The sequence below is a fragment of the Egbenema bharatensis FJBBOT/2019 genome, from assembly GCF_048077055.1.
In the GTDB taxonomy this organism is placed as follows: domain Bacteria; phylum Cyanobacteriota; class Cyanobacteriia; order Elainellales; family Elainellaceae; genus Egbenema; species Egbenema bharatensis.
The window spans coordinates 5667400-5782742 of sequence record NZ_CP182236.1; the positions used below are offsets into that span (position 1 = coordinate 5667400).

General features: G+C 50.7%; 108 protein-coding genes, 2 tRNA genes and 8 pseudogenes (2 of these 118 only partly in view). 60 read left to right on the top strand and 58 right to left on the bottom strand.

Annotated elements, in window-relative coordinates:
- From ACM1PF_RS26455 to ACM1PF_RS26475, 5 genes are all read left to right on the top strand, one after another.
- Window positions 1-77, top strand: partial view of an NIL domain-containing protein gene (locus tag ACM1PF_RS26455; RefSeq protein ID WP_416668925.1) — the final stretch only. 217 nt of this gene lie to the left of the window's left edge; 77 of the gene's 294 nt are visible here — the last part of the coding sequence; its start codon lies beyond the left edge, outside the window; it ends in the stop codon at window positions 75-77.
- A gap of 29 nt (window positions 78-106) precedes the next feature.
- Window positions 107-688, top strand: a complete 582-nt coding sequence (locus tag ACM1PF_RS26460) for a beta-class carbonic anhydrase (RefSeq protein ID WP_416668927.1) — start codon at window positions 107-109, stop codon at window positions 686-688.
- 433 nt (window positions 689-1121) lie between these two features.
- Entirely contained in the window at window positions 1122-2096 is a 975-nt protein-coding gene (locus tag ACM1PF_RS26465) for a sulfurtransferase (RefSeq protein ID WP_416668930.1), read from the top strand.
- A 187-nt stretch (window positions 2097-2283) separates the two neighbouring features.
- Complete coding sequence (locus ACM1PF_RS26470) at window positions 2284-2481, top strand: hypothetical protein (RefSeq protein ID WP_416668932.1); 198 nt, start codon at window positions 2284-2286, stop codon at window positions 2479-2481.
- 15 nt (window positions 2482-2496) lie between these two features.
- On the top strand, window positions 2497-3699 hold the full coding sequence (locus ACM1PF_RS26475; protein ID WP_416668934.1) for a YeeE/YedE family protein: 1203 nt from the start codon (window positions 2497-2499) through the stop codon (window positions 3697-3699).
- 135 nt (window positions 3700-3834) lie between these two features.
- On the opposite strand, the gene ACM1PF_RS26480 is transcribed toward ACM1PF_RS26475, so the two are convergent.
- Together ACM1PF_RS26480 and ACM1PF_RS26485 are read right to left on the bottom strand one after the other, a co-directional pair.
- Window positions 3835-4245: a hypothetical protein gene (locus ACM1PF_RS26480; RefSeq protein WP_416668936.1), complete on the bottom strand. Its 411-nt coding sequence runs from the start codon at window positions 4243-4245 to the stop codon at window positions 3835-3837.
- Window positions 4246-4385: 140 nt separating this feature from the next.
- Window positions 4386-5012, bottom strand: a complete 627-nt coding sequence (locus tag ACM1PF_RS26485) for a hypothetical protein (protein WP_416668938.1) — start codon at window positions 5010-5012, stop codon at window positions 4386-4388.
- A 394-nt stretch (window positions 5013-5406) separates the two neighbouring features.
- Here ACM1PF_RS26485 and ACM1PF_RS26490 point away from each other — a divergent pair, with 394 nt between their 5' ends.
- The 3 genes from ACM1PF_RS26490 to ACM1PF_RS26500 all read left to right on the top strand — a co-directional run bounded on the left by ACM1PF_RS26490 (window position 5407) and on the right by ACM1PF_RS26500 (window position 9683).
- Entirely contained in the window at window positions 5407-6405 is a 999-nt protein-coding gene (locus ACM1PF_RS26490; RefSeq protein WP_416668940.1) for a LysR family transcriptional regulator, read from the top strand.
- Between the two features lie 490 nt (window positions 6406-6895).
- Window positions 6896-9166: an FAD/NAD(P)-binding protein gene (locus ACM1PF_RS26495; RefSeq protein WP_416668941.1), complete on the top strand. Its 2271-nt coding sequence runs from the start codon at window positions 6896-6898 to the stop codon at window positions 9164-9166.
- Between the two features lie 85 nt (window positions 9167-9251).
- Entirely contained in the window at window positions 9252-9683 is a 432-nt protein-coding gene (locus ACM1PF_RS26500; protein ID WP_416668943.1) for an RrF2 family transcriptional regulator, read from the top strand.
- Between the two features lie 90 nt (window positions 9684-9773).
- Here the strand turns inward: ACM1PF_RS26500 and ACM1PF_RS26505 are convergent, their stop codons facing one another.
- The 4 genes and pseudogenes from ACM1PF_RS26505 to ACM1PF_RS26520 all read right to left on the bottom strand — a co-directional run bounded on the left by ACM1PF_RS26505 (window position 9774) and on the right by ACM1PF_RS26520 (window position 13079).
- Window positions 9774-10055 (bottom strand): NIL domain-containing protein, encoded by a 282-nt coding sequence (locus tag ACM1PF_RS26505; protein WP_416668945.1) that lies wholly within the window; start codon window positions 10053-10055, stop codon window positions 9774-9776.
- 46 nt (window positions 10056-10101) lie between these two features.
- Window positions 10102-10977, bottom strand: coding sequence for a sulfate ABC transporter permease subunit CysW (cysW, locus tag ACM1PF_RS26510; RefSeq protein WP_416668946.1), 876 nt, complete (start codon window positions 10975-10977; stop codon window positions 10102-10104).
- Window positions 10967-11817 (bottom strand): annotated as a pseudogene (gene cysT / locus ACM1PF_RS26515) (sulfate ABC transporter permease subunit CysT). The gene cysW and the pseudogene cysT overlap by 11 nt, the downstream one beginning before the upstream one ends.
- A 113-nt stretch (window positions 11818-11930) precedes the next feature.
- Window positions 11931-13079 (bottom strand): sulfate ABC transporter substrate-binding protein, encoded by a 1149-nt coding sequence (locus tag ACM1PF_RS26520; RefSeq protein ID WP_416668947.1) that lies wholly within the window; start codon window positions 13077-13079, stop codon window positions 11931-11933.
- Between the two features lie 266 nt (window positions 13080-13345).
- On the opposite strand from ACM1PF_RS26520, the gene ACM1PF_RS26525 reads away from it, so the two are divergent.
- Entirely contained in the window at window positions 13346-14362 is a 1017-nt protein-coding gene (locus ACM1PF_RS26525; RefSeq protein WP_416668948.1) for a sulfate/molybdate ABC transporter ATP-binding protein, read from the top strand.
- 164 nt (window positions 14363-14526) lie between these two features.
- Here ACM1PF_RS26525 and ACM1PF_RS26530 read toward each other — a convergent pair.
- Window positions 14527-14960: pseudogene (locus ACM1PF_RS26530) on the bottom strand (YidH family protein).
- A 116-nt stretch (window positions 14961-15076) separates the two neighbouring features.
- Between ACM1PF_RS26530 and ACM1PF_RS26535 the strand changes: the two are divergent.
- Both ACM1PF_RS26535 and ACM1PF_RS26540 read left to right on the top strand, forming a co-directional pair.
- A complete protein-coding gene (locus tag ACM1PF_RS26535; protein ID WP_416668950.1) occupies window positions 15077-15628 on the top strand; it encodes a hypothetical protein in 552 nt (183 codons plus the stop codon).
- Window positions 15625-16422 carry a sulfite exporter TauE/SafE family protein gene (locus ACM1PF_RS26540; RefSeq protein ID WP_416668952.1) on the top strand — a complete coding sequence of 266 codons (798 nt, stop codon included), beginning with the start codon at window positions 15625-15627 and terminating at the stop codon, window positions 16420-16422. Before ACM1PF_RS26535 ends, ACM1PF_RS26540 begins: the two co-directional genes overlap by 4 nt.
- 2 nt (window positions 16423-16424) lie before the next feature.
- On the opposite strand, the gene ACM1PF_RS26545 is transcribed toward ACM1PF_RS26540, so the two are convergent.
- The 4 genes from ACM1PF_RS26545 to ACM1PF_RS26560 all read right to left on the bottom strand — a co-directional run bounded on the left by ACM1PF_RS26545 (window position 16425) and on the right by ACM1PF_RS26560 (window position 19067).
- On the bottom strand, window positions 16425-16841 hold the full coding sequence (locus ACM1PF_RS26545; protein ID WP_416668954.1) for a YidH family protein: 417 nt from the start codon (window positions 16839-16841) through the stop codon (window positions 16425-16427).
- Window positions 16842-16971: 130 nt separating this feature from the next.
- Entirely contained in the window at window positions 16972-17589 is a 618-nt protein-coding gene (locus ACM1PF_RS26550) for a hypothetical protein (protein ID WP_416668956.1), read from the bottom strand.
- 74 nt (window positions 17590-17663) lie between these two features.
- The gene (locus tag ACM1PF_RS26555; RefSeq protein WP_416668957.1) at window positions 17664-18341 is read right to left on the bottom strand and encodes a cadmium resistance transporter; all 678 of its coding nucleotides are present in this window, start codon (window positions 18339-18341) and stop codon (window positions 17664-17666) included.
- Window positions 18342-18356: 15 nt separating this feature from the next.
- Window positions 18357-19067 (bottom strand): cadmium resistance transporter, encoded by a 711-nt coding sequence (locus ACM1PF_RS26560; RefSeq protein ID WP_416668958.1) that lies wholly within the window; start codon window positions 19065-19067, stop codon window positions 18357-18359.
- Window positions 19068-19325: 258 nt separating this feature from the next.
- Between ACM1PF_RS26560 and ACM1PF_RS26565 the strand changes: the two genes are divergently transcribed.
- A complete protein-coding gene (locus tag ACM1PF_RS26565) occupies window positions 19326-20162 on the top strand; it encodes a prohibitin family protein (RefSeq protein ID WP_416668960.1) in 837 nt (278 codons plus the stop codon).
- Window positions 20163-20198: 36 nt separating this feature from the next.
- On the opposite strand, the gene ACM1PF_RS26570 is transcribed toward ACM1PF_RS26565, so the two are convergent.
- The 7 genes from ACM1PF_RS26570 to ACM1PF_RS26600 form a co-directional block, all read right to left on the bottom strand.
- Window positions 20199-21137, bottom strand: a complete 939-nt coding sequence (locus ACM1PF_RS26570; protein WP_416668962.1) for a LysR substrate-binding domain-containing protein — start codon at window positions 21135-21137, stop codon at window positions 20199-20201.
- Window positions 21138-21182: 45 nt separating this feature from the next.
- Window positions 21183-22145, bottom strand: coding sequence for a cysteine synthase A (gene cysK / locus ACM1PF_RS26575; RefSeq protein WP_416668963.1), 963 nt, complete (start codon window positions 22143-22145; stop codon window positions 21183-21185).
- Window positions 22146-22246: 101 nt separating this feature from the next.
- A complete protein-coding gene (locus tag ACM1PF_RS26580) occupies window positions 22247-22681 on the bottom strand; it encodes an RrF2 family transcriptional regulator (protein WP_416676807.1) in 435 nt (144 codons plus the stop codon).
- Between the two features lie 394 nt (window positions 22682-23075).
- Complete coding sequence (locus tag ACM1PF_RS26585) at window positions 23076-24650, bottom strand: hypothetical protein (protein ID WP_416668965.1); 1575 nt, start codon at window positions 24648-24650, stop codon at window positions 23076-23078.
- Window positions 24651-24707: 57 nt separating this feature from the next.
- A complete protein-coding gene (locus ACM1PF_RS26590) occupies window positions 24708-24857 on the bottom strand; it encodes a hypothetical protein (protein WP_416668966.1) in 150 nt (49 codons plus the stop codon).
- 3 nt (window positions 24858-24860) lie between these two features.
- Window positions 24861-25118: an AAA family ATPase gene (locus ACM1PF_RS26595; RefSeq protein WP_416676808.1), complete on the bottom strand. Its 258-nt coding sequence runs from the start codon at window positions 25116-25118 to the stop codon at window positions 24861-24863.
- Entirely contained in the window at window positions 25119-26279 is a 1161-nt protein-coding gene (locus ACM1PF_RS26600) for an ISH3 family transposase (protein ID WP_416668968.1), read from the bottom strand.
- A gap of 49 nt (window positions 26280-26328) precedes the next feature.
- Here ACM1PF_RS26600 and ACM1PF_RS26605 point away from each other — a divergent pair, with 49 nt between their 5' ends.
- From ACM1PF_RS26605 to ACM1PF_RS26625, 5 genes are all read left to right on the top strand, one after another.
- Window positions 26329-26844 carry a DUF5895 domain-containing protein gene (locus tag ACM1PF_RS26605; RefSeq protein WP_416668970.1) on the top strand — a complete coding sequence of 172 codons (516 nt, stop codon included), beginning with the start codon at window positions 26329-26331 and terminating at the stop codon, window positions 26842-26844.
- A gap of 135 nt (window positions 26845-26979) precedes the next feature.
- A complete protein-coding gene (locus ACM1PF_RS26610) occupies window positions 26980-27540 on the top strand; it encodes a hypothetical protein (RefSeq protein WP_416668971.1) in 561 nt (186 codons plus the stop codon).
- The gene (locus ACM1PF_RS26615) at window positions 27540-27875 is read left to right on the top strand and encodes a helix-turn-helix domain-containing protein (protein ID WP_416668973.1); all 336 of its coding nucleotides are present in this window, start codon (window positions 27540-27542) and stop codon (window positions 27873-27875) included. The genes ACM1PF_RS26610 and ACM1PF_RS26615 overlap by 1 nt, the downstream gene beginning before the upstream one ends.
- An 83-nt stretch (window positions 27876-27958) precedes the next feature.
- Window positions 27959-28168, top strand: coding sequence for a hypothetical protein (locus ACM1PF_RS26620; RefSeq protein ID WP_416668975.1), 210 nt, complete (start codon window positions 27959-27961; stop codon window positions 28166-28168).
- 18 nt (window positions 28169-28186) lie between these two features.
- Entirely contained in the window at window positions 28187-28468 is a 282-nt protein-coding gene (locus ACM1PF_RS26625) for a hypothetical protein (RefSeq protein ID WP_416668977.1), read from the top strand.
- Between the two features lie 4 nt (window positions 28469-28472).
- Here the strand turns inward: ACM1PF_RS26625 and ACM1PF_RS26630 are convergent, their stop codons facing one another.
- From ACM1PF_RS26630 to ACM1PF_RS26685, 12 genes are all read right to left on the bottom strand, one after another.
- Window positions 28473-29678, bottom strand: a complete 1206-nt coding sequence (locus ACM1PF_RS26630) for an Arm DNA-binding domain-containing protein (RefSeq protein WP_416668979.1) — start codon at window positions 29676-29678, stop codon at window positions 28473-28475.
- A gap of 192 nt (window positions 29679-29870) precedes the next feature.
- Window positions 29871-29943: transfer RNA gene (locus ACM1PF_RS26635), tRNA-Met, on the bottom strand.
- Between the two features lie 83 nt (window positions 29944-30026).
- Window positions 30027-30905 (bottom strand): SMP-30/gluconolactonase/LRE family protein, encoded by an 879-nt coding sequence (locus ACM1PF_RS26640; RefSeq protein ID WP_416668981.1) that lies wholly within the window; start codon window positions 30903-30905, stop codon window positions 30027-30029.
- Entirely contained in the window at window positions 30902-33550 is a 2649-nt protein-coding gene (locus ACM1PF_RS26645; protein WP_416668982.1) for an MGH1-like glycoside hydrolase domain-containing protein, read from the bottom strand. The genes ACM1PF_RS26640 and ACM1PF_RS26645 overlap by 4 nt, the downstream gene beginning before the upstream one ends.
- A 260-nt stretch (window positions 33551-33810) precedes the next feature.
- A complete protein-coding gene (locus ACM1PF_RS26650; RefSeq protein WP_416668984.1) occupies window positions 33811-35139 on the bottom strand; it encodes a phospholipase D-like domain-containing protein in 1329 nt (442 codons plus the stop codon).
- 98 nt (window positions 35140-35237) lie between these two features.
- Complete coding sequence (locus tag ACM1PF_RS26655) at window positions 35238-36047, bottom strand: glucose 1-dehydrogenase (protein ID WP_416668986.1); 810 nt, start codon at window positions 36045-36047, stop codon at window positions 35238-35240.
- Between the two features lie 108 nt (window positions 36048-36155).
- Entirely contained in the window at window positions 36156-36986 is an 831-nt protein-coding gene (locus ACM1PF_RS26660; protein WP_416668988.1) for a 2-isopropylmalate synthase, read from the bottom strand.
- 272 nt (window positions 36987-37258) lie between these two features.
- Window positions 37259-37507 (bottom strand): hypothetical protein, encoded by a 249-nt coding sequence (locus ACM1PF_RS26665; protein WP_416668989.1) that lies wholly within the window; start codon window positions 37505-37507, stop codon window positions 37259-37261.
- 292 nt (window positions 37508-37799) lie between these two features.
- The gene (locus ACM1PF_RS26670) at window positions 37800-39233 is read right to left on the bottom strand and encodes an AAA-like domain-containing protein (protein ID WP_416668991.1); all 1434 of its coding nucleotides are present in this window, start codon (window positions 39231-39233) and stop codon (window positions 37800-37802) included.
- 45 nt (window positions 39234-39278) lie between these two features.
- A complete protein-coding gene (locus tag ACM1PF_RS26675) occupies window positions 39279-39455 on the bottom strand; it encodes a hypothetical protein (RefSeq protein WP_416668993.1) in 177 nt (58 codons plus the stop codon).
- A gap of 273 nt (window positions 39456-39728) precedes the next feature.
- Window positions 39729-40088: a hypothetical protein gene (locus tag ACM1PF_RS26680; protein WP_416668995.1), complete on the bottom strand. Its 360-nt coding sequence runs from the start codon at window positions 40086-40088 to the stop codon at window positions 39729-39731.
- A gap of 110 nt (window positions 40089-40198) precedes the next feature.
- Window positions 40199-43858, bottom strand: a complete 3660-nt coding sequence (locus ACM1PF_RS26685) for a WD40 domain-containing protein (protein ID WP_416668996.1) — start codon at window positions 43856-43858, stop codon at window positions 40199-40201.
- A gap of 231 nt (window positions 43859-44089) precedes the next feature.
- On the opposite strand from ACM1PF_RS26685, the gene ACM1PF_RS26690 reads away from it, so the two are divergent.
- The 9 genes from ACM1PF_RS26690 (at window position 44090) to ACM1PF_RS26730 (ending at window position 52830) form a co-directional block, all read left to right on the top strand.
- Entirely contained in the window at window positions 44090-44983 is an 894-nt protein-coding gene (locus ACM1PF_RS26690) for a pyridoxamine 5'-phosphate oxidase family protein (protein ID WP_416668997.1), read from the top strand.
- Between the two features lie 256 nt (window positions 44984-45239).
- The gene (locus ACM1PF_RS26695; protein WP_416668998.1) at window positions 45240-45674 is read left to right on the top strand and encodes a hypothetical protein; all 435 of its coding nucleotides are present in this window, start codon (window positions 45240-45242) and stop codon (window positions 45672-45674) included.
- Window positions 45675-45791: 117 nt separating this feature from the next.
- Window positions 45792-46544, top strand: coding sequence for a MinD/ParA family ATP-binding protein (locus ACM1PF_RS26700; protein ID WP_416668999.1), 753 nt, complete (start codon window positions 45792-45794; stop codon window positions 46542-46544).
- A 293-nt stretch (window positions 46545-46837) separates the two neighbouring features.
- Entirely contained in the window at window positions 46838-48262 is a 1425-nt protein-coding gene (locus tag ACM1PF_RS26705; protein WP_416669001.1) for an AAA-like domain-containing protein, read from the top strand.
- Between the two features lie 141 nt (window positions 48263-48403).
- Complete coding sequence (locus ACM1PF_RS26710; RefSeq protein ID WP_416669003.1) at window positions 48404-49132, top strand: tetratricopeptide repeat protein; 729 nt, start codon at window positions 48404-48406, stop codon at window positions 49130-49132.
- 82 nt (window positions 49133-49214) lie between these two features.
- Entirely contained in the window at window positions 49215-50123 is a 909-nt protein-coding gene (locus tag ACM1PF_RS26715; protein WP_416669005.1) for an ABC transporter ATP-binding protein, read from the top strand.
- A gap of 57 nt (window positions 50124-50180) precedes the next feature.
- Entirely contained in the window at window positions 50181-51047 is an 867-nt protein-coding gene (locus ACM1PF_RS26720) for an ABC transporter permease (protein ID WP_416669007.1), read from the top strand.
- 293 nt (window positions 51048-51340) lie between these two features.
- Complete coding sequence (locus ACM1PF_RS26725) at window positions 51341-52678, top strand: tetratricopeptide repeat protein (protein ID WP_416669008.1); 1338 nt, start codon at window positions 51341-51343, stop codon at window positions 52676-52678.
- Complete coding sequence (locus ACM1PF_RS26730; protein ID WP_416669011.1) at window positions 52675-52830, top strand: hypothetical protein; 156 nt, start codon at window positions 52675-52677, stop codon at window positions 52828-52830. Before ACM1PF_RS26725 ends, ACM1PF_RS26730 begins: the two co-directional genes overlap by 4 nt.
- Here the strand turns inward: ACM1PF_RS26730 and ACM1PF_RS26735 are convergent.
- A complete protein-coding gene (locus tag ACM1PF_RS26735; protein WP_416669013.1) occupies window positions 52827-53174 on the bottom strand; it encodes a YkgJ family cysteine cluster protein in 348 nt (115 codons plus the stop codon). The two genes, ACM1PF_RS26730 and ACM1PF_RS26735, sit on opposite strands and share 4 nt — an antisense overlap.
- A gap of 237 nt (window positions 53175-53411) precedes the next feature.
- Between ACM1PF_RS26735 and psb30 the strand changes: the two genes are divergently transcribed.
- Window positions 53412-53543 (top strand): photosystem II reaction center protein Ycf12/Psb30, encoded by a 132-nt coding sequence (psb30, locus tag ACM1PF_RS26740; RefSeq protein WP_416669014.1) that lies wholly within the window; start codon window positions 53412-53414, stop codon window positions 53541-53543.
- A 504-nt stretch (window positions 53544-54047) separates the two neighbouring features.
- A complete protein-coding gene (locus tag ACM1PF_RS26745; protein WP_416669016.1) occupies window positions 54048-55040 on the top strand; it encodes a ribose-phosphate pyrophosphokinase in 993 nt (330 codons plus the stop codon).
- A 188-nt stretch (window positions 55041-55228) separates the two neighbouring features.
- Here ACM1PF_RS26745 and ACM1PF_RS26750 read toward each other — a convergent pair whose 3' ends face one another.
- A complete protein-coding gene (locus ACM1PF_RS26750; RefSeq protein ID WP_416669018.1) occupies window positions 55229-56017 on the bottom strand; it encodes an MOSC domain-containing protein in 789 nt (262 codons plus the stop codon).
- A gap of 50 nt (window positions 56018-56067) precedes the next feature.
- On the opposite strand from ACM1PF_RS26750, the gene ACM1PF_RS26755 reads away from it, so the two are divergent.
- Together ACM1PF_RS26755 and rpiA are read left to right on the top strand one after the other, a co-directional pair.
- Window positions 56068-56277, top strand: a complete 210-nt coding sequence (locus ACM1PF_RS26755) for a hypothetical protein (protein ID WP_416669019.1) — start codon at window positions 56068-56070, stop codon at window positions 56275-56277.
- 23 nt (window positions 56278-56300) lie between these two features.
- Window positions 56301-57011, top strand: a complete 711-nt coding sequence (gene rpiA, locus ACM1PF_RS26760; RefSeq protein ID WP_416669021.1) for a ribose-5-phosphate isomerase RpiA — start codon at window positions 56301-56303, stop codon at window positions 57009-57011.
- A gap of 205 nt (window positions 57012-57216) precedes the next feature.
- Here rpiA and ACM1PF_RS26765 read toward each other — a convergent pair whose 3' ends face one another.
- Window positions 57217-58257 carry a DUF2325 domain-containing protein gene (locus ACM1PF_RS26765; RefSeq protein WP_416669023.1) on the bottom strand — a complete coding sequence of 347 codons (1041 nt, stop codon included), beginning with the start codon at window positions 58255-58257 and terminating at the stop codon, window positions 57217-57219.
- Window positions 58258-58459: 202 nt separating this feature from the next.
- Between ACM1PF_RS26765 and ACM1PF_RS26770 the strand changes: the two genes are divergently transcribed.
- The 5 genes and pseudogenes from ACM1PF_RS26770 (at window position 58460) to upp (ending at window position 62946) form a co-directional block, all read left to right on the top strand.
- Window positions 58460-59641: an aldo/keto reductase gene (locus ACM1PF_RS26770; RefSeq protein WP_416669024.1), complete on the top strand. Its 1182-nt coding sequence runs from the start codon at window positions 58460-58462 to the stop codon at window positions 59639-59641.
- A gap of 24 nt (window positions 59642-59665) precedes the next feature.
- A complete protein-coding gene (locus ACM1PF_RS26775) occupies window positions 59666-59833 on the top strand; it encodes a hypothetical protein (protein ID WP_416669026.1) in 168 nt (55 codons plus the stop codon).
- A pseudogene (gene pgsA / locus ACM1PF_RS26780) lies at window positions 59830-60362 on the top strand (CDP-diacylglycerol--glycerol-3-phosphate 3-phosphatidyltransferase). The gene ACM1PF_RS26775 and the pseudogene pgsA overlap by 4 nt, the downstream one beginning before the upstream one ends.
- Window positions 60363-60556: 194 nt before the next feature.
- Window positions 60557-61897, top strand: a complete 1341-nt coding sequence (locus ACM1PF_RS26785) for an aspartate aminotransferase family protein (RefSeq protein WP_416669028.1) — start codon at window positions 60557-60559, stop codon at window positions 61895-61897.
- 398 nt (window positions 61898-62295) lie between these two features.
- Entirely contained in the window at window positions 62296-62946 is a 651-nt protein-coding gene (gene upp / locus ACM1PF_RS26790; RefSeq protein WP_416669029.1) for a uracil phosphoribosyltransferase, read from the top strand.
- Window positions 62947-63028: 82 nt separating this feature from the next.
- Here the strand turns inward: upp and ACM1PF_RS26795 are convergent, their stop codons facing one another.
- Window positions 63029-64552: a cryptochrome/photolyase family protein gene (locus ACM1PF_RS26795; RefSeq protein WP_416669031.1), complete on the bottom strand. Its 1524-nt coding sequence runs from the start codon at window positions 64550-64552 to the stop codon at window positions 63029-63031.
- A 73-nt stretch (window positions 64553-64625) separates the two neighbouring features.
- On the opposite strand from ACM1PF_RS26795, the gene ACM1PF_RS26800 reads away from it, so the two are divergent.
- From ACM1PF_RS26800 to ACM1PF_RS26820, 5 genes and pseudogenes are all read left to right on the top strand, one after another.
- Window positions 64626-64844, top strand: coding sequence for a hypothetical protein (locus tag ACM1PF_RS26800; protein ID WP_416669033.1), 219 nt, complete (start codon window positions 64626-64628; stop codon window positions 64842-64844).
- A 44-nt stretch (window positions 64845-64888) separates the two neighbouring features.
- Window positions 64889-65482 carry a chromophore lyase CpcT/CpeT gene (locus ACM1PF_RS26805; protein ID WP_416669035.1) on the top strand — a complete coding sequence of 198 codons (594 nt, stop codon included), beginning with the start codon at window positions 64889-64891 and terminating at the stop codon, window positions 65480-65482.
- Window positions 65483-65881: 399 nt separating this feature from the next.
- The gene (locus ACM1PF_RS26810; protein WP_416669036.1) at window positions 65882-67261 is read left to right on the top strand and encodes a hypothetical protein; all 1380 of its coding nucleotides are present in this window, start codon (window positions 65882-65884) and stop codon (window positions 67259-67261) included.
- Window positions 67262-67413: 152 nt separating this feature from the next.
- The gene (locus ACM1PF_RS26815; RefSeq protein WP_416669037.1) at window positions 67414-68319 is read left to right on the top strand and encodes a glycine betaine ABC transporter substrate-binding protein; all 906 of its coding nucleotides are present in this window, start codon (window positions 67414-67416) and stop codon (window positions 68317-68319) included.
- A gap of 153 nt (window positions 68320-68472) precedes the next feature.
- Window positions 68473-69437 (top strand): annotated as a pseudogene (locus tag ACM1PF_RS26820) (ABC transporter ATP-binding protein).
- Between the two features lie 114 nt (window positions 69438-69551).
- Here ACM1PF_RS26820 and pyrR read toward each other — a convergent pair.
- Window positions 69552-70102, bottom strand: a pseudogene (gene pyrR, locus ACM1PF_RS26825) (bifunctional pyr operon transcriptional regulator/uracil phosphoribosyltransferase PyrR).
- Window positions 70103-70248: 146 nt separating this feature from the next.
- On the opposite strand from pyrR, the gene ACM1PF_RS26830 reads away from it, so the two are divergent.
- Window positions 70249-72714, top strand: a complete 2466-nt coding sequence (locus tag ACM1PF_RS26830) for an HAD-IC family P-type ATPase (RefSeq protein ID WP_416669039.1) — start codon at window positions 70249-70251, stop codon at window positions 72712-72714.
- A gap of 327 nt (window positions 72715-73041) precedes the next feature.
- On the opposite strand, the gene ACM1PF_RS26835 is transcribed toward ACM1PF_RS26830, so the two are convergent.
- The 3 genes from ACM1PF_RS26835 to ACM1PF_RS26845 form a co-directional block, all read right to left on the bottom strand.
- Window positions 73042-75222 (bottom strand): peptidoglycan DD-metalloendopeptidase family protein, encoded by a 2181-nt coding sequence (locus ACM1PF_RS26835; protein ID WP_416669041.1) that lies wholly within the window; start codon window positions 75220-75222, stop codon window positions 73042-73044.
- A 1163-nt stretch (window positions 75223-76385) separates the two neighbouring features.
- Complete coding sequence (locus tag ACM1PF_RS26840) at window positions 76386-76847, bottom strand: tRNA (cytidine(34)-2'-O)-methyltransferase (protein ID WP_416669042.1); 462 nt, start codon at window positions 76845-76847, stop codon at window positions 76386-76388.
- Between the two features lie 213 nt (window positions 76848-77060).
- Entirely contained in the window at window positions 77061-77399 is a 339-nt protein-coding gene (locus ACM1PF_RS26845; RefSeq protein WP_416669044.1) for a DUF1830 domain-containing protein, read from the bottom strand.
- Window positions 77400-77819: 420 nt separating this feature from the next.
- On the opposite strand from ACM1PF_RS26845, the pseudogene ACM1PF_RS26850 reads away from it, so the two are divergent.
- The 3 genes and pseudogenes from ACM1PF_RS26850 to ACM1PF_RS26860 all read left to right on the top strand — a co-directional run bounded on the left by ACM1PF_RS26850 (window position 77820) and on the right by ACM1PF_RS26860 (window position 81026).
- Window positions 77820-79408, top strand: a pseudogene (locus ACM1PF_RS26850) (photosystem II high light acclimation radical SAM protein).
- Between the two features lie 59 nt (window positions 79409-79467).
- The gene (locus ACM1PF_RS26855) at window positions 79468-80088 is read left to right on the top strand and encodes a class I SAM-dependent methyltransferase (protein ID WP_416669046.1); all 621 of its coding nucleotides are present in this window, start codon (window positions 79468-79470) and stop codon (window positions 80086-80088) included.
- Between the two features lie 275 nt (window positions 80089-80363).
- A complete protein-coding gene (locus ACM1PF_RS26860) occupies window positions 80364-81026 on the top strand; it encodes a hypothetical protein (protein WP_416669048.1) in 663 nt (220 codons plus the stop codon).
- Window positions 81027-81055: 29 nt separating this feature from the next.
- Here the strand turns inward: ACM1PF_RS26860 and ACM1PF_RS26865 are convergent, their stop codons facing one another.
- Window positions 81056-81250, bottom strand: coding sequence for a hypothetical protein (locus ACM1PF_RS26865; protein ID WP_416669050.1), 195 nt, complete (start codon window positions 81248-81250; stop codon window positions 81056-81058).
- Window positions 81251-81511: 261 nt separating this feature from the next.
- On the opposite strand from ACM1PF_RS26865, the gene ACM1PF_RS26870 reads away from it, so the two are divergent.
- Entirely contained in the window at window positions 81512-82498 is a 987-nt protein-coding gene (locus ACM1PF_RS26870; protein WP_416669052.1) for a M48 family metallopeptidase, read from the top strand.
- Between the two features lie 201 nt (window positions 82499-82699).
- On the opposite strand, the gene ACM1PF_RS26875 is transcribed toward ACM1PF_RS26870, so the two are convergent.
- The 4 genes from ACM1PF_RS26875 to ACM1PF_RS26890 all read right to left on the bottom strand — a co-directional run bounded on the left by ACM1PF_RS26875 (window position 82700) and on the right by ACM1PF_RS26890 (window position 86616).
- Window positions 82700-82996, bottom strand: coding sequence for a DUF2470 domain-containing protein (locus ACM1PF_RS26875; protein ID WP_416669054.1), 297 nt, complete (start codon window positions 82994-82996; stop codon window positions 82700-82702).
- A gap of 135 nt (window positions 82997-83131) precedes the next feature.
- Window positions 83132-85750: a M1 family aminopeptidase gene (locus tag ACM1PF_RS26880; RefSeq protein ID WP_416669056.1), complete on the bottom strand. Its 2619-nt coding sequence runs from the start codon at window positions 85748-85750 to the stop codon at window positions 83132-83134.
- Window positions 85751-85894: 144 nt separating this feature from the next.
- On the bottom strand, window positions 85895-86248 hold the full coding sequence (locus ACM1PF_RS26885; RefSeq protein WP_416669057.1) for a hypothetical protein: 354 nt from the start codon (window positions 86246-86248) through the stop codon (window positions 85895-85897).
- 47 nt (window positions 86249-86295) lie between these two features.
- Window positions 86296-86616, bottom strand: coding sequence for a hypothetical protein (locus tag ACM1PF_RS26890; RefSeq protein ID WP_416669059.1), 321 nt, complete (start codon window positions 86614-86616; stop codon window positions 86296-86298).
- A 258-nt stretch (window positions 86617-86874) separates the two neighbouring features.
- Here ACM1PF_RS26890 and ACM1PF_RS26895 point away from each other — a divergent pair, with 258 nt between their 5' ends.
- Window positions 86875-87111: a hypothetical protein gene (locus ACM1PF_RS26895; RefSeq protein ID WP_416669060.1), complete on the top strand. Its 237-nt coding sequence runs from the start codon at window positions 86875-86877 to the stop codon at window positions 87109-87111.
- A gap of 142 nt (window positions 87112-87253) precedes the next feature.
- On the opposite strand, the gene ACM1PF_RS26900 is transcribed toward ACM1PF_RS26895, so the two are convergent.
- The 3 genes from ACM1PF_RS26900 to ACM1PF_RS26910 form a co-directional block, all read right to left on the bottom strand.
- Window positions 87254-88375 (bottom strand): helix-turn-helix domain-containing protein, encoded by a 1122-nt coding sequence (locus tag ACM1PF_RS26900; protein WP_416669062.1) that lies wholly within the window; start codon window positions 88373-88375, stop codon window positions 87254-87256.
- A gap of 142 nt (window positions 88376-88517) precedes the next feature.
- A complete protein-coding gene (locus tag ACM1PF_RS26905) occupies window positions 88518-89528 on the bottom strand; it encodes a hypothetical protein (protein ID WP_416669064.1) in 1011 nt (336 codons plus the stop codon).
- 230 nt (window positions 89529-89758) lie between these two features.
- The gene (locus ACM1PF_RS26910) at window positions 89759-90433 is read right to left on the bottom strand and encodes an Npun_F0813 family protein (RefSeq protein ID WP_416669066.1); all 675 of its coding nucleotides are present in this window, start codon (window positions 90431-90433) and stop codon (window positions 89759-89761) included.
- A 338-nt stretch (window positions 90434-90771) separates the two neighbouring features.
- Between ACM1PF_RS26910 and ACM1PF_RS26915 the strand changes: the two genes are divergently transcribed.
- Window positions 90772-90844 (top strand) — tRNA-Arg (locus tag ACM1PF_RS26915).
- A gap of 103 nt (window positions 90845-90947) precedes the next feature.
- On the opposite strand, the gene ACM1PF_RS26920 is transcribed toward ACM1PF_RS26915, so the two are convergent.
- From ACM1PF_RS26920 to ACM1PF_RS26935, 4 genes are all read right to left on the bottom strand, one after another.
- Window positions 90948-91577 carry a cytochrome c oxidase subunit 3 gene (locus ACM1PF_RS26920; RefSeq protein WP_416669067.1) on the bottom strand — a complete coding sequence of 210 codons (630 nt, stop codon included), beginning with the start codon at window positions 91575-91577 and terminating at the stop codon, window positions 90948-90950.
- A gap of 181 nt (window positions 91578-91758) precedes the next feature.
- Window positions 91759-93423, bottom strand: coding sequence for a cytochrome c oxidase subunit I (gene ctaD / locus ACM1PF_RS26925; RefSeq protein WP_416669069.1), 1665 nt, complete (start codon window positions 93421-93423; stop codon window positions 91759-91761).
- A gap of 96 nt (window positions 93424-93519) precedes the next feature.
- The gene (locus tag ACM1PF_RS26930) at window positions 93520-94539 is read right to left on the bottom strand and encodes a cytochrome c oxidase subunit II (protein WP_416669071.1); all 1020 of its coding nucleotides are present in this window, start codon (window positions 94537-94539) and stop codon (window positions 93520-93522) included.
- Window positions 94540-95525: 986 nt separating this feature from the next.
- Window positions 95526-95984, bottom strand: coding sequence for a hypothetical protein (locus ACM1PF_RS26935; protein WP_416669073.1), 459 nt, complete (start codon window positions 95982-95984; stop codon window positions 95526-95528).
- A gap of 532 nt (window positions 95985-96516) precedes the next feature.
- On the opposite strand from ACM1PF_RS26935, the gene cobS reads away from it, so the two are divergent.
- The gene (gene cobS, locus ACM1PF_RS26940; RefSeq protein ID WP_416669074.1) at window positions 96517-97299 is read left to right on the top strand and encodes an adenosylcobinamide-GDP ribazoletransferase; all 783 of its coding nucleotides are present in this window, start codon (window positions 96517-96519) and stop codon (window positions 97297-97299) included.
- Window positions 97300-97460: 161 nt separating this feature from the next.
- On the opposite strand, the gene ACM1PF_RS26945 is transcribed toward cobS, so the two are convergent.
- From ACM1PF_RS26945 to ACM1PF_RS26955, 3 genes are read right to left on the bottom strand one after another with little or no spacing between them, the layout of a single operon-like run.
- Complete coding sequence (locus ACM1PF_RS26945) at window positions 97461-98771, bottom strand: TGS domain-containing protein (protein WP_416669076.1); 1311 nt, start codon at window positions 98769-98771, stop codon at window positions 97461-97463.
- A gap of 14 nt (window positions 98772-98785) precedes the next feature.
- Entirely contained in the window at window positions 98786-98956 is a 171-nt protein-coding gene (locus tag ACM1PF_RS26950) for a hypothetical protein (protein ID WP_416669078.1), read from the bottom strand.
- Window positions 98957-98982: 26 nt separating this feature from the next.
- Window positions 98983-99306 carry a hypothetical protein gene (locus tag ACM1PF_RS26955; protein ID WP_416669079.1) on the bottom strand — a complete coding sequence of 108 codons (324 nt, stop codon included), beginning with the start codon at window positions 99304-99306 and terminating at the stop codon, window positions 98983-98985.
- Between the two features lie 546 nt (window positions 99307-99852).
- Between ACM1PF_RS26955 and ACM1PF_RS26960 the strand changes: the two genes are divergently transcribed.
- The gene (locus ACM1PF_RS26960; RefSeq protein WP_416669081.1) at window positions 99853-100188 is read left to right on the top strand and encodes an NfeD family protein; all 336 of its coding nucleotides are present in this window, start codon (window positions 99853-99855) and stop codon (window positions 100186-100188) included.
- Between the two features lie 289 nt (window positions 100189-100477).
- Here the strand turns inward: ACM1PF_RS26960 and ACM1PF_RS26965 are convergent.
- Together ACM1PF_RS26965 and ACM1PF_RS26970 are read right to left on the bottom strand one after the other, a co-directional pair.
- Window positions 100478-101496: pseudogene (locus ACM1PF_RS26965) on the bottom strand (DnaJ C-terminal domain-containing protein).
- Window positions 101497-101563: 67 nt separating this feature from the next.
- On the bottom strand, window positions 101564-102163 hold the full coding sequence (locus ACM1PF_RS26970) for an AAA family ATPase (protein WP_416669083.1): 600 nt from the start codon (window positions 102161-102163) through the stop codon (window positions 101564-101566).
- Between the two features lie 142 nt (window positions 102164-102305).
- Between ACM1PF_RS26970 and ACM1PF_RS26975 the strand changes: the two genes are divergently transcribed.
- Complete coding sequence (locus tag ACM1PF_RS26975) at window positions 102306-102428, top strand: hypothetical protein (protein WP_416669085.1); 123 nt, start codon at window positions 102306-102308, stop codon at window positions 102426-102428.
- 255 nt (window positions 102429-102683) lie between these two features.
- Window positions 102684-104984: a transglutaminase TgpA family protein gene (locus ACM1PF_RS26980; protein WP_416676809.1), complete on the top strand. Its 2301-nt coding sequence runs from the start codon at window positions 102684-102686 to the stop codon at window positions 104982-104984.
- A gap of 79 nt (window positions 104985-105063) precedes the next feature.
- Here ACM1PF_RS26980 and ACM1PF_RS26985 read toward each other — a convergent pair.
- Window positions 105064-107177: pseudogene (locus ACM1PF_RS26985) on the bottom strand (DNA polymerase III subunit gamma/tau).
- A gap of 161 nt (window positions 107178-107338) precedes the next feature.
- Here ACM1PF_RS26985 and ACM1PF_RS26990 point away from each other — a divergent pair.
- The 8 genes from ACM1PF_RS26990 to ACM1PF_RS27025 all read left to right on the top strand — a co-directional run bounded on the left by ACM1PF_RS26990 (window position 107339) and on the right by ACM1PF_RS27025 (window position 113669).
- On the top strand, window positions 107339-107557 hold the full coding sequence (locus ACM1PF_RS26990) for a hypothetical protein (protein ID WP_416669087.1): 219 nt from the start codon (window positions 107339-107341) through the stop codon (window positions 107555-107557).
- 114 nt (window positions 107558-107671) lie between these two features.
- Entirely contained in the window at window positions 107672-108388 is a 717-nt protein-coding gene (gene psb29 / locus ACM1PF_RS26995) for a photosystem II biogenesis protein Psp29 (protein WP_416669089.1), read from the top strand.
- Between the two features lie 86 nt (window positions 108389-108474).
- Window positions 108475-109410, top strand: a complete 936-nt coding sequence (locus ACM1PF_RS27000) for a PRC-barrel domain-containing protein (protein ID WP_416669091.1) — start codon at window positions 108475-108477, stop codon at window positions 109408-109410.
- 2 nt (window positions 109411-109412) lie between these two features.
- Window positions 109413-110279 carry a carboxylating nicotinate-nucleotide diphosphorylase gene (nadC, locus tag ACM1PF_RS27005; RefSeq protein WP_416669093.1) on the top strand — a complete coding sequence of 289 codons (867 nt, stop codon included), beginning with the start codon at window positions 109413-109415 and terminating at the stop codon, window positions 110277-110279.
- A 256-nt stretch (window positions 110280-110535) separates the two neighbouring features.
- Window positions 110536-111207 (top strand): carboxypeptidase regulatory-like domain-containing protein, encoded by a 672-nt coding sequence (locus ACM1PF_RS27010; RefSeq protein WP_416669095.1) that lies wholly within the window; start codon window positions 110536-110538, stop codon window positions 111205-111207.
- Window positions 111208-111210: 3 nt separating this feature from the next.
- Complete coding sequence (gene cbiM / locus ACM1PF_RS27015; protein WP_416669097.1) at window positions 111211-111861, top strand: cobalt transporter CbiM; 651 nt, start codon at window positions 111211-111213, stop codon at window positions 111859-111861.
- A 10-nt stretch (window positions 111862-111871) separates the two neighbouring features.
- Complete coding sequence (cbiQ, locus tag ACM1PF_RS27020; RefSeq protein ID WP_416669099.1) at window positions 111872-112669, top strand: cobalt ECF transporter T component CbiQ; 798 nt, start codon at window positions 111872-111874, stop codon at window positions 112667-112669.
- A 196-nt stretch (window positions 112670-112865) separates the two neighbouring features.
- Window positions 112866-113669, top strand: a complete 804-nt coding sequence (locus tag ACM1PF_RS27025) for an energy-coupling factor ABC transporter ATP-binding protein (RefSeq protein ID WP_416669101.1) — start codon at window positions 112866-112868, stop codon at window positions 113667-113669.
- Between the two features lie 299 nt (window positions 113670-113968).
- Here the strand turns inward: ACM1PF_RS27025 and ACM1PF_RS27030 are convergent, their stop codons facing one another.
- Together ACM1PF_RS27030 and ACM1PF_RS27035 are read right to left on the bottom strand one after the other, a co-directional pair.
- On the bottom strand, window positions 113969-114208 hold the full coding sequence (locus tag ACM1PF_RS27030; protein ID WP_416669103.1) for a hypothetical protein: 240 nt from the start codon (window positions 114206-114208) through the stop codon (window positions 113969-113971).
- Window positions 114209-114327: 119 nt separating this feature from the next.
- Window positions 114328-114540 (bottom strand): high light inducible protein, encoded by a 213-nt coding sequence (locus ACM1PF_RS27035; RefSeq protein ID WP_416669105.1) that lies wholly within the window; start codon window positions 114538-114540, stop codon window positions 114328-114330.
- 351 nt (window positions 114541-114891) lie between these two features.
- On the opposite strand from ACM1PF_RS27035, the gene ACM1PF_RS27040 reads away from it, so the two are divergent.
- Window positions 114892-115343, top strand: partial view of a M67 family metallopeptidase gene (locus ACM1PF_RS27040; RefSeq protein WP_416669107.1) — the 5' portion only. It continues 37 nt past the right edge of the window; only the first 452 of its 489 coding nucleotides appear in the window; it begins with the start codon at window positions 114892-114894; its stop codon lies off the right edge, out of view.

A 115343-nucleotide genomic window follows, 5' to 3' on the forward strand; every position in this document is an offset into this window, starting at 1 on the left:
GGCTGGCATACCTGGAGTCTTTAAAGTTAAAGATTCGAGGCAAACCGAACCCTGCTGGGGATAGCTGGCACTACTAACCTACAACGAAACAGAGGAGTGGAACCCAATGGGTCAAATTTTGGCAGAGGTACTCGCAGCGAATCAGTCCTATGCTTCCAGCTTTGGCGATAAAGGGAGCCTGGCAATGCCGCCTGCCCGTCGCTTTACGGTACTCACCTGCATGGATGCTCGGCTTGATCCGGCGAAGTTTGCTGGGTTGGCGGAAGGAGATGCCCATGTGATTCGCAACGCTGGGGGACGAGCGAGTGATGATGCAATTCGATCGCTGGTGATCTCTTACAAACTATTGGGAACCCGCGAATGGTTTGTGATTCATCACACCGACTGCGGCATGGAAACCTTCACAGATGACATCATCCGAGGACTGCTGGCGAATAGCCTGGAGACGGCTATCATTGATGAATCTGGCTGGCATGATGTGGGGCAAAGTCCAGGTTCCACAGAAGCCGCCTACATTGATTGGCTGACAATTCAGGATCAGGTACAGAGCATCGTCGAAGATGTCCAACGCATTCGATTCCATCCCCTGGTTCCGCGCACCATTCCCATCTACGGATTTCTCTATGATGTGCGGACTGGCAAACTGATCGAAGTCCCAGAAGCTACAGCGATCGGTCGAGCGAGTTAGGTTCAGCGATCGTTCACTACCCTATCCTCTTCCTGACTTGTGGGATGGGCATCTTGCCCGTCCTCTTTTCTCTATTCTCTTCCTGACTTGTGGGATGGGCATCTTGCCCGTCCTGTTTCTATTTTCTATTCATCTTGCCTGCTCTTGTTTCTATTGGCCATCAACCGCGATCGATCATTGCTACTTGCCAATCGCTATAGTCTGAAACTTCTATGTCACAGTTCCCCAACAACCTATTTTTCCGACTTGCAGAGGGGCGGAGGATTATGAGAGGATATCATTGTAAAATACGGTAGTTTGATTAGGTTACCGTATTAAAGCTTTTTATACTTGCAAAGATAATTCGGTACGGGTGATATGCACCGTCCTGAATCGCAAAGCTTTTGCTTGTATTTAATCACCTTTTGCACCCTAGCCCCTTGGAGTTTGAGTCATGAGAACGAATGTTTGGCGAAATTTGTCCCGCACTCAATTTTGGCGATCGAAACTCTTCGCCTTTGTCGCTTCCTTACTTGCAGTGACGATCGCCATTCCTTTAATCCCCTTCCATTCATGGGCAGCCAGTCCGGCAACCGTTGAGTTTGTGCCCCCCGCATGGATTGCGGAACACGAGGATGATTCTAACCTCCGCATTCTGGATGTGCGGATCAATCCCCTGGACTACATTTCTGGACACGTTCCGGGAGCAGTTCACATTGCGGACAATACCTTTCGTGGTCCCAATGGTCAGTTGCCCGTACAGTATTGGGAGCTAGAAAAGCTGGAGTCTCTCTTCCAACAAGCTGGAATCAACGACGATAGCCAGGTTCTCGTTTACTCCGACGAGGGCAACATCCTGGGCGCAACAATGGTCGCGTATCTGCTGGAGCGGGGCGGCTTGAGCAATATCGCTGTGCTGGATGGCGGTTTGCCTGGATATCAAGAAGCCGGACTGCCCGTCACCAAGGAGTTTCCGAACTATGAACTGGGCAGCTTCACCCTGAATGATGATCCCTCCCTTCGCGTTCCGCTGGATGAAGTTCGGCAGATTGTCCTGCAAGGAAATTCTGACATTACCTTTATTGATCCCCGCCCACCTGAACTGTTTGCGGGAGAGACTGATGTGTTCATTCGCAATGGTCACATTCCAGGAGCGAGAAACATTCCCTGGCCCACCTTTACGATCGGCGAACCAAATCGCCATCAGTTGAAACCCTTGAGTGAAATTCAGGCAATTCTGGATGAGAAGGGCATTACACCAGACGATACTATTATCGTGACGTGCAGCACCGGACGGGAAGCGACCTTACAATATATTGTCCTGAAGCATTTGCTGGGCTATCCGAATGTCCGGGTATATGAAGGCTCGTGGACAGAATATTCCGCTCAGCCTGATCTCCCGGTTGAAACAGGACGGGATGTGGCTTAGGATTGTAAGTTAGAAATTGGTGGGGTGGTGATGCTTTGTTGCATGGGCGGGCAAGATGTCCACCCCACAAGAGGGTAGGATGAGATCGATGAGCGAGATACCTACCCCACAAGGGATTTGATGATGAGATGCCTACCCCACAAGAGGGTAGGATGAGATTGACAAGTGACTCGAAATTTGGAAAGCGATGAGATTATTATTTCTACTGTTTGGTGGAGCCATTACCGCTACGGGGTTAGCTGGACTGGCGATGCTGTCGGTGATTGCTGAAAGTGCTGCCACGCGAGTTCAAGACGTAATTGCCAGTTGCGTCCCTACGTTGCCAGAAGATGAAGAGGAAGAAGAGGAAGAAGAAACCACTACAGAGTCTCAACGGCGAACTTAAGAATCAGTCCTACAGATGAGTAACGTAACCGAATTATCCCTCCGGCAACCCCAAACCCTCCAACCCCGCACCCAAAAACCGATCGCGTTCCTCCTTCTAGCTGTTCTGGTGGTGGGAGCCGTAACGCTGAGTGTCTTTGGTTGGCGACAGAGCGTTTTGTTTTTGATTGGTAGTCTCTTCGGCATTAGCCTGTACCATGCCAGTTTTGGTTTTGCCTCGTCCTACCGCAGGTTGTTCATCTACGGCGAAACTAAGGGGGTACAGGCACAGGTTTTAATGCTGATCATTGCCACGCTTCTCTTTGCCCCCATCCTCACTCGTGAAGCCGTTTTTGGGCAGAGTATGACTGGCTCGGTGGCTCCTCTGGCAGTTCAGGGCATTGTTGGAGCATTCATTTTTGGCGTGGGAATGCAGCTAGGGAGCGGCTGTGCTTGCGGTACGCTCTATACGATCGGCGGTGGCAGTAGCATGATGCTGCTCACGCTCATTACCTTTGGGATTGGCTCCTTCTGGGCTACCCTGACGGGTAACTGGTGGAGTGGGCTTCCCCAAACCGAGCCTCTGTCTTTGATTAACATGTGGGGTTGGACAGGCATTGCGCTTCAACTCTTTCTTCTCTTGCTGATTGCAGTTGCCCTCTGGTTCTGGGGACGCAAAACGGGTGACAATGCGCCGCCGCCTCCCCCCTCCGTCCCTCCCGTTCCCGCTTCTCTCCTCTACGGTTCCTGGTCGATCGCCCTTGGAGCCGTTGCCCTCGCCGTTCTGAATTGGCTCACTCTCCTTATTTCCGGTCGTCCCTGGGGGGTAACGTGGGGGTTCACCTTATGGACAGCCAAGATCGCTCAGGCGTTGGGCTGGAATCCGGAAACCAGTGAGTTTTGGAGTCAGGGGGTGGGAGCCAGAACCTTGAACAGCAGCGTCTTTTCCGATGTGATCTCGGTGATGAACTTTGGTATCGTGATTGGGGCAGCGTTGGCGGCGGCGTTAGCGGGTCGTTTATTACTGAAAAAACCTCCTTCACGATTAGGGATTGTCGCGGCTCTCATTGGCGGTTTGCTGATGGGCTACGGGGCACGAATTGCGTTTGGCTGTAATGTGGGAGCGTATTTTAGCGGAATTGCCTCAACCAGTTTGCATGGTTGGTTATGGATTACCTTTGCACTATTGGGAACAGCGATCGGGGTTAGGTTGCGTCCGTTGTTCCGCCTTTCCAACTAAGAAATACAAATCAAACAAGCTGAAAATCTTGTCAAAATTCTTGTTGAAACTCTTGTGGGGTGGGCATCTTGCCCGCCCCATTGTGTATTGTTAAACTCTCAACAAAAACTACAACTTACATCAATCCAATCGGTTCTATCCGATCGGCGGCGACACTAAAATGCTGATGATCAGGCTGGAGGTCAGCATCATTACTGTGATGCTTGAGAAGACATTCCAGCGATTGAGTTTAGATTGAGTGCGATCGCCATCATGAACTAGATAAGTTTGTGCCAACAAGAGCGAAATCATCAGAGCGATTAACCCAAAAATTAGACTGACTTGCCAACAGGATGTGCAAATCTGAGCGACGGCTTTTTGAACAAGGTAGGGATTAAATATTGCACCTAATAATCCTGCGGTCGTAATCGTAACCCACAGTAACGAAAACAAAACTCGATCGGTCTTGAACCAGAAAGGCTTTTGCTGAATGGAATGACAGGCAGATAACGTTTGTGGCTGGGGAGGGACAGTGCGGAGGGGGAATTTCACTTCTGAGGTGAGCATGGGGGACTGTAGCGGTATGGGAACTAGGCAACGTTTTACTTTGATGACTGGGCGGGCAAGATGCCCACCCCACAAGAATTTCAGGTGATTAAATTCGGAGTTCTGCGTGCCTTATAACGGCTTAGATAGTGGCTTCAATTCTAATCCGTTGGGGCTTGAGGCAATTGGCGGTTGAGATCAGCCTCTGCCAAATCAGGAATTTCCCAGTTTGCGTCCCCTGCTTTGAGAATCTGGGTTGGCGGCAAGTTCAGTTCGATCGCCCCAGTTTCCGGGTTTTCCCGAATCACCAGTTCTGCACCGCTTAAAGTGCGAACCGCACTGGCTCCGTCTAAATTCACGCCTGCAAGCTTGACATTGTTGGGAATATAAACCCCCGTACAAGACCAGTCATCATCGGTTTCTTCGCCACTGTTCAGCAAATACAGCGTATTGTCATACTCAGAATTCGATTTCTTGGGAGCTGCCCCATAGACCGCGATCGTCTTTGCGGTTTCGTTACGGCAGAGCCCGTAGCCTTCTCCCGTTTCGATGATGTACTTTTGATATTGCAATTCCGCAATCTTTTGTTGCAGTTCGTCAGTAGAGTTAATTCCCTCTGGTAGCTGCTCTGTATCTCTGGCGTTGACTAACCCATCCAGGCTTTCCGTAACTTCCAAATAATCAATATTACTGTCCAGTTTGGGTCCATCGGCATAGGCAGGTTGAATCAGTAACACGTTCATCAGTAAGATGAGGCACACCAGAGCAATCTTAAACAATTTCGTCATGAGTTATATTTCTCCATCCATTTCATTAATGCGTGTTCATCAATCCGTAAGCAATTTCTGACTAAGGCTGAGTGGATACTGTTTCGTAGAATGCATCACTCACTGACCAGAAACAAGTGCGACCAATACAATCGCCAGGCACAATCAAAGAATCGATCGGGGCAAGCAGTTGAGCTAAGAACCTGAAGCAACGAGTGGAATAATTTCACTCTAAAATCCTCAACCAATAAAAGCAAACAGCGTTATTTGTTAAAACGATAAATAGAATTGATTGAGGGTAGGCGTTCAAAGGAATCAATCAAAAATATTGATTGTTCTGACAAACAAGACTATTTGATTTTATCAACCAGGATCGCTAGAACTGAAGCATAAGAGCCTCACTGAGCGCGAACCTATGACGCTTGACCAGCTACGAATTTTTCTCACCGTTGTACGGTATTTACACTTTACCAGGGCCGCAGAGGCTCTCCAGTTAACGCAACCGTCTATCAGTGCTGCGATTAACAACCTGGAAACCGAGTATGATATTAAGCTATTTCATCGCATTGGACGGCACATCGAACTGACCGATGCAGGGAGATTACTCCAAATCGAAGCCAAAAAGATTTTAGACCAGGTGGCGTTCATAGAACGTGGATTAGCAGGGTTAAATCATCTACAGCAAGGCGAATTGCAACTCGGAACCAGCCTACTGATTGGCAACTACTGGCTTCCTGTGAAAATTTGCCAATTTAAACGGCAATACCCCGGTGTGCTGGTTCAAACCCATCGGGGGGATGCGGAAGAAATTCGTCAGGGGGTGATCTCTGGACGATTTGATCTGGGCTTTGTGTCTGAGTTACTACCATCCACCGCTTCCGATCGCCTTCAGCAAAGGGTTCTAGCGTTCGATCGCCTTAATGTTGTCGTCGGGCAAGCCCATCCCTGGTTCACCCGTTCCACTGTCACCCTAGCAGATCTACGATTAACGGGATGGGTTAGACAGGAATCGACTTCAGACGTGCAGCAAAGAAGCGATCACCTGCTACAGGCATGGGGTATTCTGCCATCAGATCTGGAGATTCTCATGATAGTGAACAGTAGTGAGATGGTGAAAGCGATCGTTGAAGAAGGAATTGGAGCAGCGTTGCTTCCCGATGGATTTACAGAGCGAGAACGACAGCAGAATCGATTACGTTCAATTCCGGTCTTTCGGCAGAACGGATCAAAACAACTCCTGGACACGAAGCAGCCAATTATCAAGATCAACCACAGGAACCGATCCCAGTCTCCGAGTGTGATCGCGTTTGAACAACTCCTTGAGTCTGAATTCCCTGCTAAAGGAACAAATTCTCACCCGTCAATTGCATCTTCGGTAGGGCTATCAGTTACACGACATTCTGCAAGTTCTTAAGCAAATTAGACAGTGAATGCTGCAATTTTGAAGTATTGACCGACACTGTTTTCCAGGATTTCAATCATTTTTTTTTTGGATATCTTTGCAATCCATAAAATTTAACTTTGCTGTTTTGGTAGCCGTGAACTCCAATCCTTAAAAAGTTGCTTTAAGGTAGAAATCAAATGGGAGCAGGTCATCTTTGCAAATTGCCCTCATCCCCCAGCCCCTTCTCCCTCAGGGAGAAGAGGAGCCGGATTGGAAGTCCCTCCCAGAGGGAGAGGGATTTAGGGTGAGGGCGGCAAAAGTGAGATGCTCCCAATCAAATTGAGTAGTTGGAGCAACTTGTCAAAAAATTGCTCACTTAGGAATGCGAATTTAATAATCTGGAATTCTTGTGGGGTGGGCATCTTGCCCGCCCAGTCAATGAAGCAAAATCATTGCACAGGTTATTTAATTCACGCTCCTTAGAACGAACGCATTTTAGAAAAATCACAGCATGATACCAATGGAACGCAAGCATTCTACAGCAAGCACTCCAAAAACGATCGCCATCATCGGCGGTGGGTTTAGTGGCACGATGGTGGCAACTCATCTGCTGCGGTGGGCAACTTATCCCCTCAGCATTAAGCTGATTGAGCGTCGTCCTGAGGTGGGTCGAGGCATTGCCTATAGCACGCCTATAGACTCGCATTTGCTGAATGTTCCTGCGGCTAAAATGAGTGCCTTTCCCGATGAGCCAGATCATTTTTTACGATGGTTAGAACATCACGCGCAGTCCAGTGGAGATAAACAACATTCGGATACGGCAACTCGGTTTATGCCCCGTCGAATGTATGGAGATTACATTCACTCTGTTTTTCAAGATGCAGTGGTGAACGCAGCTCCAATGGTGCATCTGGAGCGGATCACGGCGGAAGCGAGCGCCCTCAAGCCGTCCACAGGTTCGCCTGGGGAAGGAGCAAGGATTTTCCTGGACACGGGTGACAGCCTGTATGCCGATCGGGTGGTGTTGGCACTGGGGAACTTTGCGTCCAGCGTACCTGCACCTCTGAAGAGCTTAACCGATCGCCCGCAGTCGAGTGCCTATGTCAGGGAAGCCTGGTCAGGGGAAGCAACCCGTCACCTCCCCATCAATGCGCCAGTGCTGCTGGTGGGGACGGGACTAACAATGGCGGATATGGTGGTAACGCTCCGTGAAAATGGGCATCAGGGGCAAATTTATGCTGTTTCCCGCCACGGTTTATTGCCTCAGTGCCACTTGTCGTCTCATCAAGCTCAAACTTATCCTGCTTTCCTGAAGACGAATACGGCTCCCCGATCGATTCGGGCATTGCTACGACAAGTGCGGCAGGAAGTCCAAACAGCGGCAGGACAGGGTCAGGATTGGCGATCGGTGGTTGATGCCCTGCGTCCCATCACTCAGCAACTCTGGCAGAATTTACCTCTGGTGGAACAGAAGCGATTTCTGCGCCATGTCAAATCCTACTGGGAGGTTCACCGTCACCGGATTGCCCAGGAGATTGCGGCAGTGCTGGATCAGGCAATGCAGTGTCGTCAACTCATCGACTATGCTGGACGGATTCAAACTTGCCAGGATTTAGGCGATCGAGTGGCAGTCACGATTCGTCATCGGGGTATGGATCAGCAGACCGTTTTACACGTTCAACTGATTATTAACTGTACGGGAGCAACAGGTCATTACAATCGATTAGAGCATCCCCTGGTTGCCAGTTTACAGAAACATCAATTGATTCAGCCAGGAATACTGATGGGAATTGATACCGCATCAACGGGAGCCGTTCTAGATGCAAAGGGGAATGAGTCAAATTGGCTCTATACGATCGGTACTGCCCGCAAAGGCACCCTCTGGGAAACCACGGCGGTTCCTGAACTGCGAATTCAGGCGCAGGAATTAAGCCAGACCCTACTACAGTCTGTTTCGATTCAGGAAGAGATTCCCCAACCTATATCGATTACATCTTCAGACAATTCATTTATCTTCCGGCAGCTATTCGATCGAGAATCCTGTACCTATACTTATCTGATTGCCGATGCTCGATCGCGGCGTGCCCTATTAGTTGACCCAGTGTTGGAACAAGTGGAGCGAGATTTGCAGGTATTGCGAGAACTCGATCTCAGCTTACACGCCTGCCTGGAAACCCATGTTCATGCCGATCATGTGACTGGAGCCGATAAACTTCGTACCTTTACGGGATGTCAGATAATTGTCCCAGCCCATTCGGGGGTAATCGGAGCCGATCGCATCATCCATGACCAGGCGGTTTTATCGCTGGGGGCAGTCCAAGTCCAAGCCTTCGCCACCCCAGGACACACCGGCAGCCACATGGCGTATTGGGTCAACCATTCCCATCTTCTGACGGGGGATGCCCTCCTGATTCGCGGCTGTGGACGGACAGACTTTCAGGGGGGAAATGCGGGAATGCTGTACGAAACGGTGACTCAATCGTTATTTTCTCTGCCGGATGAAACCCTGGTATATCCTGGACACGACTATCAGGGGCGAACGGTTTCAACCATTGGTGAAGAGAAACAGTGGAATCCTCGGTTTGCTGGACGGGATCGATCGCAATTTATCGAATTAATGTCTCAATTGAATTTACCCTATCCTCAAAAAATGAAACGGGCAGTTCCTGCCAATCAACACTGTGGAATCATTGAACACGAACAGGAAATAGAAGCTCAGAAACACCAATTGCGTGATATTCAAACGCTCGAAGCGGCGAATTCATTTATCTACAGTGGAATGTACATTTAATTTCCGTCATCCCACCAAAGATGCATATCTTTATCAACATGCCGGAGTATAATAGGACAAACCTTCACTCAGGCTTGCGATCGATATGGAATTGTCTGCAAGGGTCGAATACGCGCTGGCTGCCCTAATAGAACTTGCTAGCCAGTTTGAAGAGGCAGAACCCCTACAAATTAAGCAAATCGCTGCTCAACAAGGTATTCCCGATCGTTACTTGGAGCATATCTTCAACGCTCTGGGTCGAGCGGGTATCGTGCGCGGGCTGCGAGGTGTTCGGGGTGGTTATTTACTGGCTCGTCAACCGCAAAAAATCACGCTATTAGAAGTGTTTGAATGCTTTGAAAGTAGTCAAGCCGTCAAGTATGTGCAAGACTCACTTTCTGTGAATCGATCGCTGATCCGAGATACCTGGACAGAAGCGCATAACAAAACCAAAGATGTGTTGCACAACTGTACACTCGAAGATCTTTACCAAATGCGATCGAAGTACGAGCAGGTAGACACCATGTATTACATTTAGTAAGGATGTATTCATTTGGCGAGGGGCAATGTATCACATTTGTAGTAGGGGCGATTCGCGAATCGCCCCTACCCGTGTAAAATGTTTGTTCTACCAACCATCCTCCGGGTCATTCTCTCCATGCCAGGTTTTCAGGTTCAAATCATGCAAATATTCCAACGCATTATGTACCTGGTTGACCGTCCCGCGTAGCTCCAGATCAAACCAGCCGTCTTCCTTCGCATTGGCACTGAGCAACGCCGCCGTAATATTCACCGTCACGCCATAGCGAGTAATCACATCCGAAATAATCGGTTCCTGATGATAGGTTTTAGGAATTTGAATGCGAATCCGATGCTGAATATGTCGGTTGTCATTAGCAGAGGAAACCATGATTGCCTCCTGAGTCATTAAGATGACGATAAGATGACGATTGGATTTATTTGACCTTCAGTCGATGACCATAGAGATGTTCAAGCACCTGTTTGATGATCAGGGTTAATGCCGCCAGACCAGCCAATACCACAGCCGTAGCAAAGGCTCCTTGGGAATCGTAATTACGATAGGAGCTGTCTACAAACAGGGTAAGGGTTTGGGTGCGTCCGATCAAATTGCTAGAAACAATGGCGATAGAACCGAATTCGCCCATCGCCCGAGCGGTGGTTAAAATAATCCCATAGATCAGCGCCCAGCGAATGGAGGGCAAAGTGACCCGCCAAAAGGTCTGCCAACTGCTCGCCCCTAGAGTCTTAGCCGCTTCCTCTTCTTCTTCACCAATTTCTTCCAGCACCGGAATCACTTCGCGGGCGACGAAGGGCATACCGCCCAAAATAGTTGCCAGGGCAATACCAGGAAAGGAGAAAATAATCCTCAGATCAATGGCTTGCAGGACTGGGTTAAGCAACCCCTGGCGACCGTAGAGCGACACCAGCATTAGACCTGCGACCACTGGCGAGATAGAAAACGGCAGGTCGATCACGCTGAGCAAAAATGTTCGCCCTCGGAAGCTTTTTCGCGCAATCACCAAAGCAGCACAAAGACCAAACACAACATTCAACGGCACGGCGACCGCTACTGCCATCAGCGTCAGCCTTAGTGCGTTCAGAAACTCACGACTGGACAGAGTCCGCAAAAAACCAGCGAGTCCATTGCTGAATGCACCTACAAACACATAAATAACGGGCACAACCAAAATCACGGCAAAAAAGGCAAACACCAGCAGAATCAGTCCAATTTTGCCCCATTCTCGCTGACTCTGGGAGTGTATTTCAGGTTCTATGACAGGAGACTGGGCATCATTTAGGTTAAGCGTCATAGCGGCGACCCCAAGCTTGTAGCAGATTAATAACCGATAGCAATATCAGGGAAATCAGCAGCAATACCAAACCGATCACCGTTGCCCCAGGAATATCAGCCTGCTCCAGGCGCTGAAATACCAATACCGGGGCAATCAAATCTTGAAAGGGTCGGTTGGCGGCGATCAGGACGACCGAACCGAATTCTCCCACGGCACGAGCAAACGCCTGAGCGGTGCCAGTTAGAATCGCGGGAATAATTGGCGGCAGAAGCACCCTCCAAAACGTTGTAAACCGGGATGCACCCAAGGACCAAGCGGCTTCTTCGATCGCCGGCTCAATCTCTTGCAGCACCGGCTGAACAGTGCGAACCACAAAGGGCAATGAGACAAAAATCATCGCGATCGCCACCCCAATGCGACTGAACGAGATCTGAATGCCGAAGGGGGTAAAAAATTGTCCCAGCCAGCCGCTCTGGTTATACACTGTAGCCAAGGTAACACCTGCTACCGCTGTCGGCAGGGCAAAGGGCAAATCGATAATACCGTCTAAAAATCGCTTGCCCGGAAACTCGTACCGCACCAGCACCCAGGCCGTCAGAGTGCCTGCCAACATATTGACAATCGCCGCCGCAATTGCAGTGGTAAAGGTGACGTTATAGGCTGACAGCGCAATGGGGGTCGTAGCCGGGCCCAAAACTGTGCTGGGTTCAGTACGATCGCCCGCAGCAGCAGTGCGACCAACGGTAGCAGCAAGATCACGAACATATGGGTAAAGACCACAATCCAGGGGATAGGGATCTTTTTCAGCACACTTTTGGGTCGGTTAGAACGATGGATTTCTGTAGTGGCAAGGGTCATGGGTTACTTTAAGCAGGAGACGAATGGTCAAAGAGGCAAGACACCGGGTTGCCGTCAGGCGTTTCTGTCATGCGGAAACCTTATGCGGAAAACTCCGGTGTCTGAGCTAGAAGCTAGCGACGGGCAATCTCAGTCTGAATGTCGTCGAAGATTGCACCATCGGCAAAAAAGTTTTGGTTGATCTCCGCCCAGCCGCCAAAGTCTTCGGCGGTGAACAGGTTAGGCACCTCAGGAAACTTATCGGCAAACTCCTGCTGCACCTCAGGAAGCACCGGGCGAAAACCTACCTTGGCAAACTCCCGCTGGGCTTCGGGGGTGAACAAAAAGGCCACGAACGCCTCGGCCGCCTCACGGGTGCCCCGCTGATCTACATAGCTATCGACCACCGCGATCGGGTTGGCGATAAAGATGTTGTTATCAGGAATCACGTAGGGTAGTTCGTTCCCCTGCAATTCTGCCAGCAGCACCTCGTTCTCGTAGTTGATCAACGCATCACCCTGGTTTTGGGTGAAAAATGCGTCCGTGGCCTCCCGAGCATCTCGGGGCAACACGGGCACATTGGCGTAGGCATCAGTGACAAAGGCTTTGGCCTGCTCTTCAGTACCGCCAGTTTCAGAAATGTGTCCCCAAAGAGCCAGGAAGTTCCAGCGGGCACCGCCAGAAGTCTTGGGGTTAGCAGTCACGAAAGTAACATCGTCGCGGGTCAGGTCATCCCAGTCTTGAATGTTTTTGGGGTTGCCCTCGCGGGTGACAATTACGCCTACGGATGAGGTGACAATGCCGTCGCCATTGGGGGTTTCTTGCTCCCAGCCGGGTTCAATCAGTCCCGCTTCTTGAATTTGTAGTGTGTCCGCAGGTAGGGCCAGGGCCACGATGTCCGCTTCCAATCCATCAATCACTGCCCGAGTCTGGCTACCAGAACCGCCATAGCTCTGGTCAAAGCGGACGGTCTGACCCGTCTCTTCTCTCCACTGCTCCACAAACAGTGGAATGATGTTGGAGTAGGCGGCTTCAGTTACCGCAAAGCTGACCAGGGTGAGGTCGATGGTATCGGGTCGGGTGGCTTGCTCGCCTTCACCAGGGGCAGTACCCGTGGTTGTGCCGCCACCGCAGGCAGCGATCGATACCGACATCCCCAAACCCGCCGCAAACAACAGCACCGATCGACGAGAAACAGCCCCCCGCAAGCCGCGGTTCAACTGAGAAACCAGACTGGGCTGACCTTGGAACCCCTGATTTTGGGGTTTACGAGGTGAAGTCATAGTAACGAACGCTCCTTAATCTGTGAGATCTCGATAGGGTTTTTGATGATTGCTGCCCAACAATCCAGACCGACTCATAGCCGATTTTTCCTTAAGAAACAACATGAATTGAGGCGATATACTCTCTACATGCGGTATATCAATCAACATACCGGAGTATTGAAGTTTTACTTTACTGCAAAATGTGATAAAACTCCAGTATCTCGATAAATTCATCGTATTTTGTTGGCAGAATTACATCTTATAAAGGCTAGAAGGCTGAACCTATGGGAATCTCGGTAGAAAACGTATCCAAGATTTTTGGTGATTTCAAGGCAGTTGATCAGGTTGATCTGGAGATTAAGACGGGTTCACTGGTAGCTCTGTTGGGACCCTCTGGCTCTGGAAAGTCCACTTTGTTACGGTTGATTTCCGGGCTGGAAAAGCCAGACAGCGGCAGAATTTTTATTAACGGACGCGATGCCACCTATGAAGATGTCCAGAGGCGCGGCATTGGTTTTGTGTTTCAGCACTATGCTCTGTTCAAGCATCTCACCGTGCGGCAAAACATCGCCTTTGGACTGGAGATTGCTAAACAGCCGAAAGCGCGCATCAAAAATCGGGTGAATGAACTGCTGGATTTAATTCAACTCGAAAGCCTGGGAGAACGGTATCCCTCGCAGCTTTCAGGGGGACAACGGCAGCGGGTTTCTCTGGCGCGGGCACTGGCACTGGAACCCCAGGTCTTGTTATTAGACGAACCTTTCGGCGCGCTGGATGCGAAAGTCCGGAAAGATCTGCGGGTATGGCTACGGAGCCTGCATGACACCGTGCATGTCACCACGGTCTTTGTCACCCATGACCAGGAAGAGGCGATGGAAGTCTCGGATGAGATTGTGGTGATGAATCATGGCAAGGTCGAGCAGGTTGGTAGCCCCGAAGATTTGTATGACAATCCGGCTTCCCCCTTCGTGATGAGCTTTATTGGCCCGGTGAATGTGTTGCCCAGTACCTCGCCCATCTTTACCGAAAACGGGCAAAACCATGAGTCTCCTGAGGTGTTCTTACGTCCCTATGATGTGCAGGTTGAACTGACTCCGGATGCAGCGACGGTTCCGGCATTGGTGAAGCGGGTGATTCATTTGGGCTGGGAGGTGCAGGCAGAACTCAGTCTGGAAGATGGGCACAGCTTTACGGTGTATTTCACGCGAGAACAGTATGCTGACCTGAATCATTTGAAAGCGGGGCAGCAGGTCTATGTGAAGCCGAAGGATGCCAAGGCGTTTGCGATACAGAGCGTTTAGGAGCGTATCATCTGTGCAGTGATTCTGCTTTGTTGAATGGGCGGGCAAGATGCCCACCCCACAAGAGCTTTAGTTCCTGGGCGGGCAAGATGCCCACCCCACAAGAGCTTTAGTTCCTGGGCGGGCAAGATGCCCACCCCACAAGAGTTTCAGGTGATTTAGGTTTACAGAACGGGATCGGCGATCGGTATTGGGGCGTAGGTGAAGACATAGTAGATAATTCCTGCCCCCATCAGCGTAGCGGCGATGCTGAATAAAATTACCCAACGTCCGGACGGCTCGTAGGTATCATCCGCGATATCGTGACGCACGGCAAAATAGTGCTGCGTAGACAGAAACACCGTGACCAAGCCGACGATCGCAAAAATCAGTCCCAACTGCCAGGTCGTTCCGGGGCTGGAGCCAGGGGCGGTTGGAAGGCACGAATCCGCACAATCACCACCCCAAAACCAATCAGCGAGATTGCTGTTCGCATCCAGGCGAGGTAAGTCCGTTCGTTGGCTAAATATTCCCGCACCCGTGATTCGGCTTGCTGAGTGGCCTGAGGCAACTCGGCATTTTCGCTTGTTTGCTGAGTTTGAGACTCGTCCACCGCCATTTGCTTTCCCTTCAATCGATATAGATTCATCAATTTAAAAATACGGTAAATCCATCAAGTTTAAGATGTTATCGAATGCTAAACTACGATAAGTCAGTCGGGATACCGAGCTTATCATGAAGTTATCAGATGTAGTGGTACAGGAAAGTCCGATCGAGTCAGAACCAGTCCAAACAAAGGCAGTTTCAGCTAAAGAGCCGCCCTCCGATCGCCGCTCTCGTTTGCTACACCTTCTCCAGGGGCTAACCTGGAAACGGTTGCGGGGTGGTGCTTTGTTTGTCCTGGGATACTTGCTATCGCCCCTCTGCTGGTGGAATGACCTGGTGTTCAACTTGCCGATCGCCTACGGATTCGGCTATCTCTGTAGTCTTTTCTCTGCCGACTGGCTCCTGCCTGGACTGATTAGCGGCTACTGGATTTCTAATGTCATCGGTATCCTGATGATGCAGTTTGGGGCGATCGATGCCTTGCAGAACCAGCCAAAACAGCGCAACCTCAAAAAAGAACTGTTATCCGGTGTCGTTTCGTCCACGATCTACACCGTTGTAATTCTGGCGTTAGTCCAGCTCCACATCATTGATGTTCCGGCATTGATTTCAGAAGAAGGAACGCTGAATTTTGGGGCGTTGCTTCCCCTCGTCATTCCAGGATTTGGGGTCGGCGCATGAATGAGATGCTGTTGATTGCCCTCAGCTTCATGGTGGGGATTGTAGTGGGACTCACGGGCATTGGCGGAGCCTCACTGATTACACCGATGCTGATTCTGGTGTTTCAGGTTCCTGCTTCCGTTGCCGTCAGTTCTGATGTGGTCGCAGCCACCCTGATGAAAGTGATTGGCGGCATCCGACACTGGCGACAGCAAACGCTGGATTTTGCCGCTGTTCGGTGGTTAGCCTGCGGCAGCGTTCCGGGTTCCCTGATTGGAGTGGCGATTCTGAATCAGCTTCACCAAACCGAAACCCTCAATCTGGATGCCATGCTGCTGCACTTGATCGGCATGGCGATTTTGCTGATCACCCTGATTGCTCTGGTTCAGATGGTCATCCTGATCATCCACCCCAACTTCCAATTTCCCACCTTGCCCACTTTGGATTTAGATACCCCAAAAGGGCGCATTGGGGCGATCGGGTTAGGGGCAGTTTTGGGGTGTTTGGTGGGAATGACCAGCGTTTCATCGGGTTCGCTCTTTGCACTGGTGCTGATCGCTTTCTTTCGGCTAGATGCCCAGAAGCTAGTCGGCACCGACTTAACCCAGGCGGCAATTCTACTCTTCTTCACCGCACTCGGACATCTCAGCTTAGGTACGGTTGATTGGCATTTGGTGATTCCGATTTGGCTGGGTTCAGTTCCCGGTGTCTGGCTTGGCGCATCCCTCTGTCAAGCTGCTCCCCAAAAGCTTCTCCGCTTCGGTATCTATGCGATCTTGGTGATGGTTAGTTGGAAACTGGTTCACTCGGTTTGACCCTACTCAAACACCACCTCCGTATAGTTCAAAGGAACCGTAAAGAAGAAATAGATCACCCCTGCACCTAAGACTGTAACCGCCAGACTGAATGCAATCACCCAGCGATCGGCAGGTTCATAAGCATCTAAATCGATATCATAGCGAGACGTAAAGTAATGCCAGGTGGATAAAATCACGGTGGCTAAACCCACCAGTGAAAAGATCAGTCCTAACTTCCAGCCACTTCCTGGAGTGGTGGCTAAAGGGGTCTGGAGGGCCCGCAGTCGAACAATGACGACACCAAATCCCATTAGGGCGATCGCCGTTCGCATCCAGGCAAGGTAAGTCCGTTCGTTGGCCAGGTGATCGCGGATGCGGGAGGAATTGCGCTTGGCTTTGGCGAGTTGCTCTGGGGTGAGGGGCTTAAATAACTGCATAGACCCTGGTTGGAAGATTTAGTCTTTTATTGTAAAACGAATGGGCGGGCAGGATGCCCACCCCACAAGAGAATTACCTGCTTGTGTCTAGTTGTATCTGGCTCGATCGCCTGATGATTCCCTTCGCCGTCTAGTCGTTGGGTGCGTTGGGGAATTGGGCGGCAACATCTGATTGGGTGAAGTTTGGAATCAACCAGTTGCCTTCTTCAGCAATTACAGTGCCCGCTAAAGGCGCATTGAAGCTAACCCCACCTGCGAACGGATTGTTGCTTACTACCAAACGGGTTCCGTCGGTGATTTTGACGGCTCCGGCTCCACCCAGGTCTAACCCTGCAATTTGAGCATCGCTGGGAACAAAGACTCCATCGCAATCCCAGTCCTCATCGGTTTCCTGCCCTGGAGCGAGAAAGTACAACGAGCTAGCATAGGGCATCGTGTACGGCTTCTGAGGCTTATGGAGATACACACCGATCGTCTGTCCGGTTTCATTACGGCAGACTCCCCAATCTTCGGTAGTTTCCATTGCGTACTTTTGAAACTGCAAAGTGTTGATTTCTTGCTGCAATTCTTCAGCAGAATACCCTGCGGCTTCTGGATTGAGTCTGGCTTGCAAGAGGTTATTCAACGTCTGGGTAATTTGAGCATACTCTGGACTTTTCTCAGCGATCGGATCAGCCCCTGCGGGAGAGGCGATCGCAAAACTGAAGCAGAGCATGACGACCATTAGGATAGCTTTCAAGCGTTTCATCGTTGTTTCTCCTGAATGAAAGAATTAAGTGATTTTTATGAGCTTGTGTTGTGTGCCGAGACACGCGCAATGGGTTAGACCTGGAATGCTGGCAGTAGCCGATAAGTGCCATTCTCAATCAAAATGTATAGTCCCAGACCAATCAAAACAAAGGGAACCAAGCGATTGCCGTAGCGCGTTACCACAGGAGCTAGAATGGGATGGCGCGTAATGTAGTAGGCAATAAAACACCAGACCAGACTGAGAACCAAAAATAGACTAATAATGATTAACAAACTGGGTAAGTCGCTACTCGCAAACAGAGGCACATAAACGCCAATATTGTCTCCACCATTGGCAAAGGTAATCACCGCAACATGGTAGGTCTGGGGAACTAGAACACTTGCCAAAACCGATCGTCTTGTTCCACGAGAGTGAACTGCATCTAATTCATGTTCTAGCTCATGGGAAACGGTTTGAACCGCATCAGAATCATCAGCAGACTGGAACAATTGGCGAATGCCGATCGCAATGGGTAGAATTCCCAGTAGACCGATCCCTTCTTCCGGTAAAAACAATCCTCCAAAGAAACCGGGCAGACTGGCGAGAATCAGCGCGATAAAAGCGATCGTATGCCCTACCAGAATATGTCTAACGCGAAAAGACTTATTAATCTGCGAGAAAAATACAATCAAGATCACCAGGTCATCAATGTTGGTTGCCACAAAAGATGTAAAACCTGCAATTACCGCAGCGACAACCCAATTTATCACCGATGCCTATCTCCTTTACTGCTTTTCCACTTCGGGAGTTCGGGCAAACTGCCGCGTAAAGCTAATCACACAACCTACACACACCAGCAGAGACAGCATCAATAAGCCGCGATCGTCGAGCGTATGGCTGTCATTGAGGACAATCACCCCAATCCCAATCAAGATGAACGGCACGGCATAGTTGCCATAGCGCGTCAGGGTATTTGCCACCATTGGCAGACAGGTGAGCCGATAGGCAGCATAGCACCAAACGCCCACCAGCGAGAAAAACACGCCGAGGGTGATCAGCAGACTTTCCCAGGTGCAGCCTGCAAACAGCGGTACATAGATCCCAATGTTATCACTCCCATTCGCCACCGTAACAGCCGCAACGCCAAGGGTTTGGGGAGATAGAACATTTGTCCAGGGTGAGGACTGATTGGGGTCAAACTCTACTGCATCTGATTCTTCCTCACTGCGATCGAGCAAGCGGCTAATCCCAATGGCGATCGGGACAATACCCAGCATCCCAATCCAGGGGCGCGGCAAGACTAAACTGCCAAAAAATCCGGGTAGACTCAGGGCGATCAGAGCCAGAAAACCAAGATACTGCCCAGAAATAATATGCCGATGCCGGAACAATGGGCTGGTCTGAGAGAAAAACAGCATCAGGATAACGATATCATCCAGGTTGGTTGCTGTAAATGCACTGATTCCGGTTGGGATGGCAAAAATCAAATCGCCCATAGAGAGAAACCTTATCCTTAATCATCAAGGTGAACCTTTGACTGCGCGAATCCAAATCGACTATCAACATTCACAAGTAAAATCACAACTCTCACTGTAGTGATTCCAACCTATAGAATCAAATATTGTTTTTTGTTGAAACGATAAACAAAAATGATTGAGGTTTTCTAATTACTGCAATTCATCCGCCTTCAGGACATTGTGTGACTCACCATTATGAGTGAATATAGACTTGCACGCTTATGAACCGATCGACCCTTGGCGACTCAAACCAAACCGAGCAAAACCAGTCGAGATGCCTGGATCGCTAGTCGAGCGATTTTACTGTTACTGGTTCTCGCACTCCTTTCTACTTTCTTTGTGATTGTCAATGCCGGAGAACGAGGCGTTTTAATGCGCTTTGGGGAAGTGCAGGAAGAGATCTTTGATGAAGGAATTCATGTGATCATTCCACTGGTCAATTCCGTCAAGAAACTCAGCGTTCAAATACAAAAACAGGATCTTTCAACAGAGGCATCCTCCAAAGATCTGCAAGATGTTTTTACCGATATTGCCCTAAACTGGCACATTCTTCCGGAGCGAGTCAATCAGCTTTATCAACAAGTGGGAGATGAAACGGCAATCATCGATCGCATTATTGCTCCAGCCATTGAAGAAGTCCTGAAAGCCGTGATTGCCCAATATACCGCCGAGGAAGTGATTACCAAACGCAGCGAAGTCAAAGCCGAAATCGATCGCTTATTGGGCGATCGGTTAGCCAACTATGCCATTGCGGTGGATGATATTTCCCTGACTGAAATTCACTTTTCTCAGCAGTTCAGTGAGGCAGTGGAAGCCAAACAAATTGCCGAACAAGAAGCAAAGCGCGCCGGGTTTTTAGCGATTCGGGCAGCCAAGGAAGCTCAGGCAAAAGTGAATTTGGCAGAAGGCGAGGCAGAGGCACAGCGGCTAATTGGGGAAACGCTAACGCCGGATTTGATCAAAAAACAAATGGTAGATAAATGGGATGGCAAACTGCCCCTCATTACTGGCGATTCTAATATGAAATTATTGGAATTAGAACTGGATGAAATGGTGGAGCAGAAGCAGAAGTAGGATAGTCAATATTCACGAATTAATATTAAGCGAACTTTATGTCACAACGTTCATCTGAGATTGAGTGAGCATTTCTGAAAACGCGATCGCCAGTTTGGTTTGAAACCGCTGTCGATGTTTGAGTAAGACCACTGCCTGGGCGATTTCCAGGGGACGAAGTTTCGCCAGTTGCTCATCCATTACCTGTACTGCACCCAGCGTTCCTAGCTGGAGTTCTTTCTGGATCATCATTTCAGAAATTGCCGCTGCCCCAGAGCCGCTTTCTACCACCGCTTTCACCATTTCACTGGAAGTCAACACCAGATCGACCGTGAGCGTTGATGGATCAATACCCCATCCCTGCAACGCCTGCTCAAACATCTGCTGCGTTCCCGACCCCGACTCGCGCATCACCCAGGAGGTCTGATGCAATTCATCGATCGTAATCTGCGGACGCTTGTACCAGGGATGGTATCGTCCCACAATGATTTTCAGGCGATCGTGTCCCACTTCCTGCGGTTCTAAACTGTCTTGCAAAGAGGGCTTTAGCGTTCCTGTCACTAAGCCTAGATCAAACAATCCCGATGCCGTTCCTTCACCAATCTCTTCCGCATTCGCCAAAGTACACTCCACCACAATTCCAGGATATGCTGATTTAAATTGGCTAATCTTTTCTGGCAACCAGTAATTCCCTACGGTTAAGCTTGATCCAATTCGTAGTTCACCCCGCTGTAAACCGTTTAACTCACGCAATCCCCTCTCTGTGACCGCTACCTGATCTAAAATCTTTCGCGCTTCAAGACTCAGGATTCGTCCCGCATCGGTAATTTCAATGCGACGACCCACCCGATGGAATAGCTTAACGCTGTACTCCTTCTCCAAACTCTGGATCGCCGCACTGACCGCGGGTTGAGTAATATACAGTTCTTCAGCCGCACGGGTAAAGTGTTGATGCTCTACCACCGCCAAAAAAATTCGCAACTGTTCTAAGGTCATTCCTGTTTACTTCACCCATTCCCGCTGATGGTTCTGACTTTTTGTTTACCGCACCAGGGCTGGCTCCGGTAATTCTAGATCCTTAAACAACGGTGTGCTCAGGTAGCGTTCACCAAAGCTGGGCTGCACCATCACAATCAGCTTCCCCTCGTTCTCAGGACGCTGCCCCACTCGAATGGCTGCTGCCAGTGCGGCCCCAGAGGAAATCCCAGAAAGTAACCCCTCTTCCCTGGCTAACCGTCGCCCCAACGCGATCGCCTCTTCATCCGTAACCTGCACCACTTCATCAATCAAGTCTGTCCGCAGGACGTTAGGGACAAATCCCGCGCCAATCCCCTGAATCTTGTGCGATCCGGGTTGTCCGCCAGAGAGAATGGGACTGTTGGCTGGTTCCACCGCGATCGCCTGAAACGAAGGCTTGCGGGCTTTGATCACCTCAGCCACTCCCGTTAGCGTTCCCCCCGTTCCCACACCAGAAATCAAAATATCCACCTGCCCGTCGGTGTCCTGCCAGATCTCCTCAGCCGTCGTTTCTCGATGAATTTTCGGATTAGCCGGATTGCTAAACTGTTGCAGCATAAAGGCATGGGGAGCTTTTGCCACAATTTCCTCTGCCCGTCGAATGGCTCCCCGCATTCCCTCCATGCCAGGAGTCAGTTCCAGTTCTGCCCCGTACCCCTTCAGCATGGCCCGTCGTTCTAAGCTCATCGTATCGGGCATGGTCAGAATCAAGCGATAGCCCCGTGCCGCAGCCACCATTGCCAGGGCGATTCCGGTATTACCTGAAGTGGGTTCCACCAGGATGGTCTTTCCCGGTTGAATCTGTCCAGTCCGTTCGGCTTCCAGCACCATACTGACCCCAATCCGGTCTTTCACCGAAGCTGCCGGATTCATGCTTTCCAGCTTCACCACAATCTGCGCCAGGCTACCTTCTGCCTGGGGAATCCGGTTGAGCCGCACCAGGGGAGTCTGTCCAATCAACTCTGTAATATCATTAGCAATTTTCATCACAGTTTTCCTTTTCTTTTGAGTTTTGTTTGGGTTTCCCACGTTCCAATGCAAAACTTATAGCCGAATCCTATAGAACTCATTCCGATTCTTAACCCGTTCTAAATGTGGTACATCGGGTTGACTTGCAGTTGGTCATTGCGGCGCTGGCAGAGATCCTCCAGGGTGTACCGACTGAGGATCGCTTCAAAGGCATCATCCGCCTGTTGCCAGACTTCATGCACCAAATCCCGCTCCACGCTGGAAATATCCGGGTCTTTCTCCTTACGATCGCCTTCAATGGAGCTGACAATTTCCAGCAGGGTAATTTGCCAGGGTTCTCGCGTCAGGATGTAGCCGCCCTTAGCTCCTCGCTGGCTCTGGACAATGCCACTGCGCCGCAAGCTGGTGAGAATCTGCTCCAGGTAGCGATCGGGAATCGGTTGGTTCGCGGTAATTTCGTTGATTTTGATCGGTTCTCTGCGATCGGGACGGCTTGCCATTTCCAGGAGGGCAAGCAGGGCATACTCAATTCGGGCTGAGAGTTCCACGGCAATAGTATCCACTGGAAAGTAAATAATGGGAATTGCAAGTAAATACGCACGGCAATGAATCCACCTGGGTTAGCAGATAGATTCACCTCCATCGGCTTGAGTATTTAGTACCTATGTGCTTTATAGTACGATTTATCGATCGGCTTTAAGTTGTTTGGAGGGACTTAAGTATTATGCCATCTAAATCAAAAAATACGGTAACTTGATTGACTAAACGGTGTTAATTATTTCCAGTCGGAATAGTAGAGGGCGGTGTAGGCTGCTTTTGCAGCACGGTAAGAACCAAACTACGCTCTCTTCATGCAGAAAAACTCCTCCACCCCTTTATGCCCCATCTGTGATGGGTTTTTGAAGAATTAATCCAAGACGGATGAGAGCAAACTGCTACTCTCAAAAGTCACAACTCTAATTGTTTCTTTTGAGGCGTGGGGCGATTCCATTCTTGATGCTGATTTTTCTGGCAAATCACCTTGGTGGCTTGGTTCACATAAGACCTTGCTTTATCTTTGCCATAATCTTGATGAATTTTTGCTACATAAGGGCTGCTGGCGATTAGCATCAGAGCAATTTCCTTCCGGCTGTGGCCATTTTCCAAAGCTCTTTGACTCACCCAGAAATCCAATTTCACCAGTGTGTCAAAGCAGATACCCTGACTATATCGTTGCCACATCTGTTGATAATGCTCTTGAGAGCCTGAATTGGTTTCACCCAAAACAGCAGCAAGCGAGGGATAGAGTGATGAGGATGGAAGCGTTGTGTTAGTTAGCAATCTCACATCAGTATGCTCTAGATCTGAGTGACGAGATAATGTTTGTCGAATTATTGCAATAGGAGATGCTACTGCTTGCGATCGTTGCTGGATTGATTCTGAGCGAGATCGAAATCGTCCCAACTGCTGGAGGTGTTGAGATGTTGTTCCAACTGCTGCATCGAGTCGATCAATTGTTGCTGCAAGGTAAGTTCGGTTTTCAGTTGAGTGCTCCAGGTACTCAAGGCTGCGATTAACTGCTGTAACTGCTTCTGCAAGCTCTCCCGCGCACTTGATGAAGCTTCGTTCTTCAAGGAAATCTGCAATTGCCCCAGAAAGTCGTTCAACGTGTGGCTCAAGTGTTGAGGCAAAGGCTGCAACGTCTGGTGCATCTGCTGAGATTGCTGTTCCAGTTGGGATACTTGCTGCCGCAGAGCAATCAGTTCCTGGGCGATCGGCTGTAAGCTTTTGGCAAATACGATTTCCAACGCGCTCTCCAACGCGCTTTGCGAGATTTCGATGGGCATCGGAGGCTGGGATGAACTGGAGTGGGGTTTGCGCGGTCTGGGCATGATTGGGTACCACCTGGAATAAAGGAATGTAATCACTGACGTTCTCTTTGTTTTTTGTCCTTTGAGCTAAATTTGTTAGAGCAACTTTGTCAGCGGTATAAAGGGTGAGATGATGCTTGGCTCTCGACACCGTGACATAGAAAGACTCCCGGTTGGTCGTAATGCCGTCCATCAGTGCGAGGACGCGATCGGCGGTCTTCCTCTGGCTGCTGTAGGTGGTGCTGACCCAGGCATAATCGAGGTACTGCCTGCCGCTGAGGTTAATCTCCATCGTCTTACCATCGCTGTCGGTAATCTGAGCAGTCCCATCGAGAGCAACGTGATTCACGATAAAGGTTTGCCCGTTACGAATTCCGGTATCTCGGTTGTTCTTTGTCCAACGGAGGCGATCGCCCACTGCAATGGGAATGGAGTGCATCTCATAGACGGTTTTCTTTCGACACTGAGCCGGATTGATTGTCAGAATCTGTCCCATTGGAGTTTCAAGTGTGAGCTGATTCGTCGATCGATCCTGAGCAAGAACCGTGTACTGCTGAGCTTTGACCAATCCTTGTCGTTTGTAATCCTGGGTAGGGACTAAAACATTCCCCGATTCATACACACTGGCATAACCGCTTTGGGTCGTCGTCAAATTTCTTGGACGTAACCCCATGAAGATAAAAACGTCTCCATCTAACGTTTCTTCAGCTTGTAACCGTTCACGAATCCGCTAGGTCAATTCCAATCGTTGTTGATTCGTTTCTGCCAACAGTAAGGTTTGGCTTCGCTCTTGCAGTGATAGCTTGAGGTAATCGTCAACCAGTTTCTCTGACTGCTGCTCCCAATCCTGAATCTCCTGGATACAACCTGCTTGATCCAACGCTTAAATTCCCTCAACTATTTTATCTTGAGCAATCAAAGCAACAGCAGTTTTAAGTTCCTGTGTCTGTTGTCTCAAGCTCTCATCGAGATGAGCGATCGCAATCCCACCGGCTTGCAAACTCTTAAACGGGTTTCCGGCTTCCACGGCTGAAAGTTGCCGAGTATCTCCCACTAAAATCACTCTGGCTTGTTGCTCATTCGCCCATTGCAGCAAGGCCTGAGCATCCTTGGCACTGAGTAAACTCAGTAGATCGCAAATTCATTCTAGAGAGGGTAAATAGATGGCTGTGATGACTGGGAAATGTCGCTCGACAGCCTGAGAGAGAAACTCCAACATGGTCTTGAGACTAAAGAGTTCTCGGTAAACGACCCGTCCTCCTCGTTGAGTACGGCTCACAAAGAACCAGAGCAAATACACCCAGAGATTGACCAAAATAAACGCCAGAGCCACAAACAGCAAACGGGTGACTGGATTCTTGCTCGTGGTGCGGATACGGCACCCATTTTTCATCCTGTAGCTGGTCTCGATACCGAAACGGTCTTTGTAATGCTGATGCATCTGCTCCAAAGCAACCCTCACACGATGCAGCACGTATAGGGTGTATTGGATACCATGTTTCCCTTTGAACCCTTTGTAATAGCTGCAAATCACCCGCATCTGACAGGTAACTGAACCATATTGAGGGCTGTTGAGGGTATAACGGGTGGCATAACTTTTGCGCCCAATCAACAACTGGCGAGTACCTCCACGTTTGCCTCGAATTACCGCAGGCATGAGAAACGGAATATTGAGAGCTTTGAGCCAACGAATGACTGGTACACTATAGAACCCACGGTCAAGATAAAGCCGTTTGACGCGGACTCGTAAGGGAGTCAGCATGGCTAATAAATAAGTGATGGTTGCAACCAATGTTTCATGCCGATGCACGGCATGAATACCCAAAGTAACCCGTTTGTTACGACAAATCACATAGACGGTGGCATAGGCAAAGAACGAAGTCGTGCCTGCCTTAGCTTGAGAGCGGTAGATGTAAGGCTCAGTGGCGACGTTCACACTGCCGTAATAGGGAATCAGATGGAGGTCAATGGCAATACGATGCTTGCCCTTACGAATTTTTGGGGGGATGCGGCTTTGCAGAGCGGCATTGAGTTGAGATTCCAGAGTTGTGATATCGTCTAACTTATCGAGATGATAGCGAATGCTATTGCCACTGGGTACGCCCTCCAATCGTTGTGTTGTGTGTTCAATGCTATCGCTGCGACTGGCGGCCCGTAGCAAAATCTCAAACAGATCTTGGAGTGTGTATCCACCTTGCATGTCCAGGGATAAGTGTTCCAATAGGCAGTCGAGGGCTACCTCCAACGTCGCTTCATCCGTCAAAGCTGGAGCAGGCGATAATGAACTTGGGTAGATCGTCATGGCTTTGTTTTAATGCGTTTAGCCTGACCCTACCCCTTTCCTAGAGAATTTGCGATCTACTGAGACTCGTTACTTGGTCTATCTCATCAGCAAAGACAAGCGCCTGCTGCACAAATCACCACTGCTGCTCACAGCAAAGGGCGCATTCTGCGGTAGCTTTGGCGAAACGGTGGAGCAATTCCGCAATGACATGAGCAAAGCCTATGGTGCAGCTACCGGAGCCAAGAAGTCGAGGGGCGAGCGGTTTATGGCACTGAGCATTCTCGCCGTTCGAGTCCAGCCCGAACTCAAGGGGCAGACGAAGAAATCTTGGGTCTGTTCTGTAGCTGACTATGGCGTTCCAACCCTTAAGAATTGGAAATCGTTTTTCGTCGGCTACAAGCCCGAACTCAAAGAACGGATTCTAGCGGAGTTCAACGAGTGGGCTGACTTTGGCAACCCAGAGCTTGAGCTTGAGGCACAAGTCCAGCGGCAACCTGCCCCTCACTCTACCCAAGCGGAGAGCAATCCAGGGAATGAAGAGAGCTTTGACGACTTTGACTACGGTTATCCAGAGGAGATTTAGCGTTAGCAATCGTCGTTTATCCCCAGGCTGCTTGGCTTGGGGGCTTCTTCTTTCCAAGAAGCTTTAGCCACGAGTTCAACTACCGCAAACGGCTCTACTGCAATGGCATCTGTTTTCTCTTGAGAGGTTTGAGCTATGACATCTCCACCTGTAAGCGATCGCGCTGCCCCATTCACCGGTTATCAGCAAGCCCTTTGCGATTTTGGCATTGCTGCGCTAACTGAGACACTGAGCAACTTCTGTGATCCAGATTTTGATGTAGCACAGATGCAACTGGAGGAGCAGGAACTAGAGCAGCTCGCTACCCTCCTTGTTCAACAACTCTGTGTCAGCCTCAACGGCGAGATGATGGCTGGCTACCTCAACGTTGTGAGGAATGCTGGCACTCGGACGATCGCAGCTCTTCCCAAGTTGGAGCTGAAACCACTGCAACATCCGCTTGTCCTCCCTGATGGCTTTTCTCACCAAACCTCAGCCCCACAATTTCTTGATGGTGATTGGGTGCGCTGGTTGCCCTTACCGAATTGCACCCAAACCGATAGTGGCATTGTGATGGGTCGCTTTTTTGCCTTTGCTCAGCATCGGGGGCAGTGGGGATGGAAGTATCTGATCTGGCTCAAAGACACTTCCAGTGGAGTCCTTGCTGATGTGGCTTGGGAGGAAGATTTAGAACCATTGAGGGAGGAGAAGCAATAATGACTCGTCCTCGTTCCTTGAGCGATCGAGATTTGGCGTTGATTCATCTCTATGCCAACTGCCAACTCGGACTCTCCCCCCGTCGCTTCTATGCCAAGTGGGAGGTAAGCCATGAGGCGATCGCCAGCATTTGCTCTCGTTCTCCCTCCACAGTGCGTCGTTGGTTCGGCAAAGGGAAACACTATCGCGCCCCAAGTTTGGATGATTTACGGCATCTGGCACTGATGGATTTTCTGTTGGAGTACTATGACGAAATTTCACCAGACCTGTTCGATCGGTTGTGTGGTTCTCCTCAGCGAGTTCAGCCAGAGCATCCAGACGCTTCCAGCACATAAGGTCACTTTTTTCAATTGCCAGTGGCGCTGTCTTTGCCAGGTTCTCTACCAGTAGGCTGGCAAGTTGTGTCTTCTACGGTTTTATGAACGCTCAGCATTCTCCTTCAACTGACGCGATCGAGGCTCGTCCTTGGGTGATCGTTTTGATTCAGCCCAATGCCCAGCGTTCAGATCTGGTTCGCTTTCGTAATCGGCAAGATGCCCAGGATCACCTCAGAGCCTTGCGGCGATTTATGCCCAAGACTCGATTTGAGCTAGTGTTCGATCCGCCTGCTCAGTCACCCTTGAATTAATTGGAAGAGGTAAGCCAAATGACTCCAGTTTTGATCCGCCTGTGTGCTGCCCTATGGGTTTGCCAAGAAGCAGAACAGAAACACCCAGAGTTTGTGGATGATTTGACACGATTGCGGGAGTTGGACGGTACGATCACTGCCCTGTCCCATGTTCCTGCTCCTAATAGCACGATCGTCTTGAAAAGCAACTACGGTGATATTCCAACCAGGGTGATCACGGTACGAACGGAGGCGACCTCTAATGAATTAACAGGTGGTGCTATGCCAGTCGTTTTCGTCATTCCTGAAGATCATCTTTAGGAATCTATCCTTGATCTTCCAGAGTTGTTTGATTAGTCAATCCGAAAGAAGGAACCTGGATATGCGCGATCGCTCCCGCATAATGCTCCTCAATCACCGCTACTGAAGTGCCACACCAATCTGCTACACGCCTGGATATAATCCCACTTTCCAAACAAAGTGTAATAAATGTGTGCCGACAGTTGTACTGAGGCAAATACTCCTTCACCTTGCCTGCTTCCACCAGTCTTTTCACCACGGGTCTCCAGACCCGGTTGAGGAAATTATGGGTATCGATCTCCTTGCCCCCTCTAGCTGGAAATACGAGGGCATTTGGATCGGGATTCTCTGGTCTGACTGCATCAAAAACAGCTCTTAGTTCCTGGTTAATGGGGAAGTAACGAGGTGTGTCTGTTTTGGTTGTTTTCCGAATGCGAACATCGGTTGCGACAGCTTCGCAAATGTAGATCCGGTTTTTCTCGACATGCTTCCACTTAAGGGCAATCGCTTCTTCAGGTCTGCAGCCGGTATGAAACAGGAATTTGACATAGGGAGCATAGTAGGAATGGGGAATCGGAGAGTATCTCGAGCAGTAAGTGTTATGTTCAAACGCCGAAATAATTGCCGCTACGCACTCTTTGGAAAACGGTTTGCGAGACACTTTGCTCGCCTTCTTCGTCTTAACTTCCTGGGCTAGTTCTTTAAATGGATTCTCTGAGATCAGTTTTTTGCGCATTGCCCAATTGCAGCAGGCACTAAGCTGTTTCAGGGTTCGCTTGGCTGTTTCTGCTGCAAACTTACTCAGTAGGTGAGCTTGAATTGCAATGGCATCCTCTAAATAGGGTGTGGGAAACTTTCGGATGCGTTTTTCAATCTTGCCATAGTCTCTAATAATTGTTGTTTCTTCCAAATGCACCTGCTGAAACTGAGTGTATTGTTTCCAAAGGTCAAGTAGTGAGGTTTTGGGGACGGGCAGCGGTGCAGCAGTTGTCGTCACACTGAGTGCAGTTTGGGGCTTGTACTTCTCCAAGGTTGGATCAAAGCGCTCATAAATAATGTCGGACTCAATGAGCTTGGCTTTGGCGTCTGCAATTTTGCGATTGGTTGGAGTGTCTCGTAATCCAACCGATATATAGTGGCGCTTACCACCATAGCTGAACCGTAACTGTAGCCAACCACGAGAAACGATAATGGAGACCGATCGCCTGACATCACGTTGTTTAGTTTGCATGGCAGTACTCCCAGTACACTTGCTTCTTTTTTCCCTCCCCTTGACAATGTTCCGGATAGTTCGATTGAACTATTTTCGTACACCACTTGTACACCACTTTTTGACCCAAAATGCCCCATTTGTACCTAAAAAAAATTCGGGGAGATTCTGTTAAGAACCTCCCCAATTAGCTTCTAGAGCTTATTTTGTTGATGGCTCAGGCGGGATTTGAACCTGCGACCTTGGGCTTATGAGTCCCCTGCTCTAACCACTGAGCTACTGAGCCTTAGACCTTTATTAAGGTAGCACAAGGAAGGACGAATTGTCACTCCTGTTAAAAAAATCTAAAACTCAGTCGCCGATCGCCTTCTATCCAAACGAGTGGCTTGGCAATCCAGGTACATCAGTTCGGACACGGAACAAATTTCCTGCCTGAAAACTCTGCTGGATTTCCTTTTGGCTCAGTCCCACCGATGCCGTTGTGATGTACAGATCGGTCATTTGCTCGCCGCCGAAGATGCAGCAGGTGGGACGCTGTACCGGCATTTCCACCCGCAACATTTCTTGACCGTTTGGATCAAAGCGGATCACACACCAACCATCCCACATGGCTGACCAGATGCAGCCTGCCGTGTCGATCGCCAGTCCATCGGGAAAAAACTCTTCGCCCCGCAGATCCACATGATCTCGACAGTTGGAAATTTCGCCCGTTTCGGCATCATAGTCGTAGGCGTAGATTTTTTGGGAGGGAGAATCCGTCAGGTAGAAGGTTTTATCGTCGGGACTCCAGCCCAAGCCGTTGGAGATGGTCAGCCCTGTTTCCATGACGTGCAAGGAGCCATCGGGATCATAGCGATAGAGACTGGCTTCGGGTTCGTCCGCTTCAGACATGGAGCCAAACCAGAATCGACCGCGAGAGTCGCACTTCCCATCATTAAAGCGATTATCGGGCTTATCTGCCTCCACCGAATTGATCACATCGATCGCCCCGGTTTGGGTGTCCAGAAATGCGGTGCGACTGCGTTGGGCCATAATCAGTCGATGCTCTCCGGCGATGGCGATCGGCCCGACCACTTCCTCCACATCCCAAAACCGATCGTCTCCTGTAGCGGGGTTAAATTGATGAACGCGATGCCCGTAGATATCCACCCAGTACAATTGCTGGTTTTCCGCATCCCACAGGGGACATTCCCCCAGACGAGCGCGCGCATCTAAAACCATTTCCAGGGGATAGTTGGATGTGTTCATTTAAACCTCGCACAGTTATCTATTAATGTAGCCACCAGACCTGTCCATCCAGTTTGGTGATTGGCTCCTAGCCCAGACCCATTGTCGCCGTTAATGTACTCATAGAACAGGATCAGATCGCGCCAGTGGGGGTCGGTTTGGAACAGGTGATTGTTACCATGAATCGGTCGATCGTCTGCCTGACTGCGCTGGAAGATAGTAATCAAACGGCGGGAGAGTTCGTTCGCCACTTCTGCCAGCGTCATCCACTGCCCTGAACCCGTGGGACATTCCACCTTGAAGTCATCGCCCAGGTAGGTATGGAATTTTTGCAGGGATTCAATAATCAAGAAATTCACCGGGAACCAGATCGGGCCGCGCCAGTTGGAATTGCCGCCAAACATTCCAGAAGTGGACTCTGCCGCTTCGTAGGCGACTGAATGCTGCTGTCCCTCTACGTAAAAGGTGTAGGGATTCTCGGCGTGGGCTTTGGAGAGCGATCGCACCCCGTGGGAACTGAGGAATTCCGTTTCATCCAGCATCCGCCGCAGGATTGGCTTCAGGCGTTCGGGATTGACGATGGCCAGGAGATGACGGTTTTGATCATTGGTGTCGGTGAGGGAGGCGATATTGCGCTGGAGGTTGGGGCGGTTTTGGATGAACCACTCAAAACGTTTTTTGAATTCGGGAAACTTATCCAGCAGAGCCTCATCCAGCAGTTCCACGGCGAAGAGGGGGATCAAGCCAACCATCGATCGCACCCGCAACACATGGCGTTCATCGTGGGGTGTATGCAGCACATCGTAGAAGAACTGATCCTGCTCATCCCACAGGTGAATATCGCTTTTGCCAATGTGGTTCAGGGCATCGGCAATGTGGAGAAAATGTTCAAAAAATTTGCTGGCAATGTCTTCGTAGGTGGGATTGGTTTTGGCTAATTCCAGGGCAATGGTCAGCATATTCAGGGCATACATTCCCATCCAGCTTGTGCCGTCGGCTTGCTCAATGTAGCCCCCGGTGGGCAATTCGGAACTGCGATCGAAAATCCCAATGTTATCCAGTCCCAGAAAGCCACCCTGAAACAGGTTATTCCCGTTGTTGTCCTTGCGATTCACCCACCAGGTAAAGTTCAATAGCAACTTCTGGAAGACTCGCTCCAGATAATCCCTATCGGCTCGACCGTAGACTTCTTTTTCGATCTGGTACACGCGCCAGGTGCCCCAGGCGTGGACAGGAGGATTCACATCGCTGAAATGCCACTCGTAGGCCGGCATTTGGCCATTGGGATGCAAGTACCATTCCCGCGTCAGTCGATCCATTTGTCGTTTGGCGAAGTCAGGATCAATCTGGGCGATCGGCACCACGTGGAAGGCGAGATCCCACGCAGCATACCAGGGAAATTCCCACTTATCGGGCATGGAGATAATGTCATCGTTAAACAGATGCATCCACTCTTCATTACGAGGGTAGGTGCGCTGGGGTTTAGGTTGGGCGGGATCGCCGTTGAGCCAATCCTCCACGACATAGTGATAGTACTGCTTCGTCCAGAGGAGTCCGGCAAAGGCCTGTCGTTGAATCGATCGATCGTCCCTTGCGGGGCTGCACGCGGCAATCCGATCGTAAAACTCATCTGCTTCCTGGAGGCGTTGCTGGAACGTGGCAGCAAATTCTTTACTAAAGGGTTCAATGCCCTGATCCGGTGAAACATCAGATAAACGAAGTTGTACCGTCTGGGTTTCCCCTGCTCCCAGGGTCAGGAGATAGTGGGCAGCGACTTTGGTTCCCTGGCGATCGGGATTAACGGCTTCAGCTTTGCCCTGAATGATATAGTCATTGATTCCATCTTTGACGTAGGGAGCATCATTCTGAACGCCAAACAACCGTTCGTTATTGGTTTCATTTTCCGTGAACAGCAGATCCTTGGGCGCGTTGCAATAGAGCCAGCGTTCCCCCAACGTTGGATGATTCGCCTGAACGGTTCGCACAGAATCGGCAAAATTCACTTCCTTCAGGGCAGGTTTTTCACTATTGTGATCCCATGACCAGGTGTTGCGGAACCATAAAGTTGGTAATAGATGTAGCGTTTTAGATTCCTGCGATCGGTTTGTAACCTTAACCTGAATCAGCATATCTTCATCCGATCGCTTGGCATATTCCACGAACACATCGAAATATTGCTGATCATCAAAAATCCCCGTATCCATCAGTTCAAATTCCGGATCATGGAATCCTTTCTGCTGATTTTCCTGAATCAGGCGATCGTAGGGAAATTCCTGCTGGGGATATTTATACAGGTATTTCATGTAGGCATGGCTGGGCGTATTATCCAGGTAAAAATAATACTCTTTGACATCCTCACCATGATTTCCCTGTGGCCCCGTCAAGCCAAAATTACGTTCCTTCAAGATCGGATCTTGTCCATTCCAGAGGGCGATCGCAAAACAGAGCCGCTGATGGTTATCGGAAATGCCAGCCAGTCCATCTTCCCCCCAGCGATAGGCCCGCGATCGGGCATGGTCATGGGGAAAATAATCCCAGGCTGAACCATCGGCACTATAGTCTTCCCGCACCGTGCCCCACTGCCGCTCACTCAGGTAGGGGCCCCATCTGCGCCAGTAAGCGGTTCGGTTGTGATCTTCTTCCAGTCGTCTTGCTTCAGCCGTCATTCACTCTCTCCTGTTCTAGACTTCTAACAACCTGCGATCGAACTTGGCTTAATCTCTTGTGGGGTGGGCATCTTGCCCGCCCAAGCTTAACTGCCCTAACCTGCGATCGAACTTGGCTTAATCTCTTGTGGGGTGGGCATCCTGCCCGCCCAAGCTTAACTGCCCTAACCTGCGATCGAACTTGACTCATCTCTTGTGGGGTGGGCATCTTGCCCGCCCTTTCCCAACTCTTAAGGGTGAACAGTCTACTTGCTTGCCCCTCAAAGCAAATTCTTAAAAATCAAGCCAAACTGTCCAGACAATCGCTGATTCCAGGGGCGATTCTGCCATTCCTCATAGGTTAAGCAATTACTATCATTCAGGGCACTCGTAAAAAATTGATCAATATTTGCAATCAACTGCGGATGGCTGCTGGACACATTCAGTTCATCGTTATGGAAATAGCTACGTGGATCAAAATTTGCACTACCTGCACTGATCCAATCCGAATCAATCAACGTAAATTTTGCGTGCATCATGCTGGGCTGATACTCACAGATTTCCACTCCAGCTTGCAGTAAATCACCATACAGTTCTCGTGATGTATAGCGAATCAACGGCTTGTCATTGGCATCACTCATGGTCAGAACGCGAACATCCACACCTCGTTCTCTGGCTTCGGTTAATGCCCGACGGGTGTTTGGGTCAGGAATAAAATAAGGGCTACCAATCCAAATTCGCTCTTGGGCCGCTAAAAAACTGACTTGAAACAACATCCGTATGTAGGATTCATTCAGTGCAGAGGTATCGTCAGTGATATACATGGGTACACCACCATCCCCTTCTTGCGCCTGAAAGACGTTCCCTTCTAAATCGATCGCTCCACCGGAATAGGCCCAGTTTTGTAAGAACTTTCCTTGCAGTAGGCTAGCAATTTCCCCTTCATAACGTACTTCAAACTCCAACCAGGGAGCCGTATCTCCCTGCTCTGAGCGACCATCCCAATAATCGGAAACGCCTGCTCCGCCGATTAGAACTTGCTGTCCATCAATGAGTAGCAGTTTGCGGTGCGTCCGCGAGTTGTATTCCAACGGGGCCCGCCAATCAAATTCACGGAAAAACCGAACTTCGATCCCAGCATCTCGTAACCGTTGCCAGTATTCATCGGGCAGATCGCTTGTCCCTTCATGGTCGAGCAGAAGCTGAATCGTGACTCCGGTATTCGCCCGTTCAACTAACGCTTCGGCAAATTCATCCGCGCGTCGTCCCTCGGTCATGAAATAGGTTTCAAACTGAATCAGTTGTTCCGCCTGCTGGATGGCTTCAATCCGAGCGGCGTAAATCTCATCGACATCTGCCCAAAACCCAGTTAGGACACCATCAGCAGCCGTCGCATCGGTCAATCCAATCAGAGTCAGCGGAAACCGGGGATCATCCAGGCTGGGCACATTTTCGATCGTATATTCTGGTTCCTGGCGCAGGACACCCCGGAGGTACAGGTAGGTTAATCCCAGCAGCAGCAGGGCTAAAATTCCGCCACCAAACCACCACAAGAGTTTTGATTTACCGGGTTTATCATCCTTCTGCGGCCGCTTCTGCTGAGTTAACATAACCTGACCCTGACATGATCGCTAACTGTAGTTATCATCAATGTGCGATCGAACAAACGACACTCCACGCCCCAACAAACTTGATCTTTAACCTTGCATCAAGCCGACCAGGGTTCCATGAAATCTGCGTACAGCGTTAATCCGCCATCAATGTAGAGCGTTTGTCCCGTGATGTATGCCGCTTCATCGGAGGCGAGGAATGCCACAGCAGCAGCCATTTCTTCCGACGTGCCAGGACGTTTCATGGGAATATGCTTTTCCACTTCCGCCTGCTTTTCCGGATCTTCAGTCCAGGCTTTGTTGATCGGTGTAATGGTTGCCCCTGGAGCCACGCCATTGACTCGAATCCCCCGATCGGCATACTCCAGAGCCAGGGTTTTGGTCATATTGCCCATGCCGCCTTTACTCATGGAATACGTTAAATAGGAGGGACGAGGGATGATTTCATGAACGCTGGAAACATTGATGATGACACCCGATCGATCGGACTTTAAGAACTGCTTCAAGGCTTCACGGGCACAGAAAAATGCACCTCGCAGATTCACGCCCAGGACAAAATCGTAATCACTGGCTTCCAGCTCATGGGAAGGCTTTTCGTTTTGCACTCCGGCATTATTGATCAAAATATCCAGGGAGCCGAATTTTGCCACTGTCGCATTTACTACCTCGATTACATCTTCCTCTTTGGAGACATCTCCTTTAATCAGCAAAGACTGAACGCCACAGTCTTCGATCTGACCGCAGGCTTTTTGCATCACCTGATCTTCAGTGGTTTCTGCTCCTTCCCGATCGCTGCGATAGTTAATGGCTACATTACAACCTTCCTGAGCCAGGCGGATGGCGATCGATTGGCCAATTCCAGAGCTTGCTCCGGTAACCAGGGCCGTTTTACCTTTCAATCCATTCATAGGGCTTAAAATTAATCAGTTTTCTGTATTTTCATCGCCAGTTAGGCACCCACCGAGACAATACCAACAGTTTCAGAAAATTGACCTCTACCTTGGGGGTGAGTTGTGTCAAGTGTTCGTGATTTGCTTCACCAACGCTGAGATTTGCTCTAATCGGGAAGGGTCGATCGCAGTCTGATACTTTGCACCGTTCTGAATGCCCCGCACGACTTTTCCCAAATCGGCATTTCCCTTCCTGGCTCCCAATCCGTTAATCGAACATTCAATTTGCCGCACCCCATAATCCAGGGCAATCAGCGAGTTCTCCACCGCAAAGCCCAAATCATCATGGCAGTGAACCCCGATCGTCGCTTGCTCAATATTGGGAACGCGATACATTACGGATTCAAGTAGGTCAGCAAAGGTTTGAGGCGAGGCAATTCCCAAACTATCGGCGATCGTCACCGTAGTGGCTCCACTGCGGATAGCGGTTTCGATCGATCGACAAAGGAAATCAGACTGGCTGCGCGTGGCATCAAAGGCTGTCCATTGGACATCATCACAGTGGTTTCGAGCCAGGGCAATGCTATTCTGAATGGTTTCTAACGTTTGGTTTTGATGGACTCGTGATGAATTTGTCAGTCGGGTTGGCGTATATACGTTAATTCGTCCGTTATCCGTTTGTTTGAGAGCCGTCGCAACTTTGGTGATTTCATCCGATCGACTATTAGCTAATCCGCAAAGGGTCGTGGGTTTAACTTGCTTAGATACCCGCTGCATGGCTTCTTCATCAACAGAATACATACCTGGATATCCAATTTCCAGAACTTCTACCCGCAGGGCTACCAGGTGCTCTGCCAGTTGTAGCTTTTGGGGAATGCTGAATTTAGATTTGAGGGCCAGTTCACCGTCTCTCAAGGTCGTGTCAAACAGGGTGATGCGCGCAGCATTGTTATTCATAGTGATTCACAGATCGCTGGCAGGTACAGTTGGGGCGATGGGGTATTGTTATGATCGGGTTGCTTGTGTTCCACCCTAATCAATCTATCATTACCTTTGGGGCACTACCGTGGTAGATACCATTTGGAATCGATCGCACGCCTTACCGAACAGTAAGGTGGTTCCGACAGGAACACACTGCTACACCCTACAAAGGTGGTACCCGGCAGGGGCGCACTGCTGTGCGCCCTTACAGCAGGTTTCTGTTAGAATGCCGTTTTATTGCACATCCCTCAGAGTGTCATCGATCGCACATAGATCCGCATAATTTCACCGGGTTCTTTCGTGGTAGCCTGCTGAATCTGCGAGAAGGGAAGGGGGCGTGACCAGTCTTCCACTCGACAAAAATCGCACCGATACAGACGGGCAATGGTCAACTCCACATCATTGGGCTGACCGATCATCAGGATTTTTACTGAACGACGGGCAGGGGAAATTAGCCGATCGCCCTCTGGAGGCAGACCGAATCGTTTGTCGGACATGATTGGTGACTCTCCTTGTGTTCCAGGGTTTGAAGAAACCCTAGAGACTGGCTCCACAGCCTCAGACGGTGCGAGCCAAGGACTAAGAGTGCTATCATGCACCCTAGCCCGGACTAGCTTAGGTAGTCTGTGGTTAGGAGGTCGAGCGTTCTGCTTGCCGGCGCGACGCTTGGCCTCCGCTAGAGAAGTCGTCTCTAGGTGATCCAGCTACCCCCCAGGTCTGTGCAACCCAAAAGATAGCTATAGCTGAAGAGCGTAGCATTAATCGATCGGGCAAATCAAGTCAAAATTGTTACGGTTCGCTCCAGTCACGGCAGATAAAATAAATGATAGACAAAAGGTGTTGATTCATCTGCTCCGATGCCGCCAACTGGCTCTGAATCTGCTGTTTATCAAAGGCTTGACTGGCGACAAAAAATTGATACTCCTCATTACTCAGACTTTTCCCATCAACCCACTGTTGCGCATCCTGGAGAGCCTGTCCCTGAAGCAGATACGTATCATCCTGGCAGCCAGAAGCAATCCACCCTTCCAGAGGAACTGCGTAGGGCCGCAACTTCTGCAATTGCTTATTGACCCATTCCAGGTTAAAAACCGAGGCATAGATGCGGTTAAAAACCTGCAACCTCCCCTGGCGTTTGACAACTAACCCTGACAGGAGCAACTCAATCGCTTCAGAGGAATCAGCAGCCGGCAGGCTCCCCTGTTGCAAAATCTGCTGATACAGTCCAAGCAAGCGGCTGGCCCGTTGTTCATGGCTGAGTAACCGATCGCGGATTGTCCTGAGATGGGGCGGTTCATCCTGTGCGATCCAGTTTTCAATCATTTGTGATTCAACAATTGTTGCGATGCGATCGGCAATCGCTCCATGCTGGGTCAGCATTTCCCGCACCAGCTTTTGCAAAAAGGGAGACTCGGTTTGAGCTAACCTTTCTCCATCGTCCTGGACTCCCCTTTCCCCATTACCACTCTGCGCCACTAATTGACATAACTTTTGCGTTAAAAACGGTTGTCCGCCTGTCCAGGCCAAAACCTCCTGGAGAACCGCTTGTGGCGCATCAACATTGTCTACCAGACCTGCTTCTAGTGGCTGCACTTCCTGCGGTTGAAACCCGGTTAGCTCGATCGCTCGTCCCATGTTGAAAGGAGTCCGTTTGCGATCGGCGATTAGATCTGAGGGTGAAGCAACTCCTAAAAGGGCAAAGGTCAGTCGTTGATAATCATGGCAGGCGCGCAGCAATCCAAAAAAGTCATCGGTATCGAAGGGAAGGCTCAACGTACTGTCAATTTCATCAAAAAAGATGACGATCGGCTTTGAAATGAAGGTTGGTAAAATCGACTCCAGCAACTCACCTAACCGCCCCACTGCCGAAAATTCCTGCCGTTCCGCTAACCATTGCCGCACGTTAATTTGTCTAGAAAGTTGAAACCCTCGCACCAACCGCATAATGATATCTGCATACCACTGATCAGCAGTTATATTCCGGTTACCGATGCCAGAGAGATCGATCGTGGCACAAGCAAAACCCTCTTCTTGCAACTGTTTGGCCACCCTGACTCGCAGACTGGACTTTCCCATCTGACGACAGTTCAACACATAGCAGAACTCTCCTGCTTTCAGGGCTGTAAACAGTTCATTATCCGCCTGTCGCATGACATAGCTAGGCGCATCAACCGGAAGACGACCACCTACTTGATATTCATAAGATGAGGTAGGAGATTGCATAGCCAATCGGTTGGGTTGGGTATTGAGCATTATTCTAATTCCAAACTAGCGGATCAGGCTCGTCCAGGATAGGGTATCGCTAATTTTTTTGAGATTATGCCAGTTAGGGGAAACAAAAATTTGATACAGAATTGTGATTGATAAGATACAAGCAGAACAGACTGCAATTAGCTCAAAAAGATGAATATCATCATGGTGAGAGTAACGATATCTATGACGCATAGCTATTTACCTGATGAGTGACGTTAGAAAGTGCTTTAAACCCTTCTATTGTTGATGTTTCAGTTATAGGATGAATGGCAGAACCAGGCAATACAGAAAAGTTAGGGAGTTCGGAGAAGGTCGCTGAGGAGGAATCCGGCGGAGGCTGATTTGAACCATCTGCCACAGGGGATTACCTATGACAAACCAGTGCCAGACTGCGGTTTTCCACCCTCCTTAACTTTTCCGAACCCCGTTCTTAACTTTTCCAGATCTCTTCACCTAACCTTGCAGCTAAACCGCCCCATCCCACTCTCGAATTAACTCAATGCGATCGACCCCAAACACGGGCCCTTCAAAACCATCCAGTGGCAACTGAGTGCCATAGACACAGCCATAGAACCGATCGTGGGGTGCACGAATTGAGTTGAGCACTGCCTGCACCTGTGGATCTGTGCTGGTCAAAAAATTAATCTCAAACTCATTCGCACGAATTCTCACCGCATCATCCAGGGACGTTCTGGGTTCGCCAGGCTTTTTTTCGTTAAATCGAAAGATGATCCCACACAGACGAACGGGTTCCGCTTCATGCAAGTTAATGGCTGAATCAGGTTGGCATTCAGTCATCTTTGAAGAAGTCGTGTAATTCATCATGTTTTTAATCTCCTTAGGTCCGGACAAAGTGTTTCACTATTGCTGTTTTAGTACCTAAGAAAATAGTTGTCGATGGGAAAAAGTTAAGGTCTTATAGTCAGGACAAATACTTAAACAATTGCCCCCAACATCTGCAAAGTAGCGATCGTCGCCTCAGTTAAGCCCTTCACCCCCGTCAGGCGCAATCCCTCATAGAGCCGCCTGGCAATCAAAACGCCCTTACAGTCGCCCGTTTGAGCATTCCAGAGCCTGACCGTTTGATCCTGGGAACCACTGGCGATCGTTTGTCCATCCGCATTAAAAGCGATCGACGATACCAGATGTTGATGTCCAGCACAGACGTGAAGACATGCCCCAGACTGAACATCCCAGACTCGCACCGTTTGATCATGGGATGCACTGGCCAGCAGCTTACCATCTGGACTAAAGGCGATCGCAAACACCCAGTTCGTGTGTCCCATCAGAGTCTGCAAACAGTGACCCGTTGCAATATCCCATAGTTTGATGGTTGTATCCGTGCTGCAACTGGCCAGCCGTTCGCCATCGGGATGAAAGACGATCCGCCAGACTCGGCTTTGATGCCCCCGTAACTCTTTGATGCAATGACCAGTATCTCTGTCCCAAAATTTAATCGTTTGATCTGCACTGCAACTAACCAACTGTTGTCCATCCGGGCTAAAGGCCGTTCCCAAAAGCTTCTCGGTGTGACCTCTGAAGGTTTTCAAGCATTGTCCCGTCTGAATATCCCACAATCTCGCTGTGCCATCCGCACTCCCGCTGATCAACTGCTCTCCATTGGGATGAAACGCAACTACGTTTACCCAATCCGTATGCCCCTGCAAAACTTGAAAACATTCACCCGTTTGAGTCTGCCATAGCCGAATTGAGCAATCCGTACTGCCACTTGCTACAACCTGCCCAGTAGGACTGAAGACCACAGAGTAGATGAAGTCCGTGTGCCCCCGCAGCGTGTTCAGATACTCCCCCGATCGCCAATCCCAGAGCCGTACCGTTTGATCATTACTGCCGCTGGCGAGAAGCTGACCGTCTGGGCCAAACGCCACCGGGAGAGCCCAATCCGTGTGTCCATACCAGGTTCTCAAGCATTGTCCACTCTGGTAATCCCACAATCGCAATGTTTGATCCAGACTGACGGAAGCGATCGTCTGTTGATCGGTATTCACAGCAACGGAACAGACTTCATTGGTTTGTCCGTACAACGTCTTAATGCAGGTGTCACTATAGTAATCCCACAATTTCACCGTTCGATCGCCACTGCCGCTGAATATCAGAGCACCATCCGAACTTAAAGCAATCGCATAAATACTCCCCTGGTGTCCCGTATAGGTTCTCAGACATTCCCCCGTCTGGTAATCCCAGAGTTTAATTGTGCGATCGCTACTCGCACTCAAGAGGGATGTTCCCTGGGGGTTAAAAACAATTGAACGAACGCAATCCGTATGGTCTGAAAGGGTTCCCAGACAGGTTCCCGTTTGCACATTCCACAGTTGAATCGTACAGTCAGCCGCGCCGCTGGCCAGAATTTTTCCATCTGGACTAAAGGCCACTGAACGCACCCAATCCCCATGTCCTGTCAGGGTTCTCAGACAGTCACCATTGCGAACATCCCAGAGTTTCACTGTCCGATCGCCACTCCCGCTCGCCAGCAGAGTTCCATCCGGACTAAACGCCACCGTGAACACTTCATGCTCGTGCCCCAATAACGTTTTGATACACACGCCATCATCCGTCCAAAGTTTGACTGTGCGATCGGCTCCACAACTTGCCAGAGACTGACCATTAGGACTAAACACTAAAAACCGAACCCAGTTCGCGTGGCCATGACAAATGCGCAGCAAATTGCCCGATCGCACTTCCCAAACCCGCACCTCACAATCCGTCCCCCCCGTTGCCAACCGCTGGCCATCTGGGCTGAAGTCTGCCCACAAAACATTGCCCAGGGTTTCCGTAAAGACACAGCGAGATAAATCAGACCCCGTAAAGTTCACATCATGCAACGCCACTCCCTGTAAGTAGGCTTGCCAAACCGTGAGATCAGACCCATCAAATCCTGCCAAATCCACTCCAGCATGATGGAGCAAATTCAGGGCATTTCCCGCTGCATAACCCGTCTCCTTTGGCAGCTTTCCCCGCAAGTGAGCCAGTAATTGACTGAGGCAATCAGCAATGGCATCGGTACTACCCAGTTCAGCTATCAGGCAATCGATCAACGGTTGCAGAATCAGACCCGATTGGGTTTCTCTAACATAATCTTTGGACTGCGCCTTAATTAGGGCATGGCTTTGAAAAAGCATTGTTGCAGATCGGTTCACTGCCGGAGAATCATTGTTGGATGAATGGTATCCCGCCATTGCTCCCCTGACCAGTTCTTCACAAACCCGTTCGACTAACTGATCAATCACATACTCCATAACAACAGGCTGCTGCGTAAAGCGAATGTGGGTTTTCTCAATAAAGGAACGTCGCTGCAATGAATTCAGGGACTCCAGAAACTCTCGCATTGGAATACTTATAACAAAATCAGATTGCAACTCCTGTAAACTTGAAGGCTCACGGTTAATTGCCAGCCAGTACATCATCGATCGCTCTAATTCCGTCAGCCGTTCAAATTGTTGATGCAGCAGATCACGAATATCATCAAACAAAAATGCACTGCGCTGAGTCGTTTCTAAAAAGTATGAAACATTACCATCAAAATAGTCATGAATGGACGAGGCTACAATCTTTAACGCCAGGGGGTTGCCAGCATAGCGGGAAACCAGCATTTGCCATTCTGCATCCGTCGCTGTAAAACTGCCCTTCACCCCAAACAACTGCCGGCCATCACGGTCGGGCAACCCTGAAAGTTGCAGCGATCGCACAGGCAATGATTCTCCTTCAAAGGCACTCAGTCCATAGGGCTTTTCCCGCGAGGTGAGAATCAGACAGCTTTGATGAGTGGTTTCCGCAACACACCGCAGGAGTTGACCGTATCCTTCATACCCTGGTCGATATCGTCCAGTTCGATCGCCGCCCTGCAAAATCGATTCAGCATTGTCCAGAATCAGTAAACAGCGTGATGATCTTAAATAGGTTAACAGTTGCGACAACTGCCCCGATAGATGAGGTGCTAAATGGGTTTCCTGCTGCTGCGATAAACATTGGATCAGATCAGTCAGCAGTTCTTCAATGGGAAGGGAATTCCGAAGCGATCGCCAGAGAATGAATTGAAAGGGGGAAGGGGGAACTGAATGGATAGAATGCGCCAGCTTCACGACTAACGAGGTTTTGCCCATCCCTCCCATGCCCAGCACTGTGACCAAACGGCAACGCTCTTGAACCACCCACTGGTTTAGCGTTTCCAGTTCAGTCTGGCGACCATAAAAAATGGCAACATCGGGAGCTTCGCCCCAGTCAGTTACAAGGGAGGCTGGAGCATCAGGGGGATGGGAAAAATGCTTCTCTGGCACTGCGATCGCTGGCGGGTTGGGATTCGCCGGTTCCCCTGCCGCGATCGTCTCCCAATCTAAGCCCAGCACCTGACAATAGGCCTTAAATGCCTCTGCATTAATTGGCACTTTTCCTGCCAGGAATCGTTTCCAGGTTCCTTCCGAAACTCCAACCGCTAAGACTCCCTCCTGTGCCCAGCAAGTCCCCAGGATCTCACTGGCAGCTTCAAGCCAGCGGAAATCATTCACGGCCCAGCCTTTTTGCTTGCGAGCTTGTTTAATTTGCGCGATTCCCTGGGGAGAAGCCTTAATGGTGGTCACAGTTTTTGGGGGAGCTAGGGAGGGTTCAAACGGCTAATTCCTTTGTAAATAGATTTGCTCATTTTTTTGGTGACTTGCGTTACCATAATAAACCTATGTTTGCCAAGATCAGTTTTATGGGTTCCAACTGATCCAGAATCGCTTTAAAACTGATCCAGGGCTGATCTTGGTTTCGCTGAGACCGATCGTCAATAATCAAGTGCAACAACTAAAGGGGACACCAGGACTAACATGACTTTTCATCCTGGAGAAATTGCTGTCCAAATGCGTGCAGGAGTAAGAGAAGCGGCTGAGCGACTGAGTCCGTTTATCAGTGACACGATCAAGCCTGCTGCACTGGAATTTCTCCAGACTCAACCCATCGCCATTGCCAGTACGATCGCAGAGAATGGTCGTGTTTGGACCTCGTTGCTCTCCGGTTCACCGGGTTTTATTCAACCTTTAGATGAACAAGTGATCCAGATGCAGGCGATCGTCCCTTCTACTGATCCACTGCATCAGAACCTGCGCCATGATCCCCATCTCGGACTGCTGGTGATTGATCTGGTCAATCGCAGACGACTCCGCTTGAATGGAATCGCAACCCTGCAATTGGGGAGCATCAACCTTCAGCTTCAGCAAGTGTTTTTTAACTGTCCCAAGTACATCCAAACTCGATACCTGAAAACAACGATCGCCTCCACTTCACAGCCACCTGAAACTCAAACCAGACTCTGCTTGAGTGAGTCTGATCGCCATTGGATCACAAGTGCTGATACCTTTTTTATTGCCACTGCCCATTCTGCCAGCGGAGCGGATGCCTCGCACCGGGGCGGTTATCCAGGGTTTGTTCAGATTGCCAGTTCCGATCGCCTGCTCTTTCCCGACTATGCAGGCAACAATATGTTCCAAACCTTTGGCAATCTGGCAGTGAATCCGAATGCGGGACTCCTATTTATCGACTTTGACCAGGGACATACCCTCCAGCTTACAGGGAAAGCAACCGTTCTCTGGGATACGGAACGGATGACAAGCTTCAAAGGGGCACAACGGCTGGTTGAGTTTGCGATCGAACAAATTCTGGAAACTCGCAATGCAACTACTCTGCGCTGGCAGTTTGGCGACTATTCTCCGGCAAATCCTTGATCGGCTGAATTGAAAAGGTGTACGGAAGGGCTTTGAAAACGGGTCAAGCTTTGAAAGCTGATTAGTTGCTTGGTGATGGGCAGTGCCTACCTGCTACTTTTTATCCGATCGCAAACCATCTCACTTCAGTCCTGTCAAGATCAGTTTGGCTCCTTACCGCCTGATCGGGTACTGATATGTCTGATCATTAAGCTGATCTTTCGTAATCGATCGCCATCAGGCAAGGTTATAGATGAAAACGAGCTGACCTTGAACCATGAACCATTCCGCTCCCATCATCCCAGGGCAGAACGTGCATCAACGCCCCCTCCCAGGGTTCAATTTTATGAATCAAGCCTATGCTGAATGCTTACCTCTCCCCGTTGAGCAACCTTTGAGATACCTCAAAGACCTGATGCCAGAAGTGTTTCAAAATCGCTTTCAAGCGGCTGAAACTGCAATTCGCATCTCTCGACTTCAGGCAGAAGTGATCGCGCTCAGGCGGGAACTTGCTACGCTCAAGCAGGAAAAATCTGCTTTAAGAACCAGGCTAGAAGAAATACAGACACTCAAGCCGCAAGGTCAAGGGATGCAAATTGCAATTGACCATACCAAACGGGTGCAGCAAGTAGCTGAAATTGTGCGAACAGATTATTTTAAGCAGTTGCAGGTAGAAGTGGAGAGATTGCGGTATCCCGCTGATGGGTCGTAGGTGTCTATCCGAATCGCTGGAGTTTTTCGGATCCAAAACTCCTGAAACGGTTTTTAGATAGGTTCCAAGTAACGATGCATCAGTATGAACTGTGATGAATGATTGAGGAATACAGTGATGCCTAAAGTAATTGCAATTCATTCCTACCGGGGTGGAACGGGTAAATCAAATTTAACGGCAAACTTAGCAACGACGATCGCCCTTCAGGGGAAACGAGTGGCCATAGTCGATACAGATCTTCAGTCTCCTGGTATTCACACACTCTTTGGGATTGATGAGCGATCGGTTCATAGAACGTTGAATGATTACTTATGGAATCGTAGCCCGATTCAGGATACAGCCTATGATGTGAGTCCTCAATTAGGCATTGAAACAGGACGACTGTTTTTAGTCCCTGCCAGTGTCAATGCTGAAGAAATTGCTCGTATTCTCAGTGAAGGCTATAATGTGAGTTTGTTGAATGACGGATTTCAGCAGTTAATTAAACAATTAGAGTTAGATTATTTATTCATCGACACCCATCCAGGATTAAGTCGAGAAACGTTACTATCGATCGCCATTTCTAATTTACTGATCCTGATTCTCCGTCCCGATCAGCAAGACTTTCAGGGAACCGCAGTGACGATTGATGTGGCCCGTCAGCTTCGAGTCCGCCAAATCTCTCTCGTGATTAACAAAGTTCTCAATAAGCTCGATCGGGCTGCACTACAGCAGCAAGTTGAGGCGACCTATCAAAGCAATGTCGCTGGGATCTTTCCTTTGACTGAGGAGATGATTGAATTAGGAAGCAGCGGTTTATTTTGTCTGCACCATGCAAACCATCCCTTCACCCAAACTTTGAATCAGGTTGCCACTCAAATTGTAAATTAAATTCCAAATGTCATATCCTCTAATAGCGGATCCCCCTGGTTGACTGACAAAACTTCTCAGTCAAGACCCTGAAAGCCCTTACCCTAGCCCTCTCCCGATGGGAGAGGGAACTGGAAAAGTGAATTGCTCCCCTCTCTCAAAGGGCGAGGGGTTGGGGGTGAGGGCACACAACTTTTGTCAGTCAATCAGCGTATCCCCAGCCAAAACCTACTGATGATTAAATCAACAATTAGACTTTGCAACAGAATTGAAAAACGATGAATTTTACTTTACCTATAGAAACGCAAGAACCTATGTCAAATAACATTAGCGAACACCTGATCCCATTTGATATTGCCTTGAAGGTTGCGGATCAGGGAGTTCTGAAAAAACATGGTAGACATCTGAAAAACATCGAAATTGCCATCCTTCAGGGTGCATGGCAGGGAAGAACCTATGACCAAATCGCTGAAGCCCAGGGATACACTCCGGAATATATTAAGCATGATGTTGGCCCTAAATTATGGCAGCTTTTATCGACTAGCTTTGAGCAGAAAGTCAGCAAGTCCAACCTGATCGCAGTCATCACCCAGCAAGCTGCGATCGACGATCGATTTCAGCCGTTGTCCGACCAACCATTCCAAGCAACCACAGCCCTGCATCCCCAAACCAGCAATGCTTCTCCCTCCGAAATAGAAGAGTGTGTGGGTCTGGTTCCTCTGGGGTCTGCCTTCTACGTAGAACGTCCGCCCGTCGAATCCCGTTGTTATGAAGAAGTCCACAAAACAGGAGCACTGATTCGGATTAAAGCACCTCGCCAAATGGGTAAAACCTCCCTCATGGTCAGGATTCTGGAACAGGCAAAACAACAGCGTGATTCAGATGCGCCAACGGTACATACAGTCGCTCTCAGCTTACAACGGGCGGACAAGGCTATCTTTGCTGATCTAGATAAATTTTTGCGCTGGTTCTGTGCTGCCATTACCCGCAAACTTCAGCTTTCCCACCGAGTCGATGAATTTTGGAGTGAAACCTTCGGCAGTAAGGGCAATTGCACCGCCTATTTTGAAGACTGTATTCTATCTGAAATCAATAGTCCGCTCGTGATTGGACTTGATCAAGTGGATCAGGTTTTTCTTCATCCTGAAATTGCCGATGATTTTTTCACCCTGCTGCGATCCTGGTACGAAGAAGCCGCCTACGGTGAAAGTGGGAATCCCCTCTGGCAAAACCTTAAACTGATCATTGTTCATTCCACTGAAGTTTATATTCCACTGGATATCAACAAATCTCCTTTTAATGTAGGACTGGCGATCGACCTGCGAGAATTCACCCTATCTCAATCTCAGGAATTGTCCCAGCGCTATGGCTTGAAGTTCACTGAATCTGAATTATCTCAATTAATGGCTTTGATTGGTGGCCATCCCTATTTAATCCAGCAAGCCTTTTATCATTTAGCGCGTCAAGATTTAACCCTGACCGAACTCCTACAAACGGCTGCAACTGATGCTGGCATTTACCATAAGCATTTGCACCGCCACCTCCGCCATCTTCAGGAACATCCTGTCCTGGCCAAAGCCTTTGATCAAGTCCTCCAAGCGTCCGAACCCGTGGAATTAGAGCAGCTTTTAGCCTTTAAACTCCATAGCCTGGGTTTAGTGACGCTTCACGCCAATCAGGTCATGCCTGGCTGTGAACTGTACCGACACTACTTTAGCGATCGCAAAATCAATCCATGAAAAGCCAATCAATCAACTGCGTCAGTTCTCTATCGGAAGATCGATTCTGAAAATCCACCCGAATTGGGATTTGCAGCATCTGTCCCTTTGCTAATTTGATCATCATCACAATCCACAAGTAGAGAATGATCAAGTTCATTTATGGATAAGCAAGTGCTGGGAGCCAATGATGCACCGCATGATGATGGCAACTCGTATCTCCGGGGCATGGCACAACTGAAGTCTGGTTCGCCGGATGATGCGATCGTCAGTTTCGATCGAGCCTTAGAAGGTGGAAATAGTGATGGTTTATATCGCTTATATCAAGTTTGGTATGGCAAAGGCGAGGCACTGGCACAGCTTGAACGCTACGAGGATGCGATCGCCTGCTATCAACAAGCTCTGAATGAATATTCAAATGATCCCGAAATCTGGACTTCCTATGGTAAAGCCCTGGGCGCATTAGCTCGATACCGAGAAGCCATTACCAGCTATGAAACAGGTTTAACTTTGCAACGACAAGCAGGCGATCGGCAGGGAGAAGCCAGAACGCTCATGGCTTTAAATATGCTCTATCCCCTGGATGGCAGAATGCGAGAAAGTGCCGAAGCCTTCCAGCAAATGACGGAGATTCTCAACCAACTGGAGATACAGTCCGATGATCCCTATCGGATGTCCATCATGGGCGGTGTTGCCCTGCCCAATCAGCAACTCCACTTCCTGATGCACTGGATCAGACAGCTCAACCGGAGTTCAATTCAAGTCCAGGTGCGATCGATCCTGCTGCGGATCAGTTGGTTCATGTTCTTTGGATTTTCCCTGGCATTGATCCTGATTTCCACCCTCTGGTGGTCAAAGCGGCGCACTTCCAGTCAGTCCAGTCCAGCCTGAATGTTCAACTGGCAGCCTGGAAAGGGGGTTTGTTATCTTCACAAAGGGACTCCCTTTTCTTACCCAGCTAACCAGCTAACCTATGAACATTCTTGAGGCACATCATCTACAAAAAACCTATCGCACTCAAGGAAAGCCGATCGTCGCGGTCAAAAACGTTTCCCTGAGCATTGCGCCCAACCAGGTACTCGCATTTTTGGGGCCCAATGGCGCGGGTAAAACCACAACCATCAAAATGATTGCCGGACTCATTCTGCCCGACAATGGCTCCGTGCGGATCGTCGGCCATGATCCCTTCCGGGAACCCAAAACCCTGGGGCAGCTCGGCGCAGTCCTGGAAGGTAATCGCAACCTTTACTGGCGGCTTACCCCCGAAGAAAACCTGGAATATTTTGGCGTATTACGCGGCTTAAGTCAGCGGGTCGCCCGTCAGCGCACCCATACTCTCCTGGAACGATTTGGCTTAGCTGAAAAACGCCGCAAAACCGTTCAAACCTTGTCGCGCGGGATGCAGCAAAAACTGGCAATCGCCGTTGCTCTGATCCACGATCCTCCCCTCCTGCTCCTGGATGAACCCACCCTTGGACTCGACGTAGAAGCCACCGAAAGCGTCAAACGTCTCGTGCGGGAAATTGCCGCCGAAGGCCGCGCTATTCTGCTCACCACCCACCAACTCAACATCGCGGAGGAACTCTCCGATCGCGTTGCCATCATCCACCAGGGCGAAATCCTGCTCGAAGAACCCACCCCTGATCTAATTCAGCAATTTTCTGGCAGTACTTACCTGATCGAACTGGAACAGGAACTAGACAGCGATCGAATCAGCAAAATCGCTGCACTGGGCAGCACCATAACCGCCAACACCATTCAGATTCCCAATGCCGACACCCTCTACCCGATCATGGCGATCCTCAACCCCCTGCCGATCCACCGCATTGAACGAGAGCAGGCAAACCTCACCGACATTTTTCTCAAGGTGATTCAACAGTAACGGCAAAGGCGATCTTTCACTGGCAGGCAAGATGCCTGCGCTACGTAGGGGTGCGATGTGAACGCGAACTGTTCCTTCCATCCCGAATCCCGTGCGGGCGATTCGAGAATCGCCCCTACCCACTCCCTACTCCCCACTCCCCATTCCCCCTCCATGTCCCTCTTCCTTGCCGAACTCAAACGCAGTTGGATCCAATCCATCCGCTATGCCTCCGAAATCCTGGCAGGCGTGATTGGTACTACCGTCATCTTCTACGGACTCTTTCTCAGTACTCGCTATATTGCTGGATCAGGATTTCAGTTTGGCGATCGACTGGATGCGATCGTCATTGGTTATGTACTCTGGTCCCTGATGCTCTTTATTCTGGGTGACATTGCCGGTGGACTCCAGCAAGAAGCCCGTACGGGAACCCTGGAGCAACTTTTTCTCTCTCCTTACCCTGCGTCCACCGTCTTTCTGATGCGGGCCGCCTCCAGTTTGCTGATTAACTTACTGATCAACCTCAGCATTTTGTTCATCATCATCGCCTTTACGGGCAGCCAGATCGCCTTTCCCCCCACCCTCTTTCCACCCCTGATCGCTGTTCTGATGGGAGCCTACGGCATTTCCTTTGCGATGGGATCCCTGGCCCTATTGCTCAAACAAGTCCAGCAGCTTCTCAGCATCTTTCAGTTTGCCCTGCTGTTTTTATTTACAGCCCCCGTCGAAACCTGGACAGGCACCGCCAGAATCCTCGGCTGGTTAGCCCCTATGGCTCCGGGAGCGGGCTTACTGCGCGATGTCATGGCCCGAGGAGTCAGCCTGGACGGACTGAACCTGGTAATTGCCCTGCTGAATGGATTGATTTACCTGAGTTTGGGCTTACTTTTATTTCGTTTTGCTGAAAGGGAAACAAAACGTAGAGGCAAATTAGGGGGATATTAAATAAAGATCTCTGATCAGTAAAGTAGAGAGGCTCAACGATCGACCCAACAAACAGGGTAAATTGACTTCGTGTTCCTGAGGAATGCAAATTGAATAATCCGAAACTCTTGTGGGGTGGGCATCTTGCCCGCCCAGTTCAACAAGCAGAACGGTAAACGGTGTTTAACCTCCTACCCTCCGCCCCCTGTGTCCTCAGCGTATCGTCACCCGAAAAGCCCATCGTTCGTGGGACTCGTTCGCCTCTTGCTCAAACCCTCACCCTTGTCAGTATCCATCCCCTGGACAGATCATCCATGAACCAAGCTCCGAAAAAAGCTTCAACCCTTGCAGCACTCAGCTCGATCGCCCTTTTGATCACCCTGTTCAGCTCAATTGCTCCCCTGCAAACACCCCGATCGATCGCCCAGGAAATTGACCCCGACATCGCCCCCGAAGAGATTCCCGACCAAATTCTGCCCCCCCAACCCGTCCCTCCCCTTTCCGAAGTTCAGCGGAATGCCGTCAAAGAAATCATTCGGGAAGAACTGCAAACCAGCAACGAAATCAGCGATCGGGTGCAGAATACCGTTAACCAAACCTTTGGCTGGACAATTACCCTGATTAACTTTCTCACGGCCGTCCTGATTGCCTTTCCCATCGGCGTTGGAGTCATCTTCTGGATGCTTCAGCAAAGTATTACCGCCAAATTAGAGGAGCAAATTAGGGCAAAAATTGAGCGAGAAGTCAAAAAAGGCTTACAAGAGCAGGTTGGCTCAGAATTAGAAAAACAAATCAGTGGCTTTAAGCAGGAACTTGTCCATCAGAAAGCCCAGCTTCAGCTCGAATTTGTTGCCGTCCAGCGAGAGAAAGATCGAGTCATCAGCAGAATTTCGCAGGTGCTTGCCGAACGCGATCGAACCCTGGAGGAACTCGCCCTTTCAGAAAAGGAAATTTCCCCGGAAATGCAAGCCAAAATCCAGGAACTCACCCATCAGCTAGAAGCATTAAAAGCCAGCAATCCCAACCTGTACCTTACCGCAGAAGATTATCTCAACCAGGGAGATGCCTTACAGTTTGAACAGCGTTACAGTGAAGCGATCGAATCCTACGAGCAAGCTCTCTCCCTGCAACCCGATCTGGGCATTGCCTGGGCTAAAAAAGCCATGGCCCTGAAACGATCGCATCAGTATAGTGCTGCTCTGGAAGCTAATGAACGGGCATTGCAGATTGACCCAAACCTGCAAGCTGGATGGTTAGGCAAAGCTTACGCCCTGCTGAATCTCAAACAATATGAAGCTGCACTCTTGTCCTTCGAGCGCGCCATTCAACTTAATCCAGAATCTTCTGCCTGGCGATGGTATGGCTATACCCAAACCAAATTGGAAAAATATGAAGATGCCCTCAAAAGTTTAGATAAAGCGATCGAACTTCATCCTGACCACGGACGATCCTACTACTGCAAAGCCTACTTTCACCTGACCCAAAATCAGCCCGAGCAAGCCTTCCGCAACCTGAAACAAGCGATCGAACTTCACCCCCAACACCTCGAAGACCTCAAAACCGATCCCGACTTTGAATCCATCCGCACAGACGACTACTTCAAGCCTCTGTTTGAGTCGATCGAACCCGACACTTCCCTCCCCGACGCTTGATCCCTGAGCGGTTCCAGTGGCAGGCAAGACTTCGGCGTGAAGCTCAGTCGAACGCTGCCTGCGCTACGGTAATTAATACGGTAATTAATTTCGACTCCCCACTCCTCTCTCCCGACTCCCCACTCCTCTCTCCTCTCTCCTCTCTCCCCTAAACCCCTACCTCCCGATCGAACCGCAGCATCTCCAGACTCCGATCGCCATACACGCCCTCAATCTGCTGACGGCAACATTCGATCGCAAAATCGTTCAACTCCTCCGGTTCTACGCCGTAAAGATCCTGAAACACCTCTGCCTCCACCCGGCAAAAGCGAGGGCGATCGGCATAGATCTGACATTCCCGCGACTCATGGTCATAGTGAACGCACCAGCCATCTTCCCCCACCAAACTGAGGTAAAGGGCCAACTCCTCCGGTTCCAGATACTGATCCAAATCCGGGCGATCGCCTGGATCTAAATGACAACAAGCCCCACATTTCGTACACTGCCAACGTCCCATAATCAACGCACCTTCTCTCTCTAACCCATTCCCAATTTTTATTCACCCCTCCCTCCTCCCTCCTGACTCCCAACTCCCGACTCCCAACTCCCAACTCCCAACTCCCGACTCCTCACCAATTCCTGTAATAACACCTGAAAACCATAGACCGCTTGCAGGTAAAATATGAATCAGACATTCATTGTCGAAACACCCCGTAACAACACTTAGTAAAAATTGGGCTAATTGGGAGGAAAAATGGATTTTCTAACAAGTTTGGTTGGTGGAATCAACTGGGAAGTCATTGCACAGCTTACAATGTTAGGCTTAATCGTAGTTGCTGGCCCTGCCGTCATTTTCGTCCTGGCTTTTCGCGGTGGCGACCTGTAAGGCTGAGTCTCAGAAATTGAGCCATAACTTACAGAAAGAATCTATCGGAACCTTGAGGGGAGGGTGTAAGGGTCAGTGAGTGCTGCTACACCTTCCCTTTGTTTACTCAGATGTCCAGTCCAGTCTAGTGTCCAGGCTAATCAAATGCCTACGCCAACCCATCAGAAAGCAACTTCGCCCTAGGTGCATATACTTACTCGGTGAGAGCATCACCCCAACAATCGTCAAAACTAATTACCCATCGTTCAACCAATCCTTCATGAACCCGTCTACAATTTTTATGTAGAAACGTTACTAAATGTTAAACTTCTCAGAGATTAATAAAGTAGGGTGGGTGTCAACCTTGTTTTACAGTTCTCATTCACTGTTTAAGTCCCTGTTTTAAGAGCCACTTCTTTGTTTTTTCAGATCATTAACCCATTTTTTAGTATCCGAGAAAACAACAAGAGATGTTTTATGTTTGTGGTGTTAAGATTTCGATGACTGTAGTGTCGAGGACCTGTCGTGATCCGCTCTGCAACTCTGCCTCTTCAGCATCCTTTAACGCAGATTCCTGACAATAGCCGCCTTCGGTTATTCTCTGGTTCCGCTAACGTACCGCTCTCCCAAGAAGTCGCTCGCTACCTGGGGATGGATCTGGGTCCTATGGTGCGCAAGCGATTTGCGGATGGAGAAATTTATGTCCAGATCCAAGAATCGATTCGGGGGTGTGATGTCTATCTCATGCAACCCTCCTGCTATCCAGTCAACGACCATCTAATGGAACTGTTGATCATGGTAGATGCCTGCCGTCGAGCTTCGGCACGGCAAATTACGGCGGTCATTCCCTACTACGGATATGCCAGGGCCGATCGCAAAACAGCCGGGCGTGAATCCATCACCGCCAAGCTAGTGGCAAACCTGATTACTGAAGCAGGAGCAAGCCGGATTCTGGCAATGGATCTCCACTCCGCTCAAATCCAGGGATATTTCGACATTCCCTTTGATCACGTTTACGGATCACCCGTCATCCTGGACTACTTACTCAGCAAGAATCTCAGCGATATTGTTGTCGTTTCCCCAGATGTAGGTGGAGTCGCCCGCGCCAGAGCCTTCGCCAAAAAGCTGAACGATGCGCCCCTGGCCATCATCGACAAACGCCGCCAGGCCCACAATGTCGCTGAAGTGCTAAACGTCATTGGTGATGTCGAAGGGAAAACGGCTGTTTTGGTTGATGACATGATCGACACTGCCGGAACTATTTGTGAAGGAGCAAGACTCCTACGGCATACAGGAGCCAAAGCGGTCTACGCCTGCGCCACCCATGCCGTCTTCTCCCCTCCAGCCGTCGAGCGCCTTGCTGCGGGCCCGTTTGAAGAAGTGATTGTCACCAATACTATCCCCGTTCCCGAAACAAAGCAATTCAACCAACTCACCGTACTCTCCGTTGCCAACCTCCTCGGTGAAGCGATCTGGCGGATTCATGAGGATAGTTCAGTCAGCAGTATGTTTCGGTGAAGGCGCAGGATTGATTGTGGGCTGATCGATGAGGACTGAGTGCTGAGGACTGAGTGCTGAGTCAAGAAAAGTAGGAAGCAGGAAGTAGGTTAGTTTCATCTCCCGCTAAAACCTTCGTTTTACGCTCAGTCCTCAGTCCTGCTCTCTCAGTCCTCAGTCCTCAGTCCTCAGTCCTCAGTCCTCAGTCCTCACTCCTCACTCCTCATCCCTACCACCTCCCCCACCCGCAGCCATTTCCCTTTCTCAGAAGCATTCACCTTCGTGTTGAGGGTGAGACGGTAAAAGTGATTGAACCGGGCAGGGTTCGTCCAGGCAGGCAGAGTTGCTTTGCGCTGAGTCACAAACTCTTTCTGGAACCCTGGATCAGCGTCTCCGGTTAACGGATCTCGTGTCACTACCACACACCGCTGACAAGGGTTATTCCCCAAAAGCCTGACTGCCCCAATTTGAAATGGAACCAGTTTCCCCACGTCACCGAACAACTGATCTTCCCAAAACGCTGGAGCATCAGCAATTTCTAAATTAGTCCGAAAGCGATGACGAATCTCTTCTGGGTTTAGATCAGGGAACCAGGATGCGATCGCCTCTAACGTTGCCGTACTTACCACTGTCGGCCCGGATGCATCTGTATCATCTGGAAAGCCCATGTGCAGATTTTGCTGAAGTGTGACCGGGTAACCCAAAAACTCACTGAACCAGCCCTCCAGAGCCACCCGATCGCCATCCAAATGAAATGAAGCAGCCTGCGTTTCTCCCTGCACCCTCAAAGTGATAATTCGATTTGCCAGGTCATAGCTCGATCGCACCCGATGAATCTGGGCCGTCCGCTTTCCATTCACAAATCGTCCTTTCCCATCTACCAGCGCAAACTCCCGATCGTTTGCCAGGGCACCCCCCTCCAGCAGTTGAGCCTCCCGCACCGCCACCCCATCCAGCGACTTAATCGGGTAAATCCAGATCTTTTCCAAATACGGCATAGTTCTTCCTTAACTCCTCACTGTTCCACCTGACAGGACTGGCAGGCAAGATGCCCGCGCTACGGATCACGCTGTTAAACAATATTTTCCCCTGGCAAGCAAGACTTCGGCGTGAGTTCAGTCGAACACTGCCTGCGCTACGGATTCCCTCCTCACTCCTCACTCCTCACTCCTCACTCCTCACTCCTCACTCCTCACTCCTCACTCCTCACTCCTCACTCCCTCTACCCATCCGACCCACTTTACGTCATGCTAAGTAGTGGTCAATTTAGAGGAGATTGTTATGACGGCAGGACTGGATCCCGTAAAGGTGATGAAGCAAGAAGTAGGCAGAGCGGCAGCTAACCGCGTTAAGTCTGGCTCTATTGTAGGATTGGGCACGGGATCAACCACTGCATTCGCAATTCAGTTTTTGGGCGATCGGTTGAAATCGGGTGAACTCACCGATATTAGAGGCGTTCCTACCTCCTTCCAAGCCTCAGTCCTGGCAAAGCAGTACGGCATTCCCTTAACCACACTGGATGAAATTAGCAAAATCGACATCGCCATTGACGGTGCTGATGAAGTTGACCCCCAGAAGAACCTGATCAAAGGAGGGGGAGCTGCCCACACCCGCGAAAAAATTGTGGACTCCCTGGCCGATGAGTTCATTGTGGTAGTGGATAGCTCCAAACTAGTCGATCGCCTTGGTTCCACCTTCCCCCTCCCTGTTGAAGTGTTGCCCATGGCCGTTGCCCCTGTCACCAATGCCCTCGAAAAGTTAGGCGGCAAACCAGAATTGCGGATGGGAGTCAAAAAAGACGGGCCCGTCATCACTGACCAGGGCAATATGATCCTGGATGTAGAATTTGGAGCGATCGACAATCCCGCCGAACTAGAGAAAATCCTCAACAACATTCCCGGCATTCTGGAAAACGGGCTATTTGTCGGCGTGGCGACTCTGGTTTTAATCGGCGAAATCAAGAATGATCAGTCCAGTGTGAGAGAGATGTAGACGGGAGATCATCAGGACAGAATGAGCAACGAAGAACGGTTCTGATTCCACCTTCTGCCTTCTGTCTTGTGGGATGGGCATCCTGCCCGTCCAATTCCACCTTTCACCTTCTGTCTTCCTCTTGTGGGATGGGCATCCTGCCCGTCCAGTTCCACCTTTCATCTTCCACCTTCTGTCTTGTGGGATGGGCATCCTGCCCGTCCAATCACGCTGGCTTGGAAAACTGGTTCAGGTGTTTGGCTAACTGCTTCGTTTTAAGTCCATACTCGATCGCCTCCAGCACTCGAACCACCCCCGTCGTATTCACCATTTCAATACTCTTCCCCGCTCGTTGGGCTGCCTGAACTGCCTTATCAGTCAACTTATGACTGGTGTAACCTGTCACCACTAAGATCAAGTCAGCATTGGCAATATGGCTTTCCGTTTGTTCCGCAATTTGAGGGCCTGCCTGAGCCGTGCACCAGACCAGATCCACCTCTGAATCGCGTAAACGATTGCGAACTGCACTTTCTAACCGATCGTGTCCGCCAAAAATCACAACCTTCCCCTCCAAAATCGAGTAGGGATTCGGCCGTTTTTCGCTAGTACGATGGCGAACTCGGGGTTGTACGTCTGGGGCCCGTTCAACGCGAGAACGGTTTTCCAGGGCTTTGTTATAAATAAAATTGAGCGTTTGTTCATGGCTACCCCGCAGGCGAGCCACCGGGCCTTCCTCACTGTGGGTATTGATCTGGTGAATCAGTGCCTCCACCAACTCTTCCAGTGCGCCGATCGCCTTCAAGTCATGGGCATAGCCCCGAATCGCAATGGAGGCATCCGTTGCACTGTAAAAATCCTCCTGTTCGCTGATCATCTCTAACAAATCAGCCCGGAGAGCCTGCCGCCAGCGATTGGTTTGCTCTGTAACTCGTTCATCTAAGAGCCGTTCTTCATTCAGGATCATTTGCCGATCGATCGCCTGAGCCGCCAATAGGGGGGCATCCATCAACCGCTGCCGCAGGTCTTCCGCTTTCGCCTCCAACTTTTGGCGCGTCACGCTATCCACAAAATCCTCGGAAGTGAGTTGGGACAGCATTTGCTCAACCTGAGCTAACAGGGGTTCGAGTCGTTCCCTGATCCGAACTATTTCCTGCTGAATTTGTTCATCTCGTTGCTGTTGCAGACGTTTCTCTTCGAGTTCTATTTTGGCCAGGGATAGCAGATCCTGGACTGAATTTTCCAAATCATCAAGTTCTGAGATATCCATAAGAAGTATTAAGTCAAGAAACTATGGTTAACAAAGCCTAAGTTGTGCAAACCACCGCTCTGGAAAGTCCCTTTGGCGGCATTTGCTAGCAGCGATATAGATTAGCTAATTTTATTATTGCGAGTTTTGTTAAGGGTTGAGCAATTTACAAAAAGACTCACCCTGTTTCATGTAATGAGTCTATTACTGAGTCACACTCTCCATGCAATATCGTAGATTTGGCCGCACAGAATTATCCATGCCCGTATTCTCATGCGGTGGAATGCGCTACCAGTACCAATGGCAGGATGTCCCCACACAGGAGATTCCATCTGACAACCAGGTGAACTTAGAAACCATCATCCACCGATCGCTTGAAGTTGGCATCAATCATATCGAAACGGCCAGGGGATATGGCACTTCAGAGGCGCAGTTGGGAAAAATTTTGCCAACCTTACCCAGAGAAAAACTTATTGTACAAACAAAAGTATCCCCTGTGGCAGATGCAAGAGAATTCCAGCGCACTTTTGAGCGATCGTTAACCAATCTCAAGCTGGACTATGTTGATCTATTGGGGCTGCATGGGATCAACACACCGGAATTACTTCACTATAGCACTCGCCCTGGGGGCTGTTTGGAGGTCGCACAACGGTTTCAGGCGCAGGGAAAGGTTCGGTTTATTGGTTTCTCCACCCACGCCGCAACCGACACGATCCTCCAGGCGATCGAAACCAATCAGTTTGATTACGTGAACTTGCACTGGTACTACATTTTCCAGGACAATTGGGCCGCGATCGAAGCGGCAACTGCGCGGGATATGGGAGTTTTCATCATCAGCCCCTCCGACAAAGGCGGACACCTGTACCGCCCCCCCCAAAAGCTCGTCGAGTTGTGCAAACCCCTTAGCCCGATGGTCTTCAACGACCTGTTCTGCCTCAGCCATCCCCAGGTTCACACCCTCAGCATTGGCGCATCCCGCCCCCAGGATTTTGATGAACACCTGAAAACCTTGAATTGGCTCGATCGCGCCGATGAAATCCTCCCTCCGATTCTGCAACGGCTAGAACAAGTTGCGATCGATACCCTGGGGGAAGACTGGTACCGCACCTGGCACATCGGTCTCCCCCGCTACACCGAAACTCCAGGTAATATCAATATCCCGACCATCCTCTGGTTACGCAACCTCGCCCTCGCCTATGATCTAGTAGACTATGCCAAAGCCCGATACAACCTGCTCACCAACGCCGGACACTGGTTCCCCGGAGCCAAAGCCAACAACTTTAACCCCCATCACCTGCGACCCTACCTCACCAATAGTCCCCATGCCGATCGCATCCCTGAACTCCTGAAAGAAGCCGATCGCCTTCTGGGTGGAGAAGCCGTCAAACGCCTCTCTCAGCAGTAATAAAGCTCAACCCCCGCAGGCAAGATGGGAGTTAATCATTCAATTCGGTCATTGCGATCGATGACCCACTGGCAGGCAAGATGCCTGCGCTACAACTCTCCCGAATCCCATACGGGCGATTCGCCCCTACCCACTCCCCATTCCCCCTTCCCCCCTCCTCACTCCCCCCTCCTCACTCCTCACTCCCTATGAACCTCCCCACCTGGATTACAGTCTCCCGTCTCCTCGGTGCCCCTATCCTGCTCTATCTGCTCTATCAACCCACCGATCGCACCCGTTGGATTGCCCTGGTGATTTTCCTTATCGCGGCTGGAACCGACTGGCTGGATGGCTACCTGGCGCGTCGCTTGAATCAGGTGACTGATTTAGGCAAATTCCTCGATCCCCTGGTTGATAAGCTGCTCGTTCTGGCTCCCCTACTGGCATTGATTGAACTAGGTCAGGTTCCTGCCTGGGGGGTGTTTCTGATTTGGCCAGGGAATTAGCCATTGCTGGGTGGCGCGTCAATCAACCGAAAATTTCTGGAGCCAATCTCTGGGGCAAGCTGAAAACCGTTACCCAAATTGCGGCGATCGCTCTCCTCATTACCCCGCTCCCCCCCACCTGGATACCGATCGCCCAAATTGCCTTCTGGCTCGCCGTTGCCCTCACCCTGATCTCCGGCGCAATTTATATTCTCCCAGCGCGATCGACTTCCACCCCGCAACCCACCCAACCCTAATCCCAGCCACAAAGGGCTTAACAAGCTCCTTCCTCCTCGCTTAAAATAAACCCCATACTACTGCTCCGCTTTTCACTGCCACTTGCTGCCACTTGCTGCTACTGACTGCTACTGACTGCTACTGACTGCCACTGACTGTTGGGTTTCATCCCTCAACCCAACCTACTCCGCACTCCTCACTCTTCACTCTTCCCATGCAAACCTCATCCTCACCCTCTACCTACAACCCCACCCGTGCCGAGCTAGAAGCCTTCTGGATGCCGTTTACCGCCAATCGGCAGTTCAAAGCCAATCCTCGGATTTTCGTCTCTGCTAAAGATATGCACTTCACCACCCATGACGGGCGACAGGTGCTAGATGGAACGGCCGGCTTGTGGTGCGTCAATGCAGGACACTGTCGCCCCCAAATTGTTGAAGCGATTCATCAGCAAGTGGCAACCCTGGACTATGCACCCGCCTTTCAGATGGGGCATCCTGGCGTATTTCAACTGGCAGATCAGTTAGTCAAAATGCTGCCTGGGTACGACCATGTGTTTTTTGCCAACTCCGGCTCCGAGGCAGTAGAGTCAGCCCTGAAGATTGCGATCGCCTACCACCGGGTTTGCGGTCAGGGAACGCGCCAACGGCTCATTGGACGCGAGCGAGGCTATCACGGCGTAGGATTTGGCGGCATCTCCGTGGGTGGGATTCGCCCGAACCGCAAGTTTTTTGGCAGCCTGCTGAACGGTGTCGATCACCTGCCCCATACCCACAACCTGGAACATAATGCCTTCAGCCGTCAGCAGCCCGAATGGGGAGCCCATTTAGCCGATGAACTGGAGCGGATTGTCGCCCTCCACGATGCCTCCAACATTGCCGCAGTGATTGTCGAACCGGTCGCAGGGTCAACGGGTGTTCTGATTCCCCCCAAAGGCTACCTGCAACGGCTGCGCCAGATTTGCGACAAGCACGGCATTCTGCTGATTTTCGATGAAGTGATCACCGGATTTGGACGCTTGGGAACCGGGTTTGCCACTGAATACTTTGATGTCATGCCAGACATGATCATCGTCGCCAAGGGACTGACCAACGGCACAGTACCCATGGGAGCCGTTTTTGTGCGGCAGGGAATCTACGATGCCTTCATGAATGGGCCAGAACAAGCGATCGAACTCTTACACGGTTATACCTATTCCGGACATCCGGTCGCCTGTGCAGCCGGACTCGCCACGCTGGAAATCTATCGGCAAGAAGGATTGTTCCAACACGCGCAAGAACTATCAACCTACTGGGAAGAAGCCGTCCATTCCCTCAAGGGACTGCCCCACGTGATCGATTTGCGCAATCTGGGACTGGTAGCTGCGATTGAACTGGAATCAATTCCCGGCAAGCCCACTGCTCGTGCCTTTGAGTGCTTCCTGCGCTGCTATGAACGCGGTCTGTTAATTCGCACTACTGGAGACATCATTGCCCTCTCCCCACCTTTGATCATCGAAAAGCAGCACATTGATGAAATGTTCGGCTTGCTGGCAGAAGTCTTGAAGGGATTGGAGTGACATAATGAGGAGTTCAGAAAGAGCGTCAGGAGTCCAGAAAGAATGAAGGACAAAAGGGGAGCATCCCACTTATTGCAACATTGATCGATTTCTGTAGCGCAGGCAGCGTTCGACTGAGCGTTCAACGGCTCGAGTGAGCCTCGCCGAACTCCTGAGGCTCACGTCGAAGGGCTCACGCCGAAGTCTTGCCCGCCAGGGGGCTATCTTCCGCCTTTTCTGGTGGAGTAGGCATTTGCCCGCACCTTCTTTATCTTGTGGGGTGGTCATCTTGCCCGCCCAATCAATTGAGCTTTACTATCCCCCGATCGTCAATCAATGGAACAATAAACAAAGATTTCTTAAATTTAACTAATTGGTTCATTGCCGATTGATTCCCTCTCATTACTTTTTCACCACCAATGACTCTGCAACTGCGTGTTTATGTTCCACCGCATCCCTTAATCAAACACTGGCTCGGCATTGCCCGCGATCAGTCTACCCCCTCAACCCTGTTTCGGAGTGCGATGGTAGAACTGGGGCGATGGTTGACCTACGAAGCGGTGCGGGATTGGTTGCCCACAATGGATATGGATGTGCAAACGCCCCTGTCCCCCTGTCCTGCCACCTTCGTTAATCCTGAAGTGCCGATCGCCGTCATTCCGATTCTGCGGGCAGGGTTAGGACTGTTAGAGGGTGCGCAAACCCTGTTACCCCTGGCATCGACCTACCATGTGGGAGTCGTTCGCAATGAAGAAACCCTGGAACCCAGCGTTTACCTGAACAAGTTTCCCGAACAGTTCCATCCTGAAACCAGAGTCCTGATCACCGATCCGATGCTGGCAACTGGCGGAACCATTGTGGCCGTCATGGAAGACATCACTCAGCGCGGCATTGACCCAGCCCTGGTGCGCATTATCTCCGTCGTCGCCGCCCCTGCTGCGTTGAAAAAGTTGGGCAGTGCCTTCCCCAGTGCGATCGTCTACTCCGCAGGCATTGACCCGGAACTGAACGAAAAGGGCTATATCGTCCCTGGATTAGGCGATGCAGGCGATCGAACCTTCGGAACCTGATCTAAACCTGAACCCTCTTGTAGGGTAGGCATCTTGCCTGCCCAGTCAACCCAGCAGAACCATTACACAGGTTCTCTGTTCATCATCCTTCACCCTGCGGTCGAAACTGCTCCCGCCACTGACTCGATCGCTGCCGAATTTCCGCCAACTCCTCCGCAGGCATCCTGTCCAGATTTTTCAGGATAAAACTCATGCGACCCTGAGATTGCAGCTTTGAGCGGTGGCGATCGAGAAAATCCCAGTAGAAAAAGTTAAACGGACAGGCTTTCTCCCCGGTGCGGTGGCTGGGTTTGTACGTGCAGCCTTTACAGTAATCACTCATCTTATTCACATAATTCGCCGAGGACGCATAGGGCTTGGAGGCGAGAATCCCCCCATCGGCAAACAGCCCCATGCCAATCACATTCGTCTGCATCACCCAGTCGTAGGCATCAATAAACGCCGAGTGAAACCAATTTTCCACCGCCTGGGGAGACAATCCGGCAATCAAGGCAAAATTGCTCAATATCATTAACCGTTGGATGTGGTGGGCATAACCCAATTCCTCCACCTGTTTCAGGGTTTGGTGCAGACAGTTCATGTCCGTTTGATCGGCATCCCAGAAGAAGTCCGGCAACGGCTGCCTGTGGTTAAACCAGTTGCGCTCCGGGTAGTCCTCCTCCACATAGTGATACAGCCCATGCATATACTCCCGCCAGCCCAAAATTTGCCGAATAAATCCCTCCACACTACTCAGGGCTAAATCCTGCTCATAGTAAGCTCTCTCCGCAGCCTGAATCACCTCCAGGGGATGCAGCAACCCCAGGTTCAGATAGGGTGACAGCATCGCGTGCCACATGGTCTCTTCCCCAGTCACCATCGCATCCTGGTACGGGCCAAACATCGGCAGCCGATCGCTGACAAAATACTCCAGCACCTGCAAGGCCTGCGATCGCGTCACCGCCCAGCGAAACGGCTCAACCTGCCCATAGCGAGAGAACCCACCCGACTTCACCTGATCGATCACCGCTTGCGTCATCTCATCTGGTTCAAACCACAGCGGTTCCGGCGGATTCAGATTGCCCTTCGGCGGCTTGCGGTTCTCCTTATCCCAATTCCACTCTCCGCCAGCCGGATGCGGCCCCTCCATCAACACCTGCAATCGCTTACGCCCCTCCCGGTAGAAATACTCCATCAACAAATTCTTACGACCCTGCGCCCACGATCGAAACTCATCCCTTGTCCACAGGAATAAATTATTGGGCACCAGCCGCACCGGACAGGGCAAATCCAGCGATTCAATCCACCGCTCAAACGGGCGATCGTTCGGCTGCATCACCCACAATTCCTCGATCGCCTCAGCCTGAATCCACTGCCGTAACGGAGCCTCAAAATCCTCGGCCGTTTCATAAACCACCGACCAACCCGCCTGCCGCAATTCTTCCGCAAAATGCCGCATCGCCGACCACACCAGCACCAGCTTTTGCTGATGGTACGATCGCTCCCTGACATGGCTGAACGACTCAATCAAAATCACCGAAGTCTGCTGCTTGACATGAGCAAAATCCTCCAGAGCCGCCTGCTCCATCCAGAGCTGATCCCCCAGCACCCAAATCCCGATCGTCATGCCATCTTCATCTCATAAAATACACACTTCTTAAGATAGTCTCAATCTCCTGAACCTGCCGTTTACCCTCTCTTTGCCCCTTTCCTGGCAGGCAAGACTTCGGCGTGAAGCTCAGTCGAACGCTGCCTGCGCTACGGATTCTCTCCCCGGCAGGCAAGATGCCTGCGCTACGGATTCTCTCCTGACTCCTATACGGGCGATTCGCGTTCGCGCAGCGACTCCGAAGGAGTTATCGCCCCTACTCCTCACTCCTCACTCCTCACTCCTCACTCCTCACTCCTCACTCCTATAAAATAAATGGGGATCACCAACCATTACACAAGACCGATTGACACCATGACCCATTCCACCGACATCACCACCCTGGCCCGCTGGATGGCAGCCGACTTCAGCAATCAGGAACAAGCCTTTGAGAATCCGCCTTTTTATGCCCACATTCGCGTTTGCATGCGGCCGTTACCTCCAGATGTGCTATCTGGCGTGGGGTTCCTGGTGGAGCAAGCCTACGACTATATGCTGAACGTGCCCTACCGGGTGCGCGTGTTGAAACTGTTGGAAAAGAGCGATCGCATCGAAATTGAAAACTACGTTCTCAAAGACGACAAGCCGTTCTACGGAGCCTCACGAGACTTACCACGCCTCAAAACCCTTTCCAGTGACATGTTGGAAAAATTGCCCGGTTGCAACATGATTGTGGAGTGGACAGGGCACAGCTTTAGGGGAAGCGTGGAACCAGGAAAAGCCTGTTTAGTAGTGCGCAAAGGAAAAACCACCTACCTTGACAGCGAATTTGAAATTGACGACCAAAAATTTATCAGTTGGGATCGAGGGCGCGATCCAGAAACCGATGAACATCTCTGGGGATCAATGGCAGGCCCATTCTATTTTGTTCGCTGGCATAACTTCGCCGATGAAGTGACAACTCCGTAATTTTACGGTCAGCACCTGCAACAGAAAACTAATTTGACCTGATTTTGACGGCTCCAATAGAGCTTCAAGCACCTGATTGTCCGCATTAACCGTAGAATTGCGATTGCCGATCGAATCAGAAAGTGCCTTGCGCCCGCCTGAGAGCCAAAAATTAGTATAAAATCATTCAATAATATCCAGTGGGTTCCCGTAGGATAAAAGTAGTGATTTAAGATACCTGTTTAAACAAGTCATGTTCCCGATCGCTCAGTTTTTCGATTCCAGAAGTTGCGTTAGTGGGTTTGGTTCAGGCTGGACCGATTCAAGCTGGCCTGGTTCAGGCTGGTTTGCATCTGCTGTTCAGAGTTCGAGTCGCGTTTTCCCTGCTTGGGTTTACTAGCCCCGGAGGTACTGCTGCATATGGACTCTTGGTCAGATTACTTCCATCGTCAGTCAACGGGGCATCTCACAACCCTCAAGCAAGAACAGTGCCTCTACGATCACCTTTTAGCATGTGCCAGGGTTGAACCACCCGAAGTAATGCTGGTGCGGTTTCGGGCATTATTTGTCACAGCAACGGGCTACACCGATCAGCAAGTTTGGCGATCGGTTGAGCAGATCCTGGATTCTCCATTCATTGAAAAAGACTTCAAATTTATCCTCAATCGCTGCTGCCACATTTTAATTAACCACTGGCTGATGCAGCCCAAGCTCCACACTGACATTTCCTCCCTGATCGATCTACTCGCTACGGTTCCAGATAGTCCAGGGCACAATCGCGCCACTAAACGGATGCGGCAACTCACGCGCAGTTTTCAACACACCGAACAATACGCAGCTCTCAAACGACTGGCTCAGGTCGTCACGCCCTCCAATAGCCCGATCGGTGGTTCTCCCCCGCTGGGCACTCTGATTCGTCGTTATCCCTGCCTGTACGATCACAGCTTACTGACTGAAGACAGCACCGAGCAGGAACGCAAACGAGTTCGACGCATTCGTCGTCAGGTACAGCGACAGTTCGATCGAGACTTAGCCCGCTATGCCACCGCTAAGCTGCAAGATAGTCGGCTGGAATCCGTATTAACCAACTCCGTATTAACCAACTCCGTATTAACCAACTCCGTGTTAACCAATGAGGTCGTGCTCGCAGGACATCCAGTGCCGGAACCACCACTTAATCCCGTGGGTCGCCTGATTCAAGGTCAATCTGATCGCAATCCCACCCTCCTGAGCGATCGACGGCTGGATAAAGCTTTGCGACAGTTTGGCGGCAAAATTGACGGTTCCAACACCTACCGTGATTTAGCCCAACGCTTCCTTACCTACAGCCGCTATGCCCCTTCCTACGATCGGTTCAAAGACGATCTGTTTGACTACCTCACAGACTCCATTGACCCCAAGTACGGTCAACGCCAATTCAACCAGCGGCTCTACGATTACTTGCAGGACACCCTGCCCGATCACAATACCCAACAGATTAATGATGTTTTGCTGGTCGGAACCTGTCGCAGGCTGATTAATTTTCTGGTGGTGGAAACCCAGGATCAGCCAAACCATGCAGTTTTTGTGGATCTGCTGGGGAATCTTGGGGCATCGTTGACGATCGGTTTGCTGCTGAAAATTTTGCTGATTTGCCGCAATGTTCGCCCCTATCTAGAACGGCAGTTTGCAGTTTTATTTAAACACTATGAGTCCTGCTCCAAGGACGGTGTGCTGTGGCTGGTGGAATCGTTGGAGCATCTCAATGTGGCCCTGAGCGTTAACTTCGGAACCCTGACCCTGTGTTCACCTAGTCTGTGAACTTTAAAATTTCAAATCGTATTTGATTGAAGTCCAAAAAATATGTAGGAATACCGTAGAATCGAGCACCTTCTAATTCAGTCTTGATATGATGTCAAGATAAAGTTATCGTGCAAACCATCCTCTGCGCCTGATTGAGTCGATTCTACGCCATGAAAAGAATTCGTCGCCTTTTTGTATTGCCCTTACTGGCACTTTTAACCGCAACCGTGCTGATTGCCTGTGGAGGCGGTTCCGGTGCTGCGGGAGATACTATTCGCGTTGGCTCCAAGGATTTTCCAGAGCAATTTATCATCGGTGAAATGTATGCCCTGACCCTGGAAAATGCAGGCTTTGAGGTGGAACGCAAACTCAACTTAGGCGGGACTCCAGTGGCTCAGGCAGCCCTCACCAGCAACGAAATTGACCTGTACCCTGAATATACTGGGACTGGCTTGCTCACAGTCCTGAGACTACCCACCGCCACCGATCAAGACGAAGTATTTCAGCAAGTCTCCCAGGCCTACCAGGAGCAATTTAATCTTGTCTGGCTCGATCCGGCTCCCATGAACAACACTCAGGCGCTAGCCATGACCAGGGAAGGCTCCCAACAATTTGGGATTACGACAATTTCGGAAATGGTCGCCCGCGCCGATGAGCTAGTGATGATTGGCCCACCCGAATTTGAAGCCCGCGAAGATGGACTGCCTGGAATTCAGGCTGAATATGGTGATTTCCAACTCCGAGAATACAAAGCAGTCGATCCGGGGTTGAAGTATCGGGGGCTGATCGACGGTGAAGCAGATGTCGCGGTCGCCTTTGGCACAGATGGTGAAATTAATGCCTTTGATCTGGTTGTCCTGGAGGATGATCAGGGATTGTTCCCGCCCTATCAAGTCGCTCCCGTCGTCCGTCAAGAAGCCCTGGATCAACACCCTGGTCTGGCAGATGCCCTGAACGCGATCGCCCCTTTGCTCACCGATGAAACCATGCAACGCCTCAACTTTGAAGTCAGCGGCAACCAGAGAGAACCCGCCGATGTAGCTAGAGAATTCCTGGAACAAGAAGGCATTCTTTAAGGGCCAACTTTAAGGGTCAACAGCAAACCGGGGAAGGCAGCGGTCAAAATCTGCCTCATTCTTTTCTCGCCGTTCTTCTTTTTCTCCTTGCTCTTTTTTTTCTTCGTTGTTCACACTTCAATCTTCGTTGTTCATTCCTCCCCCCCACTCCTCGTGACCACCATTCACTTCAACCAAGTCTCCCTCCGTTTTCCAGGTGCATCTCGTCCCGCTGTCGATCGGTGTAGCTGTGAGGTAGAGTCAGGGCAGCTTGTGGTGATTCTGGGTCATTCAGGGTGCGGTAAAACCACCCTGCTCAAGATGGTGAACCGTCTGTACGAACCGACGGAGGGCAGTATTGAGTTGGGTGGGCAGGATATTCGCCAGATGAAGAAAACGACCCTGCGGAAGCAAATTGGCTATGTGATTCAGCAGTCTGGGCTTTTTCCCCACATGACCGTTGCCCAAAACGTGGCCGTTGTTCCCAAACTCCTGGGCTGGGAGCGATCGAAGATCCAGACCCGGATTGATGAATTGCTGACCCTGGTGCAACTTCCTCCTCAGGAATACCGCAACCGCTATCCAGGACAGCTTTCGGGGGGGCAACAGCAACGAGTTGGGCTGACCGGGCCCTGGCAGGGGATCCAGCCGTATTGCTAATGGATGAACCCTTTGGCGCGATCGATGCCATTACCCGCACCAGCCTCCAGGACGAAATTCTGCGGCTCCAGCGACAACTCCGGAAAACAATCCTGTTTGTGTCCCACGATGTTGAAGAAGCCCTGCGCCTCGCCGATCGGCTGATCTTGATGCAGAATGGGCAAATTGTTCAGTACGATACTCCTTTCAACGTCCTGACTCGCCCTGCTAGTGACTTTGTGCATCATCTGATGGGAGCCGACGACATGGTACGCCAACTCAGCCTATTGCGGGTAGAAACTGCCATGATCACCACCCCAGACGACTACAGCCACAACGGCACCCCAACCGTAGAGCGAGATGACAGCCTCCGGGAAGCCCTGTCGCTGATTCTGAGAACGGGAGCACCCCATTTAACCGTGACGGACAACGGCGATACGGTAGGAGTCTTGACCCTCGATCACATTCGCAGTTCCGCCAGCCTTGCTGCCAGTGTGTGATCACAGCCCCTGTACCCAGGAAGACCATTCCCAGCCTCATCTCTTGTGGGGTGGGCATCTTGCCCGCCCAGTCAATGAGACAGAATAATTGCACAGGTTATTTAATCCCCGATCCTAAGGACTATCCTGATCGCGGCGAATCAACTCAACCCCATCTCGCCCATCCACATCCTGAAGATAAACCTTCACCTGCTCCTCACTGGACGTAGGCAGTTCTTTGCCCGTGAAATCAGGGTGAATCGGCAGTTCCCGGTGTCCCCGATCGACCAGTACCGCCAGCCGAATTGCCTCCGGTCGTCCATACTCTGTAACTGCATTCAGGGCGGCCCGAATCGTTCTTCCCTTAAAAATCACATCATCCACCAGCACGATCGTCTTTCCAGACACATCGAAGGGAATATTAGTTTTCTCCGGTTCCGCAGGTGAATGCGATCGAGGTCATCTCGATAAAAGGTAATATCCAGCGACCCGACCGGAACTTCGATTTGCTCGAGTGCCTCAATCTGCTTTGCTAGCAATTCTGCCAGGGGAACCCCCCTCGTATAAATTCCCAGCAGTGCCAGCTTCGATAAATCACCGGCTCGTTCAATAATTTGCGACGCTAACCGGGTAATGGTACGGCGCAGATCTTCTGCTGAGAGAATTTCAACCATTTGAGGCGGCATAATTTCAGTTAGGGGTGAATCGGCAACGCCAGAACAAACGAGGCAGAGTCCCAAACGGAACCTTACTCCGTATTATCTCTTAGCCTGATTCAAGTCGGTGTGCCACGATCGACGTTAAGGGATTAACTTATCAGATTGAGTGCTGCATGAGTCGTTCACTGAACAACGCGAACCTGCCTCAACTGCTTCAAGGTTTAACCGCCCAGCAAGCAGCCGCCCAGCAAGCCGCAGGTTTAGATAATCAGACCAAATTGCAAACGAGCCGTTCCTATTGGCGGATTTTTGAAGAGAACCTGTTTACCTTCATCAACGCGATTTTTTTTGCCATCAGTTTGGTCATGTTTCTGCTGGGGCGAGCCGGAGATGCCATCCTGGTGGTGATCGTAATTTTTGGGGGAGTCCTGGTCAATATTGCTCAAGAAATCTGGGCCAAACGGACACTCGATCGAATTGCGCTGCTGAATCGCCCTCAAGCCACCGTGATCCGGGATGGTATAGAGCAGGAAATTGAACCCTCACAAATTGTTTTAGGAGATGTATTAATAGCCCGTCCGGGCGATCAGATTCTGGTCGATGGCGAGATTGTCGGCGAGGGGCAGATGGAAGTCGATGAATCGCTTCTGACTGGAGAATCCGATCTGATCCCAAAACCCGTCGGAACACCGGTTTACTCTGGCAGTGTTTGCGTCAGTGGCACGGCTTGCTATGTTGCGCAAAAAGTCGGCACTGAAACCGTTGCTTACAAGCTGACCTCTGGTGCTAGAGCCTTTCGCCGTATCCTCACGCCCCTCCAGGTAGAAACCAATGTGGTGATTCGCGTTTTCATGCTGATTGCCTGCTTTTTGTGGCTGCTCATTGCCATCAGCTTTGTCAGCCGCGATCATTCCCTCAATGACCTGGTGCAGCGGGCCGCGGTGATTGCAGGACTGGTTCCCGCTGGACTGTTGATCGCCATCACTCTGGCGTATGGGCTGGGAGCCGTGCGGATGATTGGAGAAGATGTCCTGATTCAACAGGCGAATGCAGTGGAATCCCTGAGTAATGTGGATACCCTCTGCCTGGATAAAACTGGAACACTCACCGCCAACCACATTCTGCTTCAGGAAGTTCACCCCATCCAGATTTCCGCCGCCGCCCTGCATCCACTCCTGGGAGACTTTGCCGCCAACACAACCACCGTGAATCGCACCAGTGAAGCCATCGCCCATGCCTTTCCTGGGCAAATCCGCCAACCCAAAGCGGAAATTCCTTTCTCCTCCACCCGCAAGTGGAGCGCGATCGCCTTTGATGATTTGGATCGACGGGGAGTCTACCTCCTGGGCGCACCGGAAGTTTTAGCTCCCTCCCTCAGTCCTGAATTAAACGCCTACATTCAAACCAGGGTCAAACAGGGCTTACGAGTAGTTCTGTTTGCCTATTCGCCTGATCCAGCTCAAATTCGGGTTGAAACTGAGTTTCCCCAATTACCCCCGGATCGCATTCCCCTGGCCATTCTCTGCTTCAGCGATCAGCTCCGACCGGAAGCCTCCGAAACCTTACGCGCCTTTGCCGCAGCCGGGATTGAAGTCAAGATCATCTCTGGGGACAATCCGGAAACGGTGGCAGCCTTAGCGCGACAGGCAGGACTGCGAGACGATTTACGATTAATCTCTGGAGCGGAACTGTCCCAATTGAATCCGGAGCAGGTGACCCAGGCAGCGCAGATGTACACCGTGTTTGGGCGAATCAGCCCGGAACAAAAGGCGCTTCTGGTGCAAAAACTGCGGGATGCAGGGCGATACGTCGCCATGATTGGCGATGGGGTGAATGATGTTCTGTCCCTGAAGCAGGCTCATTTGGGAATTGCGATGGAGAGTGGGAGTAAGGCCACCCGTGGAGTGGCTGATATTGTGTTGCGGCAGGATTCCTTTGGGGCACTGCCGCGCGCCTTCCTGGAAGGGCAACGGATTCGGAACGGGATTCAGGATGTGCTGAAGCTTTTTCTGGTCAGAACCTTCTGCGTTACGCTCCTAATTTTTGCTACCGCGATCGTCACCGATATCTTTCCCCTCCAAAATAAGCAAAGTGCGATCGTTTCCCTGATTGGCGTAGGGTTCCCCACCATGTGTATTCCAGTTTGGGCCAGACCCGGACTCATCCCCCGCCGCAGTATGGTGCGATCGATGCTGCATTTCGTCGTACCCGCAACTTTGACCCTGACACTGATGTCCTTAATGGTGTATCTGTTTTACCTGGTGGTCGCCGTATTAGACCTGCCTCCTGGTGCTGGCATTGCTCAGGTCAATCACAACATTCCTCGCAGTGCCCTCGTTACGATTTTAATTATGGGTGAACTATTGCTGATTCCCTTTCTCAAACCCCCGAACACCGCCTGGGTGGGCGGCGAACCCCTCAGTGGCGACTGGCGATACTCGATCGTAGCCCTCCTCCTATTTGGCGTTTACTTACTGATTTTAGGGATTCCGCCGCTCCGGCAGTTCTTTGAGTTATACCCGCTGGGGAGAGTTCACTACCTGTTCCTGGGATTCATTGCGATCGAATGGTGCTTGATTCTCCGGGCCATCTGGCGCAGTCGCTTTCTCGATCGATTCCTCGGCATTGATTTGCGTTAATCCTGCAACAAAAAACCTTCCCCCCGTTGGGAGAAGGACGCTAAAAAACAGTATGGGCATCTTACCTACTCAGTACCTATCCGGATCAGTCTGGGGAGCATGTCACTTTTGTCGCCCTCACCCTAAATCCCTCTCCCGAAGGGCGAGGGACTTCGATCCGGCTCCCCTTCTCCCGGTGGGAAAAGGGGTTGGGGGATGAGGGCCAAACTTGCAAACGTGACATACTCCCTCAGTCTGTCTGTTGGACTGGGCGGGCAAGATGCCCACCCCACAAGAATTTCAGACTATTGAATTTGCATTCCTTAGCAAGATTCTTGACCGAAAATCCTATCGCGCAGGCAGATATGCCATCGGGTTCACTGTGCCCTGAGCGGGGATATGGACTTCAAAGTGCAAGTGAGGGCCGGTGCTGTAGCCAGTGCTACCCATTTCGCCAAGCTGTTCCCCCTGACTGACCCGCTGCCCATTCCGAACGTGGATCGCATTCATGTGAGCATAGCGCGTCATGGTACCGTCTGGATGACGAACCTCCACCATATTGCCGTATCCACCCGAATTCCAGCCAGCAAACTCAATTACTCCGGTTGCAGCAGCATAGATCGGCGTTCCCACATCCGCTGCAATGTCAATACCCCGGTGCATTCTGCCCCAACGCCAGCCATACCCAGAGGTTAGAACCCCGCGCGCGGGCCAGATAAAGCCGTTGAAAATTCCATCTTCAGGCAGGAACGTATCTGCTCCCGGCAACGGAGGTAGCTCAGGAGAAACCATCCGTCCCGTGATCGGTTGCAACAACGGATCGTAGCTCTCAGAACCCAAGGGTGCCGCCGCGACCATTTCCGGTTGAGCGGTAGAATCTCGATCGGGGCGAGAACTGCTGACTGGACGCACTTCTTCATTCACCGTTTCGATCGCCTGATTCATGTGCGGATTCACTGCAACCTCACTGGGAATTGCAGGCTCCGGTAAAGCAGCTGCCTCAGTCTCCTCTGGAGCAGACTCCACGACAACAGCCGTCGATGGGGGAATCGATCGCTGCTGACGCATGGCACGAATCTCGGTGAGCAAACTGGCTACATAGGGATTTGCCCCAGAAGGAACGCTAGTATCAGAAACGCTGGGAGTAAACTCTGCATCTGAAGTCGGTGCTAACGCCTCCGGCATCGGAATCAGATCCGGCGAAGCGGCAATCTGCTCTACACCATTCTGAGTGTCACTAACCACTTCAGATGATGCTGGAACCGGTGAAGTCACGATCGAGCTAGATTGCGGACTGGGTAAAACGGGTACCGACTCATTCACCTGAGCATACTGTGCAGGCACATCCGTCTGGGGAGTCACAGAATCCGCAGCAACAGGCAACGCATCTGCCAAGGTAAACGAACCAGACGTTTCTGGAACAGCAATGCGATCGGTGGATGGAGTGGATGGAACCGAAAGAACTTGCCCCACAAAAATCACATTCGGGTTGCGCAATCCATTCGCTTCAATCAAAAGGGATTGGGGAATATTGTGAGCCCGAGCAATTCCAGCCACCGTATCCCCAGGACTGACTCGATACTCCGACAATTGCAACCCACCAGGCTGTATCACCTCTGCTTGAGGGTCTGATGTGATTGCAACTTCATCGCTGGGGGAGAGGGAATTATCCGGCGCAATAAAAGGAATTCCGGGTAACGCACCGCTCTGGGGTTGCGTGGTTGGGACTATATGACTCGTAGCAATCTGATCTGGAATTTTGCCCCCCACCTGAGCATCCCCAGATTCCGCTGCCTGAGCCGCTTCACGCTCGACTCTGGGGGCATTCACAACTGAATTTGACGAATTCGACTCCTCATACCGCAACTCCGCCAGGCTTTCCCTTAACCGCTCTCGCTGCTGCCGCAGGCGTTCCAGGGATTGGTTGCGCTCGACCTCAATTTGACTTGCCGACTCATTCTCACTTAGCCCAGACAACTGCTCCAGGTTTGCAGAAGCAACCAGGGTCGAGGATTGCGCAGCCTCCAAATGGTTTGGTTCTACTGCGGCTATTTGGGTTGACAACCGATTGGGAACTGGAACTCTGAGAACTTGCCCCGTTCGCAAGGAAGAATCTAACGTCAGTCCGTTTGCGACGGCCACACTCCACCCATTAACCTGGTAATGGGATGCAACTTGCTGAATTGACTGTCCTTCTCGAACGATGTGCTCAACCCATCGCACGCCTGAAAGTGGAGAACCAGATTGAGCAACCGGAAGCGTTGCTGCAATTGCAGTATTGGGCACTCTAGGTTCAGCGGCCGCCGCCCCATCATCCTGTTGAGGAAGCAAAGCCCCCGTCGCGCCCATTGAGAGCGCCAGACCTAGCATGGCCGCAGAGGTACGGACTCTACGCCTACTTGCCAGGGAAGCACCTTCAGACTGCTCTAGCTCAGACTGTCCCGACTCAGATCGCTCTAGCCCAGTATCAACAGTTGCTTGATAAGAGCAGGACACAAACCTATCTTTCCGCAAATGTGCTCGCTTCAAAGAACGACCTCCTGATGTCCAGCGTTTAACTGTCCTCAAACTCACTGTCCTCAAACTCATTGAACTCTAGCCTATTTATGACTTGAATCATCCTGAGCAGAGATCCAGATCACAAACCGTAGCCACATGACTAGGTAAGATTACCTTAGCTTCTTAGGCTTAGACAAGCTTACACCAGTTGCAAAAAAATTCAAGACTTCTGAATTAAGCAAACCTAATCTACCAGATAGCGTTGAGCTTGATTCAACTTTTTTATATCGATCGATGGTTTGCCTTTGTCTGAATCTTCACCGGCATAGTGTACACCACTCTTCAGAAGAAAGTGTCTATCCCTATCAGCCGATCGCAATTTTTTTAAGTAGTAAAACATGGGAAAAAGTTAAAACTTCGGGTGGTTAATATCAAATACCAGTCCGTTGGATCTCCCTTCTAGAAGGCGGTCTAGCCCATAATTACAGCAAAATCAAACAGCAAAAATCAGGTCAGGTTCAACCGATTTACTTCGATTGAAAAGTTCTATTGGGAATCGTCAAATAGGTGTGATTCCGACCTTGACATTTCCTTTTTTAGTTGTTCTACTAGCACATAATTTTGTCTCTCTAAGTAGAGGAAAGTAGGATGAGCGATTTCCTTCAGGGAATTTACGGTGGACTCAGAGGCCTGCTATAGAAATTTTTTATATTAGCAAGACCTGTTTTGTAGTCTGGAAAACTGAAGTTTAGAAACAGTGAACTGAATCACCAAAATCCTGGAGCGAGTTAAGGATAACCCAAAAGTCAAAAAGTGGACGCAGTTTAAAATTTTGAATAGATGAATAAATATGTATATGGAAATGTAGAGGTTGAGGGAGTAAAGAGTGAGGGGTGAAAAGTGCAGGGTGGGTTAGGTTTCCTGGCACCGGACTGGGGTTTGTCAGCAAGCTAGTTTTCCTTACAAAGAGAATTTTACAGAAACCTCCTTAAGGCAAGATGAGTGCTTATAAAAGCTTATGAAAGCGGATCATCGGGATGGATCCAATTTCTAGCCCGATTGCATTTCCCCCGTTACCCCATCCATCTATATGTAGAACCTATATATAGGAATAGAATATGAAATTTGCATCCAGAACCTCAAAGAGAGGGTGAGTTTGGCCTGTGACTTTACCCTCACTATCCCAATCGCCCCTACTTCAGCAACCCAAGCTGCCGTCGCGCCTCAAACAGCCCGATCGCCACACTGACTGAGAGGTTTAAGCTCCGAACCCCTGCCTGAGCCATGGGAATATGCACCGTCGCATCGCACGCCTTCAAGACCTCTGGTGGCAGCCCAGCCGTCTCACAACCAAACAGCAACCAGTCATCGGCCTGAAACTGGAACTTTACATAGCTATAAATTCCTGAAGTGCTGAAACCAACCCAGCGTCCCTGCTGCTGTTGGTGGTAGTCCTGAAACTCTTTCCAGTCAGCATGATAGACCAGAGCAACGTACTCCCAATAGTCCAAGCCAGCCCGTTTTAGATAACGATCGCTAATCTCAAATCCGAGGGGCCCCACTAAATGCAAGGTGGTGCGGGTCGCAGCGCAGGTACGGGCAATATTTCCTGTATTGGGAGGAATTTGGGGATTGACTAAAACAACGTGAGGCATACAGTCTCATAAGGCATTCTGTCTATTTTGGCAGTCCGGTGGCCAGGAGCGCAAAAAATCCCCAAAAAAAATCCACCTCCCTGGATCAGCGAGGTGGTGATGTTGAACTTTCCGTTCTTAGCTTGAAAAATTAAAATCTCAAGGGCATTTTGTTTATTTTAAAAACCTTAACCTGCAATACCTGACAGCTTTTTGTAAACGATAGGATAAAACCTACTCTACTGAGGTCATGACAGGTTCCCTGGAGTCCGGAGCATCGGAGGTAGAAACAGCGATCTCAAAATTTGCCTCTAACTCCGACTCAATCCGTAGCCGATCGCAGGGAATCGTATCGGCCAGAATCGCGCTGGCCATCATGCCGCAGTGGATTTCTAGCTGAGCTTCGGGTAACGCTTCAAACACCAGCCGCTGCCCTGGAAAAACCACGCGCTCAAAATACCAGTTGGGAATATTGGTAATCCGAACAACCTGAATCTTGCTAGTTGCATTGACGTAACAACATAGGATGTGCCCCGGTGCACCCGACGGTAGGGGATCAAAAATCTGTGCCATAACAAAGAGGAGCCTTAACTTCATCATTGAGGTACACCTGAAGCTAACATCCTCTGATCCCTGCTAGCTGTAAACCCGACTACCAACCTCGATCGGAACCTTAAAATTAGCCTGCTGAAGATAAAACCAGGGCTGGTTTTCTCAGAGTTCTGTGCCTCCAAGAGCTGATTTTCATTGATCCCCACCCGCATTTCTTGAGTCAGCTCTATTGCCACCCTAAGAATTTAGATCGCTTTCTCGCCCCACTTCCCTGAGATCCCGGCAAACCTGCCATGCAGGGACAGAGGGAGAATGCTATTGTGAAGTTATATGAAAACAGTTTCAGAATTGCTGAATTCAGAGCATATCAGCTCCCTAGTGGTGACTGCTGGTTCTGCCTGATGGCTCTGATCCCTGAAGTGAACCCGGAAGTCATTTCTGATGAACGATCGCATTCTCTACGTCCGCCTCCCCTGTAATCCCATCTTCCCGATCGGTGTGGTCTACCTGGCTGATCATATTCATAAGCAGTTTCCAGGGGTAGAACAGCAAATCTTTGACCTGGGCACTGTGCCCCCTCTGGACTTTTTCCCAGCCCTTGATCGCTGCATTGATCAGTTTCGGCCCACCTTATTAGTCTTCTCCTGGCGAGATATCCAGATCTATGCCCCTGTTGGCGGCCGGGTGGGAATCCCCTACAAAATGCCTTCGAGTTTTACTATGCCCGCAATCCTCTGGTCAAGCTAAGGGGAGCCTTTGGTGGTGTGCGCATGGCCAGTTCCTACCTGGTGGAACTGTGGCGGAATTTGAACTTGATTAAACGGGGGATGAAACGGGCCCAGCGGTATTGTCCCGATGTGCAGCTTGTCGTCGGCGGTGGGGCAGTCAGCGTTTTCTATGAGCAACTAGGAAAAATGTTACCCCAGGGCAGCATTATTTCCGTTGGAGAGGGAGAAGTCCTGCTGGAACGCCTGCTGCAAGGGCAGGATTTTTCCGATCAACGCTGCTACGTTGTGGGTCAAACTCAGCCCCGCGATCGCATGATTCATGAGCAGCCCAGTCCTCTGGAAAAAACGGCCTGCAACTACGACTACATCGCCAAAATCTGGCCCGACTTTAGTTATTACCTGCAAGATGGCGACTTTTATGTGGGGGTGCAAACCAAGCGCGGCTGTCCCCACAACTGCTGCTACTGCATTTACACCGTCGTGGAAGGCAAGCAGGTACGGATTAATCCAGCGGATGAAGTCGTTCAGGAAATGCAGCAACTCTACGATCGGGGGGTGCGTAATTTCTGGTTCACTGACGCTCAGTTCATCCCGGCTCGTCGGTTTATGGAGGATGCAGCAGAACTGTTGCAGAAAATCCTGGATGCGGGAATGACGGACATTCACTGGGCCGCCTATATTCGGGCAGACAACCTGACTCCGGAACTGGCGGATCTGATGGTAAAAACGGGGATGAATTACTTTGAAATTGGGATTACCAGCGGCTCCCAGGAGTTAGTCCGCAAAATGCGAATGGGCTACAACCTGCGAACCGTGTTGCAAAACTGCCGTGATCTGAAGTCTGCCGGATTCAACGATATTGTATCGGTCAATTACTCCTTTAATGTGATTGATGAAACTGTCGATACGATTCGTCAAACCGTTGCCTACCACCGGGAGCTAGAGAAGATTTTTGGTGCGGATAAGGTGGAGCCGGCGATCTTCTTCATTGGCTTGCAGCCCCACACCCATTTAGAAGAGTATGCCTTTAAGCACGATATTTTAAAGAAAGGCTATAATCCGCTAGCGATCCACCTGCCCTGGGTGGCGAAGAAACTGCTCTGGAACCCCGAACCCCTTGGCTCCTTTTTTGGCGACATTTGCTTGCAGGCATGGCGACGCAATCCCAATGATTTTGGGCGGGAAGTGATGCAAATCCTGGAAGAGCAACTTGGGCTGGCAGACCTGGAAGAGGCTTTAAGTGCTCCCATGCAGGCTGAAAAGAAAAAACCAGAGCGATCGATCGTGGGTGCATCAAAATAAAGCTGCATCAAAACAAGGTGGATCAAAATAAAGGCATTGGATCTTTAAGGAGTGCCATCGTGGGATTTTACTCACAAAAAATTCTGCCCTACTGCCTGGACTGGGCAATGTCCGACAGTACCTATGGCAACTATCGCAAAGCCCTACTGTCCGAGGTGAAAGGGGAAGTCCTGGAAATCGGCTTTGGGACGGGGTTGAACCTGTCCTACTATCCAGAGCAGATTCATCAACTGGTGGCGATCGATGCGAATCCGGGCATGAACCACCTGGCCAGACAACGGGTTGAATCCTCTGGAATCACTGTCGATCATCGAGTTCTGAATGGGGAAAGCCTACCCATGCCCGATCGCAGTTTTGACAGCGTGGTGAGCACCTGGACGCTATGCAGCATCGCCAAGGTTGAGCAAGCCCTTCAGGAAATTGAGCGAGTTTTGAAGCCAGGGGGTCGCTTCTTTTTTATCGAACATGGTTTAAGCAATGAACCCAAAATTCAGGTTTGGCAGAACCGCCTGACTCCGCTCCAGAAGGTGATTGCGGATGGTTGCCACCTGAATCGCAACATTCGACAACTTGTACAGCAGCAGTTTGAGCAGGTTACGGTGGAAGAATTCTACGCCGATAAGACACCAAAGATGGCGGGGTACTTCTACAAAGGCATTGCCACCAAAAAGGGGGGCTAATTGGGCAAAATCAGGGAACTTTTCCTCCAATCGTCAGGTCGTAAAGTTACAGCAACTTGCGAAGTAGCAACTTGTCAATGGCAGGGCTGAGGCATCTCGTTGAATGAATATTCTTCCAGATGAGTCATTTTCTTCCTGGTGTCGGCTACACTTTGGTGCGGATTTTCCCATCAGACCGAATCAGAACTCAGCGACCGTTTGAGCAAGTCGTTCGATCGCAAGCAACTTGCTCTACAGCTTTCGACTAGAAGATTTTGACCCAAGGAAATCAATCCATGCAGTATTCCAATTGGCAATCTCGTACCGCCCTCCTGTTGACCGTAGGGTTAGCCTCCACCCTATCCCTTCCCTTTACCTTGGTGACTTCCGCTGAAGCCCTTCCCGCTGGCTATCAGATCGGGCAACGCTTCCCCGATTCCTGGCGCAGCAGCAGCTTACCCACAGGTACCATCATTCCGATCGCCCTGGAAGAAGGAGCCGAACGGATTATCGTGACTCCGAATGAAACGGCAGATGTGACTGTTTTCGTGGCCAATGACATTGTGACCGGCACGGGCCGAGTTGCGATTCGCAGAGGCAGTCAGCTTGAGGGGCAATTGCGTCCGGCGGGACAGGGGACTCAGTTTGTCGCTAATACGCTGATTCTGGAGAATGGCACTCGGATCAATATTGATGCGGTTTCCAACGTCATTACCGATCGAGAAACCATCAGCCGACGCAGCAATCCCGACATTCTGCGCGGAGCGATCATCGGAGGCGGAGCCGCTGCCATCCTGTCGGGTATCTTCGGGCGCATTGATGCCTGGGAAGTGCTAGCCGGAGCCGGAGTCGGTGTTTTGGCGGAAGTTCTCCTGCGCGGACGACAGGATGTGGAAGTGATCTCCGTCCGTCCAGAAAGAATGGATGTGCGGTTGCGATCGCCCCTGGCATTGCAGTAGGACTGAGGACTGTTCGCGGAGCGTGGGCGTTAAGCCCGTAGGACTGAGGACTGAGGACTGAGGACTGAGGACTGTTCGCGGAGCGTGGGCGTTAAGCCCGTAGGACTGAGGACTGAGGACTGTTCGCGGAACGTGGACGTAGTTTGGAGTGTGGGTGAGGAGTGTCGCGGAGTGTGGGTATGTGAGCCTTCAGGAGGGAGGGAAAAAAGAGTAAACTGTAGCACAGGGGTTCTGCCTGCATTGGCGAAAGAATTCTTTCCATAGAAGCAAAAAATCGATCGCCCGATGGCACTGAATTCAATGGTTAGGATCGTCAGCTAAATAACCTATCAATCATTTTGCCTTGTTGACTGGGCAGGCAAAATGTCTACCCCGCCAGAGGGAACGCAGAAGGCAGAAGCAAACTGGTCTGTCTTGATCCCTACGAACTTCGCCCAAGTTCCCCGATCGCTCCTCCTTCCTCACTCCTCACTCCTCACTCCCCCATGCCAACCTACACCGGAATTTCTAGCGAAGCCTTTCGTCATCCCCTGGATGCCCAGGCCGAACAAGCCCTGCGTAGCGTTCCTGGGTTCGATCTGGTGGCGCGACGGTTTGTTGAGTTTACCTATGAACGACCGCGCTATGTCTACCTGATGGGTAACAGTATTGAGGTGGGGCCGAGGCAGTATGCATCGCTCTATCATCTGTTTCGGGAATGTGTACGAGATTTAGATGTCACCCCAGAACCGACGCTGTTTGTCTCGCAGTCTCCCGTGGTGAATGCCTACGCCCTCGGCAAAGATCATCCCTGTGTGGTGCTGAATACGGGGCTACTGGATTTGATGAGTGAGGCAGAGTTGCGATCGACCCTGGCCCATGAGTTAGGCCACATCAAGTGCGGTCATACGATTTTGATTCAGATGGCTAGCTGGGCCCTGACGCTGGTATTCAACCTGAGCGAAATGACCTTTGGGTTAAGCAATCTGGTCAGCACCGGGTTGATTCTGGCCTTTTATGAATGGTTGCGGAAAGCAGAATTATCCGCCGATCGCGCAGCACTGCTGGTTTTAGATGAGATGAAGCCAGTGATGGAAAGCATGATGCGGCTGGCAGGGGGCAGTTCTCGCTATGCCCATGAACTGAGCCTGAATGAATTCGTGCGACAGTCCGATCGCTACCAGAACCTGGATCAGGATGGGCTGAATCAAATCTACAAATTTTTTCTCTACAACAACTTAACTCAAGGGACTTTTCTCTCCCATCCCTTCACCGTAGAGCGGGTCAAGTACCTCCAGGAGTGGGCCAATTCAGAGCATTATCGCCAAATTCGCGCCGGAAACTATCGCCGCACCGGGGAAGGCTCAGTGGATGTACCCGCCGAACCCCCTTCTCCGCCGGAAACGAATCCCGAAGAAGTGGAACGTCTCCAGCGCGAAATTGCAGCACTACAAAGAGAAATTGACGAAATCAAGCGATCGCAGTCTGGTTAGAAATGTGAGTCAAATCAACCAGAACTCTTGTGGAGTGGATATCTTCATCCAATCAACAAATCAGAACTCTTGTGGGGTGGGCATCTTCGCTCAACCGATTCAGCTAGAACTCTTGTGGGGTGGGCATCTTGCCCGCCCAATCAACCAAGTAGAACACTGCACAGGTTATTTGATTCACAATCCTTGTAATTTGCAAGTCAATCAGCTAGAACTGGCCGCAATGCGTTGACGCGCTTCCTTCACCATCGCAATCAAAGTTTGGTGCGCATCTTCTGAATCCTGCAATTCATGATCAAACGTGATTCGCACAGGCTTCGTTTCATCGTTCACCTGCACCGACAGATCCATGCCTTCAGGATCAATCTTGACCATCTCAGCAGCACTTGCCTTCACCTCACCACCGAAGACCCTGGCATAGAGCTTAATCGCATCCGCATGATCATCATTCATATGCTTGCAAATACGATCGCTCACTTGCGGCGACAATGCATCAGACATATCTCATCCCCATCAGATAAAATAACCAGCTTCCCTAGCCTAGCCAATTTTGGGAACGAACTGAAACCGGAGAACTGAAAATCAGGCAATGACCCCTCAGAAGGTTGGACAGACAAGATGCCCAACCCGCCAAAGTTAGAGGTCGTCGGTGCTTGGTCGGTTCTTGGATTTTGCCTCCAGATTCTCTAGCCGACTCCGCAACTCCTGATTGTCTTTCTTCAATTGATCCAGCTCATCCTGCACTTTCTTAACGGCTTGATCTTTACCGATCGCCTTCTGAACCCGCTGCACCGCTTCTTCTGCCATCCGCCGCACTCGCCCATCCGGGGTTTGATCCGCCAGAGCTTGCAGAAATCCGATCGCCCTTCGAGTTTCCATTTGTCCCAGGGCATTCACCACCGACACCTGAGTCAGGAAAAATGATTCCCGTGAGAGTTCATCCAACCGATTGAGAATCCGCTCCAGGTTGACCGGAGTTTGTCCCGTCGAAATGGCTCCCAGTGCCCGAATCGCAGCCAGCCGCAGAGCTGAAGGAACCCCGGCCGCCGTATATTGCAGAATCAAATTGAGCGCAGCCTCCGAGGTTTTCAGCTTGCTGAGGCCGCTGATTGCTCCACTCCGAACGGTTTCATTCCAACCCGATCGCGCCTGCAAAATCGACTGCATTAAATCCAGCACTTCTGCTTCCAGCGTTTCATCCGCGCGCACCGCTGCCACACCGCACAGTCCAGAAATCGCCGCTGCTTCCACATAGTAGCTGGGATCTCCCTGTTGGGCGATCGGTTTCAGGGCATCGTAGCTGTCCTGGGTTTTGAGTTTGGCCAGAGCATCAACCACCGCTCGCCGCACCTTGGGATTAGAATCCTGCAAGCCTGCGGTTAATCCTGCCACGGACTGATCCAGCTTCACTGATGCAAGCTGTTTGGCTACCTCTACCCGAACGCCCCAAAACGGTTCCTGTTCCAGAGCAGCCGACAAGGCCTTGACTGCCTCCAATCCACCTTTTTTCGCCAGAGCTTCCGCAGCATAGGTTCGGGAGATCGGATCGGGATCGTGCTGAAGTTGGGCTTTCAGTTCTGAGACTGGATACTCCAGCGTTACCGTTTTCAGGATGGAATTGCCCAGATCAAAGCTAATGAAATTGGGCTTTTGTTCCAGGGGAAAGTAGAAAGCCTGCTCCCGCTCATGAATCCGCACGGTAAAGGGCTTGATCTGGGTTTTTGCTTGTTCAGATTCGCTATAGCCAAATCCGATCGCAATTTTCAGGTCAAACAGCCCACTGTTGCTGCTCTTATCCCCGTCCTTAGACTGAGTTTGAGTCACCGTGACTTTTGCCAGATGGCTATCTCCATCCCAGGAATACGCCACCTTATAGTCCGGGTGTCCGCCCCGGAATACATACTGATCAAACAGAAACTGCAAATTCCGGCCTGTTGCTTTGTCGATCGCCCGCAGGAGATCCACCGTTTCCACCGTTTGGTGAGCATTGTCCTGCACAAAGGTATGAATTGCCTTAAAAAACAGGGCATCTCCCAACTCCGATCGAATCATGTGGTAGACACAAGCCCCCTTCTCGTACAGGTGGCGATCGTACAGTTCAATGGCTTCTCGATAAACGTGGGTGACGATGGGACGACGGTAGCGGGAAGAATCCTCGGCCAGATAATTTCGGGCTTCATTGAGGCGATAGTAGGCGGCTTCCTCTGCACCCAACTGATTTTCTGTCCACAGCACTTCTGAATAGGTTGCCATTCCTTCCTTAATCCAGGCGTGGGACCAGTGCTTAATCACCACCAGATCCCCAAACCACTGATGGGCCAATTCATGGGCCACTAAATTTTCAGCGGCTCGGTTGTCCAACGCGGCCCGCTCATCCAGTAGACAGCGAGTGGTCAGTAATGTTGTAGATGTATTTTCCATGCCGCCAAAGATGAAATCTTCGACACACACCTGAGCATATTTGGGATAGGGATAGCGATAGCCAAAGGTCTGGCTAAAAAACTCCAGCATTTCCGGCGTTTTACCCATCGTGCGCCGAGCATCTGCCTCTCGCCCTTTTTCCACATAGTAGGTGACGGGAATGCCCTGCCATTCGTCCTGTAGCTCCGCAAAGTCCCCCACCGCCAGCGTCATCAGGTAGGTGGGATGAACCTGCTCCTGTCGCCAATGATAGATCTTGGCATCGCCATCTTCCTGGGTTTCGACTAACACCCCATTGGAAATTGCGATCAGCGGTTTGGGCACTCGTACCCGAATTTCTGAAGTGGCCAACTGTCCAGGGTAGTCAAAGCAAGGAAACCAGTACCGGGAATCTTCATCCTCACCCTGGGTCCAAACCTGAATCGGCTTCTGAGGATAATCTTTTGTAGGAGAAATAAAATACAGTCCCCGTTGAGGCTGCTCTACTGAATAGGCGATCGACAGGACAATGGGTACTCCCGTTTGAGTGATTTGAGTCAACCGTACCTGAAGCTGTTCACCATCATATTCAAAGGGTTGGGGAACACTATCTACTTCCACCGCAGCAATTTGTAAATCCACTGCATCCAACGTCAGGCCGTCTACCCCATCCCGGATGGGATTCAGGTGAATGTGGCAAGTACCGCAATAGGTTTTGCTCGGTAGATCCAGGGCCAGATCCAGGAAAATATGTTCCACCTGCCCAGGGCGATCGGGATTGTAATGGGGGCGTGCGCCTGGTAGTTCAAAGGACTTGTGACGATTTTCAGTGTCGAAATAGGAATTCTTGTGCATCCGGTGAGCAACCCAGTGAATGAAGGAGGATTAAGATCAACAAGATCAATATGCCCTATGTGCCGCAGCAGATAGAGCAATAACGTATAAGGTACGAATCTTCCCACAGATTAACACTCACCGAGGCGGAGTGACTGCCCCACATCAAGCTGCATCAAGAACCTGTAACTCACGGGTGGCGATCGTTTCTCGCTTTTCTAACTTCAAGACCGAGAACTGATTCCGCAACAGGTTGAGATCGATCTCTAGTTCCGCCCGTTCATCGTAGGCAATCTGCAAATTTGCCAGAGCCTTCCGGTAGGTTGCCCCGTTCATCATTTCAATTCGCTTGGCCTTCCGCTGGGCATCATTGCGGAGTTCGGTATCAAAAGCAATGTCCGTATCAATTTCTGCCGTCAACCGATCGACGACATCCTTCAAACGACGAATGTGTTGATCGGCCCGGAGCAATTGGTGTTGCTTTTCAGCAATGGCGGCAGGATAATCCAGTAATTTCATTTGTTTCCTTCCTGTTCTCTTGACTCATGATGGCTTTCCAACCATCGCTAGGCAGCTTGTGGTTGATTGGACTGAACCTTTACAGGCTGAATTTCCCCGTGAATAGGGCGTTTGACGGGCTGCATCCGGCGCATCTGAGCCTCAAACGCTTCTCGGTTGAATGCATAGGAGCGATCGCCCTCCACCGCATGAAACAGCACATCATCCACCAGTGACTCAATAGAGAGTTCCAGCCAATGGTTCAAAGCTTGCTGCAAATCATCCGTCCGATACAGTTCGCCTTCTTCGTGCAGGAAATGAGACTGCAACTCTGAGGCAGCTAACTTCAAGGCAGACTGAACAGCATCTTGATCAAGTAGTGTTGTCATTGGACTTACCCAGTTGTGGAGCGGCGATCGTTCAGCTTCATCGATTAACTCAATGAATTTCAACCATCCCCTTTTCTACCCTTCCATTATAGCAACAGTAGTACATTTATTTTATGGCGTGTTAACCCGTATAAATTTACGGTTTTAATCACTTTCTTCTCAAAGAGAAAAACAACGATTTATGCGCGTTAACAAAGATAGTGTACTATAACAGTAAATGCGTGTTAGCATGGTCTTAGTCAAATTGAGTGAATCCTTATGCCGCTCCTGAATCCCAGACAACGCTCCGAAGGGGGAACCTTTACTCAGGTGGGTGATGAACCCCTCTCCAAGAAAGTCATTGGCATTCGCTTGCCCGAATCCGTCTATGCGATCGTCCATAATCTGCCCGATCGAACGGAATGGCTCCGTCGCGTCATTACAGAGGCAGTGCAACGAGAGTTAATCCAGCCGGATAGTACTGAAGAACGCAATAATAAATCAGAGGAACCATAATTCCCCGGTCAGTCTCCGATCAAACGCTGAAGCAATGGAGTAACAGGATCCATTGCAACGATTCTGCTTCGTTGACTGGGCGGGCAAGATGCCCACCCCACAAGAATTCCAGATTCCAGATTATTGGATTAATCTAAGTTAGCTAAAGGGAATACACATTCCCGTCAATCAATACGCGAGTAATCCCCTTCGCCTGAAGATAGGGGCTGGCCTTTTGTAATACCCTGCTATCGGGAACCTTCACCACTCGCTGCATCCGTCGAGTAAACCGTTTAGCCACACGATGATTATCAAAAATGGGTAGGGTTTTCGCCAGAGTTTCCTCCTCTGGAATTTGCCCCAGGTCGGCAAAATCCTTGAGTGGGCGCGTGATCAATTCAGACGATCGATCGACCACAATGTAGCAAGTTCGAGGAATTTCAGCTTCTGCCAGGGGCAGAATTTGGACGAACGCACCACTATGAATATGAACGGCTGAAAAATGCTTTGATTGGGCGGCTAGATCGAGGTCATCGTCGTCGTCCTCATCGTCGAAGTCATCATCATCCAGATCATCATCCAGATCCTCGTCTAGATCGTCATCCAAATCCGCCTCTAAATCTTCTTCTGCATCCTCCAGATCTTCCTCAATCTCCGCCTCCACCCGTTTTTTCCTGGGAATCCCCCCCTTAGGTCTGGGTTTACCCAACTCTGCCTGAATTTCCTTGAGTTCTTTTTCAGTTAGAACGGGCTGATCCGCATCAAAATCTTCCTCCTCTTCCAGAGGTTCTAAATCAGGATCCACAAACCCAGGATCCGTGCTCAGTTCGAGTTGAGCGGATTGATCCATGGAACGCCGCCGCCTGGAGTTGGGCCGCTTTGAAATGGGTGGCTGAATGGAGGACTGGGCCGAAGTTAGCTCCTCTTCTAAATCAGGAACTTCTGGAACGTCCGGTGACGATCGCTTACGCAACCGGGGAGACGGCTTGGATGAAAGGCTTTCCTCTGGGGCAGATGCAGCAGTTACTACATCAGGGGATTGATCGCTGAGGGACAACTCCGCTGGATGGTGGGAGGCTGAACTTGAAGATTTATACCCCCCCGATCGCTTCTGCTGAATCAGGTTATCGTACTCATCCTCAGAAAAGTTTTGCTTGAGAATCCGGCTGATTGTACTGGTACTCACTCCGTAGTGGTTCGCTATTGTAACCGTCGTTTCCTCTGGCTGACGATAGCGATTCAAAATGTCTTGTCGGTCAGCATCAGACAGTTTTCTAGGAGCCATGCCGGAAGTGTTCCTCGAACCGTACTCTTAATTCGCTACTGGATTGTAACAAAAATGGCAATTATTCGGGCATCGACTTCGTTGCAACCTCATGAAACTTGACGAACCCTTTCTCCACTGTAAGCGAAACGCCAAAGAATGGCTAAGCTCGTCTGCGGCTGGCCCGACGACGCACATTCGACAGATGATATTCCAGAGCTGCCCCAATGGCGAACAGGCAACCGCTAAAAATCCAGAAGACTTCTGGCAAGGCTCCCGTTTGGTAGTCGGGAATATAGTTAATCGCGTAGTTAAACCAGATGTCGGCAATGTAGTAGCAAAACACTGCTGCTGCAATAAACCGCCAGGACAGAGAAAACCGTCCACCCCAAAAGGCTAATAGTAACGTTGTTGCCATGACTACCAGGATCACATCCCCGATGATATAGAGCCACGTCACCAGATTAGCCAGGGGAGCCAGTCGTTCGTCCACTGCTTCGGCCCAGGCTGGTACATCAGAGGCAGCAGGTTCGGTTGGAGGGACAGGGGAGATTTCGGGCACCGCTTCAAGCTCTGGCGCAGCCGCGATCGGATCAGGACTCTCGGCAACATTGGGAGCCACTTCCGCTGACTCGATACCAGGCAGCACTGCATCCAGAGACACTTCTTCCGGTCCCGGCACAAATATTAGGGCAATCACTACGCCACCCACCGCAATTCCAGCCAGAATGACCCACTGAATCTTGGTTAAACTCAGTTGCTTAGACATCACTGCCTGCACCATGCCCCAGCCCAGAAAAACGTAGGTCAGGATGAAGAACAAATCACCAGGAGAAACATCGGGTGTTAACCCCAAACCCAGTTCCCAGTAGGCTAGAAACAGGTTAGCGATAAAGTAAGACATCATACCCAGCCCAAAGGCGAGCCAGACCGTACGACCGCTAACAATTTGAGAGCTGCGCCAGTTGCGAAAACACAGCAAGCCAGCCACTAAAAACGGCACCTGTTCAAGAATGTAGGTAATGACAATATACCAATGCGGGCGTTCTCCCTGAATGGGCGAGATGCTAAACAGCAAAAAAAACATGAGTGAAATTACCGCCCAGGCGACCGATGCCAGGACGATCGTTTGAACCGACAAAAATGGTTTGCTGGTAGATGGCTTGGTATTCAAGGGGCTGCTCCTCGGACAGTAAACAGGATCAATCGTAGAGATATCTGCATCCTAAGTGACATGCATCTAATGTCAGCAGACCATTTCTCCTGTAATGGATGGGCTAAACATCTACCTAATCATGCCCAAAACCCGCAGAATTTCAACCTCAGTCCCCCATTCTGTAACCTAAATTCGCTAATGTTCCTGGCGTTTGGGACTCCCAAAATCCACCCTGGATCACAACCCCTTCAATGCCAGAGCTTGCCATTGGGCGATCGCTTCAACCAGGACATAAACTGTCCCCGCTCCCGCATCGGCATATCCTGGAGGACATCCATCACCCGTTCTGTAAAACTGGCATTGCCAAAGTGTTGCTTACCCAGACGATACAACTCCTGCAACAACGTGTTCAGGTGGTGCTCCTGCCAGGGGGGAACGCTGGATGAAGTGAGGGGATCAAGGGTTAACAATTGATTCACAGCGGTCGGAGAATCCGCCTGGGGAAACTGGCACCGACGAAAAACATCGGTAATTTCCTTCTGAAACGCACCAACCTGCCGCGCCCCCAGCAAATCTTCAATATCAATGTAAACTGCTTGCAGCAGCAACAGACAGGCCTGAATAAACGAAGGTTCAGTTTCATCACTTTCCCCCTGTCCCTCCATCTCATCGCTGGAACCCTGATCCAGACGGACTTTTCCCCAAACGCTATATCGCTCTGGCTCCTCCAACAGCACACAAGCTTTACCCCGGTTGTCGGTTAATTCCCGCCAAAATGCCTTTGCGTCTTCCTCCTGCGCTGCATTAAAAACGCTTAACAGGCGAAACGTCTGACCCTGGTAATGGAGAATCGGGATCTGTTGGTCTTTTTTCGGGTGTTGAATGGTTGTAATGTCAACATCCTGCCGTTTCAAGATAAACATGACGTTGCCAATTGACTCCTGTCAGGGGCGGGGGTTAGATCAGGCTTTGTGAGACTAGCCCATTGTGTCTATAACTCGGTTTTAAGTGTACACCTGTTATTAAAAGGTCACGATGACATCCTGGCGATTCAAAGCACAAAACCCCGAACAGCTGAAAAACCGATCGAATGCCTGAACAGACCCTTCATGCGGATGCTATATTGGTTGGGACGAAGCATGATCTCATGACGCGATTCATCAACCCTATTTTTCCCAAAATTAGGGGAATGGATAACGATCGCTCAGGTATCAATTCAAATCTAGCGTTCAATCTAGCGTTGATGAGAGATGCATCTCCTGCTCCAGTAGCTCAGTGGATAGAGCAACCGCCTTCTAAGCGGTCGGCCACAGGTTCGAACCCTGTCTGGAGCGTTCAAAGTAATAGGCACCTCACAGTCTGCGAGATGCCTCAACTACATTTCAATAATTTGGATTCACCCACAGCAAAACTTCAGGCGTGAATTAGGGCAGCACCTTAGAACAGGGTCAGAATGTATAGCAGCGAAAACAGCACAATCCAGATAATATCTACAAAGTGCCAGTAGATTTCCGCCATCTCAATCCCCGTATGCTTGTGGGAAGAATAGTGTCCAGGACGACGCGATCGCCACAACACGCCCAGAATCAGCAGGATTCCTACAAAAACGTGCAGTCCGTGGAAACCGGTCATCAGGTAGAAGCAATTGGCAAAGATGTTGGTGCTGAGCCCATAACCCAGGGTTGCGTACTCATAGGCCTGACCCGCCAGGAAAACTGCGCCCATCAGGGCAGTGGCGAGGTACCACTTCCGCATACCCTTAACATCATCTTTCTTAATCGCTGTATCGCCGTAGTGAATCACAAAACTACTGGACACCAGGATAATCGTGTTAATGGTTGGCAGCAGTAGCTCCACTTCTGTCCCTTCCGGGGGCCAGGCTTCAGCAGCACCACGCAACAGCAAATAGGCGGCAAAGAAACCACCAAACATCAAAGATTCAGAGAGCAGAAACGTCAATAGTCCCCAGACGCGCAAATCGGGATGTTCTTCATGGGCATCAACCGCTTCGGGGGGAACGTAGGAGTTGAGTTCTGCTTGAGAGGGATCGACTGTGGAACCTTGCATAAGCGTAGGAGGCAAATTGAACGTTTAGGAGTAGGGGGTAGGGAGTGGGGAGTGGGGGCAGGTTTTGGCGTAGATTGAGTGAGAGCACAGACAAGGGAAACGCCGTAATCACTCAATCGCCTGTCTTCTCCCCTTAACCTATCACCGATTACCAATAACCTGCTCCCCATTCACTGAACACTTAAGAACTTGAAACAGCAACCTCTTCTTCAGCCGGTGCGCTGCGACCATTCATCCCATAGGCATAGGGGCCGTGGGTAACGACGGGTAAAACTTCCCAGTTCTCGATGATGGGCGGAGAATCGGTCGTCCATTCCAGGGTTAGGGCATCCCAGGGATTACCTGATGCTTTTTCACCGCGTGACCAACTCCAGATGGCGTTGATTAAAAAAGGAACCGTGGAAAAGGCCAGGACAAAGGCTCCGATCGTGCAGAGCTGATTCACAAATGCAAACTGTGGATCGTACATTGCCACCCGACGCGGCATTCCCTGTAGTCCAAGCTGGTGCATGGGCAGGAAGGTCAGGTTTGTGCCAATGAACGTCATCACAAAATGAATCCGTCCCAGGGTTTCATTCATCATCCGTCCGGTCATCTTGGGATACCAGTGGTAAATCCCGGCATAGATGCCAAACACCGAACCGCCAAACAGCACGTAGTGGAAGTGGGCCACCACATAGTAGGTATCGTGAACGTGGATATCAACAGGAGCTGTTCCCAGCGTCACCCCGCTCAATCCTCCCAGGACAAACATGGCCAGCAGACCGACGGCAAACAGCATGGCACTGGTGAAACGAATCTTGCCGCCCCAGAGGGTTGCCACCCAGCTAAAGATTTTTACTCCCGTCGGCACCGCCACAATTAAGGTGGAGATGGTGAAAAACAGCCGCATCCAGGGAGGAGTGCCACTAGTAAACATATGGTGTACCCAGACAAACAGCCCCACAACGCAGATCGCCAGACTGGAATAGGCGATCGCCTTGTAGCCGAAAATGGGCTTGCGGGCATGCACCGGGATCACCTCCGACATAATTCCGAAAATGGGCAGAATCATCAGGTAAACTGCCGGGTGAGAATAAAACCAGAATAGGTGCTGGTACATCACCACGTTACCGCCCTCGTCGGGCTTGAAGAAGGCAGTACCAAAGTTGATGTCAAACAACAGCAGCGTCAAACCGGCTGCCAGTACGGGGGTCGAACATAGAGCCAGAATGGATGTCGCCAGAATTGCCCAGCAAAACAGCGGCAGTTCATCCCACTTGAGGCTGGGAACCCGCATTTTCAGAATGGTGACAATGAAGTTCACCGATCCCAAAATTGAGGACGTTCCCACCAGGACGATCGCCAGGATCCACATAGACTGCGCTGTATTTGCCGTTACCTCACTCAGGGGAGGATAGGAAGTCCATCCGGCCTGCGCTCCACCAAAGAAGAAACTGCCTAACAGCAAGAGTCCAGCGGGTGGGTTTAACCAGTAGGCGATCGCGTTCAGCTTAGGAAAGGCCATATCCCGGGCCCCAATCATCAGGGGAACCAGGAAGTTGCCGAATCCGCCGATCGCCGCCGGCACAATCCACAAAAAGATCATGATTGTGCCGTGATTGGTCAAAAAGGCATTGTAGAGGCTGGGATCAATGAAATCAGGATCAGGCGTTGCCAGTTCTGTCCGCATGGCAACGGCCATTAATCCACCAATTAAGTAAAAAACAAAGGAAGTGACCAGATACTGAATGCCGATCACTTTGTGGTCAACATTAAAGGTGAAGTAGTCGTACCACTTCCACGCCTTGTGAGCGTGTCCATGCTCGGCAGCAGGGCTAGTAATCGAGGCTTCTGCTTGGGTCATAGAATCGTGTTGAAAGTCGGCTTTTCGGGACTCTTAATAAATTGAGTGATGAATTGAACCAGAACTAATCGGTCAATCCATACTCTGGATAGAGGCTTAGAGATGGCTATGGAGTTGAGCCAGGGCATCCGTCGTCATACCCATATCCTGGGAATAGGGCGACAGGAACTCTGAAGGGGTCAGCTCGGCTACATTCGTGGCTACCACCTCGGGCTCCTTCTGCGCCACGCGGTTTTCTGTCAGCCACTGCTCAAACTCTTCTGGCGTATGAACCACGACCTGCGATCGCATCCCCCCATGGTAACTACCGCAAAGTTCTGTACAAACCACAGGATAGGTTCCAGGCTTGGTCGCCACAAAACGAAGTTCTGTTCGCTCACCAGGGATCGCATCCTGCTTCAGCCGAAACTGCGGAACCCAGAAGGAATGGATCACATCCTGGGCAGAGAGGTTCAGCAACACATCTGCGCCAACTGGAACGTGCAGTTCACCAGCCATAAAGTTGTCTTTTGGATAGTTAAACAGCCAGGCAAACTGAATACCCGTTACGTTCACGACCAGATCAGCCGGTTTGCGAACTTGATTGGGGGCACCAATCCCGTACTTGGCTTCGAGTTCTTCATCGGTTGTCGCCCCGCCTTCGGTATCGGCTAACAGGGGCATCACATCTCCAGCGATCGGGGTTTCTGCCTGAGGGGCTTGGGCTACCAGCGTTGCTTTAGCAGAGTGATGCGCCATCATGGCATGGCTGCCTGGACTTAGCCCACCCATTTCCTGAAAGACGGCAACGCTATAAATACCGAGTCCAATGACAATAATGGCGGGGATCGCTGTCCAGAAGGCTTCCAGGGGCAAATTTTCTTCGACTGGAATACCATCTCCCTCATCGCCCTTCCGCTTGCGAAACACGATCAGGAAATAGACCAGCGCCCCTTCAACCACCAGGAATAAGGCCGTGCCGATGGTCATCATTACGTCAAATAAGCCATCGACCAGAGGAGCTTGTTCCGATGCCTGCTCTGGCAAAAGACCATGATTCTGCCCCACCCAAAGGCTGATCAGCGTTACAGCAACCCCAGCCGTCAGAGTTAGGAGTGAAACGGGAATCTGTTTCATAGGTTCAGGTCAAGTGTCCTAATTCATTACATTGTGTATCTGGGGAGTTTAGTCAAATCGAAACCCTGCAACCCTTCACAGTTGTTGGTTTCTTCCCCAAGCTGCTGCAAATCACGTCCGCTAAATCGATCGCTCAGTTTTCGTGATCATGATTCATGATGCAAACAACTCGTATCGATGTTCAGAGCGACATCGGGCAGTATCAACCGCTCCCACACCCACCTGTGAAGCCTGAATGAGACACCAGACTTCAAGTAACAGGGTAAGCGGAACCCAATGAACATCTGCCGCTTCTTAAGATAGATGTAAGGATCAATTGCACTAATCTCTCAGACTTTTTCTCAATTGTTTTCCATCATCTGAGGGGGAAGGGAGGAGCTTAACCTGAGCGAAAAATCCTCGATTGTAGAAAGAGGAAAATGATTCGATCGAATTCCGTCTCTTGTTTAACGAGCGTTTAATATTTGAATTGAATTTTTAACTGAATCGATCGCTCAATGCGCCCAATTACTCCTCGATTCTTCACAGAAGGGTGGCTGATGATCAGAGCACTTGAAAGTATCTTTTTTTGCACCACAACCCAAAAGACATCAGGAAAAACAAGCGATTTAATAACGGCTTGTTACATCAACGCCAGCAGTTTTACTTCCTAATTCTAGCGTTTGATCAAATAGGTGGTGACAGGATTTCCGGGGGATTCGACTGGCACTTCCAGGGAGCATCCCCTTTATGCAAACTGATTAACTTCCGTAACACAGGCAAGATGGCTGCCAGTGAGAGAGTGGTCTTGCAACTGTAAAATTGTGACGCACTCCATTTCTACCTAAAGGAATAGTCTTCAGCAGATTTATTATTTCTACAGAGAAATCCATCCCAAGCTTTCACCTGGAAGAAGGGCTGAAAAGTATCCGGCGTGCGGCATCTCCCGTGGCATTGGCATATTTGATCATGGGCAGGTCAGCCTGATGAGTGGGCAGGTAGCCTGGTTAGAAAGAGAAGTTCTCTTCGTCATCTAAATGCATATCCCATCCTGCCGACAAAACTTCTGCCACGACTGCTTCCAGGGTTGCCACATTGAAGCTGCGAGACGCTTGTTCCTCCAGAGGATTGGATAGGGGAATCAGTTGAAGCTGGCAATTCTCCTGCATCAGGTTGAAATGGGCCTCCTGACTCGGAGAGAGCTGCAACTCCAGATAATCAAAACTATGGAGATTGATGTATAGTGTGCGGTTTGCCACCAGGGTCGATCGCTGCGGGTCAGCAAAGACTTCTAGAATCCAACCTTCACCCTGAGCCAATGGCACTCCATCTTGACTGTAGGTATAGCGCACTTGATTGAGGTCAGACAGAAGCCTCTCTATATCTTGCTTGTTGACCACAATGCCTGTGTCAACAATACAGGGGGCGGGTAGATTCTTATTCCTGGAAAGTTGGTTGTGACTCATACAAAAAAGCCTTTGGTCTGGTTTGTGACCTTAAGTGATGATCTGGAAAAATGTCGCTCCCTCACCAACCGCAGCGATTTCTCGCCTGGTTCGCTTCTTAATCAGACAAGACTAGATTCATCACAAAAGCACTCACTAAATGCTGCCAAATTGGGTACACTACATCAGGGTAAAAGCACATCAGGGTAAAAGCCATCAATCGGACTTTTGAACAAGATTGCTGGCAGCTCAATCAAGCTACCCACCCCCTAACAAAACTGAACCGTTAGGACTGAATCAGTCCAGTCAGGCAGGGTACGATCGTCGTATTAAAAAAACATTAAAACAGTAGTGCATGAAACAATCTTAACCTAAGATATTCCAGCGATTTCTAGCAAAATTTACGGAATTTACGCTCCGTATATTCTTGTTAGTGCCAGATGCGTACCTAGATTTTCATTATGGCGATAACTGGGATCTATAAATTCAGCTAGGTTGCTGAAGCTTTTGCCCAAAGAATGTGGTATGAAATGATGCAACTCAATCTTCTTCAATGATCATTGGATCAAAGTTTGCTTCCAGATTCGCTGCAAAGCTTGCGTCGGCGATCGTCTTCTACACCGTTCTGCCCGTTCCTGGATCGCCTACTGAGTTTCAGAGCGTCTCTCACTTCGCACCCTTGGTTGGGCTGCTCATCGGTGGGTTGTTGAGTGGGCTGGATGGGGGGATGGACTTTGTGGGTGTGCCAACTCTGACGCGAAGTGCCCTCCTGGTAGTGCTCTGGATTGGCATAACGGGTGGACTTCACCTGGATGGGGCAATGGATACCGCTGACGGATTAGCAGTTACCGACCCCGATCGCCGCCTTCAGGTCATGGCCGACAGCGTCACTGGAGCCTTTGGAGCCATGGCCGCCGTTGCAATTATCCTCCTCAAAACCACTGCTCTGACGGATTTAGATCACCATCGCTGGCTGATTCTCCTGCTGGCAGCCGGTTGGGGACGTTGGGCCCAGCAAATTGCCATCGCTCGTTATCCCTATCTCAAACCCACGGGCAAAGGAGCCTTCCACAAGCAAGCCCTGCGATCGCTTTGGGACACCATCCCTTCCCTGGTGTTACTCCTGGGACTCAGCCTCATTCCCCTCCTGCTCTCCCTGCTGAACCATCAGGGAACTGCCTATGCCGTTTTTCCTCTCCTGGGATGCCCGATCGCCCTTCTCATCCCCGCCTGGTTCAACCACAAGCTCGGCGGCCAAACGGGAGACACCTACGGAGCAACGGTGGAATGGGCAGAAGCCTTATTTCTCGTTGTAATGACGATCGCACCCTACTAAGGGATTCGTAATCAAATAGCATCCCAATTTTTGAAACAATCGGCTGTAAGGGCGCACAGCAGTGCGCCCCTAACGGGTATGTTATTTTGCCGCATCCCCCTAATCACCTGCCCCAGCTACGCCCAACGTCCAACCCCATCCCACCCATCCCCACCGCGAAGCTACAGCGGAGCAATGGTGACAAAGTTCACGGAACTCGGCAAGATTGAGATCGGTTTAGCCACCTTCACCCGTTCCACATTAGAGAGGTGGGATAAATGGTGTAGCACCTGATCGAGGTGTTGGCGGGACAGAATCACAATGCCGATCGTCGCTCTGGCGGTTCCGTTTGAAACAGTAAGGCTCCGTAGATCAGGGGTGATCTCCATCTCCACTAGCTTATTGAGAATCGGCCTGAAGGTATCGGGTTGATCAGACAAAGTCAGTTGTAGCTGAATCTGGCATCGATCGCTGTTCCAACTGAGGGGACGAAGCTTTTCTGGGGCTAGGTCACGCAGATTAAGACAGTGGGGTTGATGGATGCGGACAGGACGTTTGGGCGAACTCACTACGCCAACGATCGAATCTCCGGGTAACGGCATACAGCAGGAGGCAATACGCCAATTTTGCTCCCCCCCACTGGCGATCGAACTGTCGTCAGGCGCGCCCCAGAACCCCGTCTGCTCAGGGGATATACTACAGTTCTGGAGTAAATTTTGCAGTTGGGACAAACTGAGTTCGCCGCATCCCACCATGCTGATCAAGTCATCCACCGAAGTGCGGTTCAACAATCTAGCAACCTGTTCTAGCCTTGGGTAATAGTTGCGAATAGATTTGCCCAAGGACTGCTTCACCTGCTTCCAGCCCCGATGAATATGTAGCCGCTTAATGCTGCGCAGAATGGCTCGTTTGGCAATTCGCGTTTTGACAAACTTAAGCCAGTCAGGATCAGGGGTCGCTTCTGGATCTTTAATGATTTCCACAATGTCCCCCGTTTTGAGGCGGCAATCAAGCGGCACTTCTCGGCCGTTCACCAGGGCCCGGACACATTGATCGCCCACGCAGGTATGAATGCTGTAGGCAAAATCTATCGGAGTTGCACCACAAGGCAGTTTCACTACACGATTATGGGGAGTCACTGCATAGATTGTGCTACTGCGAGTATAGGTGGACTGAGTTTCTGAAATAAGATTCAGTAACGCTCCAACATTCAAAATCGGGATATTAAACCCAGCAAAGGTAGATGGATGAGCGGCAATCAAAGTATGGAAAAAAGCGGGTTTATATGCCACGATCGCATCTACATTCAGTTGCCGACCGCAAATCAAAAACATTGCATCATGAAAATCATAGGTTTCTAAATGCAGGATTGCGGTGTTCGCCTGTTCAATCACACGCTCATAGTCCAGGCTCAGGTGACTGTTGCCCAACTCTAATAACCGATGAATGACCTGCTGGGCTTGTTCTGCCCCAAAATAAAGCTTGACCTGCATATGAGCAATGCAGATCAAGAAGGGGGGAAATATACGGTCAGGCGATCGGCTTCAATCAAGACGTGAAGCTGCTCAATTTCTGCCCGACGGCGATCAAAGTCCTCATAATCGTTATTCCAGCCTGGTTCCAACGCTAAATCTAGAAGCGTCTCTAGACCAATCAAAACGCTAGATACCATTGGCATTGTAAATGGAGACTAGTAAAGACGAATCAGGAAGAAGCACCCGAAGAAGCAGACTGATATTTTTGAGCGAGATGGGTTCGGACGGCCTGCCGACCGTCAAACGGCTGCTGGGGAACTGGAATTTTCGGGGGTGGAGCGGGAACTACCGCTAATTCACCCGTAGCGATTTTGTTGAGCAAACCGGCAATCCAGGGCTTACCACCATAAGTACAGTTATAGCTGTAAGCAATTTCCTCAAGCACCTGGCGAGTTTCAGGAGACATTCGCATGGATACAGTTTCGTTATTGAGAACAGGACGCTTGCCCCGTCCCAGAGCTAGTTGATCCGTTTTGGGATTAGGATTTGCCACAACTCTAAACCTTTTGCGAAGAACACTACAACAAGAACTAAACTGAAAACTACTGTCAAAAAAGCTTGTAGTTCATTAATTGACTAGAGCCAGTATATGCATTGGAACGACATCTAAGCGATTCAATCAGGGGACAGGCTGATTCGGGCAGTGAGTCCATACTCCTGATGATTCTTCCTGATGATTCTTCCAATAGCGTTAACTTTCACAGGGAAACTGACGTAGACAGGGTCGTAAACAAGACAGAGGAATCAACCTTCGTCACGGGTACAGGCAGCCCAAATCCGAAGGCTCTCTGCGCTGTTACTCAACCCTGTTAGTCAACACTTTAGCAAAGAGTTTTGCTAAAGCTACAGGACTTTATCGGAATATCATATGACTTCATTTAAGCTTCATCCAACCGTATTTTCCGTATCTGTCCATCCATAACATACTTCAGTTTTTAGATTGACTTTTGCAAAAGTTATGGAATCTATCCAAAACCTGTGGTAGCTTTAGCATAGGTCAGTTTATCTGACTCCACCTCTCGATAAGGAGAACACGGTGATGGGCGCATTTAATCTACTTGGATTTGTCGGTTCACTTTTGTATTCGGCATTATACAGCGGAGAAGCTCTGAGGCCTCCGATCGCCAACTTCGCTGCTCCATCCAGGGTTCCAGAACGTGAAGCAACAGTGGTGAAGGCCATCGAACCTCATAGAACAGGAAGAGTACGCTTCCAGGGTTCGGAGTGGACTGCTCGCAGCCAGCAGTCTGTGGTGCTGGAACCGGGTGATGTGGTGTATGTGGTTGGACGAGAAAACATTACGCTGCTGGTAGAGCCTGTATCCTGGGAAAGCGATCGTTCCCTCAGGCAGCACACCTTAACTTCAGTTGGATAAAGCACGAGGGGTGGATGGACTTGAAGTTCCTGCTAAAGCGTCGTTCGGTTGAATTGATCTGAACCAGGCTGTCACTAATCTGAACTAATCTGAACTAATCTGAACTAATCTGAAATAGCCTGAACCAGGCTACATTCATTTGAACAGATGCAATAAAGGTAAGGTCGTCTTGGAGAACACTTCAGGACGACTTTTTAAGATCCCTGTTCGGTCATGCGATCTAATGAGCAAGTCAATACAGCAAGGGAACTGACCCAAGCCATCCCCTCCGGTTCCTCTATCTGTCCCTTTAAAGCTTCATCTGCTTCAAATGCTGGCGTGGATCAGTCGATCGGGTAGCTTTCAATTTCTCGTACAGTTCCCGTTCCGTCGCATTAAGACTGGCAGGAGGCACAATCAGAATTTTTACCAGTTGGTCGGTTCGATCGCCTTTCGGAGTCCGCCAACCCTTACCCCGCAGGCGCATGACCTGCCCAGAGCGAACCCCCGCTGGAACATTCATGGTGACGGAACCATCAGGCGTGGGCACTTCGACTGATGCACCCAGAACCGCTTCATCCGGCGCGATCGGCAATTCACAGATCAGATTATCACCCTCAAACTGGAAGAAAGGATGGGGCTGGAGTTCCACGACCAGATACAGATCCCCCCGTTGACGGCTGTAGGAGTTCATTTGCCCTTTACCCTTGACTCGAATCCGAGAACCCGGCTTGACCCCAGGCGGAATCTTGACAGTAATGACTTCCCCCCCCACATTGAGCCGCTTTTGGGCACCATAAAAGGCTTCTGACCAGCTCAAGGACAGAGCAGACTCTAAATCTTGTCCCGCAGCAGTGGTCGTTGTATCGTTGAAGCCATTACCAAAGTCGCTGTAACCGCCTCCAAAGCCCGAACTTCCGGGCCAGGACGATAGTAGGTGCGTTGTCCAGCCGTTGCCCCAGGTGCTCCAGTTGCTCCAGTTGCAAACCGTCCTAATAGCTCGTTAATAAAATCGTCAAAGCTGCCGTACTGGCTGAAGTCGAATCCGCCCATGTCTGGCGCACCCGCTCCTGGCGACCAACCACCCGTGCCGACGCGGTTCCAGTATTGCCCAAACTGGTCATACTTGCGTCGCTTATCAGGATCAGACAGAACCTCGTAGGCTTCGTTAATTTCTTTGAATTTGGACTCTGCCGTCTTATCACCTGGATTTACATCAGGGTGATATTTCCGCGCCAGCTTGCGAAAGGCTTGCTTAATCTCGTCCGCACTGGCACTTTTGTTGATCCCTAGCACTGCGTAGTAGTCTTTGAAGTTGGTCGCTGCCATCCACTCGGTTCCTCAATTCGCGTTCATGTCTACCAGGTTCTGCCTCTAAGCTATCAGGAGTTTAGGGTTAAACGGGTTCGGTTGGGTGTTCAAGATTAGGGCAATTTCCGAACCTATCCGGTTTTTTGGTTAGCTCGATCGCCCAGCCATCACTCCAATTAGGACTGCGGTGATCTAAAGCAGGATACGCCAGGCTACGGTATACAATTAAACCCTCTATCCCTTCGTTGGGATGGGGTGGAGCACCAGTTAACTGGCGATGCATTTGCTGAATCACATCCTCAGGGACTTGTCGATCGCGCTGCTGATTCCGTCGCAGACATACCTCCAGTGGGACATCCAACCACAGGGTCACAATTTGAGTAAAACCCGCCGAGTGGGCCAGGGCGATCGCGTCTTTGCGATAGGAGCGTTTGGTGTTAGTGGCATCATAAATGGCGATTTGAGCCTTTCCCTCCTGGATCCACTGTACCGCCTGACGGAACTGCCGTCCCACTTCCCGCCAAATCCACAGCCACTCCCCCTGAATTGCTTCATCGCCAAACAGCCTGGCGCGGATCGCATCGGTGGAGATCACAACCAGTCCACTGCCGGTTTGCTGCATCGATCGAACCAGGGAGGATTTACCGCTTCCAGGTAAACCAACCAGAAGGAGGAGTTTCGGCATAGGTTAGGCAGGCAGGAAGAAGGAGGAACATCGCTTTATAGTTGTTCAACGTAGTTGTTCAATTTGTGAACCATCATCTGTTTCACTGAGCATCTCAGTCAATCATCCAGCCGTGTGGCTCTATGAGCATTTTGGGTTTGAAATGGTCAGCAACAGCAATGAATTCCTCTCGATGGAGGCTGAATCGATCAGCCGATCGAAAGAACTGGCGATCGAGTTACTCCGGCGGCACAAACCGGGAAGGCTAAGGATCATGGATAACTAATCTGTGTGATGCTTGAGTTGGCTAACTGGGCAGTCCAGATGCCCGCTCCACAAGAGTTCTAGATAATTTAGTTCGTATGCCTGAGAAGAAAATCTGATTTCTTGTTAGGTTTTTAAGGAAACAAAAATTCTGATTTTCTGGACTCCTGACTACCTGGAACGGGCGATTTGCAGATCGCTCCTACCTCCCCACTCCCTGTACGGGCGCATTGCAATGCGCCCCTACTCCCCACTCCCCACTCCCGATCCAATGCCCATGCGCCTCTCAAAACTTTCCCTTCGATCGCCCCGTTTGACCTCCCTCAAACAACAGTGGGCAAAACCTGCGCCTGTGGAACCAGAAGATTCCCTACTGCTGCGGCTGTTCGTGCAGGGGTTAGTCACCGTGGGAATTATCGCCACGGATATTGCAGCGGCGGATGTGGTGGATGCGATCGGCACCAGTTTGTGGGCTGTTCCGGTCAGCTTTGTTGGGGCAGGATGGAGCTATGTGCGGCGACGGCAGCGGAATATCCCGGTTAAGTTTTGCATTGCGATCGGCATGATTCTGGCTCTGGCGGTGTTTTTCATACAGTTGTGGACAGAGCGGCATGATACCCGCCTGGCGTTGGCAGGATTATTGATTCATCTACAAGTACTGCACAGCTTTGATCTGCCCCGTCGCAAGGATTTGGGCTATTCCGTTGTAATTGGGCTGATCTTACTCAGTGTGGCGGCGACCCTCAGCCAGACGATTTCCTTTGCACCACTGTTGCTGCTGTTTTTGGTGATGGCTCTGCCTGTGTTGGTGTTGGACTATCGATCGCGGTTGGGACTGACCGCCAATCGCCTGCACCAGGTGAAGCTGGATCTGGCTCCGAAGCGGTTAGGGGTGATGCTACTGGTGGTTTTGGGTCTGGGACTATCCCTGTTTATGCTGATGCCGCGCTTTCCGGGGTATCAACTCCGCAGTTTTCCAGTGAGCGCCCCGATCGACTTTCAGGGCGAGTTTGATCAAAGCAGTATTTTGAATCCGGGGTATGTGCGGGGTGGACTGGACGATCCGAATGGGACAGGCGAGGGAGCGTGGGGAACGGTTCCCGGTGAGGTAGATGATGAGTTCTACTATGGCTTTAACAGTCAAATTAACCAGAATCTTCGGGGGGAAATGACTCCCAGGGTGGTGATGCGGGTGCGATCGCAATCTCCGGGGTTCTGGCGAGTGCTGGCCTTCGATCGCTATACCGGCCAGGGTTGGGAGATTTCTCGCAATGAAGAGGAGGAGGTACAAACCCTGACCCGCCCTCGCTGGACGTTTCGTTTTACCCTACCCTGGAATGTCACTCTGAATCGCACTCGTGAAGTGGTGCAGTCCTACACCGTCGTTTCCCGCCTCCCTAATTTAATTCCTGCCCTCTACGACCCGAAGGAGCTTTACTTCCCCACCAGCGAAATCGCCATAGATCCAGAGGGAGGACTGCGATCGCCCGTTGCCCTCTCGGAAGGGCTGACCTATACGATCGTTTCAGAAGTGCCCTACCGCGATCGCACCCTGTTACGCAGTGCTCCAACGACCTTACCGCCCTACATTAGCAATCACTATTTGCAAGTTCCAGAGGCGATCGCGCCTCGGCTTCGGGAGTATACAGAATCGATTCTGGCCGCCGCCCCCAACCCCATCACTGCTGCCTCAGAACAAGCGTTGTATCTCACCCAATACCTGAAGCAAAACTATCGGGTTCAGCCCAACCTACCCTTTTTTGATGAGGATGAAGATTTAACTGAAGCCTTCCTATTCAAGTACGAGGGGGGCTATCCCGATCATTTCGCCACGACCTTAACCCTGATGCTGCGATCGATCGGGATTCCAGCCCGGTTGGTGATGGGGTTTGCCCCAGGCGAGTTCAATCCGTTCACGGGTTACTACGTGGTCAGAAACACCGATGCCTATGCCATGACGGAGGTGTTTTTTCCAAAATACGGCTGGTTTGCCTTTGACCCAATGCCGGGTCATGAGTTGATTCCGCCTTCGATCGAAGAGTCCAGGGTGTTTGGCGTGCTTCAGCAGTTCTGGAACTGGATGGCGGGATGGCTACCCTCTCCAGTGACGGGGGTGATCAACCGGATATGGGAATGGCTCAGTCAGACTTTGGGACGGGCGATCGGCTGGTTCACGGCTCTGTTTACCCAGGGTTGGGCAGGAATTTTAACCGGGCTGGCTGTCCTGACGGGGATTGGCTTTCTGGGTTGGATTGGCTGGAGTGGGTGGCAACAGTGGCGATATACGCGCTGGCTGGCTCATTTGCCGCCGATGGAGGCAATCTATCAGCAAATGCTCCGATACCTTGCTGTTGCGGGATTCCCCAAAGCTCCCCAGCAAACGCCCCTGGAGTATGCCAATGGTTGTCAAGAGCAACCGTCGCACCGGGCAAAGGCGATCGAGGTTATTTGTCGGGCTTATGTGGAGTGGCGGTATGGGGGACAGATGCCGGATATGGAGGAAATGCGCTGGCAGTTGCGGGAGGTGAAAAGGCGGAAGAGGGAAGGCGGAAGAGGGAAGGCGAAAGAGGGAAGGTGAAAGTGAAGATAGCTCTGCTTTGCTGACTGGGCGGGCAAGATGTCTACCCCACAAAAGGTTTAGCTTATGAGGTGCGCCTCTAAAACGGGACATCGTCATCGGATTCTTCAGGTTCAGCTTCCGAGAGTTCCAGGGCTGAATCCTCTAGTTTGCCGACGGGTAGATCATTGTCCAGTCCAACGATTTGCCCGTTGAAGAATTGGGCTAAACTCTTGGCGGCTCCGCTGACCTCATCGTCTTCCTGCCAGGGAATGGGGGGAGAAGTGGAGAAGTCCGGTTCTGGGGCGGGTTCGATCGCAGTGGCAGACGGAGGGGGGGCGGCTTGAACGGGAGCCGATGGCTGGATGGGAGCAGAATTTTCCCTGGAAGCTGTTCCTAAACCGGAGGGAGCTGATTCTTTGACCGATCGAGGTCTGGGAGCAGGAGCAGGCGGGGTGGTCGGGCGGGGTGATTCCGTCAAAGTCATCTGCGTTTCAGTGGCCGTCGTGACTTCCAGGCTGACTCGTACCTTACGCTGATAAACCGCCTCAAACGCTGCTTCGATCGTGGATAGTTTTTCCTTGGCCATTTTGAACAACGGCTGGGACTTAATCCCGACTCGCGCCTCATGCCCATCAAAAAAGAGTAAGCTTCCCTGCTGGTGCAGCAAAACCTGAGTCCCCCGGAACTGAATTTGTTCGAGTGCCTCATGCCAGATCCGCTCTAAATCCTGGCTGGAAAGCTGTTCGAGGTTTGGGTTGGAATGTTGGTTGGAATGTTGGTTGGAATCTTGGGGCTGAAGATCCGGAGCCGCATCTGCTGCAACCGCCACCTCCTCAATCCGATCGACTGGTTCTACTGGTTCTACTGATTCTTCTAAAATTGGCGCAACTTCAGCGATTGCAGGTTCTGGAATGCTGCCAGGTTTCTTGTCCGGAGGTTCCTGAACGGGTGGAGCTGTCGCTTCCAGAGGCTTTGCCTTCGGAGGGGGTATCTGAGTGGGCGGAGCAACCGGTTGGGATGGAGCCGATCGCAGCCCTCCCGACTCCTGACTCCCGACTCCTGACCCCCGACTCCCGACTCCCGACTCCCGTTGGCGCAGCGTTTCCGCCGCAAAACTCCCGATCGCCGATGGCAATAACCCCATCAACGTCACTTCCAACCACAGCCGAGGTTGAGCCGTGTTTCGTACCTGTATCTCCGCTTCCCGTAGGTGTTGCTGTCCTCTTAGGATCGTGCCCATCTCTAAATGCTGGGCAAACTCACACAATGCTTTCCAGGTCATTGGCGTGATGGCAACCAAATCCTGGCGATCGGGACTGGCTTTGGCAATCAGCAAATCTCGATAGAAGCTGGCCAGGTTTTGCAGCACGATTAGGGGTTCCCGGCCCGATCCATCAAGTGCCGGGCCCGATCGAGTACCGTTGTGGCATCATCCTGGGCGATCGCCTGCACCAGTTCAAACAAATCCCGCTCTGGTACGGCTCCGACTAAATCCCAAACTCGCTCAACGGTGATTGATCCTTCCAGTAGGCTCAGTTGATCCAATAACGCTTCTGCATCCCGTAACCCCCCCTGGGAAATCTGCGCCACGAGCTGAACCGCTTCTGGAGTCACGTCGATCGCTTCGTTTTGGGCGATTTTTCCCAGATGCATCACCATTGCCTCTAAGGGAATCCGGCGAAAGTCAAACCGCTGACAACGGGAAATAATCGTGGGCAGAACCCGCTGGGGATCGGTGGTGGCCAGAACAAAGACGACGCGATCGGGGGGTTCCTCCAGGGTTTTGAGGAGGGCATTGAATGCAGCCGTGCTGAGCATATGACACTCATCGACGACGTAAACCTTGTAGCGACACTGAACCGGGGCAAATTGCGCTCGCTCAATCAGTTCTCGAATATTATCCACCCCCGTATTGCTGGCAGCGTCAATCTCAATCACATCCAACGCTGCTCCTTTGGCAATCATGCGGCAGGCTTCACACTTACCACAGGGTTGAGCCGTGGGGGTTTCGCTGGTCAGACAGTTCAGCGACTTGGCCAGAATCCGGGCACTGGAGGTTTTGCCGGTTCCCCTCGCTCCCGTGAACAAATAGGCAGGGGCAATTCTTTGCTGACGCAGGGCATTGGTCAGGGTAGCGGCGATCGCCTCCTGTCCCACCAATTCAGCAAAGGTTTGGGGGCGATACTTGTGGTGAAGCGGTTCGTAGGACATAGGGACGGAAATGCTGCCTACCATTTTAGTCAGGGATCACGATCGGGATTTTAGACCTTAAACCTTAACACTCTTCCTGGCGATCGACGGGTCGATTTTTAGCAGGGGGAAGTAGGGAATAGGGAATAGGGAAAGCAATAGCTCCATCTACCCATCCACCCATGATTCAATCATTCACCCACTCATCCACCCACCTACCCACCTACCCACCTATCTACTCCTCACTCCTGACTCCTGACTCCCCACTCCCCTACTCCTCACTCTCCCACTCCCCTACTCCTGACTCCTCACTCCCCACTCCCTTACTCCTGACTCCTCACTCTCCCACTCCCCTACTCCTCACTCCCCTACTCCCCACTCTCCCACTCCCCTACTCCTGACTCCTCACTCCTCACTCCTCACTCCCCTACTCCCCACTCCTCAATCTGATCCCCGATCCCTAATCCCTGCTACTCTATAGAAATAATGCGATCCAACTATCTTTAAGAATTCAAGTGAGTAACGTCCGCACCGTTTCAGATACCAAGCGAGCTTTCTATACGCTCCACACCCGTCCAATCAACTCCTTTTACCGACGAGTGGTGGACGAGTTAATCGTAGAGATGCACCTGCTTTCCGTCAATGCGGACTTTCGCTATGACCCGGTGTATGGGTTGGGCGTAGTGACTGCATTCGACCGCTTCATGCAGGGCTACCGACCCGAACAAGACAAAGCTTCTATTTTTAATGCTATTTGTCAATCCTTAGAGCAAGACTCCCAAAAGTTTCGGCAGGATGCAGAGCAATTACGATCTGAAGCCGTTTCGCTGTCGGAAGAGGACTTTTTGACACGGATTAAGCAGTTAAATGCTGAGAACGCAGGGGGGCTGTTTGGTGGGCTGCGATCGATCGCCGAAAACAGCACCTTTAAGTACAGTCGGCTATTTGCGATCGGGCTGTATACCCTCCTGGAAACCATTTCCCCCGATCTGGTCAAAGATGAGACAAAACGCAATCAAGCCCTGACCAACGTGGCAGAGGGACTTAATATCTCCTTTGAAAAGATCCAGAAAGACCTGGAACTGTATCGCAGCAACCTGGATAAGATCGCTCAGGCCCAGCAGGTGATGAGTGATATTTTGGAAGCCGATCGCAAAAAGAAAGAAGAACGGGCAGGGCCAAAGATGCGATCGTCACTCCCCCAGATTCCCAGGAATCCACCTGACGACTAGAGATGGAGTAAGCTGAGAGTAAGTCGATGACCCTGATTTGAACATCAGCGTCACCATTTTCCATTCCTCGCCCTCAATCTTGAATCATGTCAGCCAACTCCATCACTCGGCAAAGTGACTTTATCGGTCGTTTAGTGCTCGATCGACAGACAGCTGAATCGCTGGGTCGGGTTGCAGAGTTGTGGCTCGATCCCAAGGCGCATCAAATTATTGGACTGAGCTGTAAGGCTGGACTGCTGGGCACGCAACGGCACAGTTTTACATGGTCGCAAATCGAGTCAATCGGAGAGGACAGCATCATGGTGTCTGCCCTGGAGGGCGTGAACGCTGAAAAGCCAGAAAGTGCCATTAGCCAAATTGCTCAGGACATCTGGACAGATAGCGGCAGCCAGATGGGTGGCTTGATCGACTATCGATTTGATCCAGAAACTGGAGATGTGATCGACTACATATTTGTGTTTAACGGTTGGCGCGGCATTGCCGACAGTGGCTATTGCTTTCCCCCCGTTGCAGTAATCAGCATGCATCCCAAGCGGGTGATTGTGGCAGAAGCGGCAACCCAAAACCCGGAACGGTTTACAGGTAGGTTGGATCAGGGGATTGCCAGCATCAAAGATTTTCTCAAATCAGATTATGCACGAACTCAGGAAGACATTCAGACGATCGCCAACCGTCTGCAAGGCATCACTCGGAAAACTACCGCTCAGTTAAAAGACGCATTGCCTCATGCTGGGCAACTCCAGGCTGCCCCTGATCGCACCACTGATGAACTGGATGAACTGGATGAACTGGACAAACCAGGAGCAAATGCGGAATTGGCACTGGATCAGACCGTTCCCCAAGATGGGTTGCTTCAAGATAGTCCGATCGCCACACCAGAAGCCGATCCTGAACCTCTGATGGCAGAACCTATCCAGAACACAACCCAGGACACAGCTCAGGACACAACTCATGACAAGATCCTGAATTCGATTCAGGACAAGATCCAGGACGCAACCCCAGACTCAGGGAATTCTCATTGACCATGACCTCACCTTCTGCGATTCTGCCTCCTTTTTTGCTGCTCGATCGACTCCTCCAGGACTGGCTGATCGAAGATATGGGACGGGGCGATCGAACCACTCAGGGACTTTTGGCCCATACCTTGAAAACCGGTAAAGCCCAGTGGGTTTGCAAAGAAGCGGGGGTAATTGCTGGACTGCCGATCGCAGCACGAGTGTTTCAACTGCTGGATCATCAAACCAAATTGATGCCGACCGTGGCCGAGGGGCAATGGTGTGAACCGGGGCAAGTCGTGGCTCAGATGGAAGGGACATTGAATGCTTTACTGACGGGAGAACGAGTTGCATTAAACCTGGCGATGCGCCTGAGCGGAATTGCGACTATGACTCGTCGGTACGTTGAAAAAATTGCCGATTTGCCTGCCCAACTGGTAGATACGCGCAAAACAACTCCAGGACTCCGGATCCTGGAAAAGTATGCCACTCAGGTGGGGGGAGCAGTCAACCATCGCATGGGACTGGATGATGGTGTGATGATTAAAGACAATCACATTACGGCTGCCGGAGGAATTCAAGCGGCGATCGAGCAGGTTCGGGATCGAGTTCCCTATCCTCTCACCATTGAAGTGGAAACGGAAACCCTGGAACAGGTGACAGAGGCGTTGAAACACAAAGCGGACATTATCATGCTCGACAATATGTCGCTGGATCAGATGCGGCAAGCAGTGCAAATGATCCGTGACACCAGCGATCGAATTCGGATCGAAGCATCGGGGAACATCACCCTGGAAACGATTCGTTCGGTCGCTGAAACGAAGGTTGATTACATTTCCACCAGTGCCCCAATTACGCGATCGACCTGGTTAGATTTGAGCATGAAGATGCTGTAGATGAGGCGGATGCTTACCCCGATCGATCCTGTCATCTTAAGCACCTCCCTGCCGCTCAGTCTTTGTTAAGGATCATGGATTAATAACCTGTAAAGCGGTTTGCTTTGTTGACTGGGCAGGCAAGGTTCCCACCCCACAAGAATTTCAGTTGATTTAATTCGCATTCCTAAGCAGAGTCACTTCCTCTATCTTTAGAGGGATCATCGGCAATTTGGTGCCAATATCCTGTGAGGGGGGATTGAACATTTTGAAGAGAATGCGATTTACTGATACGGTCGGAGCAAGTTTTAGAGAGACAGCTTCAGGCAGATCTGGCCTAACGCTGAACGATGCCGAGACGATTACAGATTTGAAGCAGCCAAACTCAATGCAGCTAAACCGCTTACGTGAAATGATCAAACCGATCAAACCGATCAAGCCGCAATTTATCCTTCCCCTCGCACTCCTATCGGTTTTGGGGTTGCAGACGAGAACATTGGCGCATGGCGTGGTCGTGGATTACCGGGAAACTCAGGCGATCGAAATTACTGCGCTCTACGATACCGGGGAACCCATGGCCAATGCCCAGGTGATTGTCTATGCCCCTGAAGATCCCTCTACCCCCTGGATGACGGCCACCACCACCGAAACAGGACTTTTCACCTTTACCCCCGATCGATCGCAGTCTGGTTATTGGGAAGTAGCGATTCGGCAGGCGGGACACGGGGAGATTTTGAGTATTCCCGTTGAGTCTGATAGTGCTGCTGTGGAGGATGGGGGTTCAACCCCCACGGCAGATAGATCTGAAGAAACGGCAACCAGTCAGGTGGAAGGCACTCGCGCGGGCAGTACGAATGCCATTAGTCCAATGCAGCGCATTTTGATGCTCGGTTCAGTCGTTTGGGGACTGGTAGGCACTGCCTTATTCTTTTCACGAGGGAAGAGGTAGGTGGTGCACATTCCCGATGGAATTTTACCGGCTCCGGTTGCGGTGGGGGGATATGCCATCACCGGGTTAGCCACCTGGTATTCCCTGCGGAAAATCAGCCAACGCAAAGATCCCACCCAGGACATTCCCAAGGCCGCCTTAATGACGGCTGCGTTTTTCGTCGCCTCTTCGGTTAGTATTCCAGTTCCGCCTGCCAGCATTCACTTTATCTTGAATGGCTTGGTAGGAGTGGTTTTGGGGTATTATGCTTTTCCAGCTCTGATAGTCGGATTATTTCTTCAAGCTGTGATGATTGGGCATGGAGGGTTAACCACCCTGGGGGTCAATGCTGCCATGGTGGGTATTCCTGCCCTGTTGGCATATCATTTGTTTCAACTGCGCTATCGTCTGGTCAGGTCGCCGAATGCCCGGTGGGTGCTGGGCTTGTTTGGGTTTCTGGCTGGGGCGATTGGGGTAGGATTAGCCGCTGCAACTTTATATGTTGTCGTGATCACAAACATTCCATCGGGATTTGATGTGGCAACGGAACGAGCTGCCATTACCGGATTAACCCTGGCTCACTTACCCCTGATGGTGATTGAAGGCGTGTTTACGGCCATGCTGGTAATCTTTTTGTGGCGAGTGAAACCCAATCTTTTAGAACCCCAACGATGATCAGCCAACTATGACGACGTTTGATCAATATGCTCACCTGTCTTCCCCCATTCATCGCTGGCAACCCCGGTTAAAGCTTATCGGGTTAGGGGCACTGATTTTTGCCTTTGCGGCTGTGACTGACCTGCGGTTAATCCTCCCCATGCTGGGGGTAACGGGTTTACTCTATCTGCTCTCCAACCTGCCAGGACGATTTTTGCTCAATCGCCTCAAGTATCCCGGCTACTTTTTGTTAGGCATTGTACTGCTGCTACCGTTTTTGTCAGGTCAAACGATCCTCTGGCAGTGGGGCTGGCTGACGGTGCGCCAGGAAGGAGTTCTGGCAATGGTGCTGATTGTGAGTCGATTTCTTTGCATCATGATCCTGACGATCGTATTACTAGGAACCACATCATTTCTCACCACCATTAAAGCCATGCGATCGATCGGCTTGCCCGCCATCTTGACGGACATGACCCTGTTAACCTACCGCTATCTGTACGATATTGCTGAAATGTTTGCCACCATGCAGCAGTCCATGCGGTTACGGGGATTTCGCAGTCAATCTCGATCGAAATGGTTTGGTCGGCAAGATCTGCAACAGTTTGCTACGCTCACAGGGACGTTATTGATTCGCAGCTACGAACAGTCAGAACGAGTGTATAAAGCCATGAAGCTTCGGGGCTATGGGGCACCTCGTTCGGTGGATTCAGTGCATCCTGGAACAACGAAAGGCACCATCTGGGATCAGGTAGGACTCGCTACTACTTTATCGATCGCCCTCAGTTTTGTGGCAATGAACCTCTTCTTAGGAATGCGAATTCAATAAACCGAAACTCTTGTGGGGTGGGCATCTTGCCCGCCCAGTCAACAAAGTAAAATGCTTTCTCAATAAACTGAAACTCTTGTGGGGTGGGCATCTTGCCCGCCCAGTCAACAAAGTAAAATGCTTTACAGGTTATTTAATCCAAAATCCTTAACGCTGAATACCTGACTGAATACCTGACTGAATACCTGCCCCCTGCATGAACCATCCCGAAACCCACCAGATTCCTTCTCAAACCTCCGATCGCCAATCCGTGTCCTCTGTCCCCCCTAGCACGCTTAAATCTAAAGCTGCGATTGTTACCGATAACCTTTGCTTTTCCTATCCCGACAAGCCAGAGGTTCTGCAAACAGTTAACTTGCAGGTGGAGGCAGGCGATCGACTGGGCATCATTGGTCACAACGGCTGTGGCAAAACCACCCTGTTTCTGTTGCTCTGCGGAGTGCTCACCCCCACGGCTGGAACCATCCAGCTATTTGGTGAACCCGTGATTCCAGGGCAATTTCGCTCTGAGATTGGCTTGTTGTTTCAAGATCCAGATGATCAACTGTTTGCGGCTTCGGTACAGGATGACATCGCCTTCGCACCGCAGAACATGGGGCTATCCCTCGAAGAAATCAATCAACGGGTTGAGCAAGCACTGAGCTTAACCGGAATGCAACACCTCGCCGATCGTCCGCCTCATCATCTTTCAGGTGGGGAAAAGCAAATGGTCGCAATTGCCGGACTATTGGCCATGCGTCCTCAAGTCATGCTGTACGACGAACCCACCGCAAACTTAGATCTACGGACTCGACGACGACTGATTCAGTTTTTGCAACAGTCCCAGAAAACTCTATTGATTGCCTCCCATGATCTGGAGTTTATTTTAGAAGTGTGCGATCGGGCAGTTTTAATGAGCGAAGCCCAAGTTGTAGCTACTGGAACGCCTCAGTCCATTATGGGAAATGCAGAATTGATGCAGACCTGCGGGCTAGAGGTGCCCTACTCACTGAGAGCTTGAGGAGAATTGAAGTAAGGGTGCACTGCTGTGTGCCCCCACAGATCCGTTTTTCTGCATATCCCTTTTAGCATCGAATTCTAAAATCTAAACTTGCTGTTACAAAAGACCCCGACCATCTGGCCGGGTCGAGGAACCCATCTCAACTTGTCTCACTTTCAACTAACGGTAACGATCGCTGATGACATAACACCCTTGACCTTTCAGCTTGTCTGGGGCGAATCCCGGAGAGTGAGAACCGCCCAGCAGACCTGTTTCACGTCACTCTTAGCAAGCTTTTTACTAGCTACTACTAGCTATCCCTACAGAACGTTTCTAAATAGGGTGGCCCATAGAATTCCCGCAGTACCGATCGCAAGCAGCAGATTGGTGAAGAAACGACCGGCCTCAGAGTTGAGTCCCAAAGCCTTATCTTCCTGACCTGCGGTGAAGAATAGCGACCAGGCCTGGTTTGAACCAATTCCTTCAAATTGATTAAAGTCAGGTCTGAATACAACGGGGCCGAGGAGTTGTCCTTTGGGGAAATCAAAATCAGTTCTCATGTTCGTTCTCCTTGTTATTACTTCTCTAAAAGTTTTTCTGGGTGATTGGAGTTCACTGCGGCTCTGACACTACATTCATTCCAGTCCGACCGCAGCACTCCCATCCTTACGACTCAAAATTACAGATTGGTTAACCAGCCAATAACACCCTGTCCAGTAAAGAGTTCTAATGCCAGGGCAGAAATGAAGCCAATCATAGCGAGGCGACCGTTCAGCTTTTCGGCGTACTTTGTAAAGCCAACTCTGGGCATTGCATCTACGTAAACTTTGGGTTCGATCGCATAGTTGTTCAGCCGACCGCGTTCTTCAGTGACATATCCACGAGATGTCATAAAGCTTTCTCCTTGGGGTTTTCTTCGTCGTTTCTCATCTGTAAATAAATGTAACACATATTGTGAAGGATTGTTACAAAAAATTGAAAAAATAATTCTGTGATGATGAATGGCTTGGGTGAGTGGGTAGGTGAGTGGGTGAGTGGGTAGGTGGATGAGAGTGAGAGGATCGCACTAGTACTTGGCGGCAAAAATTTGCCTACCCTATTGGCTGCTTGACTCCTGGCTCCTGACTCCCGGCTCCTGGCTTCTGACTCCCTTTGAAGGGTTGTCGAACTTACGCCAGCGTCTACTAGTAAAGGGATCGCATTAATATAGATGCACTCAGAATTCAGGGGGAGCTTGGGAGGAATGGCGATCTTAACCGGACGGGTGGAACATCTGCGGCAGATTCAGACCTTTGCCGAGCAAGCCTACCCAGCAGAGTGCTGTGGATTATTGCTTGGTCAACTCAGGCGCGATCGAGCAGAAACCGTTAAATGCTTGCTGGAAGTTTGGGAGACTCCAAATGCCTGGGAATCGGCTTTGGCAGAAGGTTCATTGCCAGATATCGTTTTCTCAACCGGTCAACATTTAGCCAAAACAGAACGTTACTGGATTGATCCCAAAGATGTGCTCACAGCCCAGCGAGATGCCCGCGATCGAGGTCTGACGGTTCTTGGGGTCTATCACTCTCACCCCGATCACCCTGCCATTCCTTCAGAGTGCGATCGCTCCCTCGCCTGGGCAGAATATTCCTACCTCATCGTTTCAGTTCAGCAGGGCAGGGCCGCAGCCATTCGGTGCTGGAGCCTGGATGACAC

Coding starts and splice junctions, on each gene's coding strand:
- ACM1PF_RS26460 (WP_416668927.1), top strand. CDS start 107: ATGGGTCAAATTTTGGCAGAGGTACTCGCAGCGAATCAGTCCTATGCT.
- ACM1PF_RS26465 (WP_416668930.1), top strand. CDS start 1,122: ATGAGAACGAATGTTTGGCGAAATTTGTCCCGCACTCAATTTTGGCGA.
- ACM1PF_RS26470 (WP_416668932.1), top strand. CDS start 2,284: ATGAGATTATTATTTCTACTGTTTGGTGGAGCCATTACCGCTACGGGG.
- ACM1PF_RS26475 (WP_416668934.1), top strand. CDS start 2,497: ATGAGTAACGTAACCGAATTATCCCTCCGGCAACCCCAAACCCTCCAA.
- ACM1PF_RS26480 (WP_416668936.1), bottom strand. CDS start 4,245: ATGCTCACCTCAGAAGTGAAATTCCCCCTCCGCACTGTCCCTCCCCAG.
- ACM1PF_RS26485 (WP_416668938.1), bottom strand. CDS start 5,012: ATGACGAAATTGTTTAAGATTGCTCTGGTGTGCCTCATCTTACTGATG.
- ACM1PF_RS26490 (WP_416668940.1), top strand. CDS start 5,407: ATGACGCTTGACCAGCTACGAATTTTTCTCACCGTTGTACGGTATTTA.
- ACM1PF_RS26495 (WP_416668941.1), top strand. CDS start 6,896: ATGGAACGCAAGCATTCTACAGCAAGCACTCCAAAAACGATCGCCATC.
- ACM1PF_RS26500 (WP_416668943.1), top strand. CDS start 9,252: ATGGAATTGTCTGCAAGGGTCGAATACGCGCTGGCTGCCCTAATAGAA.
- ACM1PF_RS26505 (WP_416668945.1), bottom strand. CDS start 10,055: ATGGTTTCCTCTGCTAATGACAACCGACATATTCAGCATCGGATTCGC.
- cysW (WP_416668946.1), bottom strand. CDS start 10,977: ATGACGCTTAACCTAAATGATGCCCAGTCTCCTGTCATAGAACCTGAA.
- ACM1PF_RS26520 (WP_416668947.1), bottom strand. CDS start 13,079: ATGACTTCACCTCGTAAACCCCAAAATCAGGGGTTCCAAGGTCAGCCC.
- ACM1PF_RS26525 (WP_416668948.1), top strand. CDS start 13,346: ATGGGAATCTCGGTAGAAAACGTATCCAAGATTTTTGGTGATTTCAAG.
- ACM1PF_RS26535 (WP_416668950.1), top strand. CDS start 15,077: ATGAAGTTATCAGATGTAGTGGTACAGGAAAGTCCGATCGAGTCAGAA.
- ACM1PF_RS26540 (WP_416668952.1), top strand. CDS start 15,625: ATGAATGAGATGCTGTTGATTGCCCTCAGCTTCATGGTGGGGATTGTA.
- ACM1PF_RS26545 (WP_416668954.1), bottom strand. CDS start 16,841: ATGCAGTTATTTAAGCCCCTCACCCCAGAGCAACTCGCCAAAGCCAAG.
- ACM1PF_RS26550 (WP_416668956.1), bottom strand. CDS start 17,589: ATGAAACGCTTGAAAGCTATCCTAATGGTCGTCATGCTCTGCTTCAGT.
- ACM1PF_RS26560 (WP_416668958.1), bottom strand. CDS start 19,067: ATGGGCGATTTGATTTTTGCCATCCCAACCGGAATCAGTGCATTTACA.
- ACM1PF_RS26570 (WP_416668962.1), bottom strand. CDS start 21,137: ATGACCTTAGAACAGTTGCGAATTTTTTTGGCGGTGGTAGAGCATCAA.
- cysK (WP_416668963.1), bottom strand. CDS start 22,145: ATGAAAATTGCTAATGATATTACAGAGTTGATTGGACAGACTCCCCTG.
- ACM1PF_RS26585 (WP_416668965.1), bottom strand. CDS start 24,650: ATGGGGTTACGTCCAAGAAATTTGACGACGACCCAAAGCGGTTATGCC.
- ACM1PF_RS26600 (WP_416668968.1), bottom strand. CDS start 26,279: ATGACGATCTACCCAAGTTCATTATCGCCTGCTCCAGCTTTGACGGAT.
- ACM1PF_RS26610 (WP_416668971.1), top strand. CDS start 26,980: ATGACATCTCCACCTGTAAGCGATCGCGCTGCCCCATTCACCGGTTAT.
- ACM1PF_RS26615 (WP_416668973.1), top strand. CDS start 27,540: ATGACTCGTCCTCGTTCCTTGAGCGATCGAGATTTGGCGTTGATTCAT.
- ACM1PF_RS26620 (WP_416668975.1), top strand. CDS start 27,959: ATGAACGCTCAGCATTCTCCTTCAACTGACGCGATCGAGGCTCGTCCT.
- ACM1PF_RS26625 (WP_416668977.1), top strand. CDS start 28,187: ATGACTCCAGTTTTGATCCGCCTGTGTGCTGCCCTATGGGTTTGCCAA.
- ACM1PF_RS26630 (WP_416668979.1), bottom strand. CDS start 29,678: ATGCAAACTAAACAACGTGATGTCAGGCGATCGGTCTCCATTATCGTT.
- ACM1PF_RS26640 (WP_416668981.1), bottom strand. CDS start 30,905: ATGAACACATCCAACTATCCCCTGGAAATGGTTTTAGATGCGCGCGCT.
- ACM1PF_RS26645 (WP_416668982.1), bottom strand. CDS start 33,550: ATGACGGCTGAAGCAAGACGACTGGAAGAAGATCACAACCGAACCGCT.
- ACM1PF_RS26650 (WP_416668984.1), bottom strand. CDS start 35,139: ATGTTAACTCAGCAGAAGCGGCCGCAGAAGGATGATAAACCCGGTAAA.
- ACM1PF_RS26655 (WP_416668986.1), bottom strand. CDS start 36,047: ATGAATGGATTGAAAGGTAAAACGGCCCTGGTTACCGGAGCAAGCTCT.
- ACM1PF_RS26660 (WP_416668988.1), bottom strand. CDS start 36,986: ATGAATAACAATGCTGCGCGCATCACCCTGTTTGACACGACCTTGAGA.
- ACM1PF_RS26665 (WP_416668989.1), bottom strand. CDS start 37,507: ATGTCCGACAAACGATTCGGTCTGCCTCCAGAGGGCGATCGGCTAATT.
- ACM1PF_RS26670 (WP_416668991.1), bottom strand. CDS start 39,233: ATGCAATCTCCTACCTCATCTTATGAATATCAAGTAGGTGGTCGTCTT.
- ACM1PF_RS26675 (WP_416668993.1), bottom strand. CDS start 39,455: ATGCGTCATAGATATCGTTACTCTCACCATGATGATATTCATCTTTTT.
- ACM1PF_RS26680 (WP_416668995.1), bottom strand. CDS start 40,088: ATGATGAATTACACGACTTCTTCAAAGATGACTGAATGCCAACCTGAT.
- ACM1PF_RS26690 (WP_416668997.1), top strand. CDS start 44,090: ATGACTTTTCATCCTGGAGAAATTGCTGTCCAAATGCGTGCAGGAGTA.
- ACM1PF_RS26695 (WP_416668998.1), top strand. CDS start 45,240: ATGAACCATTCCGCTCCCATCATCCCAGGGCAGAACGTGCATCAACGC.
- ACM1PF_RS26700 (WP_416668999.1), top strand. CDS start 45,792: ATGCCTAAAGTAATTGCAATTCATTCCTACCGGGGTGGAACGGGTAAA.
- ACM1PF_RS26705 (WP_416669001.1), top strand. CDS start 46,838: ATGTCAAATAACATTAGCGAACACCTGATCCCATTTGATATTGCCTTG.
- ACM1PF_RS26710 (WP_416669003.1), top strand. CDS start 48,404: ATGGATAAGCAAGTGCTGGGAGCCAATGATGCACCGCATGATGATGGC.
- ACM1PF_RS26715 (WP_416669005.1), top strand. CDS start 49,215: ATGAACATTCTTGAGGCACATCATCTACAAAAAACCTATCGCACTCAA.
- ACM1PF_RS26725 (WP_416669008.1), top strand. CDS start 51,341: ATGAACCAAGCTCCGAAAAAAGCTTCAACCCTTGCAGCACTCAGCTCG.
- ACM1PF_RS26735 (WP_416669013.1), bottom strand. CDS start 53,174: ATGGGACGTTGGCAGTGTACGAAATGTGGGGCTTGTTGTCATTTAGAT.
- psb30 (WP_416669014.1), top strand. CDS start 53,412: ATGGATTTTCTAACAAGTTTGGTTGGTGGAATCAACTGGGAAGTCATT.
- ACM1PF_RS26750 (WP_416669018.1), bottom strand. CDS start 56,017: ATGCCGTATTTGGAAAAGATCTGGATTTACCCGATTAAGTCGCTGGAT.
- ACM1PF_RS26755 (WP_416669019.1), top strand. CDS start 56,068: ATGCCCGCGCTACGGATCACGCTGTTAAACAATATTTTCCCCTGGCAA.
- rpiA (WP_416669021.1), top strand. CDS start 56,301: ATGACGGCAGGACTGGATCCCGTAAAGGTGATGAAGCAAGAAGTAGGC.
- ACM1PF_RS26765 (WP_416669023.1), bottom strand. CDS start 58,257: ATGGATATCTCAGAACTTGATGATTTGGAAAATTCAGTCCAGGATCTG.
- ACM1PF_RS26770 (WP_416669024.1), top strand. CDS start 58,460: ATGCAATATCGTAGATTTGGCCGCACAGAATTATCCATGCCCGTATTC.
- ACM1PF_RS26775 (WP_416669026.1), top strand. CDS start 59,666: ATGGGAGTTAATCATTCAATTCGGTCATTGCGATCGATGACCCACTGG.
- ACM1PF_RS26785 (WP_416669028.1), top strand. CDS start 60,557: ATGCAAACCTCATCCTCACCCTCTACCTACAACCCCACCCGTGCCGAG.
- upp (WP_416669029.1), top strand. CDS start 62,296: ATGACTCTGCAACTGCGTGTTTATGTTCCACCGCATCCCTTAATCAAA.
- ACM1PF_RS26795 (WP_416669031.1), bottom strand. CDS start 64,552: ATGACGATCGGGATTTGGGTGCTGGGGGATCAGCTCTGGATGGAGCAG.
- ACM1PF_RS26805 (WP_416669035.1), top strand. CDS start 64,889: ATGACCCATTCCACCGACATCACCACCCTGGCCCGCTGGATGGCAGCC.
- ACM1PF_RS26810 (WP_416669036.1), top strand. CDS start 65,882: ATGGACTCTTGGTCAGATTACTTCCATCGTCAGTCAACGGGGCATCTC.
- ACM1PF_RS26815 (WP_416669037.1), top strand. CDS start 67,414: ATGAAAAGAATTCGTCGCCTTTTTGTATTGCCCTTACTGGCACTTTTA.
- ACM1PF_RS26830 (WP_416669039.1), top strand. CDS start 70,249: ATGAGTCGTTCACTGAACAACGCGAACCTGCCTCAACTGCTTCAAGGT.
- ACM1PF_RS26840 (WP_416669042.1), bottom strand. CDS start 76,847: ATGCCTCACGTTGTTTTAGTCAATCCCCAAATTCCTCCCAATACAGGA.
- ACM1PF_RS26845 (WP_416669044.1), bottom strand. CDS start 77,399: ATGGCACAGATTTTTGATCCCCTACCGTCGGGTGCACCGGGGCACATC.
- ACM1PF_RS26860 (WP_416669048.1), top strand. CDS start 80,364: ATGCAGTATTCCAATTGGCAATCTCGTACCGCCCTCCTGTTGACCGTA.
- ACM1PF_RS26870 (WP_416669052.1), top strand. CDS start 81,512: ATGCCAACCTACACCGGAATTTCTAGCGAAGCCTTTCGTCATCCCCTG.
- ACM1PF_RS26875 (WP_416669054.1), bottom strand. CDS start 82,996: ATGTCTGATGCATTGTCGCCGCAAGTGAGCGATCGTATTTGCAAGCAT.
- ACM1PF_RS26880 (WP_416669056.1), bottom strand. CDS start 85,750: ATGCACAAGAATTCCTATTTCGACACTGAAAATCGTCACAAGTCCTTT.
- ACM1PF_RS26885 (WP_416669057.1), bottom strand. CDS start 86,248: ATGAAATTACTGGATTATCCTGCCGCCATTGCTGAAAAGCAACACCAA.
- ACM1PF_RS26890 (WP_416669059.1), bottom strand. CDS start 86,616: ATGACAACACTACTTGATCAAGATGCTGTTCAGTCTGCCTTGAAGTTA.
- ACM1PF_RS26895 (WP_416669060.1), top strand. CDS start 86,875: ATGCCGCTCCTGAATCCCAGACAACGCTCCGAAGGGGGAACCTTTACT.
- ACM1PF_RS26900 (WP_416669062.1), bottom strand. CDS start 88,375: ATGGCTCCTAGAAAACTGTCTGATGCTGACCGACAAGACATTTTGAAT.
- ACM1PF_RS26910 (WP_416669066.1), bottom strand. CDS start 90,433: ATGTTTATCTTGAAACGGCAGGATGTTGACATTACAACCATTCAACAC.
- ACM1PF_RS26920 (WP_416669067.1), bottom strand. CDS start 91,577: ATGCAAGGTTCCACAGTCGATCCCTCTCAAGCAGAACTCAACTCCTAC.
- ctaD (WP_416669069.1), bottom strand. CDS start 93,423: ATGACCCAAGCAGAAGCCTCGATTACTAGCCCTGCTGCCGAGCATGGA.
- ACM1PF_RS26930 (WP_416669071.1), bottom strand. CDS start 94,539: ATGAAACAGATTCCCGTTTCACTCCTAACTCTGACGGCTGGGGTTGCT.
- ACM1PF_RS26935 (WP_416669073.1), bottom strand. CDS start 95,984: ATGAGTCACAACCAACTTTCCAGGAATAAGAATCTACCCGCCCCCTGT.
- cobS (WP_416669074.1), top strand. CDS start 96,517: ATGATCATTGGATCAAAGTTTGCTTCCAGATTCGCTGCAAAGCTTGCG.
- ACM1PF_RS26945 (WP_416669076.1), bottom strand. CDS start 98,771: ATGCAGGTCAAGCTTTATTTTGGGGCAGAACAAGCCCAGCAGGTCATT.
- ACM1PF_RS26950 (WP_416669078.1), bottom strand. CDS start 98,956: ATGCCAATGGTATCTAGCGTTTTGATTGGTCTAGAGACGCTTCTAGAT.
- ACM1PF_RS26960 (WP_416669081.1), top strand. CDS start 99,853: ATGGGCGCATTTAATCTACTTGGATTTGTCGGTTCACTTTTGTATTCG.
- ACM1PF_RS26970 (WP_416669083.1), bottom strand. CDS start 102,163: ATGCCGAAACTCCTCCTTCTGGTTGGTTTACCTGGAAGCGGTAAATCC.
- ACM1PF_RS26975 (WP_416669085.1), top strand. CDS start 102,306: ATGGTCAGCAACAGCAATGAATTCCTCTCGATGGAGGCTGAATCGATC.
- ACM1PF_RS26980 (WP_416676809.1), top strand. CDS start 102,684: ATGCGCCTCTCAAAACTTTCCCTTCGATCGCCCCGTTTGACCTCCCTC.
- ACM1PF_RS26990 (WP_416669087.1), top strand. CDS start 107,339: ATGATTCAATCATTCACCCACTCATCCACCCACCTACCCACCTACCCA.
- ACM1PF_RS27000 (WP_416669091.1), top strand. CDS start 108,475: ATGTCAGCCAACTCCATCACTCGGCAAAGTGACTTTATCGGTCGTTTA.
- nadC (WP_416669093.1), top strand. CDS start 109,413: ATGACCTCACCTTCTGCGATTCTGCCTCCTTTTTTGCTGCTCGATCGA.
- ACM1PF_RS27010 (WP_416669095.1), top strand. CDS start 110,536: ATGCGATTTACTGATACGGTCGGAGCAAGTTTTAGAGAGACAGCTTCA.
- cbiQ (WP_416669099.1), top strand. CDS start 111,872: ATGACGACGTTTGATCAATATGCTCACCTGTCTTCCCCCATTCATCGC.
- ACM1PF_RS27025 (WP_416669101.1), top strand. CDS start 112,866: ATGAACCATCCCGAAACCCACCAGATTCCTTCTCAAACCTCCGATCGC.
- ACM1PF_RS27030 (WP_416669103.1), bottom strand. CDS start 114,208: ATGAGAACTGATTTTGATTTCCCCAAAGGACAACTCCTCGGCCCCGTT.
- ACM1PF_RS27035 (WP_416669105.1), bottom strand. CDS start 114,540: ATGACATCTCGTGGATATGTCACTGAAGAACGCGGTCGGCTGAACAAC.